This is a genomic window from Rhodobacter sp. SGA-6-6, from assembly GCF_011043545.1.
Classification (GTDB): Bacteria; Pseudomonadota; Alphaproteobacteria; order Rhodobacterales; family Rhodobacteraceae; genus Pseudogemmobacter.
The window spans coordinates 1-99,583 of sequence record NZ_JAAKGP010000010.1; the positions used below are offsets into that span (position 1 = coordinate 1).

At 68.5% G+C, this 99,583-nt stretch carries 92 protein-coding genes and 2 pseudogenes; 42 read left to right on the forward strand and 52 right to left on the reverse strand.

All coding sequences use genetic code 11. The annotated features are described in order from the left end of the window. The 4 genes from G5B31_RS16000 to hpt all read right to left on the reverse strand — a co-directional run bounded on the left by G5B31_RS16000 (window position 1) and on the right by hpt (window position 1,978). Window positions 1-252 carry an N-(5'-phosphoribosyl)anthranilate isomerase gene (locus G5B31_RS16000; RefSeq protein ID WP_240904454.1) on the reverse strand — a complete coding sequence of 84 codons (252 nt, stop codon included), beginning with the start codon at window positions 250-252 and terminating at the stop codon, window positions 1-3. Between the two features lie 40 nt (window positions 253-292). Then, window positions 293-1,189, reverse strand: coding sequence for a cytochrome c (locus tag G5B31_RS16005; RefSeq protein ID WP_165019210.1), 897 nt, complete (start codon window positions 1,187-1,189; stop codon window positions 293-295). A gap of 61 nt (window positions 1,190-1,250) precedes the next feature. Next, window positions 1,251-1,424: a hypothetical protein gene (locus G5B31_RS16010; RefSeq protein ID WP_165019211.1), complete on the reverse strand. Its 174-nt coding sequence runs from the start codon at window positions 1,422-1,424 to the stop codon at window positions 1,251-1,253. Next, window positions 1,421-1,978 carry a hypoxanthine phosphoribosyltransferase gene (gene hpt / locus G5B31_RS16015; RefSeq protein ID WP_394352135.1) on the reverse strand — a complete coding sequence of 186 codons (558 nt, stop codon included), beginning with the start codon at window positions 1,976-1,978 and terminating at the stop codon, window positions 1,421-1,423. Before hpt ends, G5B31_RS16010 begins: the two co-directional genes overlap by 4 nt. 128 nt (window positions 1,979-2,106) lie before the next feature. Here hpt and G5B31_RS16020 point away from each other — a divergent pair, with 128 nt between their 5' ends. Beyond that, window positions 2,107-2,568 carry a type II toxin-antitoxin system RatA family toxin gene (locus G5B31_RS16020; RefSeq protein ID WP_165019213.1) on the forward strand — a complete coding sequence of 154 codons (462 nt, stop codon included), beginning with the start codon at window positions 2,107-2,109 and terminating at the stop codon, window positions 2,566-2,568. Window positions 2,569-2,674: 106 nt separating this feature from the next. Here the strand turns inward: G5B31_RS16020 and G5B31_RS16025 are convergent, their stop codons facing one another. From G5B31_RS16025 to G5B31_RS16035, 3 genes are read right to left on the reverse strand one after another with little or no spacing between them, the layout of a single operon-like run. Continuing rightward, entirely contained in the window at window positions 2,675-3,145 is a 471-nt protein-coding gene (locus G5B31_RS16025) for a CinA family protein (RefSeq protein WP_165019214.1), read from the reverse strand. Beyond that, window positions 3,142-3,648, reverse strand: coding sequence for a phosphatidylglycerophosphatase A (locus G5B31_RS16030; protein WP_165019215.1), 507 nt, complete (start codon window positions 3,646-3,648; stop codon window positions 3,142-3,144). Before G5B31_RS16030 ends, G5B31_RS16025 begins: the two co-directional genes overlap by 4 nt. Further along, the gene (locus tag G5B31_RS16035) at window positions 3,645-4,769 is read right to left on the reverse strand and encodes a bifunctional 2-C-methyl-D-erythritol 4-phosphate cytidylyltransferase/2-C-methyl-D-erythritol 2,4-cyclodiphosphate synthase (protein WP_165019216.1); all 1,125 of its coding nucleotides are present in this window, start codon (window positions 4,767-4,769) and stop codon (window positions 3,645-3,647) included. The genes G5B31_RS16030 and G5B31_RS16035 overlap by 4 nt, the downstream gene beginning before the upstream one ends. A gap of 198 nt (window positions 4,770-4,967) precedes the next feature. On the opposite strand from G5B31_RS16035, the gene dusB reads away from it, so the two are divergent. From dusB to hflX, 9 genes are all read left to right on the forward strand, one after another. After that, window positions 4,968-5,945, forward strand: a complete 978-nt coding sequence (gene dusB / locus G5B31_RS16040; protein ID WP_165019217.1) for a tRNA dihydrouridine synthase DusB — start codon at window positions 4,968-4,970, stop codon at window positions 5,943-5,945. Beyond that, entirely contained in the window at window positions 5,942-7,021 is a 1,080-nt protein-coding gene (locus G5B31_RS16045; RefSeq protein ID WP_165019218.1) for a nitrogen regulation protein NR(II), read from the forward strand. Before dusB ends, G5B31_RS16045 begins: the two co-directional genes overlap by 4 nt. Before the next feature lie 2 nt (window positions 7,022-7,023). After that, window positions 7,024-8,388, forward strand: coding sequence for a response regulator (locus G5B31_RS16050; protein ID WP_165019219.1), 1,365 nt, complete (start codon window positions 7,024-7,026; stop codon window positions 8,386-8,388). A gap of 64 nt (window positions 8,389-8,452) precedes the next feature. Continuing rightward, window positions 8,453-10,729: a PAS domain-containing sensor histidine kinase gene (locus G5B31_RS16055; RefSeq protein WP_205911983.1), complete on the forward strand. Its 2,277-nt coding sequence runs from the start codon at window positions 8,453-8,455 to the stop codon at window positions 10,727-10,729. Window positions 10,730-10,732: 3 nt separating this feature from the next. Then, a complete protein-coding gene (locus tag G5B31_RS16060) occupies window positions 10,733-12,139 on the forward strand; it encodes a sigma-54 dependent transcriptional regulator (protein WP_165019221.1) in 1,407 nt (468 codons plus the stop codon). A gap of 62 nt (window positions 12,140-12,201) precedes the next feature. Continuing rightward, window positions 12,202-13,578 (forward strand): Trk system potassium transporter TrkA, encoded by a 1,377-nt coding sequence (gene trkA, locus G5B31_RS16065; RefSeq protein ID WP_165019222.1) that lies wholly within the window; start codon window positions 12,202-12,204, stop codon window positions 13,576-13,578. 2 nt (window positions 13,579-13,580) lie between these two features. Further along, the gene (locus G5B31_RS16070) at window positions 13,581-15,101 is read left to right on the forward strand and encodes a potassium transporter TrkG (protein WP_165019223.1); all 1,521 of its coding nucleotides are present in this window, start codon (window positions 13,581-13,583) and stop codon (window positions 15,099-15,101) included. A 185-nt stretch (window positions 15,102-15,286) separates the two neighbouring features. Beyond that, window positions 15,287-15,520 (forward strand): RNA chaperone Hfq, encoded by a 234-nt coding sequence (gene hfq, locus G5B31_RS16075; RefSeq protein WP_165019224.1) that lies wholly within the window; start codon window positions 15,287-15,289, stop codon window positions 15,518-15,520. A 92-nt stretch (window positions 15,521-15,612) separates the two neighbouring features. Beyond that, complete coding sequence (gene hflX / locus G5B31_RS16080; protein ID WP_346763926.1) at window positions 15,613-16,854, forward strand: GTPase HflX; 1,242 nt, start codon at window positions 15,613-15,615, stop codon at window positions 16,852-16,854. A 228-nt stretch (window positions 16,855-17,082) separates the two neighbouring features. Here the strand turns inward: hflX and G5B31_RS16085 are convergent, their stop codons facing one another. Continuing rightward, window positions 17,083-19,548 carry a penicillin acylase family protein gene (locus G5B31_RS16085; RefSeq protein WP_165019226.1) on the reverse strand — a complete coding sequence of 822 codons (2,466 nt, stop codon included), beginning with the start codon at window positions 19,546-19,548 and terminating at the stop codon, window positions 17,083-17,085. 87 nt (window positions 19,549-19,635) lie between these two features. Here G5B31_RS16085 and G5B31_RS16090 point away from each other — a divergent pair, with 87 nt between their 5' ends. Further along, window positions 19,636-20,499 carry an NAD(P)-dependent oxidoreductase gene (locus G5B31_RS16090; protein WP_165019227.1) on the forward strand — a complete coding sequence of 288 codons (864 nt, stop codon included), beginning with the start codon at window positions 19,636-19,638 and terminating at the stop codon, window positions 20,497-20,499. A 45-nt stretch (window positions 20,500-20,544) separates the two neighbouring features. On the opposite strand, the gene G5B31_RS16095 is transcribed toward G5B31_RS16090, so the two are convergent. Both G5B31_RS16095 and hemB read right to left on the reverse strand, forming a co-directional pair. Then, entirely contained in the window at window positions 20,545-21,102 is a 558-nt protein-coding gene (locus tag G5B31_RS16095) for a YSC84-related protein (protein WP_165019228.1), read from the reverse strand. A 116-nt stretch (window positions 21,103-21,218) separates the two neighbouring features. Then, window positions 21,219-22,217: a porphobilinogen synthase gene (hemB, locus tag G5B31_RS16100; RefSeq protein ID WP_165019229.1), complete on the reverse strand. Its 999-nt coding sequence runs from the start codon at window positions 22,215-22,217 to the stop codon at window positions 21,219-21,221. A gap of 117 nt (window positions 22,218-22,334) precedes the next feature. On the opposite strand from hemB, the gene G5B31_RS16105 reads away from it, so the two are divergent. Next, the gene (locus tag G5B31_RS16105; RefSeq protein WP_165019230.1) at window positions 22,335-22,862 is read left to right on the forward strand and encodes a component of SufBCD complex; all 528 of its coding nucleotides are present in this window, start codon (window positions 22,335-22,337) and stop codon (window positions 22,860-22,862) included. 3 nt (window positions 22,863-22,865) lie between these two features. Then, window positions 22,866-26,315, forward strand: a complete 3,450-nt coding sequence (gene mfd, locus G5B31_RS16110; protein WP_165019231.1) for a transcription-repair coupling factor — start codon at window positions 22,866-22,868, stop codon at window positions 26,313-26,315. Window positions 26,316-26,580: 265 nt separating this feature from the next. On the opposite strand, the gene G5B31_RS16115 is transcribed toward mfd, so the two are convergent. From G5B31_RS16115 to G5B31_RS16125, 3 genes are read right to left on the reverse strand one after another with little or no spacing between them, the layout of a single operon-like run. Then, the gene (locus G5B31_RS16115; RefSeq protein WP_165019232.1) at window positions 26,581-27,804 is read right to left on the reverse strand and encodes a multidrug effflux MFS transporter; all 1,224 of its coding nucleotides are present in this window, start codon (window positions 27,802-27,804) and stop codon (window positions 26,581-26,583) included. Further along, a complete protein-coding gene (locus G5B31_RS16120) occupies window positions 27,801-28,439 on the reverse strand; it encodes a DsbA family oxidoreductase (protein WP_165019233.1) in 639 nt (212 codons plus the stop codon). The genes G5B31_RS16115 and G5B31_RS16120 overlap by 4 nt, the downstream gene beginning before the upstream one ends. Then, window positions 28,436-29,896, reverse strand: a complete 1,461-nt coding sequence (locus G5B31_RS16125; protein ID WP_240904455.1) for a class I adenylate-forming enzyme family protein — start codon at window positions 29,894-29,896, stop codon at window positions 28,436-28,438. The genes G5B31_RS16120 and G5B31_RS16125 overlap by 4 nt, the downstream gene beginning before the upstream one ends. Window positions 29,897-30,285: 389 nt before the next feature. Between G5B31_RS16125 and G5B31_RS16130 the strand changes: the two genes are divergently transcribed. Further along, window positions 30,286-31,026, forward strand: a complete 741-nt coding sequence (locus tag G5B31_RS16130; RefSeq protein WP_165019235.1) for a metallophosphoesterase — start codon at window positions 30,286-30,288, stop codon at window positions 31,024-31,026. Between the two features lies 1 nt (window position 31,027). Beyond that, the gene (locus G5B31_RS16135) at window positions 31,028-32,473 is read left to right on the forward strand and encodes a bifunctional serine/threonine-protein kinase/universal stress protein (RefSeq protein WP_165019236.1); all 1,446 of its coding nucleotides are present in this window, start codon (window positions 31,028-31,030) and stop codon (window positions 32,471-32,473) included. A 60-nt stretch (window positions 32,474-32,533) separates the two neighbouring features. Here G5B31_RS16135 and G5B31_RS16140 read toward each other — a convergent pair whose 3' ends face one another. Both G5B31_RS16140 and G5B31_RS16145 read right to left on the reverse strand, forming a co-directional pair. Further along, entirely contained in the window at window positions 32,534-32,644 is a 111-nt protein-coding gene (locus G5B31_RS16140; RefSeq protein ID WP_394352136.1) for an entericidin EcnA/B family protein, read from the reverse strand. 37 nt (window positions 32,645-32,681) lie between these two features. Continuing rightward, the gene (locus tag G5B31_RS16145; RefSeq protein ID WP_240904456.1) at window positions 32,682-34,439 is read right to left on the reverse strand and encodes an extracellular solute-binding protein; all 1,758 of its coding nucleotides are present in this window, start codon (window positions 34,437-34,439) and stop codon (window positions 32,682-32,684) included. Window positions 34,440-34,806: 367 nt separating this feature from the next. On the opposite strand from G5B31_RS16145, the gene G5B31_RS16150 reads away from it, so the two are divergent. Both G5B31_RS16150 and G5B31_RS16155 read left to right on the forward strand, forming a co-directional pair. Further along, window positions 34,807-35,580 (forward strand): 3-hydroxybutyrate dehydrogenase, encoded by a 774-nt coding sequence (locus G5B31_RS16150; protein WP_165019238.1) that lies wholly within the window; start codon window positions 34,807-34,809, stop codon window positions 35,578-35,580. Then, window positions 35,577-36,590: a patatin-like phospholipase family protein gene (locus G5B31_RS16155; RefSeq protein WP_165019239.1), complete on the forward strand. Its 1,014-nt coding sequence runs from the start codon at window positions 35,577-35,579 to the stop codon at window positions 36,588-36,590. Before G5B31_RS16150 ends, G5B31_RS16155 begins: the two co-directional genes overlap by 4 nt. 96 nt (window positions 36,591-36,686) lie before the next feature. Here the strand turns inward: G5B31_RS16155 and G5B31_RS16160 are convergent, their stop codons facing one another. The 3 genes from G5B31_RS16160 to G5B31_RS21250 form a co-directional block, all read right to left on the reverse strand. After that, entirely contained in the window at window positions 36,687-37,364 is a 678-nt protein-coding gene (locus G5B31_RS16160; protein ID WP_165019240.1) for a DUF502 domain-containing protein, read from the reverse strand. A gap of 78 nt (window positions 37,365-37,442) precedes the next feature. After that, entirely contained in the window at window positions 37,443-38,360 is a 918-nt protein-coding gene (locus G5B31_RS21245; protein ID WP_394352137.1) for a pseudouridine-5'-phosphate glycosidase, read from the reverse strand. Next, window positions 38,354-39,244, reverse strand: a complete 891-nt coding sequence (locus G5B31_RS21250) for a PfkB family carbohydrate kinase (RefSeq protein WP_240904457.1) — start codon at window positions 39,242-39,244, stop codon at window positions 38,354-38,356. The genes G5B31_RS21245 and G5B31_RS21250 overlap by 7 nt, the downstream gene beginning before the upstream one ends. 226 nt (window positions 39,245-39,470) lie before the next feature. Between G5B31_RS21250 and rpsB the strand changes: the two genes are divergently transcribed. Both rpsB and tsf read left to right on the forward strand, forming a co-directional pair. Beyond that, window positions 39,471-40,238, forward strand: a complete 768-nt coding sequence (gene rpsB / locus G5B31_RS16170; RefSeq protein WP_165019242.1) for a 30S ribosomal protein S2 — start codon at window positions 39,471-39,473, stop codon at window positions 40,236-40,238. Window positions 40,239-40,319: 81 nt separating this feature from the next. After that, window positions 40,320-41,228 (forward strand): translation elongation factor Ts, encoded by a 909-nt coding sequence (gene tsf, locus G5B31_RS16175; RefSeq protein WP_165019243.1) that lies wholly within the window; start codon window positions 40,320-40,322, stop codon window positions 41,226-41,228. A gap of 344 nt (window positions 41,229-41,572) precedes the next feature. Here the strand turns inward: tsf and G5B31_RS16180 are convergent, their stop codons facing one another. Next, window positions 41,573-42,361, reverse strand: a complete 789-nt coding sequence (locus tag G5B31_RS16180; RefSeq protein WP_165019244.1) for a LuxR family transcriptional regulator — start codon at window positions 42,359-42,361, stop codon at window positions 41,573-41,575. Between the two features lie 123 nt (window positions 42,362-42,484). Between G5B31_RS16180 and G5B31_RS16185 the strand changes: the two genes are divergently transcribed. Beyond that, window positions 42,485-43,669 carry an FAD-binding oxidoreductase gene (locus G5B31_RS16185; protein WP_165019245.1) on the forward strand — a complete coding sequence of 395 codons (1,185 nt, stop codon included), beginning with the start codon at window positions 42,485-42,487 and terminating at the stop codon, window positions 43,667-43,669. Window positions 43,670-43,770: 101 nt separating this feature from the next. Here G5B31_RS16185 and G5B31_RS16190 read toward each other — a convergent pair whose 3' ends face one another. The 5 genes from G5B31_RS16190 to G5B31_RS16210 are packed head-to-tail and all read right to left on the reverse strand — an operon-like array spanning window position 43,771 to window position 48,030. Further along, window positions 43,771-44,406 (reverse strand): 2'-5' RNA ligase family protein, encoded by a 636-nt coding sequence (locus G5B31_RS16190; RefSeq protein ID WP_205911985.1) that lies wholly within the window; start codon window positions 44,404-44,406, stop codon window positions 43,771-43,773. Between the two features lie 32 nt (window positions 44,407-44,438). Further along, complete coding sequence (locus tag G5B31_RS16195; protein WP_165019247.1) at window positions 44,439-45,140, reverse strand: ABC transporter ATP-binding protein; 702 nt, start codon at window positions 45,138-45,140, stop codon at window positions 44,439-44,441. Then, on the reverse strand, window positions 45,133-45,921 hold the full coding sequence (locus G5B31_RS16200) for an ABC transporter ATP-binding protein (protein ID WP_165019248.1): 789 nt from the start codon (window positions 45,919-45,921) through the stop codon (window positions 45,133-45,135). The genes G5B31_RS16195 and G5B31_RS16200 overlap by 8 nt, the downstream gene beginning before the upstream one ends. Further along, window positions 45,918-47,108 (reverse strand): branched-chain amino acid ABC transporter permease, encoded by a 1,191-nt coding sequence (locus G5B31_RS16205; RefSeq protein ID WP_165019249.1) that lies wholly within the window; start codon window positions 47,106-47,108, stop codon window positions 45,918-45,920. Before G5B31_RS16205 ends, G5B31_RS16200 begins: the two co-directional genes overlap by 4 nt. 4 nt (window positions 47,109-47,112) lie before the next feature. Continuing rightward, entirely contained in the window at window positions 47,113-48,030 is a 918-nt protein-coding gene (locus G5B31_RS16210) for a branched-chain amino acid ABC transporter permease (RefSeq protein WP_165019250.1), read from the reverse strand. A 258-nt stretch (window positions 48,031-48,288) separates the two neighbouring features. On the opposite strand from G5B31_RS16210, the gene G5B31_RS16215 reads away from it, so the two are divergent. The 7 genes from G5B31_RS16215 (at window position 48,289) to G5B31_RS16245 (ending at window position 55,086) form a co-directional block, all read left to right on the forward strand. Further along, complete coding sequence (locus tag G5B31_RS16215) at window positions 48,289-49,422, forward strand: branched-chain amino acid ABC transporter substrate-binding protein (protein WP_165019251.1); 1,134 nt, start codon at window positions 48,289-48,291, stop codon at window positions 49,420-49,422. 174 nt (window positions 49,423-49,596) lie between these two features. Continuing rightward, a complete protein-coding gene (locus G5B31_RS16220) occupies window positions 49,597-51,129 on the forward strand; it encodes a 4-hydroxyphenylacetate 3-hydroxylase family protein (RefSeq protein WP_165019252.1) in 1,533 nt (510 codons plus the stop codon). Window positions 51,130-51,192: 63 nt separating this feature from the next. Next, window positions 51,193-51,612: a RidA family protein gene (locus G5B31_RS16225; protein WP_165019253.1), complete on the forward strand. Its 420-nt coding sequence runs from the start codon at window positions 51,193-51,195 to the stop codon at window positions 51,610-51,612. 13 nt (window positions 51,613-51,625) lie between these two features. After that, window positions 51,626-52,303 (forward strand): DUF1028 domain-containing protein, encoded by a 678-nt coding sequence (locus tag G5B31_RS16230; RefSeq protein WP_165019254.1) that lies wholly within the window; start codon window positions 51,626-51,628, stop codon window positions 52,301-52,303. A 141-nt stretch (window positions 52,304-52,444) separates the two neighbouring features. Next, the gene (locus G5B31_RS16235) at window positions 52,445-52,816 is read left to right on the forward strand and encodes a hypothetical protein (protein WP_165019255.1); all 372 of its coding nucleotides are present in this window, start codon (window positions 52,445-52,447) and stop codon (window positions 52,814-52,816) included. A 67-nt stretch (window positions 52,817-52,883) separates the two neighbouring features. After that, window positions 52,884-53,816 (forward strand): LysR family transcriptional regulator, encoded by a 933-nt coding sequence (locus G5B31_RS16240; RefSeq protein ID WP_165019256.1) that lies wholly within the window; start codon window positions 52,884-52,886, stop codon window positions 53,814-53,816. 106 nt (window positions 53,817-53,922) lie between these two features. Continuing rightward, window positions 53,923-55,086: a LysR substrate-binding domain-containing protein gene (locus G5B31_RS16245; RefSeq protein ID WP_165019257.1), complete on the forward strand. Its 1,164-nt coding sequence runs from the start codon at window positions 53,923-53,925 to the stop codon at window positions 55,084-55,086. 6 nt (window positions 55,087-55,092) lie between these two features. Here the strand turns inward: G5B31_RS16245 and G5B31_RS16250 are convergent, their stop codons facing one another. The 15 genes from G5B31_RS16250 to G5B31_RS16320 all read right to left on the reverse strand — a co-directional run bounded on the left by G5B31_RS16250 (window position 55,093) and on the right by G5B31_RS16320 (window position 70,783). Beyond that, window positions 55,093-55,656 (reverse strand): HutD family protein, encoded by a 564-nt coding sequence (locus tag G5B31_RS16250; RefSeq protein WP_165019258.1) that lies wholly within the window; start codon window positions 55,654-55,656, stop codon window positions 55,093-55,095. Window positions 55,657-55,669: 13 nt separating this feature from the next. Next, window positions 55,670-57,064, reverse strand: a complete 1,395-nt coding sequence (locus G5B31_RS16255) for an aspartate ammonia-lyase (RefSeq protein WP_165019259.1) — start codon at window positions 57,062-57,064, stop codon at window positions 55,670-55,672. Then, window positions 57,061-57,876 (reverse strand): FAD synthetase family protein, encoded by an 816-nt coding sequence (locus tag G5B31_RS16260; RefSeq protein WP_165019260.1) that lies wholly within the window; start codon window positions 57,874-57,876, stop codon window positions 57,061-57,063. The genes G5B31_RS16255 and G5B31_RS16260 overlap by 4 nt, the downstream gene beginning before the upstream one ends. A gap of 101 nt (window positions 57,877-57,977) precedes the next feature. Beyond that, on the reverse strand, window positions 57,978-58,859 hold the full coding sequence (locus G5B31_RS16265) for a DMT family transporter (RefSeq protein ID WP_165019261.1): 882 nt from the start codon (window positions 58,857-58,859) through the stop codon (window positions 57,978-57,980). Window positions 58,860-58,861: 2 nt separating this feature from the next. Then, the gene (locus G5B31_RS16270) at window positions 58,862-60,352 is read right to left on the reverse strand and encodes a class I adenylate-forming enzyme family protein (protein WP_165019262.1); all 1,491 of its coding nucleotides are present in this window, start codon (window positions 60,350-60,352) and stop codon (window positions 58,862-58,864) included. A 12-nt stretch (window positions 60,353-60,364) separates the two neighbouring features. After that, the gene (locus tag G5B31_RS16275; RefSeq protein WP_165019263.1) at window positions 60,365-61,528 is read right to left on the reverse strand and encodes an acyl-CoA dehydrogenase family protein; all 1,164 of its coding nucleotides are present in this window, start codon (window positions 61,526-61,528) and stop codon (window positions 60,365-60,367) included. A gap of 11 nt (window positions 61,529-61,539) precedes the next feature. Then, window positions 61,540-62,241 (reverse strand): ABC transporter ATP-binding protein, encoded by a 702-nt coding sequence (locus G5B31_RS16280; RefSeq protein WP_205911986.1) that lies wholly within the window; start codon window positions 62,239-62,241, stop codon window positions 61,540-61,542. Between the two features lie 8 nt (window positions 62,242-62,249). Continuing rightward, window positions 62,250-63,020, reverse strand: coding sequence for an ABC transporter ATP-binding protein (locus tag G5B31_RS16285; RefSeq protein WP_165019265.1), 771 nt, complete (start codon window positions 63,018-63,020; stop codon window positions 62,250-62,252). Next, complete coding sequence (locus G5B31_RS16290; RefSeq protein WP_165019266.1) at window positions 63,017-64,870, reverse strand: ABC transporter permease; 1,854 nt, start codon at window positions 64,868-64,870, stop codon at window positions 63,017-63,019. Before G5B31_RS16290 ends, G5B31_RS16285 begins: the two co-directional genes overlap by 4 nt. A gap of 130 nt (window positions 64,871-65,000) precedes the next feature. After that, on the reverse strand, window positions 65,001-66,206 hold the full coding sequence (locus G5B31_RS16295) for an ABC transporter substrate-binding protein (protein ID WP_165019267.1): 1,206 nt from the start codon (window positions 66,204-66,206) through the stop codon (window positions 65,001-65,003). A gap of 38 nt (window positions 66,207-66,244) precedes the next feature. Then, complete coding sequence (locus tag G5B31_RS16300; protein ID WP_165019268.1) at window positions 66,245-67,057, reverse strand: MaoC/PaaZ C-terminal domain-containing protein; 813 nt, start codon at window positions 67,055-67,057, stop codon at window positions 66,245-66,247. Beyond that, window positions 67,054-67,797, reverse strand: coding sequence for an enoyl-CoA hydratase/isomerase family protein (locus G5B31_RS16305; protein ID WP_165019269.1), 744 nt, complete (start codon window positions 67,795-67,797; stop codon window positions 67,054-67,056). Before G5B31_RS16305 ends, G5B31_RS16300 begins: the two co-directional genes overlap by 4 nt. After that, window positions 67,790-69,175: an amidase gene (locus tag G5B31_RS16310; RefSeq protein ID WP_165019270.1), complete on the reverse strand. Its 1,386-nt coding sequence runs from the start codon at window positions 69,173-69,175 to the stop codon at window positions 67,790-67,792. Before G5B31_RS16310 ends, G5B31_RS16305 begins: the two co-directional genes overlap by 8 nt. Further along, window positions 69,168-69,926: an SDR family NAD(P)-dependent oxidoreductase gene (locus tag G5B31_RS16315; RefSeq protein ID WP_165019271.1), complete on the reverse strand. Its 759-nt coding sequence runs from the start codon at window positions 69,924-69,926 to the stop codon at window positions 69,168-69,170. Before G5B31_RS16315 ends, G5B31_RS16310 begins: the two co-directional genes overlap by 8 nt. Window positions 69,927-69,955: 29 nt before the next feature. Further along, on the reverse strand, window positions 69,956-70,783 hold the full coding sequence (locus G5B31_RS16320; protein ID WP_165019272.1) for an alpha/beta fold hydrolase: 828 nt from the start codon (window positions 70,781-70,783) through the stop codon (window positions 69,956-69,958). Between the two features lie 122 nt (window positions 70,784-70,905). Between G5B31_RS16320 and G5B31_RS16325 the strand changes: the two genes are divergently transcribed. Beyond that, window positions 70,906-71,622 carry a TetR/AcrR family transcriptional regulator gene (locus tag G5B31_RS16325; protein WP_165019273.1) on the forward strand — a complete coding sequence of 239 codons (717 nt, stop codon included), beginning with the start codon at window positions 70,906-70,908 and terminating at the stop codon, window positions 71,620-71,622. Window positions 71,623-71,635: 13 nt separating this feature from the next. Beyond that, window positions 71,636-72,766, forward strand: a complete 1,131-nt coding sequence (locus tag G5B31_RS16330; protein WP_346763928.1) for a CoA transferase — start codon at window positions 71,636-71,638, stop codon at window positions 72,764-72,766. Between the two features lie 15 nt (window positions 72,767-72,781). Here G5B31_RS16330 and G5B31_RS16335 read toward each other — a convergent pair whose 3' ends face one another. The 3 genes from G5B31_RS16335 to G5B31_RS16345 form a co-directional block, all read right to left on the reverse strand. Then, window positions 72,782-74,740 carry a proline/glycine betaine ABC transporter permease gene (locus G5B31_RS16335; protein ID WP_165019275.1) on the reverse strand — a complete coding sequence of 653 codons (1,959 nt, stop codon included), beginning with the start codon at window positions 74,738-74,740 and terminating at the stop codon, window positions 72,782-72,784. Next, window positions 74,737-75,786, reverse strand: a complete 1,050-nt coding sequence (locus G5B31_RS16340; RefSeq protein WP_346763929.1) for an ATP-binding cassette domain-containing protein — start codon at window positions 75,784-75,786, stop codon at window positions 74,737-74,739. The genes G5B31_RS16335 and G5B31_RS16340 overlap by 4 nt, the downstream gene beginning before the upstream one ends. Before the next feature lie 102 nt (window positions 75,787-75,888). Next, complete coding sequence (locus tag G5B31_RS16345; RefSeq protein ID WP_165019298.1) at window positions 75,889-76,812, reverse strand: ABC transporter substrate-binding protein; 924 nt, start codon at window positions 76,810-76,812, stop codon at window positions 75,889-75,891. 250 nt (window positions 76,813-77,062) lie between these two features. Between G5B31_RS16345 and G5B31_RS16350 the strand changes: the two genes are divergently transcribed. Continuing rightward, window positions 77,063-77,767: a response regulator gene (locus G5B31_RS16350; protein ID WP_165019277.1), complete on the forward strand. Its 705-nt coding sequence runs from the start codon at window positions 77,063-77,065 to the stop codon at window positions 77,765-77,767. Here the strand turns inward: G5B31_RS16350 and G5B31_RS16355 are convergent. Then, window positions 77,740-80,652, reverse strand: a complete 2,913-nt coding sequence (locus tag G5B31_RS16355) for an ATP-binding protein (protein WP_165019278.1) — start codon at window positions 80,650-80,652, stop codon at window positions 77,740-77,742. The genes G5B31_RS16350 and G5B31_RS16355 overlap by 28 nt on opposite strands. A gap of 75 nt (window positions 80,653-80,727) precedes the next feature. Between G5B31_RS16355 and torT the strand changes: the two genes are divergently transcribed. Then, on the forward strand, window positions 80,728-81,804 hold the full coding sequence (gene torT, locus G5B31_RS16360; protein ID WP_165019279.1) for a TMAO reductase system periplasmic protein TorT: 1,077 nt from the start codon (window positions 80,728-80,730) through the stop codon (window positions 81,802-81,804). 150 nt (window positions 81,805-81,954) lie between these two features. Next, window positions 81,955-83,175: pseudogene (locus G5B31_RS16365) on the forward strand (ABC transporter substrate-binding protein). A gap of 254 nt (window positions 83,176-83,429) precedes the next feature. On the opposite strand, the gene G5B31_RS16370 reads toward G5B31_RS16365, so the two are convergent. Then, a complete protein-coding gene (locus G5B31_RS16370; RefSeq protein ID WP_165019280.1) occupies window positions 83,430-83,678 on the reverse strand; it encodes a hypothetical protein in 249 nt (82 codons plus the stop codon). 176 nt (window positions 83,679-83,854) lie between these two features. Here G5B31_RS16370 and G5B31_RS16375 point away from each other — a divergent pair, with 176 nt between their 5' ends. Continuing rightward, entirely contained in the window at window positions 83,855-84,016 is a 162-nt protein-coding gene (locus tag G5B31_RS16375; protein WP_165019281.1) for a hypothetical protein, read from the forward strand. Between the two features lie 43 nt (window positions 84,017-84,059). On the opposite strand, the gene G5B31_RS16380 is transcribed toward G5B31_RS16375, so the two are convergent. Further along, on the reverse strand, window positions 84,060-84,278 hold the full coding sequence (locus tag G5B31_RS16380; RefSeq protein WP_165019282.1) for a hypothetical protein: 219 nt from the start codon (window positions 84,276-84,278) through the stop codon (window positions 84,060-84,062). Window positions 84,279-84,368: 90 nt separating this feature from the next. On the opposite strand from G5B31_RS16380, the gene G5B31_RS16385 reads away from it, so the two are divergent. The 4 genes and pseudogenes from G5B31_RS16385 (at window position 84,369) to G5B31_RS16395 (ending at window position 87,076) form a co-directional block, all read left to right on the forward strand. Then, on the forward strand, window positions 84,369-84,746 hold the full coding sequence (locus G5B31_RS16385; protein ID WP_165019283.1) for a hypothetical protein: 378 nt from the start codon (window positions 84,369-84,371) through the stop codon (window positions 84,744-84,746). A 10-nt stretch (window positions 84,747-84,756) separates the two neighbouring features. Further along, window positions 84,757-84,939: pseudogene (locus G5B31_RS21255) on the forward strand (Arm DNA-binding domain-containing protein); the annotation flags it as partial. A gap of 31 nt (window positions 84,940-84,970) precedes the next feature. Continuing rightward, a complete protein-coding gene (locus G5B31_RS21260; protein ID WP_240904464.1) occupies window positions 84,971-85,249 on the forward strand; it encodes a hypothetical protein in 279 nt (92 codons plus the stop codon). Between the two features lie 99 nt (window positions 85,250-85,348). After that, window positions 85,349-87,076, forward strand: a complete 1,728-nt coding sequence (locus G5B31_RS16395) for an FAD-dependent oxidoreductase (RefSeq protein ID WP_205911987.1) — start codon at window positions 85,349-85,351, stop codon at window positions 87,074-87,076. 36 nt (window positions 87,077-87,112) lie between these two features. Here the strand turns inward: G5B31_RS16395 and G5B31_RS16400 are convergent, their stop codons facing one another. Next, a complete protein-coding gene (locus G5B31_RS16400; protein ID WP_165019284.1) occupies window positions 87,113-88,009 on the reverse strand; it encodes a LysR family transcriptional regulator in 897 nt (298 codons plus the stop codon). A gap of 286 nt (window positions 88,010-88,295) precedes the next feature. Between G5B31_RS16400 and G5B31_RS16405 the strand changes: the two genes are divergently transcribed. The 5 genes from G5B31_RS16405 to G5B31_RS16425 are packed head-to-tail and all read left to right on the forward strand — an operon-like array spanning window position 88,296 to window position 94,143. Next, a complete protein-coding gene (locus G5B31_RS16405; protein WP_165019285.1) occupies window positions 88,296-88,712 on the forward strand; it encodes a cobalamin B12-binding domain-containing protein in 417 nt (138 codons plus the stop codon). Further along, complete coding sequence (locus G5B31_RS16410) at window positions 88,702-90,237, forward strand: class I adenylate-forming enzyme family protein (RefSeq protein ID WP_165019286.1); 1,536 nt, start codon at window positions 88,702-88,704, stop codon at window positions 90,235-90,237. The genes G5B31_RS16405 and G5B31_RS16410 overlap by 11 nt, the downstream gene beginning before the upstream one ends. Continuing rightward, the gene (locus tag G5B31_RS16415; RefSeq protein WP_165019287.1) at window positions 90,234-91,421 is read left to right on the forward strand and encodes a thiolase family protein; all 1,188 of its coding nucleotides are present in this window, start codon (window positions 90,234-90,236) and stop codon (window positions 91,419-91,421) included. The genes G5B31_RS16410 and G5B31_RS16415 overlap by 4 nt, the downstream gene beginning before the upstream one ends. Window positions 91,422-91,424: 3 nt before the next feature. Next, window positions 91,425-92,462 carry a methylmalonyl Co-A mutase-associated GTPase MeaB gene (gene meaB, locus G5B31_RS16420; protein ID WP_165019288.1) on the forward strand — a complete coding sequence of 346 codons (1,038 nt, stop codon included), beginning with the start codon at window positions 91,425-91,427 and terminating at the stop codon, window positions 92,460-92,462. Next, complete coding sequence (locus G5B31_RS16425) at window positions 92,452-94,143, forward strand: methylmalonyl-CoA mutase family protein (RefSeq protein ID WP_165019289.1); 1,692 nt, start codon at window positions 92,452-92,454, stop codon at window positions 94,141-94,143. The genes meaB and G5B31_RS16425 overlap by 11 nt, the downstream gene beginning before the upstream one ends. A 70-nt stretch (window positions 94,144-94,213) precedes the next feature. On the opposite strand, the gene G5B31_RS16430 is transcribed toward G5B31_RS16425, so the two are convergent. The 6 genes from G5B31_RS16430 to G5B31_RS16455 all read right to left on the reverse strand — a co-directional run bounded on the left by G5B31_RS16430 (window position 94,214) and on the right by G5B31_RS16455 (window position 99,349). Then, complete coding sequence (locus G5B31_RS16430) at window positions 94,214-94,588, reverse strand: RidA family protein (RefSeq protein ID WP_165019290.1); 375 nt, start codon at window positions 94,586-94,588, stop codon at window positions 94,214-94,216. A gap of 2 nt (window positions 94,589-94,590) precedes the next feature. Then, entirely contained in the window at window positions 94,591-95,370 is a 780-nt protein-coding gene (locus G5B31_RS16435; RefSeq protein WP_165019291.1) for a 3-ketoacyl-ACP reductase, read from the reverse strand. A 45-nt stretch (window positions 95,371-95,415) separates the two neighbouring features. Next, complete coding sequence (locus G5B31_RS16440; RefSeq protein ID WP_165019292.1) at window positions 95,416-96,252, reverse strand: ABC transporter permease; 837 nt, start codon at window positions 96,250-96,252, stop codon at window positions 95,416-95,418. After that, a complete protein-coding gene (locus G5B31_RS16445) occupies window positions 96,249-97,148 on the reverse strand; it encodes an ABC transporter permease (RefSeq protein WP_165019293.1) in 900 nt (299 codons plus the stop codon). The genes G5B31_RS16440 and G5B31_RS16445 overlap by 4 nt, the downstream gene beginning before the upstream one ends. 69 nt (window positions 97,149-97,217) lie before the next feature. Next, the gene (locus G5B31_RS16450) at window positions 97,218-98,234 is read right to left on the reverse strand and encodes an extracellular solute-binding protein (protein ID WP_165019294.1); all 1,017 of its coding nucleotides are present in this window, start codon (window positions 98,232-98,234) and stop codon (window positions 97,218-97,220) included. A 53-nt stretch (window positions 98,235-98,287) separates the two neighbouring features. Beyond that, window positions 98,288-99,349: an ABC transporter ATP-binding protein gene (locus G5B31_RS16455; RefSeq protein ID WP_165019295.1), complete on the reverse strand. Its 1,062-nt coding sequence runs from the start codon at window positions 99,347-99,349 to the stop codon at window positions 98,288-98,290. Window positions 99,350-99,583 lie beyond the last annotated feature (234 nt).

The following is a 99,583-nucleotide window of genomic DNA, read 5'->3' on the forward strand; positions in this document are numbered from 1 at the left end:
TCAGAACAGCATCTGCACCGGATCGCGGTTGCAGACCACGATGAACTGGTTCGAACTGGCCAGCAGGTGGAAACCGCGCCGCCGCACCTCGGCCAGAAACAGCTCGCGCCCGACCTCGCGGTCCCCCCAGGCGATCGAGCGGCGCACCACGCCGCCCTGCGCCGCGCGGGCCGAGAAGATCTGCCGCAGCCAGTCCTCGGGCGAGAGGTTCACCGGCGCGGCGGGCGGGGAGGGGCGGAACATCCGGGTCATGCCCGCAGCCTGCACCGGCCCGGTTAACGCCGGGTTGAGCTCACTCCACCGGCGCCACCCGCTTCAGATAGGCGGCCACCGCCCTGGCATCCTCTTCCGGCAGCCGGGCGAAATTCTCCACCACATGCACCATGTGGCCGCCGGCGCTGTCGAAATCGGGGGTGAAGCCGGTGGTCAGGTAATAGGCGATCTCGCCTTCCGACCATGTCAGCTTCGCCGGGGTGATGTTCGGCACCTTTCCCTGGCCGGTCGGGTCCGAAGGGTCCGGCGCCCCCGCCAGCCAGCGCGAGGTGTCCATGCCGCCGAGCGCATTGCGCGGGGTATGGCATTCGCCGCAATGCGCCAGGGCCTCGGCGATGTAGCGGCCGCGGTCCTCGGTCGGCGTCAGGTTGCCGGGCAGCGCCCAGTCGTCGTTCAGGAACAGCAGCTTCCAGCCGCCAAGCGCCATCCGCAGGTTGAAGGGGAAGGAAATCTCGTGCGGCAGGCTCGGCGTCGGGTCGGCGGGCAGGGTCTTCAGGAAGGCATGGAGGTCCGCCACGTCCTGCAATTCCATCCGGGCGTAGGAGGCATAGGGCAGGGCGGGGTAGAGATGCTCGCCCCCGCGCGACACGCCGCGGGTCAGCGCATTGGCAAGGTCGTGCAGCGTCCAGGCGCCGATCCCGGCCTCGGCATGCTGGCTGATGTTCGGGGCGATGAAGGTGCCGAAATCCGAAGGAAAGCGCTGCCCGCCCGACAGCACCAGCTGCGCCTCGCCCTTGGCGCCCTCGGCCATGTGGCACGAGGCGCAGCCCGAGGCCCAGAACACCCGCTCGCCCCGGCCCGGATCGCCCGTGAGCCCTTCCAGCGCCCGGGCGGGCAGGGGGGCGGGCAGCGTCCACCAGATCAGGCCCGCCCCGAGAAGGACAAGCAGGATCAACGGGATGCGGAGCTTGCGCATGGCGGGCCTCCTCTTGCGGTTGCGCGCCACCCTAGCGCAGGCCTGCGGCCCTGTCAGCGGATCAGGGCAACCTTCGCGGGGAATTGACCGTCAGCCAGTCGGGCCAGCCCCAGAGCCATTCCACCCCAGCCAAGGCCAGACAGGTCGCGATGATCGCGCCGTAGAACATCACCTGCCGCATCGAGGGCGGATGCTGCGCCCAGCGTTTCGCCTTCAGCAGCCAGCGCGGGTTCATGCCGCGTCTTCGACGAAGCGCACCTTGCCGATGAAGGGCAGGTTGCGGTTCCTCTGGGCGAAGTCGATGCCGTAGCCGACCACGAATTCGTCGGGGATCTCGAATCCGGTCCAGGTCGCCCTGATCGGCACCTCGCGCCGCGACGGCTTGTCCAGCAGCGCGCAGATCTCCAGCCGCCGCGGGCCGCGGCTGAGCAGCAGGTTCTTCACATGGGTCAGGGTGAAGCCGGTGTCGACGATGTCCTCGACCACCAGCACGTCGCGGCCAGCGATCTCGCCGCGCAGGTCCTTGAGGATGCGCACCTCTCGGCTGGAGTGCATTGCATCACCGTAGGAGGAGGCTTCGAGGAAATCCACCTCGACCGGCAGGTCGATCTCGCGCACCAGGTCGGCGATGAAGACGAAACTGCCCCGAAGCAGCCCCACCACGATCAGCTTGTCGGTGCCGCGGTAATGGGCGGTGATCTCGCGCGCAAGTTCCTCGACCCGGGCTGCGATCGACTTGGCGCTGATCATCTGGTCGATCACGTATCGGGGCGGGCTGTCTGTCATCATGTCCTCGGGAGGGCGGCTGGCCCCCTTCCTTGCGCCATCGCGCCGGCAATGCAAGCCCTGCGGCCTTTCCGCGGCTTGATCTTCGCGCCGGTCCGGGCGAAATGTCCGGCAAACAGCCGAAGATACCGATGCCCACCCATCACGAGACCAAGGCCCTGCCCTATACCGCGGCCCAGATGTATGACCTGGTTGCCGACGTGGCGCGCTACCCCGAGTTCCTGCCCTGGAACTCCGCCGCCCGCATCCGCTCGCGCCGGCCGGTGGAGGGAGGGCCGCCCGGTGCCGAAGTGATGGAGGCCGACCTGGTGATCAGCTTCAAGGTCTTCCGCGAACGCTTCGGCAGCCGGGTGACGCTGCTGCCTGGCGAGGGCAAGATCCTGACCGAATACCTGGACGGCCCGTTCCGTTACATGCGCTCCACCTGGACCTTCCGTCCGGCGGAGGGCGGCTGCGAGGTCGATTTCTTCGTCGATTTCGAGTTCCGCAACGCCATCCTGCAGGGGATCATCGGGCTGGTGTTCAACGAGGCGATGCAGCGCATCGTCCGCGCCTTCGAGACCCGGGCGGCGCAGCTTTACGGGCCGCGCTGAGGGGGCGGTAAAGCCCTCCGACGCCGGGCCTTCCCGGCAGGGCGGAGTTCGCCACGCCGCCGGGGTATCCGCGGGCGGAAAAAGGGCACGGAAGGGGCGTGTCGGGCTATTCCACCCCCGCCAGCAGCAACTCCAGCGCATGGTCGCGCGAGGCCTGCCGCACCTGTGCGCGGCCGCGCGGGCCATACTCCACCGTATGGACCTGCGTCTCGCGCCCCGCGCGGGCGAGGCCGAAGCAGACCCGACCTTCCGGCTTGAACTCCGACCCGCCCGGCCCGGCGATGCCGGTGATCGAGACCGCCAGCCCGGCCAGGGAATGGCGCAGCGCGCCCTCGGCCATCTCGCGGGCGACCTCCTCGCTGACCGCGCCATGGGCGGCCAGCGTGGCGGGCAAGACGCCCAACATCGCCTCCTTCGCCGCGTTGGAATAGGTGACGAAGCCGCGGTCGAACACGTCGGAGGAGCCGGCCACGTCGGTCAGCGCCGCAGCGACCATGCCGCCGGTGCAGCTTTCCGCCGTGGCGATGCGCAGGCCCGCCGCCCGCGCGGCGGCGAGGATCTCGGCCGCCAGGGTCATGGCCCGGCCATCAGAGCCAGGGGCACATGGTAGAGGATCGCCGCGGCGACCGAGGCCAGTCCGGCGAACAGCCCGGCCCAGAGGTCATCCAGCATCACCCCCGCCACGTCGCCCCGCCGGTCGGCCCGGCCGACGAGCCAGGGCTTCCAGATGTCGAACAGCCGGAAGAACAGGAACGGGAAGACCACGGCCGGCCAGGGCAGCCAGCCCTCCCAGCCACGGCCCAGCCAGAAGGCGGCCGCGGGAAAGGCGAGGGCCAGCAGCATTCCCGCCACCTCGTCGATGACGATTTCGGACGGATCCTCGCCCGGCCGGCCGGCCAGTTCGGCGGCCACGGCGCGGAAGCCCGCCAGCACCGCCAGCGCCGCCAGCGCCGCCACCAGCGGCAGGCCGGCCAGCCAGTAGGCGCCCCAGCCCAGCAAGGCCGCCGCCGCCGAGGCCCAGGTTCCCGGAGCGGGGCGCAGAAGCCCGAGGCCGCAGACGGTGGTGATCTGTCTCATCATGCTTTCACCAATGCGCAGGTGGCCAAGGCGGCGATGCCTTCCTCTCGGCCGGTGAAGCCCAGCCGTTCGGAGGTGGTGGCCTTGACGGAGACGCGGCCGGGATCGACACCCATGATCCGCGCCAGAACTTCCGCCATTTCAATGGCGTGCGGGCCGATCTTCGGACGCTCGCAGACCAGCGTCACGTCGCAGTTCGCGAGGCGGTAGCCCCGGTCCCGCGCCAGCCCGATGGCATGGGACAGGAAGACATGGCTGGCCGCACCCTTCCATTGCGGGTCCGAGGGCGGGAAATGCCGGCCGATGTCGCCCGCCGCCAGCGCGCCGTAGATCGCGTCGGTCAGGGCGTGCATCCCGACATCCGCATCCGAATGGCCGAGCAACCCCCTGGAATGCGGCAGCTTCACCCCGCAGAGCCAGAGATGGTCGCCTTCGCAGAAGGCATGGACGTCGTAGCCGTTGCCCAGGCGCAGATCCATCGCGCGGCCTTTCAGGATCGCCTCGGCCCGGAGGAAATCGCCGGGGAAGGTCAGTTTCAGGTTGTCTTCGTCGCCCTCGACGATGGCGACGTCAAGCCCCGCTGCCCGCGCCACCTCGACATCGTCCAGCGCGCCGCCGGGATGGGCGCGATGCGCCGCCAGGATCGACGGATAGCGGAAGCCCTGCGGCGTCTGCGCCCGGTAGAGGCCGGCGCGGTCCTGCGTGCCGGCGACCCGCCCGTCCCCCCCCCGCCAGAGCGCGTCCGAGACCGGCAGCGCGGGCGCCGCCGCCTCCGCCCGGTCCAGCGCCGCCAGAACCCGGGCGATCAGGGCGGGCGAGACCAGCGGCCGGGCGCCGTCATGGATCAGCACCCGGGTGGTGCCGCTGCCCGCCAGCGCCTCCAGCGCGTTGCGCACGCTTTCCGACCGTGTCGCGCCGCCCTCGACCAGCAGCGCCCCCGGCGCCAGCGCCCCGGCCCGCGCCCGGTCCTCGGGGTGGATCGCCAGCACCAGCCGCGTCCCGGCGAAGGCCGCCAGGGTGCGGGCCAGCACCGGCTGCCCGGCCAGGTCCTGCCATTGCTTCGGCACCTCGCCGCCCATGCGGCTGCCGCGGCCGGCGGCGACGATGATGGCGGCGGTGGTCATGCGTCCCCCTTCGGTTTGCCTGCCTTCTAGGCCAGCCGGGCGGGTCTGACAATGTGACAGGATTTTCAGCACGGATGCCTAAAATTTGTTCATTGCCCGCTTTTCGGTCACTATGCAGCGGCGTAGGGAGGCGCTTCGCTTCCCCCGCCGCGCCCGCCGCCGCTACCCCTGATCCCGCACCCGGAAGGAAACCGCCCCTTGGCCCTGACGCTCGGACCCGTCGCCGTCACCCCTCCCGTCCTGCTGGCGCCGCTGGCGGGAATCACCGACCTGCCGTTCCGCCGGCTGGTCGGCCGCTTCGGCGCCGGACTGGTGGTCAGCGAGATGGTGGCCTCGGACGAGGTGCTGCGGGCGCGGCCGGAGGCGCGGGCGCGGGCGGAGCTGGGGTTCGAGGAGATCGCAACCAGCGTCCAGCTGGCGGGGCGGGAGCCGGCGCTGATGGCCGAGGCGGCTAAATGGTGCGAGGGGCAGGGCGCCCGGGTCATCGACATCAACATGGGCTGCCCGTCGAAGCGGGTGACCACCGGCCTTTGCGGTTCGGCGCTGCTGCGCGACCTCGACCTTGCCCTGCAACTGATCGAGGCGGTGGTGAAGGCGGTGCAGGTGCCGGTGACGCTGAAGACCCGGCTCGGCTGGGACGACACCTTGCACAATGCGCCCGAACTGGCGCGGCGGGCGGAAGGGGCGGGAGTGCGGATGGTGGTGATCCACGGCCGCACCCGCTGCCAGTTCTACAAGGGCCATGCCGACTGGCGCGCCATCCGCGCGGTGAAGGAGGCGGTGACGATCCCGGTCATCGCCAATGGCGACATCACCGACGGCGGCGCGGCCCGGGCGGCGCTGGACCATTCGGGGGCGGATGGGGTGATGGTCGGGCGCGGCGCGCAGGGCGCGCCCTGGCGGCTGGCGGAGATTTCCCATGCCCTCTACGGCACGCCGTCGCCCGTCATACCGCAGGGTATGGAGCTGGCCGGGATGATCACCGCGCATTACCAGGACATGCTGTCCTTCTACGGCCGCGACCTCGGCCTGCGCTGCGCCCGCAAGCACCTCGGCTGGTATCTGGAGGAGGCCGGCCTGCCGCAGGCGCGCGACGCCATCCTGACCTCGACCGATCCCGACCAGGTCATCCGCCTGATCGCCCGCGCCTTCGCCGAGATGGAGGAGGCCGCATGACCGGCTATCCCGTCCCCGGCGCGATCTGGGCCGCGCTTCCGCTGCCTTCGCTGCTGGTCGACGACGCCGGCGCGATCCGCGAGGCCAATCCTGCGGCGGAGACCTTCCTCAACGCCTCGGCCCGCAGCCTGCGCGGCCAGCCGGTGCTGGACCGCCTCTCCATCGATGCGCCGATGGAGGAGGCGCTGGCCCGCGCCCGCGCCAACCAGTCGCCGCTGAACGTCTCGGACGTGGACGTGACCAGCGGCGACCGCCCGCCGGTGCAGTGCAACATCCATCTGGCGCCGATGCACGACAGCCCCGGCATCCTGCTGATGATCCTGTCCCCGCGCGAGATCGCCGACCGGCTGGGCCGATCCTTGGGGGCGAAGTCGGCGGCCAAGTCGGCGATCGGCATGGCCGAGATGCTGGCGCACGAGATCAAGAACCCGCTGGCCGGGATTTCCGGCGCGGCGCAGCTGCTGTCGATGAGCCTGACCCCCGACGACCAGGAGCTGACCGACCTGATCGTCGAAGAGACCCGGCGGATCGTGAAGCTCTTGGAGCAGGTGGAGCAGTTCGGCAACCTGCGTCCGCCGGACCGCCGGGCGGTGAACATCCACGACGCGCTGGACCGCGCCCGCCGCTCGGCGCTGGTGGGATTCGCCGCCAGCATGACCATCGTCGAGGATTACGACCCCTCACTGCCGCCCACCTGGGCCGACCCGGACCAGCTGATGCAGGTGTTCCTGAACCTGATCCGCAACGCCGCCGAGGCCGCGAAGGGCAGGGGCACCATACGGCTGCGCACGTTCTACGACCTCAGCCTGCGCGTCCGCCGCAAGGACGGCCCGCCCGCGGCGCTGCCGCTGAACGTCGAGGTGATCGACGACGGCCCCGGCCTGCCGCCCGACATCGCCGCGCAGGTGTTCGAGCCCTTCGTCTCGGGCCGCGAGAACGGCACCGGGCTCGGCCTCGCGCTGGTCTCGAAGATCGTCGGCGACCATGACGGCTGGATCAGCGTCGACTCCGTGCCGGGGCGCACGGTGTTCCGGCTGTCGCTGCCGCTGGCGCCCAAGGACAAACGGAAGGAGTAGACATGGACGGAACCGTTCTGGTCGCCGACGACGACCGCACCATCCGCACCGTGCTGACCCAGGCGCTGACCCGGGCCGGCTGCAAGGTCCATGCCACCTCCAGCCTGATGACGCTTATGCGGTGGGTCGAGGAGGGCAAGGGCGACCTGGTGATCTCGGACGTGATCATGCCCGACGGCAACGGGCTGGACGCGCTTCCGCGCATCGCCCGGATGCGGCCGGGGCTGCCGGTGATCGTGATCTCGGCGCAGAACACCATCATGACGGCGATCCAGGCGGCCGAGGCCGAGGCCTTCGACTATCTGCCGAAGCCCTTCGACCTGCCCGACCTGATGAAGCGCTCGGCCCGGGCCCTGCAGGAGAAGCGCCACCTGCCGAAGGCCCCGCAGCCCGTGCGCGAGACCGGCGAGGACCTGCCGCTGGTCGGCCGGACGCCGGCGATGCAGGCGCTCTATCGGCTGGTGGCGCGGGTGATGAACACCGACCTTTCCGTGCTGATCACCGGCGAATCCGGCACCGGCAAAAGCCTGCTGGCCCGGGCGATCCACGACTTCTCCGACCGCCGGGCGCAACCCTTCGTGGTGGCGCGGGGGGCGGACCTCGCCGGCCCGGACGGCCCCGCCGCGCTGGCGTCCCGCGCCCGCGGCGGCTCGGTCGTGCTCGACGAGGTGGCGGATTTCGACGACGAGGCGCAGGCGCGGGCGGTGCGGCTGCTGGATGCGGGCGGCGACACCGCCCCGCGGATCATGGCCACCAGCCAGGTGGACCTGACCGCGCGGATGCAGGCCGGCGCCTTCCGGCAGGACCTGTTCTACCGGCTCGGCGGCGTCACCCTGCACCTGCCCGCCCTGCGCGAGCGGGTCGAGGACATCCCGCTTCTGGCCGAGCATTTCCTGACCCGCGCCGCCCGCGACGGCGGCCCGCAGCGCCGACTTTCGGACGCCGCGCGCGAGGCGATCCGGGCGCAGCCCTGGCCCGGCAACGTGCGCCAGTTGGAGAACTGCATCCGCCGCCTGCTGGCGACCTCTTCCGAATCGGAGATCGGCCGGGCCGAGGTGGAGCAGGCGCTCGGCGCCGCCCCGGTGCTGGAGCCGCTGAAGGGCGGGGGAGAGGGCGAGAAGCTCTCGGCCTCGGTCGCCCGCCACCTGAAGCGCTACTTCGACCTGCACGGTGGCCAGCTGCCCCCCGCCGGCGTCTACCAGCGGGTGCTGAAGGAGGTGGAGCTGCCGCTGATCGAGATCGCGCTGGACGCCACCGCCGGCAACCAGGCGAAATGCGCCGACCTCCTTGGCATCAACCGCAATACCCTGCGCAAGAAGATCACCGATCTCGATATCCGCGTGACACGGCGGCGGAAGCTGATGTAAAACCGCAACATCCAGCGTTGCGCCGGGGCTATACCCCGGCCGCGCCACCAGATGTTGCGGGGACATGAGCAGCCGGGATCTCGCCTTGCGCCGGGATATGTGGACACGCCTGTCACGGCTGCGCCGCCTGCGCCGCGTGCAGACGACGATGACGCTCGGCCTGGTGTTCCTCGGCCCGGTGCTGGTGGTGGCGACCTTCCTCGCCCTCGGCCCGCTGAACCAGAACACCAGCTCGCCCACGCTGCGGCTGATCCTGCTGACCGATCTGGTCTATGTGCTGGTGGTGGCGGCGCTGGTGCTGGCCCGCGTCGCCCGGATGGTCGCCGCCCGCCGCAGCCGCAGCGCCGGGTCGCGGCTGCACCTGCGGCTGACCGGGGTCTTCGCCGGCATGGCGCTGGTGCCGACCGTGCTGGTTGCCGTCTTCGCGGTGCTGTCGGTGAACCTGGGGCTGGAGGGCTGGTTCTCGGAACGGGTGCGCTCGGTCGTCGGCTCGTCGCTGGCGGCGGCGCAGGCCTACGAGGGCGAGCAGCGCGAGGACCTGACCCAGGACGCCACCGCCCTGGCCGCCTATCTGAACATCGCCAAGCAGAAGACCTTCTTCCTGCGCGACGACCAGCTGCGCCCGCTGCTGTCGCAGGGGCAGGAGCAGATCCAGCGCGGGCTGAAGGAGGCCTATCTGATCGACGGCACCGGCGCCTTGAAGACCCGCGGCGACCGCTCCTACCTGTTCGGCTTCGAGCCGGTGACGCCCGAGGACCTGCAACGCGCCCGCGAGGAAGGCCCGCAGCTGATCGAGGACTGGGCCAACAACGAATTCCGCGCGCTGGTGCATCTGGACGCCTTCGCCGACCGCTATCTCTACGTCAGCCGCGACGTCGACGGCTCGATCCTCTCGCTGCTGGACGAGACGCAGGAGACGGTGAAGGTCTACAACCAGCTGGAATCCGACCGCGGCCGCATCCTGTTCAACTTCGGGCTGATCTACCTCGGCTTCGCGCTGATCCTGATCCTGGCCGCGATCTGGCTGGGCCTGTGGTTCGCCGAGCGGCTGTCGCGTCCGGTCGGGCGGCTGGCCGGGGCGGCGCAGATGGTGGGCGGCGGCGATCTGGACGTGCGGGTGCCCGAGGAGGAGGGCGACGACGAGATCGCCATGCTGGGGCGGCTGTTCAACCAGATGACGCTGCAACTGAAGGGCCAGCGCGACGCGCTGGTGGAAAGCCACCGCCAGACCGAGGCCCGGCGGCGGCTGTTCGATTCCGTGCTGACCAACGTCACCGCCGGGGTGATGGGGCTGGATGCCGAGGGGCGGATCGACTTCGTGAACCGCGCCGCGGAGCAGCTTCTGGACCTGCCGGGCGACCGCCACGACGCGCCGCTGGAGCAGGTGGTGCCGGAGTTCGCGCCGCTTTTCAGTCGCTTGCGCGACGAAGCTGCCAATGCGGTTCAAGAGGAAATCCGCCTGACCCGCCGCGGCAAACTGGAAAGCCTGCTGGTCCGCATGAGCACCCGCCGCAGCGACGGCGGCCGGCTGGAGGGCTATGTGGTGGCCTTCGACGACGTGACCGACCTGGTGACGGCGCAGCGCATGGCCGCCTGGGGCGATGTGGCCCGCCGCATCGCCCATGAGATCAAGAACCCGCTGACGCCCATTGCCCTGTCGGCCGAGCGGCTGAAGCGCAAGTTCCGCACCCAGGTGCGGGAGCCGGAGGATCTGGAGCAGCTGACGGACGTGATCGTGCGGCAGACCAACGACCTGCGGCGGATCGTCGACGAATTCTCCAAATTCGCCCGGATGCCCGAGCCGGACCGCAAGGAGGCCGATCTGGTGCGGATCCTGCGCGACGCGGTAACCCTGCAGAAGGCCGGCCAGCCCGGGGTGCGCTTCGTCACCGAAATCCCGGAAGGCCCGGTGCTTCTGGACCTCGACGCCGGGATGATCGCGCAGGCCTTGACCAACCTGATCAAGAACGCCGGGGAAGCCATTGAAACCCTGCAGGAAAAAGGCGCTCCGGCAGGCCATGTCCCCGAAATCCGCATCGAGATGACGGCCGAGGAGGGCGACAGCCTGATCCGCATCATGGACAACGGCATCGGCCTGCCGGCCGACCGGGCACGGCTGTTCGAGCCCTATGTCACCACGCGCGAGAAGGGCACCGGCCTCGGCCTGCCCATCGTCAAGAAGATCATCGAGGAACACGGGGGCCAGCTGGCGCTGCTGGACGCCCCCCTGTTCGCAGGCAACACCCATCCGGGCGCCATGGCCGAAATCCGCCTCCCGCGGCTGGCCAAGCGCAGGATGGGGCGGAACATCGGGCCGCAGGTGGCGGTCCAGGAGGGGTGAGAGATGAGCATTCTGATCGTCGACGACGAGAAGGACATCCGCGAACTGATCGGCGACATCCTGAAGGACGAGGGCTATGCCATTCGTCTGGCAGGAAATTCCGACGACTGCATGGCCGAGATCAACGCCGATCCGCCGCATCTGATGATCCTGGACATCTGGCTGAAGGACAGCCGGATGGACGGGATCGACATCCTGAAGACGGTCAAGCGCGACAATCCCGACATCCCGATCATCATCATCTCGGGCCACGGCAACATCGAGATCGCGGTCGCGGCGATCAAGCAGGGCGCCTATGACTTCATCGAGAAGCCCTTCAACATCGACCAGCTGATGGTGGTGGTCTCCCGCGCGATGGAGACCAGCCGGCTGCGGCGCGAGAACCAGGAACTGCGCCGCAAGGACGTGACCACGTCGGAGATGATCGGGTCCAGCACCGCCTTCAAGGCGCTGAAATCGCAGCTGGAAAAGGTCACCAAGTCGAACGGGCGGGTGATGCTGACCGGGGCGCCCGGATCGGGCAAGGAACTGGCCGCCCGCTTCATCCACGCCAATTCCGCCCGCGCCGGCGCGCCCTTCGTCAGCGTCAGCAGCGCCACCATCGAGCCCGACCGGATGGAAGAGGTGCTGTTCGGCCGCGAGACGCCCGAGCGCGGGGTGGAGCCGGGCTTGCTGGAACAGGCCCATGGCGGCGTGGTCTATTTCGACGAGGTGGGCGACATGCCGCCCGGCACCCAAGGCAAGATCCTGCGGGTGCTGACCGAGCAGCAGTTCACCCGCGCGGGGGGCACCGACAAGGTGCGGGTCGACCTGCGCGTCATCTCCTCCACCACCCGCGACCTGCCGGCGGAAATCCGCGGCGGGCGGTTCCGGCAGGAGCTTTACGACCGGCTGAACGTCGTCCCCATCGCCGTGCCGCCGCTGTCGGACCGGCGCGAGGACATCCCGGAACTGACCCGCTATTTCGTCGACTGGTTCCACCGCACGCAAGGATTGCCCGCCCGGACCCTGACCCAGGAGGCCGAGGCGATGCTGCAGACCATGCCCTGGCCCGGCAACATCCGGCAATTGCGCAACATCATCGAGCGGGTGCTCATCCTCGGCGACGGCGGCGGGCCGATCGAGGCGCGGGAACTCCCCGGTCTCGACAACGGCGCGGAACGCGGCGGCGAGGCGATGGTGCTTGGCGGCATGATCGCCACCCTGCCGCTGCGAGAGGCGCGGGAGCTGTTCGAGCGGGAATACCTGCTGACCCAGATCAACCGCTTCGGCGGCAACATCAGCCGGACGGCGAATTTCGTCGGCATGGAACGCAGCGCGCTGCACCGCAAGCTGAAGTCGCTCGGCGTGGTGACCGGGGCGAAATCCGGCGGCCGCGGCGCCTATGAGGAGGAGGCCGAGGAGGCCTGAATTGACCCCCGCCGCCGCAGGTGCGAAAAGGCGCCGGGTGCGGTGATGGAGTTTCGCAAGCCATGAAAGTCATCATCTGCGGCGCGGGGCAGGTGGGCTGGCAGATCGCCCGCCACCTGTCGGGCGAGAAGAACGACGTGACCGTGGTCGACGTGAACGCCGATCTGGTCCGCCGCGCCACCGAGACGCTGGACGTGCAGGGCGTGGTCGGCTTCGCCAGCCACCCCGACGTGCTGGCCAAGGCCGGCGCCCGCGACGCCGACATGATCATCGCCGCCACCCATTCGGACGAGGTGAACATGGTCTGCTGCCAGATCGCGGCGGCGGCCTTCAACGTCACCCGCCGCATCGCCCGCATCCGGGCGCAGGAATACCTCGATACCGCCTATTCCGATGTCTACAACCTCGACCGGCTGGCCATCGACGTGGTGATCAGCCCGGAACGCGAGGTGGCCGAGGCCGCGCTGCAACGGCTGGCGGCGCCGGCCACCTTCGATACCGAGATCTTCATGGGCGGCCGGGCGCAGTTGCTCGGCATCCAGCTTTCCGAAGACTGCCCGGTGCTGAACACCCCGCTGCGCCAGCTGAACGAGCTGTTCCCGACGCTGCGCGCCATCGTCACCGGCGTGCGGCGCGAGGATCGGCTGTTCGCCCCCGACCCGGGCGACCAACTGCTGCCGGACGACCAGATCTACGTCTTCACCCATTCCGAGGATGTCGGCCGCTGCCTGGAGATCTTCGGCAAGAAGACCCGCAAGCAGGAAAGGGTGGTGATCATCGGCGGCGGCAATGTCGGCCTCGGCGTCGCCCGGGCGCTGGAGACCCGCACCGACCGCACCCGCGCCAAGATCATCGAGAAGAACCGCCAGATCGCCGAACGCGCGGCGGACGCGCTGGAGCGGACCATCGTGCTCTATGGCGACGGCATGGACATGGACCTGCTCTTGGAGGCCTCGGTGGACCGCGCCGATGCCGTGCTGGCCGTCACCGACGACGACAAGACCAACCTCCTGGTGGCGGTGCGGGCCAAGCAGGCAGGATGCCGGCTGTCCATTGCGCTGGTCAACGACCCGACGCTGGCGCCGCTGATGGCGCCGCTGGACATCGACGCCTACATCAACCCGCGGGCGACGACTGTCAGCTCGATCCTGCGCCACATCCGCCATGGCCGGGTCCGCAACGTCTATTCCATCGGCGATGCCGAGGCCGAGTTGATCGAGGCGCAGGTGATGTCGACCTCGCCGCTGTCGGGCCGGCTGGTCCGCGACATCGACTTCCCCGAGGGCGTGCTCGTCGGCGCGGTGATGAAGGGCGAGCGGGTGCTGAAGCCCACCGGCGACCTGCGGATCGAGGCTGGCGACGTGGTGGCGCTGTTCGCCATGGCCAAGGACGTGCCGGAGGTGGAGCGCCTCCTGCAGGTCTCCATCGACTTCTTCTGACGATGCTGCACCGCCTGGCCACGCTGCCGCTGATCGTCGTCCTTCTGGGCGTCACCGCGCTGACCTGCTGGCTGCCCGCCGTCCATGCCGCGGTGCTGCGCGACCTGCCCACGGCGCGGGCCTTCTTCTATTCCGGTGCGATCCTCCTGGTGCTGACCGTCATGCTGGCGCTGGCCACCGCCTCCTGGCGGCCGCGCAATGCCGCCCGCAGCCATCTGGCGGCGCTGGTCGGGGCCTATCTGGTGCTGCCGGTCGCCATGGCGCTGCCGGTGGTGCAGGCGCTGCCCGACACCGGCTTCGCCAATGCCTGGTTCGAGATGCTGTCCGCCTTCACCACCACCGGCGCCACCGGCTATGCCGCGCCGCGGCTGCCGCCCTCGGTGCATCTGTGGCGGGCGGTGGCGGGCTGGCTGGGCGGCTTCTTCATCCTGCTGGCGGCCTATGCCGTGCTGGCGCCGCTGAACCTGGGCGGGGCCGAGGTGATCTCGGGCCGGGTGCCCGGCCGGGGCGCCACCGGCGCCACCCAGATCACCCGCATCGCCGAGCCGTCCGAGCGGCTGGCCCGCTATGCGCTGGCGATCTTCCCGCCCTACACCGGGCTGACGCTGCTGCTCTGGCTGGGACTGCTGCTTGCCGGAGAGGACAGCCTGATCGCGCTGACCCATGCCATGGGCACGCTGTCGACCTCGGGCATCACCGCGGGGCGGGGGCCGGACGATGCCACCGTGCTGATCCTCGACGAGGTGATGATCTTCGCCTTCTTCCTTTTCGCCGTCACCCGGCGGGCGCTGCCCTTCACCGGGCTGGCCGACCGCAGCCTGCCGCTCGGCCGCGACCCGGAGTTGCGGACGGCGGCGCTGTTCGTGGCGCTGGTGCCGCTGGTGCTGCTGATGCACCACTGGCTGTTCGCGCTGACGGTATCGTCGGAGATCGACATCCTCGCCGGCATTTCCGCCACGCTCTGGGGCGCGCTGTTCACCGCCGGGTCGTTCCTGACCACCACCGGCTACCAGAGCGCCCATTGGGGCCAGGCGCAGCTGTGGTCGGGGCTGCAGGTGCCGGGGATGATGCTGCTCGGCCTCGCCATCCTCGGCGGCGGGGTGGCGACCACGGCGGGGGGCGTGAAACTGCTGCGCATCTACGCCCTTTTCCGCCATGGCGAGCGCGAGCTGGAGCGGATCGTCCATCCTGCCTCCATCGGCGGCAAGGGGGCGGCGGCGCGCAAGCTGCGGCGCGAGGGCGCCTATATGGCCTGGGTGTTCTTCATGCTGTTCAGCATGGCCATAGGGGCCGCCGTGCTGGCGCTGTCGATGGCGGGGCTGGAGTTCCAGCAGGCGCTGGTGCTGGCCATCGCCGCGCTGACCACCACCGGCCAGTTGGCCGATGTGGCGCTGGCCCAGCCGATTCCCTACGGGCCGCTGTCGGCGACGGTGAAGCTGGTGCTGGGTCTGGCGATGATCGTCGGCCGGCTGGAGACGCTGGCGCTGATCGCGCTCTTGGCACCGGGGGGCTGGCGGCGCTGACCGGCGCCTGCGCAATACACCGGAACTGTTGCAGAAATGCCAGCGTTTGGCTCTGGAATATCGGCCGCAGCCATATCATACTCTGCCGGTCCGGTCCCGCCTGGGGCAGGATTGCGGCGGATTGCAAGAACGGTTTTCACCGACCCGGGGTTGAACGCGGGCGAAAAAGGCAAGGCAAAACAAGAATGGCTGGCGACAAGCAAAACCTGCAGGACGCTTTCCTGAATCACGTCCGCAAGGCCAAGGTTCCGGTCACGATCTTCCTGATCAACGGCGTCAAGCTGCAGGGCGTGATCACCTGGTTCGACAATTTCTGCGTGCTGCTGCGCCGCGACGGCCAGTCGCAGCTGGTCTACAAGCACGCCATCTCGACCATCATGCCGGGCGCGCCGGTCAACCTCTACGAAGGCGAAGACTGATCGGCGCTTCCGGTTCAGATCAGGACGGCCGCGACCCCGCCGCAAGGCCGGCGGGGCAGGGCCATGACACGGCCGAGCGCGCCACCCGCGCCGTGGTGCTGCATCCCGACACCCGCGCCCGCCAGACCCGCCGCCTGCCCGAGCACGGGCTGGCCGAGGCGGTCAGCCTGGCCGCGGCGCTGCCGAACCTGGACATTCTCTGGGCCGAGGTGGTGCGGCTGCCGAAGGTGCAGCCGGGGATGCTGTTCGGATCGGGCAAGGTCGCCGAGCTGAAGACGCGGATAAAGGCCGACGAGGTCGACCTGGTGCTGGTCGACGGCCCGGTCTCGCCGGTGCAGCAGCGGAACCTGGAGAAGGAATGGGGGATCAAGCTGCTGGACCGCACCAGCCTGATCCTGGAGATCTTCGCCGACCGCGCCCGCACCCGCGAGGGGGTGCTGCAGGTGGAACTGGCGGCGCTGTCCTACCAGCGCAGCCGCCTGGTCCGCGCCTGGACCCACCTGGAACGCCAGCGCGGCGGCTTCGGCTTCGTCGGCGGCCCGGGCGAGACCCAGATCGAGAGCGACCGCCGCGCCATCGACGAGCAGGTGGTCAAGCTGAAGCGCCAGCTGGAGCAGGTGGTGAAGACGCGCGAACTGCACCGCGCCGCCCGCGCCAAGGTGCCTTTCCCCATCGTCGCGCTGGTCGGCTATACCAACGCCGGCAAGTCCACCCTGTTCAACCGGCTGACCGGGGCCGAGGTGCTGGCCAAGGACATGCTCTTCGCCACGCTGGACCCGACCATGCGCGGGGTCACGCTGCCGACGGGGCAGAAGATCATCCTCTCCGACACCGTGGGCTTCATCTCCGACCTGCCGACGCAGCTGGTCGCCGCCTTCCGCGCCACGCTGGAGGAGGTGCTGTCGGCGGACCTGATCCTGCACGTCCGCGACATCAGCCACCCCGAAAGCGCCGAGCAGGCCGCCGACGTGGCGGAGATTCTCGCCTCGCTCGGCGTCTCGGCGCAGACGCCGCAGATCGAGGTCTGGAACAAGCTCGACCAGGTCGACCCGGCTTCGCGCGAGGCATTGGCCGCGCAGGCGGCGCAGCGGCCGCAGGTCTTCCCGATCTCGGCGCTGACCGGCGAGGGGGTGGAGGCGCTGCTGGCCGCCGTGGCCGCCGAACTGGACGAGGAACGCAGCGAGGCGGTGCTGGAGCTGCCCTTCGGCGAAGGCCGCCGCCGCGCCTGGCTGCACGACCGCGGGTTGGTGGTGGCCGAAAGCGAGGGCGAGGACGGCTGGCGCCTGACCCTGCGCTGGACCGCACGGCAGGCGGCAAGGTTCCGGGAGATGTGAAGGCCCGCCTTGGCGAAGGCACGTGCCTTCGCCACAGCGCACCATTCCAATCAGGACCGGCCGGGCCCCAAAGGCCCGGCCAGCGCCCGCCCCGCCCTCGGCGGGCGCTTCTCGCCCGCCGGGTCGGGCGCTGGCCTCCCGGGTTTCGTGCCCTCACTGTCTCCGGTCGACATGCCGCGCACGGGCGGGGGCGAGGCAGTGCCTCGCCTTCTCCCGCCCGATCCCGGCTCAGTCCCCCTCCGGCGTCAGCACCATCACCCCCACCGCGGCGGCCCGGGCCAGCTCGGCATCCAGCGACATCGGGATGTATTCGCCGCGCCGCCACAGCTCGCCGAGATCGTCGTAATGCCGGCTCAGCGGGTGGCCGGACTGGCCGGTGGCCGAGATGAACACCGAGGAATCCGGGTCGGCGAAATCGTAGACGCCGCGATAGCCGGCGCCGTGGACGTTGAGGTAGGGATTCGGTCCCTCGCCGGCGGTCTTGCCGCGCATCAGGGTGTCGTCGCCGCCGCTGGTCGACTGGCGGATGTTGACGAACCATTTCAGGAACGGCACCTCCCCCAGCACCGCATGGTCGTGGGTGGCCTGATGCGCGTCGCCCCACCGCCAACTTTCCAGGTTCGGCCCGTAGGTCTCGGTCAGCCGCAACAGCGCCTCGTCCAGCGCGTCGCGGGCGATGTCGGTGCAGGTCTCCACCGCCGCCGACTGGATCACGTCGCACCAGGCCCCGGCGCCGGCGGTGTTGCGGTAGACCCGCTCGATGAACACCGGGTCGGGATGGGTGAACTTGTCGGCCATCGGCCCCAGCTCGTCGCGGATCAGCCGGTCCATCACCGCCCGGATCCAGGCGGTGGCGATCAGCGGCTCGGGCATGTGCTCGTTCATCTCGCCGTTCCATTCCGCCAGCAGGATCAGCGCCCGCTGCCGCAGCCGCTCCGGCGTGCCCTCGGCCGCGGGCGTCCCGGTATACCAGAGGTCCGCGCCGAGAAGCGGCAGCAACAGCCGCGAGGTCGGGTCCACCGTGTCCAGCTGCGCCTCGATGAAGCTTTCCCGCGTATGCACCTCGCGGGTCTGCATCAGCGTCAGCCAGCGGCGGATGCGCTGCGTGTCGCCCCAGAGGAAACTGAGGTGCTTCGGGAAGGGCCGGTCCACCGACTTGTTGTTGGTATTGCCGAGGATGCCCATCTCCGGGTTCACGAAACGCGGGTTCTCCTCATAGGGATAGATGCCCTTGAACCCCACCGCCGGGTTCCAGCCCGGCGAGGGCAGGCGGCCCTGGCTGGGGTGGCCCGCATCGCGCACCGGCATCGCGCCGATCACCTGCATGGCGATGCCGTCGGGCCCGGCCAGCATCAGGTTCTGCGCCGGCGCGACATGCAGCCGGCCGTCCTCCAGCGCCTCTGCCACGGTCTGCGCCCGCATCAGCCGGATCGCCGCCGTCATCGAGGTGTCCGCCGCCGACAGCGCCGTCCAGCTGAGCGCGGCGACATGGCCGGCGGGCGTGACCGCGCCGAGGTTGAAATGCGTTCCCGGCAGCACCGGCCCGTTGCGCGACCAGCGCAGGGTCAGCGTCACCGGCTCGGCATCCTTGACCGTGACGATGGTCTGGCGGGTGTCGAACTTCGCCCAGCTGCCGTCGGGCAGGGCGTATTCGGCGGAATTGGCCGGGTTCAGCTTCTCGATCACCACGTCCTGGTCGTCCAGATAGGCGGTGGTCAGCCCCCAGCCCATCTGATCGGACCGCCCGATCAGCACCGCCGGCACGCCGGGAATGGTGCCGCCGATCACCCCGCCGGAGGACAGCTCCAGCCGCGCCAGATACCAGATCGTCGGCGCGGTGAAGCCGAGATGCGGGTCGTTCGCCAGCAGCGCGCCGCCGGCCGCCGAGCGCCGCGCCTCCGCCGCCCAGGCGTTGGAGGCGCCGGCGAGGCCGAGGTCCGGCACCGGATCGAGGGGCAGGGCGGCGGTCTTCACCGGCATCGCCGGCAGGGCGCCGGGGATCAGCTGCGAATATTGCGGCAGGGCGGCGACGCCCTTGCCCGGGTCCTCGGGCAGGATGTCGGCCAGCCGCTCGGGCGGCAGCACCAGCGACAGCTGCGCCCGCAGCACCTCGTCGCCGGCGTGCGAGGACAGTTGCAGCGCCATCAGCTTCAGGATGGCGATGGAATCCGCCGGGGCCCAGGCGGAAATCTCCGGCGAGAACAGCCAGAACTCCGGCGCGCCGCGGCCGCGGGCACCGGCGTTGACCTGCCCGATCCAGGCGTTCACCCCGTCGGAATAGGCCTGCAGCGCCGCCAGCGTCTCGTCGTCCTGCGCCTTCACCGATTGCAGCGCCAGCCCGTAAAGGTCCAGCCGCCGCAGCAACTCGTCCACCGGCAGGGTGCGGGCGCCGAACAGCTCGGACAGCCGCCCCTGCGCCGTGCGCCGCAGCATGGTCATCTGCCAGAGCCGGTCCTGCGCATGGGTGAAGCCGAGCGCGAAATAGACGTCGTGGTCCGAGGCCCCGAAGATATGCGGCACGGAATCGTTGTTGCGCACGATCTCCACCGGGCCGTCGAGGCCGGGCAGGGTGAAATCCTCGGAATAATCCACCAGCGAGCGGGACAGGAACCAATACAGCACCAGACCGGCGAGGAGCGAGAGGCCGAGGACGGCCGAGACGATGCGCAGAAGCCAGCGGAACAGGGTGAGCATGGGTTTGTCCTGAGCCGTGCTTGACGAGTGTGACGGGATCGGTTCCTAGTCGATCCGATACGGCAGGGCAATCGCAAGGGCTTCACGATGGCGGATGTGGCATTTCTCGGGCTCGGGGTGATGGGTTTCCCGATGGCGGGGCATCTGGCGGCCAAGGGCCACCGGGTCACGGTCTGGAACCGGACCTCGGCCAAGGCGGGGACCTGGGTGGAGCGGCACGGCGGGCAGGCGGCGGCGACGGCGCGCGAGGCCGCCCATGGCGCGGAATTCGTCATGGCCTGCGTCGGCAACGACGACGACCTGCGGCAGGTCTGCACCGGCGTGGACGGCGCCTTCGCCGGGATGGACCCGGGGGCGGTCTTCGTCGACCACACCACCGTCTCGGCCAGGGTGACGCGGGACCTCGCCGGCATCGCCCGCGAGCGCGGGCTCGGCTTCGTCGATGCGCCGGTCTCGGGCGGGCAGGCGGGGGCCGAGAACGGCGTGCTGTCGATCATGTGCGGCGGGACGGAGGCGGATTATGCCCGGGCCGAGCCGGTGATGGCCGCCTATGCCCGCATCTGCCGCCGGCTGGGCGACAGCGGCGCCGGCCAGATGGCCAAGATGATGAACCAGATCTGCATCGCCGGGCTGATGCAGGGCCTCAGCGAGGCGCTGGCCTTCGGCCAGAAGGCGGGGCTGGACGGCGAGGCGGTGGTCGAGGTCATCTCGCAGGGCGCCGCCGGGTCCTGGCAGATGGTCAACCGCCACAAGACCATGCTGAAGGACGACTTCGACTTCGGCTTCGCGGTGGACTGGATGCGCAAGGATCTGGCGATCTGCCTGGCGACGGCCGAGGAGATCGGCGCCCGCCTGCCGGTCACCGCGCTGGTGGACCAGTTCTACAAGGACGTGCAGCTGATGGGCGGCGGCAGGAACGACACTTCCAGCCTGATCCGGCGGCTGAAATAGGCCATACGCTGCCGGATGGGGGCGCCGTGCGCCCCCGTATGCCGCTCAGGGGATGATACGGGTGTATTTCACCCCGGCCAGCGAGGCCCCGGCGATCAGCCCCTGCTGGCCGAAGACCAGCGCGATCACCGGCTCCATCTCGGTGGTGGCCTTGCCGATGCTGGCGCCTTCCTCCGGCGTGGCATAGCGCAGGTCGGCGCTGGCCGCCCAGCCGGCCGAGCGGCGGAACTCCTCCAGCGCCTCCTGCGTCATGAAGAACAGCGCATGGGCATATTGCTGCGCGCCGATCTGCAATCCGATCGAGGCCTTGGCGGCGGAGTAGTAGTCCACCGTCGCCCCCCGGATCCGCAGCGCGCCGCGGCCGTAGGAGCCGCCGTAGATCAGCCCGGCCTCGGTCACCAGCGGCATGTAGAGCACGCCCGCCGCCCGCGAAGCCAGATCGCGGGTGCCGGGATAGCGGCCGAACAGGTAGTTCTGGGTGGCATCCACCCTGGCGTCGATCTGCGCCGCCCCGTTCGAGCCGATGCCGTTGCCGCAGGCGGCAAGCAGGCCGGTGGCCCCGAGTCCGAAAACAACGCCGCGCCGTGTGGTGAAATCCTGCATCTTGCCCTCTCGTGCCTCTTGCGCCGGGGTCTGCAGCCCCGGTTCACACCAAGCCTAGCGGATAACCGCCTGTCTGTCACCAGCACTTGCGCGGCGCAGGCGGCAGCCCGCCGGGATCAGCCGCGCAGGAGCCGCGCCGCCTCGGGGGCGAAATAGGTGAGTATCCCGTCGCAGCCGGCGCGCTTGAAGCCGAGCAGGCTTTCCATCATCGCCTTCTCGCCGTCGATCCAGCCGTTCAGCGCCGCCCCCCGGATCATCGCATATTCGCCGCTGACCTGATAGGCGAAGGTCGGCGCGCCGAAGGTGTCCTTCACCCGGCGGCAGATGTCGAGATAGGGCATCCCCGGCTTCACCATCACCATGTCGGCGCCTTCCGACAGGTCGCGCTCCACCAGCCGCAGCGCCTCGTCGCTGTTGGCGGGGTTCATCTGATAGGTCTTCTTGTCGCCCTTCAGCGCGCCCGAGGCGCCGACGGCATCGCGGAAGGGGCCGTAGAAGGCCGATGCATATTTGGCCGCATAGGACATGATCGCCACGTCCTTGTGACCTGCGGCCTCCAGCGCCCCCCGTATGGCGCCGATCCGGCCGTCCATCATGTCCGAGGGGCCGAGGATATCGGCCCCCGCCTCGGCCTGCACCAGCGCCATGCGCACCAGCGCCTCCACCGTCTCGTCGTTCAGGATCACCCCGTCCCGCACGATGCCGTCATGGCCGTTGGCGTTGTAGGGGTCCAGCGCCACGTCGGTCATCACCGCGATCTCCGGCACCGCCGCCTTGATCGCCCGGATGGCGCGATTCGCCAGGTTGTCGGGGTTCCAGGCCTCCTCGCAGCCTTCGGTCTTCAGGCCGGGATCGGTGTAGGGGAAAAGGCAGATCGCCGGAATCCCCAGGGCCGCCGCCCGCTCCGCCGCCTTCACCACCAGGTCGACCGACAGCCGGTTCACCCCGGGCATCGAGGCCACCGGCTCCTCCATCCCCTTGCCGTCGCGGATGAAGACCGGCCAGATCAGGTCTCCCGGCGAGAGCACCACCTCCTGCGCCAGCGCCCGCAGGGCAGGGGTCCGGCGCAGGCGGCGGAAGCGCAGGGCGGGATAGTCGGCGATACGGGGGCGCATGGTGTTCTCCGTCAGGGGGGCGCGGGGCAAAGGGGCTTGCGGCCTGCGCTTCTGCCTGCCATGGAAAGGGCCGCACCTCAAGCAGGCCAACGGGCGCAGCAGGCGAAAGGATCGGGCGTGGAGTGGTACCGCACCGTCTTCGAAGTGATCGACATGCGGTCCTTCTCGAACCTCTGGTATTGGATCGCGCTTGCGGTCCTGTGGTCGACGACCAGCCACAGGGTCGTCGGCGTCCCCTTCGACATGATCCAGCGCGCCCGCCGGCTGGGCGGCCAGGACGAGGCCGACCTGGAGGCGATGGTCGGCATCAACACCCGCCGCTTCCTCGGCATCTCGCGCACCGCCGCCGCGCCGATCTTCGCGGTGGTCTCCTTCCTGCTGACCGCGCTTTTCGTGCTGGCGGTCTGGTATCGGTCGGAATTCGCCCAGGCGGTGCTGTTCCTCTTCGTGCCGATGATCTTCGTCGGCTGGCTGTCGCTGCGCACCGCGCTGCGGATCGAGGCGGGCGAGCAGTCCGGCCCGCCGATGTATCGCCGGCTGATGCTGCACCGGCGGCTGGTGCAGGTCGTCGGCATGGTCTCGATCTTCGTCACCGCGATGTTCGGCATGTATCAGAACCTGAACATCTCGATCCTGAACCACTGAGCCATGGCCGACCGCATCACCCTGGGCGGCGCGCCCGAAGGCTTTGACGCGAAGCTTCTCCTGCGCGAGCTGGAGAAGGACCGGCCGGTGCTGCATGTCGCCCGCGACGACAAGCGGGCCGAGGCGATGCGGGCGGCGCTGGCGGTCTGGGCGCCGGGGGTGGCGGTGCTGGACTTCCCGGCCTGGGACTGCCTTCCTTTCGACCGCGTCTCGCCCAATGCCGAGATCTCCAGCCGCCGGATGGCGACGCTGGCCGCGCTGGCGGACGGGCTGCCCGGCGCCTTCGTGGTGCTGTCCACCCTGAACGCGGTGACGCAGCGGGTGCCGGCGCGCGAGGTGGTGCGGGCCTCGTCCTTCCGTGCCGGAGTGGGCGAGCGGGTGGACGAGGCGCGGCTGAAGACCTTCCTGACCCGGATGGGATTCTCCCCCGTATCGACGGTGGCGGAGCCGGGCGACTACGCCATACGGGGGGGTATCGTCGACATCTACCCGCCGGGACCGGGCGGGCCGGTGCGGCTGGATTTCTTCGGCGAGGTGCTGGACGGCGCCCGGCGCTTCGACGCCGGGACGCAGCGGACGGTGGAGAAGCTGAGCCGGGTGGATTTCGCCCCGGTCTCCGAGGTGGTGCTGGACGAGGCGGCGATCACCCGCTTCCGGCAGAGCTACCGGGCCGAATTCGGCGCCGCGGGCATCGACGATCCGCTTTACGAAGCCGTCAGCGCCGGCCGCAAGCATCAGGGGATGGAGCACTGGCTGCCCTTCTTCCACGACCGGCTGGAAACCCTGATGGATTACCTGCCCGAGGCGACGGTGATGCTGGACGACCAGGTCACCCCGGCCCGGCTGGCGCGGTGGGAGGCGGTGGACGACGCCTACGATGCCCGGGCCGAGGCGCTGGCGGCGAAGGGGCGGCTGGACACGGTCTACAAGCCGGTGGCGCCGGGGCTGCTCTATCTCGACGATGCGGCCTGGGAGGCGGCGGTTTCCGGGCACCGCATGGTGCAGCTGTCGCCGCTGGCGCAGGCGCCGGGGCCGGGGGTTCTGGATGCCGGCGGCCGGATCGGCCGCAACTTTGCGCCCGAGCGGCAGCAGGAAAAGATCAGTCTGTTCGGCGCCTTGGCCGATCATGTTCGCGCCTTGCGCGAAGAGGCGCAGGTGGTGATCGCCAGCTGGTCCGAGGGCGCGCGGGAACGGCTGAAGGGCCTCTTGACCGACCAGGGGCTGGCGGCGCAGGAGCTGGACGACCTGCGGGCGCTGCCGCCGGGCAAGGGCGGGCTGTTCCTGACCGTCTGGGCGCTGGAGGCCGGCTTCACCGCGCCGGGGCTGGCGGTGATTTCGGAGCAGGACGTTCTCGGCGACCGGCTGGTCGCCAAGCCCCGCCGCAAGCGCAAGGCCGAGAACTTCCTGCGCGAGGTCGACACGCTGTCGCCCGGCGATCTGGTGGTGCATGTCGAGCATGGTGTCGGCCGCTATCTGGGGCTGGAGACCATCACCGCCCTCGGCGCGCCCCATGCCTGCGTCGCGCTGGAATATGCCGACAACGCAAAGCTTTACCTGCCGGTCGAGAACATCGAGCTGCTGTCGCGCTACGGCCATGAGGAGGGCCTGCTGGACCGTCTCGGCGGCGGGGCATGGCAGGCCAAGAAGGCGAAGCTGAAGGAACGCATCCGAGAGATCGCCGACCGGCTGATGCGCGTCGCCGCCGAACGCGCGCTGCGCCATGCGCCGATCCTGGAGGCGCCTCATTCGATCTGGGAGGCCTTCGCCGCCCGCTTCCCCTATCAGGAGACCGACGACCAGCTGGCCGCCATCGCCGATGTGGTGGCGGATCTGGAGAAGGGCAGCCCGATGGACCGGCTGATCGTCGGCGACGTCGGCTTCGGCAAGACCGAGGTGGCGATGCGGGCGGCCTTCGTCGCGGCGCTGTCGGGGATGCAGGTGGCGGTGGTCTGCCCGACCACGCTTCTGGCGCGCCAGCACTACCGCAGCTTCGCCGAGCGGTTCCGCGGATTCCCGATCCGCGTCAAGCCCTTGTCGCGCTTCGTTTCCACGGCCGAGGCCAACCGGACGCGGGCCGAGATGGCCGAGGGCAAGGTGGATATCGTCGTCGGCACCCATGCGCTGCTGGCCAAGGGGGTGACGTTCCAGCACCTCGGCCTCCTCATCATCGACGAGGAGCAGCATTTCGGCGTCGCGCACAAGGAGCGGCTGAAGGAGATGCGGTCCGAGGTCCATGTGCTGACCCTGACCGCCACGCCGATCCCGCGGACGCTTCAGCTTTCGCTCACAGGGGTCCGGGATCTTTCGATAATCGCCACGCCGCCGGTGGACCGGCTGGCGATCCGCACCTATGTCAGCGAATTCGACACGGTGACGATCCGCGAGGCGCTCTTGCGCGAACGCTTCCGCGGCGGGCAGTCGTTCTATGTGGTGCCGCGCATCGCCGACCTGCCGGAGATCGAGGACTTCCTGAAAACCCACGTGCCGGAGGTGTCCTACGTCATCGCCCATGGCCAGTTGGCGGCGGGCGATCTGGACGAGCGGATGAACGCCTTCTACGACGGCAAATACGACGTGCTGCTGGCGACGACCATCGTGGAATCGGGCCTCGACATCCCGACCGCCAATACGATGATCGTGCATCGGGCCGACATGTTCGGCCTCAGCCAGCTTTACCAGATCCGCGGGCGTGTGGGGCGGTCGAAGACGCGGGCCTATTGCTACCTGACCACCAAGCCGCGGGCGCCGCTGACGCCGCAGGCCCAGAAGCGGCTGAAGCTGCTCGGCAGTCTCGACTCCCTTGGGGCGGGGTTCAACCTGGCCTCCCACGACCTCGACCTGCGGGGGGCGGGGAACCTTCTCGGCGAGGAGCAGTCGGGGCATATCCGGGAAGTGGGATACGAACTTTACCAGCAGATGCTGGAAGAGACGATCGCCAAGATCAAGTCGGGCGAGTTGCAGGGCCTGTCGACGATTTCCGACGACTGGAGCCCGCAGCTGAACCTCGGCGTGCCGGTGATGATCCCGGAGGATTATATCCCCGACCTCGACATCAGGCTGGGGCTGTATCGGCGGCTGTCCTCCTTGCAGACCAAGGTGGAGCTGGAGGGCTTCGCCGCCGAGCTGATCGACCGTTTCGGCCCGCTGCCGAAGGAGGTCAACACGCTGATGCTGATCGTGCGGATCAAGGCGATGTGCAAGCGCGCCGGGATCAGCCGGCTGGACGCCGGGCCGAAGGGGGCGACGGTGCAGTTCCACAACGACAAGTTCGCCAATCCCGCCGGGCTGGTGGAGTTCCTGAAAGCCCAAGGGCCGGCGGCGAAGGTTCAGGGCACCAGGATCGTGCTTCAGGGCGAGATGAAGGGCGAGGCCGACCGCATCAAGGGCGCCTTCGCCATCGCCCGCGACCTGGCGGAGAAGCTGCGCGAGGCGACGGCGAAGCCGTCCCGGTAGGGCGGCTGCGCGGTCCGGCTGGCGAAGGCGCGTGCCTTCGCCAAAGCGCAACGGTTCAATCATCCCGGCCGGGCCTCAAAGGCCCGGCCAGCGCCCGCCCCGCCCTCGGCGGGCGCTTCTCGCCCGCCGGGTCGGGCGCTGGCCTCTCGGGGTTAAGGACTCCCACCGTCTCCGGTTGAAGCCGCACGCACGGGCGGGGGCGAGGCAGTGCCTCGCCTTCTCCCGCCCGCAGAGAGCGTGGGTTTCCGGCGGCTGTCGATGCGACCTACACCCGCGAGGGAACCCCCAGCACCCGCATCAGCAGCAGCGAGGGCGTGATGCAGAGCAGCGCGCCGATCACCAGCGGCTCATGGGTGCCGTCGAAGGCCTGGGCGATCGGGGTGGACAGGATCACCGCCACCACCGTGGAGACCGCCGCCATGATCGAGGCCGCGAAACCGGCGATGTTGCCCACCGGCTCCATCGCCAGCGCGTTCAGGTTGCCCATGGTCAGGCCCATCATGCAGAACAGGCTCACCAGCCAGAGGAAGAAGGCGGCGAAGCGCCAGTTGCCTTGCAGGATGTCGGCCCGCATCAGCCCGTAGTGCAGCACGGTCATCACGAGCACGCCGATGAAGGCCAGCCGCGCCACCTTGCGCATCCCCATGGTCATCACCAGCTTCGAGTTCAGGAACGAGGCCCCTGCCGAGACCGCGGCGGCCAGCGCGAACCATTTCGGGAAGGCCTCCTCCATGCCGAACTCGACGGTGAAGATGCCCTGCACCGAGGAGATCGTCGCGACCAGCACCGCCATGGTCAGCGCCTGGATCAGGATCGAGACCACGACGATGCGGTAGGAGAACAGCTCTTTCCCGGCGGCCCAGAGACCTCCGAAGGACAGCGGCACCCGGGCCGCCACCGGCAGGGTCTCGGGCTGGCGGACGGCCAGCCAGGTCATGGCGATCACGGCGAAGAGGATGAAGGCGATGAAGATCGCGTGCCAGCCGGAGAAGTGGATGATCCATTGCCCCAGCAGCGGCGCGGCGGCAGGGGCGACCATGAAGATCATCATGGCGAAGGACATGATCCGCGCCATCTCGCGCCCCTTGTAGAGGTCGCGCACCATGGCCAGCGAGACGGTCCGCGGCCCGGCGCCGCCGATGCCTTGCAGCACGCGGGCGGCCAGCAGCACCTCCAGCGACTGGGCGAAGATGCAGATCAGCGCCGCGAGGGAATAGAGCACCCCGCCCCAGATCATCACCCGCTTGCGGCCATAGGCGTCGGACAGCGGGCCGGAGACGAAGGTGCCGATGCCCATGCCGAGGAAGAAGGACCCCACCACCAGCTTGGCGCGGTTGGGGTCGTCGGGGGTGAAGGCGGCGGCGATGGCGGGCTCGGCCGGCAGCATCGCGTCGATGGAGAAGGCGATGGTGGCGAAGAGCATCGCGATCAGCGCGATGAATTCGCCCTGCGACAGGCGCGGGGCGTCGGACGGGATATGGTCGGTCATTGGGCTTTCCTGAGATCCTCGATCACCTGCGTCCAAAGTTCGGACGGCTGGGCGCCGGAGACGACGTAATGCTGGCCGATCAGCCAGGTGGGGACGGAGGTCACGCCCTTGCGGCGCGCATCCTCGTCGCGGGCGGCGATGTCTGCGGCGTCGGCATCGCTGTCCAGCAGCCGGGCCACGGCCTCGCGGTCCATGCCGGCGGCACCGGCGATGTCGGCCAGCACCGCGGGATTGCCGATGTCGCGGCCTTCCACCCAATAGGCGCGGAAGAGGGCGGAGACGATGGCCGATTGCCGCCCCTCGATCCCGGCCCAGTGGATCAGCCTATGGGCGTCCAGCGTGTTGGGGATGCGCTTCGGCACATCGGGATTGAGCGGCAGGCCGGCGGCGCGGGCGACCTCGCGCAGGCGGTCGTGGACGGCATCCACTTTCGCAGCGCCACCGAACTTTTCTTCCAGCCACTGGCGCTTGGCTACGCCCTCGCGCGGCATGTCGGGGTTCAGCTGGAACGGGTGCCAAGCCACGATGAACGGGTGGTCGGGCGCGGCTTCCAGCGCGCGGTCGAGATTGGCCTTGCCGACATAGCACCAGGGGCAGACGGGATCGGCGAAGATGTCCAGCCGGACGGGTTTCATGCGGCGGGGCCTTTCGGGTAAAGGGCGGCAAGCGCGCGGCGGTCGATCTTGGCCGTGGCGGTGCGGGGCAGGGCGGGCAGATGGACCCAGGCCCGCGGCTGCTTGTAGCGCGCCAGACGCTCGGCCACAAAGGCCGAGGCTGTGCTTTCCGGCAGGGCGTCCCCTGCGTAGAAGCAGGCGATGAAGCGGGCGCCGGCCTCGCCCGCGATCTCGGTCACGGCCAGTTCGACGACGCCGGGCAGGTCGGCCAGCGCCAGTTCCACCTCGCGCGGCGAGACCCGGATGCCGCCGGGGTTCATCATCTCGTCGGCGCGGCCGTGGTAGTGGATGGCGCCGTCCCAGCCCTGATGCACCAGGTCGCCGGTCAGGAACCAGTCGCCATCCGGGGGCGGATGGTCCTGGTAGCCCAGCATCAGCCCGGGGTCGGCGGTGGAGACCGCAAGCTGGCCTACCTCGCCCGGCGGCAGCGGGTGCAGGTCGGGGCCGAGAACGGCGATGCGGCGGCCTGCCTGGGGGAAGCCGGTGGCGCCATACGGGGCCGGATGGTCGGGGTTGCCGGAGATGAAGGTGGAAATCTCCGACATGCCGAGCGCCTCGTGGATGTCGGTTCCGGTGACCTCGCGCCAGCACTCGCGCAGGGCCGGGGGCAGCGCCTCGCCGGCGGAAAGCGCGTGGCGCAGGCGCGGCATCCCGGGCATCGGCGCGCGCAGCAGGCGGCGGAAGACCGCCGGAGAGGCGGCGAAGATCGTGGCGTCATGGCGCTTCAAGAGCAGCGGCAGATGCTCCTGCGCCACCTGCGGCCCGGGGATCAGCGCGGTTGCGCCCAGGGTCCAGGGGTCGAGGAGGCCGGTCCCCATGGTATAGGTCCAGTTGAAGGCCCCGGCGTGCAGCAGGCGGTCCTGCGCGGTCAGCCCCTCCCAGCCGCGGTGCATCATCCGGCGGGCGAGGATGGCCCGGTGGGCATGGCGCACCGCCATCGGGCTGCCGGACGTGCCGGAGGTGAAGACGACATAGCCCTCGCGCTCCGGGTCGCCCATCTGCCAGTTGCAGGGCGCCGCGGCCTCCCAGGCGGGCAGGTCGGCGGGCCATACGGCCCCGTCCGGCACCGCGATGCCGGGGTCCGCCACCGTGGCGCGGGGGCGGACGAGCGCGGCCATGCGGGCGATCTCGGGCGCCGTCAGCAGCGGCGAGGTGGCGACCGGGACCATGCCGGCGGCGATGGCGCCCAGATACAGCACAGGATAGGCCGGCGTATTGCCCATGCGGATCAGGATGCGGTCGCCGGAGGCGGCCCGGGACGACAGCCAGGTCCCGCAGCCGCGGACGGCACCGATCAGCCGGGCATAGCTCCACCGCTCGGCGCCCGTCAGGCCAAGGACCGCGAGCGCGATCTTCTCGGGCGTCTCCTGCCCCTGGGCCAGCACATGGGCGGCAAGGTTGAAACCGGCGGCGGACATGATCCCCGGCATAGGCGGGCCGCGGGACGGTTGCAAGGTGGCGCGGACGTCGGGCCGGGCGGGAACAGGCGAGGCACTGCCTCGCCCCCGCCCGTGCGTGGCGGATCACCCGGAGACGGTGGCAGCGAAAGACCCCAGAGGCCAGCGCCCGCCCGGGCGGGCGAGAAGCGCCCGCCGAGGGGCGGGCGGGCGCTGGCCGGGTGCTTTGGGCACCCGGCCGGACAAGGGGAAACGTTGCCCTATGGCGGAGGCACGGGCCTCCGCCATGGAAATCCCGCGGAGCGCAGCCGGAAAACGTGACTCCCGCACCTCCGATTTGATCTGTCGCATTGTCGCCGCCCGGGCCGCCCCCTATCGTCACCCCGGGACGAGGCTTCTGGAGGGGGCGGATGCGGCTGGCGATCGTGACCGACATTCACGGCAACCGCGAGGGCTTCGAGGCGGTGCTGGCCGATGCCAGCGCCCGCGGGGCGGAGCGGATCGTCATCCTCGGCGACATCGTCGGCTACGGGCCGGACCCGGAATGGTGCGTCGACCGCTGCGCCCGGCTGATGGAGGAGGGCGCGATCTGCCTGCGCGGCAACCACGACAACGCGGCGGCTGGGGCGAAGGAGGCGATGTCGCCGCTGGCGCAGGCGGCGATGGACTGGACGGTGCAGGCGCTCTCGCCCGGGGCGAAGGAGTTCCTCGGCCGGCTGCCGTATACCGCAAGGATCGGCGACATGCTTTTCGTCCATGCCAGCGCCAATGCGCCGGAGGACTGGAACTACGTCACCTCGGACACCAAGGCCATCGGCTCGTTCCGGGCCACCGATGCGCGGCTGATCTTCTGCGGCCATGTCCACCTGCCGTTCCTGGCCAGCTGCGACCGGCAGGGCATGGTGCGCGAACAGCCGTTCCGCACCGGCCTGCCGATCCCGCTGATCCGCTCGCGCCGCTGGCTGGCGGTGGTGGGCTCGGCCGGGCAGCCGCGCGACGGGCTGGCGCAGGCGGGATGGGCGCTGATGGACAGCGCGGCGAACGAGTTGACCTTCCGCCGCACGCCCTACGACTTCGGCGCGGTGGCGGCGAAGACCCGGGCCGCGGGTCTGCCGGAAGAGCTGGCGCAGCGGCTGATCGGAGGGCGATAGGATGGGCACGAGGCCGCACAAGGGGCTGGAGATCGACGGCTTCACCCTGGGGGAGCAGCTGCACAAGGGCGGCTTCGCCACCATCTGGGAGGTGACCAACGCCCGCTTCCGCACGCCGATGGTGATGAAGGTGCCGACCATCCTCGACGGCGACGACGGGCCGACCATCGTCGGCTTCGAGGTCGAGCAGATGATCATGCCGCGGCTTTCGGGTCCGCACGTGCCGCGGGTGATGGGGATCGGCGATTTCGACGTGATGCCCTATATCGTCACCGAGAAGATCGAGGGCGGCTCGCTCTTGGACACCTTCCTGAAGGCGCCCCTGCCGCTGTCGGACCTGATCGAGATCATGGCCCGGATGGTGCAGGCGGTGGCCGACATTCACCGGCAGCACGTCATCCACCTGGACCTGAAGCCGGAGAATTTCCTGCAGCGGCCGAGCGGCGAGATGGTGCTGGTCGACTACGGCCTGTCGCGCCATGCGCAGCTGCCGGACCTCTTGGCCGAGGAATTCCGCATCCCGATGGGGACCTATCCCTATATCGCGCCCGAGCAGTTCCTGCATTGCCGCGACGACCCGCGCTCGGACCTGTTCGCGCTTGGCGCGATGACCTATGCGCTGGCGACCGGCAAGCTGCCCTTCGGCAGCCCGGAAAAGCTGCGCGGGGTGCGGAAACGGCTCTGGCGCGACCCGATCCCGCCGCGGGCGCACCGGCCGGAGCTGCCGGAATGGTTGCAGGAGATCATCCTGCGCGCGCTGGAGGTGGACCCGATGCGGCGCTACCAGTCGGCGGCGCAGATGGCCTTCGACCTGGCGCATCCGGCGCAGGTGACGCTGACGGCGCGGGCGCGCAAGCTGAAGCAGGACGGCTGGCTGCAGGTCTACGACCGCTGGAAGGTGGCGCGGCGGATCAGGAGCTTCCGCCCGCCGGACTTCATCGGCGCGCAGATGGCGGCGGTGCCGATCATCGTGGTGGCGGTGGACCTGTCGCCCGAGGGCGAGAAGTTGGCCAACACCCTGCGCCGGCAGATCAAGCGGATGCTGGTGACGGAGCCGGATGCGCGGATCGCCTGCGTCAACGTGATCAAGACCGCGCGGCTGGGGATCGACCAGATGACCGACGACCACGGCACCCATCTGCATGTGGCGCGGCTGGTGCAGCTGAAGGCCTGGGCCGAGGAGATCGAGCTGACCGAGGACCGGCTGACCTTCTCGGTGCTGGAGGGGCCGGACCCGGGGCAGGCGATCATCGACTACGCCACCCAGAACAACGCCGACCATATCCTGATGGGCGCCCGCGGCCATTCGACGACGCGGCGCTACCTCGGCTCGGTCTCGGCGCAGGTGGTGGCCGAGGCGGCCTGTTCGGTGACGGTGGTGCGGCTGCGCGACGGGCAGGCGGAAGCGCCGGTGGAGACGGCTGCGGAGGCCGAGGCGGTGTCATAGGGGCAGGGGCCGCACTCCGCTGTCATCCCCGCGGAAGCGGGGATGACAGGAGGGGCCGGATCAGTTCATCCAGCCCTGCACGGTGCGGGCGCCGCCCGACACGTCCTCGCCCACGCCCGCAACCGTGTTGCAGGCGGCCAGCGCGCAAAGGGCGGTTGCCAGAAGGATCATGCGTTTCATTGCTCTGCCTCGGTCTTGTTGCCGTTTCTCACTGCTCTTGCCACCAGATGTCGGGCATGAAGCCCAGCCAGTCTCCATACAGCGGCACATGGTCGGAATACTTCAAATCCGCGCGATGAGCCAGCCGCGAGACATCGGAATACCAGATCGGGATGACATAGCGCCCAGCCGTCAGCACCCGGTCCAGCGCCCTTGTCGCGGCCTCGAACTCCGCGCTGTCCTTGGCGCCGACCATGGCGGCGATCAGCGCCTCCGCGGCGGGGGAGTCGATGCCGGGCCAGTTGCGGCTGCCGGTCTCGGTCACTCCGGCGCGGCCCCAGTAGAGCAGCTGCTCGTTGCCCGGCGACAGCGACAAGGAGCGGATGTAATGGGTCATGTCGAAGTTGTAGGCGTTGGTGCGCTCCTTGTATTGCGCATCGTCCACCATGCTGACGCGGGCCTGGATGCCAAGGGACTTCAGCGCCTCGATCCAGATCGCCCCGGCGGCGGCAAGGTCGTCCTGGCCGTTCGACAGCAGGATCTCGAAGGCGAAGGGCTCGCCGGCGGCGTTCCTCAATATCCCGTCATCGCCCACCGTCCAGCCGGCGTCCTCCAAGAGCTTCGCCGCCGCGCGGATGTTGCGGCGGTTGGTCGGGCTGCCGTCAGAGACCGGCAGGGCATAGCCCTCGATGGTGCCGGGCGGCAGGTCGGCGGCGAAGGGGGCCAGCAGCTCGGCCTCGCGCCCCGTCGCGGGCTGGCCGGGAGCCATCGCCAGCATGGAATTGCCGTAATAGCTGGGGATGCGCGGCAGCAGGCCGGCGTTCAGGGTCTGGTTGATGAACTCGAAGTTGAACGACAGGATCAGCGCCTCGCGCACCCGCCAGTCGGCGAAGATCGGTTTGCGGGTGTTGAAGGCCAGCCCCTCGATGCCCGAAGGCCGCCGGTGCGGGATCTCGTCCTTGACCACCGCGCCGGACTGCACCGCCGGAAAGTCGTAATTCGTCAGCCATTTCGCGGCGTTGGTCTCGCGGTAGGCCGACAGGTGGCCGGCCTTGAACGCCTCGAAGATCGCCTGGGCATTGGTGAAATAGTCGTAGCGGATTTCCTCCAGGTTCCACAGGCCGCGGTTGAAGGGCAGGTCCTTGCCCCACCAGTCCGGGTTCTTGCGGAAGCTGATGAACACCCCCGGCTCCATCTTGTCGACCAGATAGGGGCCGGAGCCGATTGGCGCCTCCAGCGTCGATTCGGTGAAGTCCTTGCCCTCCCACTGCGCCTTCTTCAGCACCGGGCGCAGGCCGAGGATCAGCGGCAGTTCGCGGTCCTGGGCGTTGAAGGTGAACCTCACGCTGCGCGGGCCGGTCTGCTCGACCGAGGCGATCTTGGCCCAGGCGGCGGCGTAGCGGGCATTGCCCTGGGTGCCGAGGATCTCGAACGACCAGATCACGTCTTCCACGGTGACCGGGGAGCCGTCGGAGAATCGCGCCTCTTCACGCAGGGTAAATTCCACGTAGGAGCGCGACTCGTCGGTATCGACCGATTCGGCCAAGAGGCCATACAGCGAGAAGGGCTCGTCGTAGTTGCGGCCCAGAAGCGTCTCGACCACCAAGGTGGAGATGCCGGTGGCGGGGCGGCCCCTGGTGATGAAGGGGTTCAGGCTGTCGAAGCCGCCGGCCTCGCCCCAGCGGAAGCTGCCGCCCTGCGGCGCGTCGGGGTTGGCCTGCGGCAGCGACACAAAATCCGGGGGGAGGGCGGGTTCGCCATACATAGCTATGCCGTGGCGCGGTTCGGCGCCGGCAAGGCCGGCCATGGCCAGCCCCCCCAGAATCATCATGCCCAGCCGGGCAAGGCGGCGGAGGGCGGGCTTGGCTTGGCATCGCATTTCGGAAACGGTTCCCCGGTGTTCTGGCCTTTGTGCCGAACCTACGCCCGAGGGTGAGAGTTTTCAAACTTTTAGCTTGGCCATCCCGGCGGAGGGGGCTATAAAGAGCCTACTGCTCGATAGGTTTCTTGCCTGTATGAAACCTGCCTCAACGACTGAACGCCGGCCTCGTGCCGGCGTTTTTTTTGGCGCCGTGCCCGGCGCAGGGGCGGGCCATCACTTCGGGGAGAACGCCCCTCGCGCATCCATGCTGCACCGCCTATAGTTTCCGCAGATGCAGCATCAGGAGGCCGCCATGCGCCTTGAAGGGAAACGCGCCATCGTCACCGGGTCCAACTCTGGCATCGGGCTGGGGGTGGCCGAGGAACTGGCCCGCGCCGGGGCCGAGGTGGTGATCAACAGCTTCACCGACCGCGAGGAGGACCATGCGCTGGCGGCGAGAATCGGTGCCGAGCATGGCGTGAAGGCCCGCTACATCGCCGCCGACATGTCGAAGGGCGAGGACTGCCGGGCGCTGGTGGAAAAGGCCGGCGGCTGCGACATCCTGGTCAACAACGCCGGCATCCAGTTCGTCAGCCCGGTGGAAAGCTTCCCGGTCGAGAAGTGGAACGCCATCCTGGCGATCAACCTGTCCTCGGCCTTCCACACCGCCGCCGCCGCCCTGCCGGGGATGCGCGACAGGGGCTGGGGGCGGGTCGTCAACATCGCCTCGGCCCATGGCCTGACCGCCAGCCCGTTCAAGTCGGCCTATGTCGCGGCCAAGCACGGCGTCGTCGGCCTGACCAAGACCGTGGCGCTGGAATGCGCGGGGCAGGGGATCACCGCCAATGCGATCTGCCCGGGCTATGTGCTGACACCCTTGGTCGAGGCGCAGATCCCCGACCAGATGAAGGTGCACAACATGGACCGCGACACGGTGATCCGCGAGGTGATGCTGGAGCGCCAGCCGAGCCGCCAGTTCGCCACCACCGAGCAGATCGGCGGCACCGTGGTCTGGCTGTGCAGCCCCTACGCCGACCAGGTGACCGGCACCGCCATCAGCGTGGATGGCGGCTGGACGGCGCTGTGACCAAGGTCAGCCTGGCGCTGCAGGGCGGCGGCGCCCATGGCGCCTTCACCTGGGGCGTGCTGGACCGGCTGCTGGAGGACGGACGGTTGGAGATCGCGGCGATCTCCGGCACCTCGGCCGGGGCGCTGAACGGCGCGGCGCTGAAGGCCGGGCTGGCCTCCGGCGGGCCGGAGGCGGCGCGGGGGCTGCTGCGGGCGCTGTGGGAAGAGATCGCCGACATCGGCGATTTCCGCATGGTGCCCTGGTTCCAGCCCTTCCTGCCCGGCCTGCGCTTCTGGCAGCAGGCCAGCGAAAGCTTCCTGCCGTTCAGCCCGGCGGGCGTGGCGACGCAGCTCTGGTCGCCCTATACCCCGGGCATCGCCTACCGCAACCCGCTGGAGCCGGTGATCGGCCGGCTCGATTTCGCCCGGGTCCGGGCGAAGGCGGGCCCGGCGCTGTTCGTCGGAGCCACCAATGTCCGCACCGGCAAGGTCCGCATCTTCCACGGGGAGGAGTTGACGCCGCAGGCGCTGATGGCCTCGGCCTGCCTGCCGACGGCCTTCCGCGCGGTGGAGATCGACGGCGAGGCCTATTGGGACGGCGGCTATACCGGCAACCCCTCGCTCTGGCCGCTCTACGACCGCGGGCTGCCGGACGACATCGTGATCGTGCAGGTGAACCCGCTGCGGCGCGAGGAGGTGCCGGAGACGCCGCTGGAGATTCAGAACCGCATCAACGAGATCAGCTTCAACGCCTCGCTGATGGGCGAATTGCGCGCCATCGCCTTCGTGCGGCGGCTGATCGAGGACGGGCGGATCGAGAAGGGCCAGATGAAGGACGTGCGGGCGCATATGATCGCCGACGACGTGCTGATGAACGACCTTTCGGCCGGATCGAAGCTGGAGCCCTCGGGCAACCTGATCCGCCGGCTGCACGCGGCCGGGCGGACGGCGGCGGAGGGCTTCCTGGCGGCCTGCGCCGAGGATGTCGGCCGGGCCACGACGGTCGACCTGCCGGCGCTGTTCGGCTAGAGCCCGTCCGATGCAGAGAGAAGCATCGGACAGGCTCCAGCTTCATAGTGGTCGCCTGCCTTTCGACATAACCGGAGTCCACTTTTGTCGGGCAGGCTAGCGCGGCTCTTTCGGCAGCGGATAGACCAGCCCGCCCGAGACGATCAGCTTGGCGGCATCGTCGACGCCCATGTCCAGCTCCACCAGGTCGCGGGTGGGCACAAAGAGCAGCATCCCCGAGGTGAAGGGGGTCAGGCCGACGAAGACCGCCGACATCTCGGCCCCCATCGCCGCCAGCCGCTCGGCCAGTTCGCCCTTCGGCCGGGTGGAGACAAAGCCGAGCGCCCAGGAGCCGGCGCGGGGAAACTCCACCAGCACCACCTTGTCGAAGCTTTGCTCCTTCTTGTTGAAGAAGGTCTCGGCCACCTGCTTGATCGCGCCGTAGATCGAGCGGACCACCGGCATCCGGTCGACCAGATCCTCGCCCCGGCGGATCAGCGAGCGGCCGATCAGCCCCTTGGCGACCCAGCCCATGAAGATGGTGAAGACCAGGAAGACCAGCACGCCGACACCGCGGACGGGGAATTCGTAGTCCGGGCCGAACCAGCGGCGGATGATCGCGTCGGGCTGGTAGTAGGAGGGGATCAGCGGCAGGATCCAGCCGTCGATCCAGCCGATCACCGCCCAGACGACATAGATCGTCAGCCCGACCGGCAGCACGACCACCAGGCCGGTCAGGAAGCTGGCGCGCAGCCCCGCAAGGAAGCCGCGCCGGGGGTGGAGGGGTTCGGTCATGGAGTGTCCCTGTTTGCCCCTATCTAGGGGCGGGGGGCCGGCTTCCGCAATGCCGCAGCACCCATACGGCGGCGTATTTTACCGCATACGGGCCAGTTCGGCGGCGATGGCGGCGGCGAGCCGGGCGTTCGACAGCACCAGCGCGATATTGGCGGAGAGCGAGCGGCCCCCGGTCAGCTCGAAGATCCGTTGCAGCAGGAAGGGGGTGACGGCCTTGGCGCTGATCCCCTGCGCCTCGGCCTCGGCCAGCGCTGCCTCGACCACCGGCATGATCTCGGCGCGGGGAATTTCGGCCTCGGGCGGGATCGGGTTGGCGACCAGCTGGCCGCCGGGCAGGCCGAGGGTCGCCCGCATCCGGTGGGCGGCGGCGATTTGCGCGGCGCTGTCCATCCGCAGCGGCGCCTTCAGCCCGGAAGAGCGCGACCAGAAGGCCGGGAAGTCGTCCTGACGGTAGGAAATCACCGGAACCCCTTGGGTTTCCAGCACTTCCAGCGTCTTCGGAAGGTCGAGGATCGCCTTGGCTCCGGCGGCAACCACGGTGACCGGGGTCTGCGCCAGTTCCATCAGGTCGGCCGAGATGTCGAAGCTGGTCTCCGCGCCGCGATGGACGCCGCCGATGCCGCCGGTGGCGAAGACCTCGATCCCGGCGGCGCGGGCGCAGATCATGGTGGCGGCGACGGTGGTGGCGCCGGTTCCGCCCGCAGCGATACAGGCGGCAAGGTCGGCGCGGGACAGCTTCGCCACGCCCTGGGCTTGCCCGAGCGCATCCAGCTGCGCCTCGGAAAGGCCGATGTGCAGCTTTCCTTGCATCACCGCGATGGTGGCCGGCACGGCGCCATGGGCGCGGACCTCGGCCTCGACCAAGGCTGCGGTCTCGACGTTCTGCGGGAAGGGCATCCCGTGGGTGATGATGGTGGATTCCAGCGCCACCACGGGGGCGCCATCGGCGCGGGCCGTGGCGATTTCCGGCGAGAATTCAAGGGGAAGCGTCACGATCCTGGGTCTCCCGAGACATAGGCGGCAGCGGCCTGCAGGGCGGCGGCAAGCGCGGCCTCGCGGCCGGCGCCGCCGCGTTCGGCCACCAGATGGGCGGCCATGAAGGTATCGCCCGCGCCGGTGACGCGGGTGACGAGGACCTGCGGCGGCCTGCCTTCGATGACGCCCGCCCCGGCGCGGCCCTCGGAGGCGGAGCGGCCGCCATCGGTGACCAGCACATGCGCGGCGCCGCGGGCCAAGAGCGCCTCGGCCGCGGCGGCGGCGGTGGGGGCGGGGGCCTTCGACAGCAGGTTGGCCTCTTCGAGGTTGACGTAGAGCGTGGCGTTGGGATGCGCCAGCAGCGGCCGCAGCCGCTCGGCCTTGCCGGGGCTGGCAGGGGCGACGCGCAGGTCGGCGGCGGCGAAGAGGGGCGAGGCGGCGATCTCGGACAGCAGCGCCTCGGTCAGGTTGCCGTCCAGCGCGATGGGGCCGGACCATGGCGCATCGGCCGACCCGAGGCGGCCATCCGCCAGCGGACGCAGGATCTTGTCGCCCGCCGCCTCCAGCGAATGGGCGTCGGCGATGGCGGCAATCAACCCGTTGGCGCCTTCTATCGCCATGTAGACATCGGTCGGCAAGTCCTCGGACCGATAGACGAATCCGGTCTCCAGCCCGAGACGGCCGCAGGCGGCGACCAGTTCCTCGCCCTCGGCGTCGCGGCCGATGGCGGTCAGCACCGCCGGGCGCAGGCCGAAGCGCGCCAGCGTCATGGCGATGTTCATGGCGACGCCGCCCGGCAGACGCGTGATCCGCCCCGGCACGTCGGAGCCGAGCCGCATCGCGGCGGGCGAGCGGCCGATCACGTCCCAGAGGACGGAGCCGATGCAGAGGATGTCGGGCACCATGCGGCCTTCATCGCTTGAACGCCGGTCTTGCGCAAGCCGGGCGAAAGATGGCTGTTCGCGCCGGAATGAAGGGGCAGGGGTTGCGCATCCCGGGCAGGCGGTCTATACGCGCGCCACTTCACAGGCGGATGCGGGCTTGTCGGGGGAGAAATCCCCGTCGGTCCACCGGTTGTCCCGGATCAAGTCCGGGATGAGAACATCCGCCGAGGCGCAAACCGGAAAGGACATGGACATGGCGCTCCCCGAGTTTTCCATGCGTCAGCTGCTTGAAGCTGGCGTTCACTACGGCCACCAGACCGCCCGCTGGAACCCGCGCATGGGCCAGTATATCTATGGCGACCGCAACGGCATCCACATCATCGACCTGACCCAGACCGTCCCGATGCTGGACCAGGCGCTGAAAGTCGTGCGCGACACCGTCGCCAAGGGCGGCCGCATCCTCTTCGTCGGCACCAAGCGCCAGGCGCAAAAGCCGATCGCGGAAGCCGCGGAGAAATGCGCGCAATACTACATGAACCACCGCTGGCTGGGCGGCACGCTGACCAACTGGAAGACCGTCTCCCAGTCGATCCAGCGGCTGAAGCAGATCGACGAGGTTCTGGCGTCGGGCGGCGAGGGCCTGACCAAGAAGGAACGCCTGAACATGGAACGCGACCAGGCGAAGCTGCAGGCTTCGCTGGGCGGCATCCGCGAGATGGGCGGCACCCCGGACCTGCTGTTCATCATCGACGTGGGCAAGGAGGATCTGGCGATCCTCGAAGCGCAGAAGCTGGGCATCCCGGTGGTGGCGGTGGTCGATACCAACTGCAACCCCAAGGGCGTGACCCATGTCATCCCGGGCAACGATGACGCCGCCCGCGCCATCGCGCTCTACTGCGACCTGGTGGCCCGCGCCGCGCTGGACGGCATGTCGGCGCAACTCGGCGCCGCCGGCGTCGACCTGGGCGCGCTGGAAGCCGCGCCCGAGGAAGAGGCTGCCGCCGCCGAGGCCTGAGATCCCCGACGGGGCCTTGTCACGGAACCGTTGCCCGGCGGCGCTAGCCCGCCGGGACACGCCGACATTCAGGAGCATGAGATGACGATCACCGCGAGCATGGTGAAGGAACTGCGCGATTCCACCGGCGCAGGCATGATGGACGCCAAGAAGGCGCTGACCGAGACCAACGGCGACATGGAAGCCGCCGTCGACTGGCTGCGCACCAAGGGCCTGGCCAAGGCCGCCAAGAAGGCCGACCGCATCGCGGCCGAGGGCCTGATCGGCGTCGCCGTGGCGGATGGCAAGGGCGTGGCGGTCGAGATCAACTCGGAGACCGACTTCGTCGCCAAGAACGCCGACTTCCAGGCGCTGGTGCGCGAAGTCGCCAAGGTGGCGCTGGAAACCGGCGAGTCGGTCGAGGTGGTCAAGGCCGCCGACCTGAACGGCAAGACCGTGGACGCGGTGATCCAGGAAGCCATCGCCCGCATCGGCGAGAACATGACCTTCCGCCGGATGCATGTGCTGGAAGGCGACACCGTGGTCTCCTACGTCCACAACGCCGCGGCCGAGGGCATGGGCAAGATCGGCGTGCTAGTCGCGCTGAACGGCCCGGCCGACAAGGCGCAGGCCATCGGCAAGCAGTTCGCCATGCACATCGCCGCCACCTCGCCGCTGTCGCTGTCCGAGGCGACGATGGACCCGGCGGTGGTGGAGCGCGAGCTGGCGGTGCAGACCGCCAAGGCGCTGGAGGAGAACGCCTCCTCCGCCAAGCCGAAGCCCGAGCAGGTGATCCACAACAACATCATCCCGGGCCGGATGAAGAAGTTCCTCGCAGAGAACACCCTCCTGGGCCAGGCCTTCGTGATCAACCCCGACCAGACGGTCGAACAGGCCGCGAAAGAGGCCGGGGTCGAGATCACCGGCTATGCCCGCGTCATGGTGGGCGAGGGCGTCGAGAAGAAGGAAGAGGATTTCGCCGCCGAAGTCGCCCGGATGGCGCAAGGCTGAGATCCCTGCGCCGCCGTATGGATACGGGGGCGGATGGAAGAAAGGGGCCGGGGCAGGGGATTGCTCCGGCCCTTTCCTTTTGCGGCAAAGGAAAAGGCCGTGCCCTGCAGGACACGGCCTTTCCGCTCCGCCGCGCTCCCGCACACCTTCTGGGGATGAGGACTGCGGGCTCGGGCGGCTGCAGGCGCAGGTCTACCCGTAATTGCGGGCTCTGCGCCTGCCTGTTCCAGGCCAAACGCCACCACTCGCGGAACGCGCGCAGAGTGGCGATTTCCCCAGCGTCAATCCAGTTGGGAATTCCCTACCTGCCGGAGCCTGTCCTGTCGCAGGACAGGCGGCAGGTTCTATCGCGCCGCCTGCGCCTGCTGGGCGACCGGCTCCTGGAAGATCATGTTCAGCAGCGCCGCCTTGGCGACCGCCTGGGCCGTGGTCTCCACCGCCAGCGCCTCGCGCGCCAGCCGCAGGTGCTTTTCCACCATCGCCGGGCTGACGCCCATCAACAGCGCCACGTCCTGCGTGGTCTTGCCGTCCGCCACCCATTCCAGCGCCTCGCGCTGCCGGGGCGACAGCGCCCGCGACCGGCTGAGCCGCGGCAGCTGGATGATCTTCAGATGCATCATGTGGGCCACAGCCATGATCTCGCTGCGCTTTTCGGCCCACAGCTTCTCCACGTCGTCCACGCCTACCCCTGGGTCCGCGGTCAGCCCCAGGGCGCCCTTGGCTCGGGCCGAGGCTTCGGGGAAGCTGAACGACAGCCCGGCCACGATCCCCATCGCCGCATTGTGGCGCATGACCTCGGCCTCCTCGGGGCAAAGCTTGCCGGCCGCATAGGCGTCGGTCGCCCATTTCCAGGTGCAGGCGCCGGTGTTGCGCTCCGCCCAGCGGAACAGCGGCGACCTGGCGTAGAAGCCGCCGCGGAAATAGCGCTGCGCATAGGCCTCGTCGCCGGTGGTCAGGAACAGCGCGTCATCGGGGTCGCCGATGGTCTTCATGTGCTTGAAGCGGGTGAAGCCGTAGTTGATCTGGGAAAAGCCGAGCGAGGCGAAGTAGTCCTTCGCCAGCCGCCAGACGGCATCGATGCTTTGCGCCTCGGCGATCTGCGCCAGCAGAGCCAGGACAGGGGTTCCGGTCATGCCACACACTCCTGCGAACATGGGCGGCGGATGCGGCCGCGCCCATGGGTTGTCCTTGTCCCCGCATCTGTCATACGTAGACGCATCGGGCCTGTCGAGCCTTGGGAGAGCAGGAAAATGAAGATGACGGCAGATGTCATCATCGTCGGAGGGGCGGTGATGGGGTCTTCGATCGCCTGGTGGCTGACGAAGATGCAGCCAGGGCTGGACGTGCTGGTGCTGGAGCGCGACCCGTCCTACACCCAGGCCTCGACCGCGCTGTCCGTTGCCTCGATCCGCAGCCAGTTCACCACCGCGGTGAACGTGAGGATTTCCCGGTTCGGAATTGATTTCATACGAAATTTCGACGAACGGCTTGGCGGCTTGGGCCAGGTTTCCTCGCTGGGGCTGAAGGAGAACGGCTATCTCTTCCTGTCCTCGACGCCCGAGGGCGCGGCGGCGCTGGCCGAGGTGGCCGCGATGCAGCGCAGCGAAGGGGCTGCGACCGAGCTGTGGTCGCCCGATCAGGTGAAAGCCCGCTTCCCCTGGCTGGAGACCGGCGACCTGACCGCCGCCACCTTCGGCCCGCGCGACGAGGGCTGGTTCGACAACATGGGCCTGATGGCCGGCTTCCGCAACGCCGCAAAGGCGCAGGGCGCCCGATTCCTGACCGCGCGGGCCTGCGGCCTGCGGGTGGAAGGCGGCCGGGTGACCGGGGTGGAGATCGAGCCGAAGGACGGGGGCAGGGCGCTGGTCGCCTGCTCCGCCGTGGTCAACGCCGCCGGCACCCGCGCGGCCGAGGTGCTGTCCTGGGCCGGCCTCGACCTGGCGGTGGAGCCGCGCAAGCGCACCGTCTTCGTGATCGACGCCCCGAACGCCCGCCATCCCGACGCGCCCTTGCTGGTCGACGCCGGCTTCTACCTGCGGCCCGAGCACGAGCACTGGATCACCGCCACCGTGCCGCAGGACGACGGCCCTTGCGATTCCAACGACTTCGAGCCCGATCTTCACCTGTTCGAGGAGGTGATCTGGGAACAGCTCTACGCCCGCGCGCCCGGCTTCGACGCGGTGAAGGTGGTGCGCCATTGGGTCGGCCATTACGCCTACAACCGGCTGGACCAGAACGCCATCCTCGGCCCGCATCCCGATCTGCCGAACCTCTATCTCTGCAACGGCTTCTCCGGCCACGGGCTGCAACAGGCGCCTGCGGTCGGCCGCAGCCTGGCAGAACACATCCTGACCGGCGGCTGGCAAAGCCTGGACCTGTCGGACCTGTCGGTGGAAAGGATGCTGAAGGGCGCGGCGTTCCGGGAGCAGGCAATTGTCTGATTTCCGCGAGGTTTCAGGGGGATGAAGGATGTTCCCTCGGAGGCAGGTTCGGTTAAAAGTTACATAATACTGATTATGCGAAAAAGAGTCATGGCCAACAGCTACCGTCCCAACGGCCATTCCTCCAGGATTTCCAGCCGCCCCTCTCCTTGAATGCTCTTGACCAGAGCGAAGCTCTCGACCCGCCAGGACAGCGGCACCGTCAGCACATACCGTTCGATGGCCGGACCATAGGCCAGCGTCACATGCGCCAGGGTCTTGCCCGGCGGCTTGACCGCAGCGCCGGCCAGGCGCAGCACCTGATAGATCCGCAAGGCCAACGCATCCTGCGGCTGGGTCGTGGCGCACAGCGCGATGGCCGGATACCCCTTGGGCTTCTGCCCCAGCGTCTCGATCCGGTCGAACACCAGGTCGAGCGGCGGATGGCGGAACCCCTCCATCGCCGCCTTCACCTGATCGAGGCTCCTCGCCACCGGCCCCCGCTCCTGCACAAGGCCGAGCAGGCTCAGGTGCAGCGCATCGTGGCGGAAGGCATAACGGTCCGGCAGCCGCGCGGCCAGGTGCTGCCAGTGCCGGAACATGGCCGCCCGGACCTCGGACGGCGGCACGGTGCAGAAGTAATAGTTGTTCCCGTCCGCCGGCGGCCAGCCCTGCGGTTCCACCTGCGGCAGATGATCGAAAAGATCGCCCATGCCGGCACTATGGCACAGCCGGGTCGAGAACAAAAGGGAAACCATCCGGCCGTCGTTCCCCGGATGAGGCGGCGCCCTTACAAATAGAGATGCCGGATCGTGTCGTCCTTGAGCAGCGTTTCGCTGGCGCCGCTGATCGCGATCTGGCCGCGGATCAGCAGGTAGCCGCGCTCGGCGATGGACAGGGCGGTCTCGGCATTCTGCTCGATCAGCAGCACCGCCTTGCCCTCGTCGCGGATGCGCGCCACGATCTGGAAATATTCGCTGATCAGCCGCGGCGAGAGGCCGAGCGAGGGTTCGTCCATCACCACCAGCCGCGGGTCGCCGATCAGCGCGCGGGCCAGCGCCACCATCGCCTGCTCGCCGCCCGACATGGTGCCGGCCCCCTGCCCCAGACGCTCTTCGATCCGCGGGAACAGCGCCGACATCTTCGCCAGCCGGTCCTCGAAATCGAGACCCGGGTTGCGGGCGGCGTCGAAGGCCAGCCGCAGGTTCTCGCGCACCGTCAGGGTGGGGAAAAGCCGCCGCCCCTCGGGGACGAAGCCGACGCCGAGGCTGGCCAGACGCTCGGGACCGGCCTCCTTCACGTCGCGGCCGGCGATGCGGATCGTGCCGCTGTCGGCGGGCAGAAGCCCGCAGATCGCGTTGAAGGTGGTGCTTTTCCCGGCGCCGTTCGGGCCGAGCAGACAGACCATCTCGCCCTCGCCCACCCGCAGCGACACGTCGCGCAGCATCGGCACCGGGCCATAGCTGGTGCAGACCCTCTCCATCTCAAGCATGTTCTGCCGCCTTCTGTCCGAGATAGGCTTCCTGCACGCGCGGCATCAGCCGCACGTCGGCGAAATCGCCCTCGGCGATCTTGCGGCCGTAGTCGATCACCGCCACCCGGTCGGGCAGCGCCGCGACCAGCCGCATGTCGTGCTCGATGATCAGGAACGACAGGCCCGGCCGTTCCGCCATCACCCGGCGCACATCGGCCATCAGCGCGTCGGTGTCGCGGTCGTCCATCCCGGACGACGGCTCGTCCAGCATGATCACCCGCGCGTCGGAGGCCAGCGCCCGGGCGATTTCCAGCCGCCGCCGGTCGGCCTGGGGCAGCGCGCCGGCCAGCGTGTTGCGCCGGGCATGGAGATCGGGCGAGATCGCCCGGATCAGCTCGCCCGCCTTCTCCGCAGCGGCCTCCAGCTCGGCCCGCGCCTTGCCGGGGCGCAAGAGCGCATCCAGCACGCCGGATTTCGTCCGGCTGTGCATCCCGATCACCACATTGTCGATCAGCGTCAGGTCGTTGAACAGCCGGCTCGACTGGAAGGTGCGCGCGATCCCGGCGGCGGCGATCCTGTGCGCCGGCCAGCCGGTGATGTCGCGCCCGTCCAGATGCACCGTCCCCGCCGAGGGGCGGTAGATGCCCGAGATCATGTTGAACAGCGTCGATTTCCCGGCGCCGTTGGGGCCGATGATGCAGAGCACCTCGGAGGGGTTCAGCGCCAGATCCACCTCGCAGACCGCGACGAGGCCGCCGAAGCGGATCGTCAGGCCGCGGACTTCCAGCAGAGGGGTCATCTGTGCTCTCCGTAGTTGCGGGCGCGCTGCGGGAACAGACCCTGCGGGCGCAGGATCAGGAACAGGATCACCACCACGCCGACGAAGAGCAGCCGGTAGTCCGAGAAGATCCGCAGCTTCTCGGGCAGCATGGTCAGGAAGAAGGCGCCGATGATCACGCCGAGCGTGTTGTCCATGCCGCCGACGATCACCATGGTCATGATGGTGACCGAGACCAGGAAGGTGAAATTGTCGGGCGAGATGTAGCTGACGTAGAAGGCGTAGATCGTGCCCGCGAAGGCGGCGAGGAAGGCGTCCACCCCGAAGGCCAGCATCTTGAACCAGACCACGTCGATGCCCTGGCAGCGCGCCGCCAGCGGATCGGCGCGCAAGGCATTCCAGGCCAGCCCCACCCGGCTTTCGTGCAGGCGCTTGGCGCAGACGATGGACAGGCCCACCAGCGCGGCGGAAAGGTAGTAGAAATTCGCCTGGCTCGGCAGGCGGAAGCCGAAGGCCTCGATGGGCCTTGCGAAGGAATGGCCGAACAGCTCCGGCGCCGGGATGCCGACAAGCCCGTTCGGCCCGCCGGTCCAGTCGAAGTTGTTCAGGAGTTGATGCACGACGATGCCGAAGGCGATGGTCACCAGCGCCAGATAGCTTTCCTTCGTCCGCATCGAGGGAAAGCCCAGCAGGAAGCCGAAGGCCGTCGCCACCACCGCCGCCACCGGCAGCGTCAGCCAGAACGACACGCCGAAGTTCAGCGCCAGCAGCGCCGAGGTATAGGCGCCGATGCCGTAGGAGGCGCCGGTGGCGAAGTTCGGGATATTGGCGCTGCCGAGCTGGAAGTTCAGCGCCAGCGCCAGCACCGCGTAAAGCATCGAGACGATCAGCAGGTGGAAGGCATAGCCCGATCCCTGCAGGAAGAAGGGATAGATCAGCACGATCACGGCGCCCAGCAGGGTGGCGAAGCGCTTGCGGTCGTGGAAGGCGGCAACGATCCGCTCTTCCAGCGCGGGGCGCAGTTGCAGCGCGGCGAAGATCCCTCCCATCAACGCCAGCAGCGCCACGATCACCGCGGTCCTGTCGCTCAGCAGGAAGGACCAGAGCAGGATCGCGCTGCCCAGTTCCACCCCGGCCACGATGGCGAGATCGGCGGAAGGGCCGTTGCGGCGGACGAGGGCGGAGGTTGCCTGTGCGGTATCGGCCATCGGGTCAGACCTTCTCGAACACGGGTTTGCCGAGGATGCCCGAGGGCTTCAGCACCAGGACCCCGATCACCAGCAGGAAGATGAACACCAGCCGGTAGGAGGCGCCGTCCGGCACCGCGATCTGCACCAGCATGTCGATCCCGGCGATCAGCAGGCTGCCGAGGATCGCGCCCTGCATCGAGCCGAGCCCGCCGATCACCGCCGCCGAGAAGCCGATCAGGCCAAGCTGCACGCCGTAGTCGAACCGCACCACGCCGGCATGGCTGACGAAGAACACCGCCCCCACCGCGCCCACGGCCGAGGCGATGAAGAAGGTCACGGCGAAGATCCGGTTGGGGCGGATCGCCATCAGCCGGGCGACGGCGCGGTCCTCGGCCACGGCGCGGATGCGCACCCCGACCGGCGTGTGGTTCAGCAAGGCGAAGAGCGCGATCACCGTCAGCACGCTGACCGCGATCACGATCAGGCTGAACACCGGCACCACGATGTCGCCCAGCCGGATCACATCCGTGGCGATGGCGGGAAACGGCTTCGGGTTCGACCCTTGCGGATAAAGCGTGCGGATCAGCTCGCGGATCACGGTGCCGAGCGCGACCGTGGCCACCAGCGCCATCATCGCCGGCGCCGCGCGGAAGCGCCGGATCACCAGCCAGTCCAGCAGCACACCAAGAAGCCCGATCGCCGCCATCGAGATCAGGATCGCCAGCAGAAGCGCCCCCGTCCCCGTCAGCGGCACCGCCCAGGCGGCGACGGCCTGGATCGCCGCCAGCGCGACGAAGGGAGCGGCCATCGACACGTCGCCATGCGAGAAATGGATCACGTCGAGCACGCCGAACAACAGGCTGAAGCCAAGCGCGATCAAGGTGTAGATGCTGCCGAGCACCAGCCAGTTCAGCAGATGCTGCGCGAGCAGAGCGTCCATCCGGAATCCTCCCGAGTTTATATGCCGCGGCTGTTTTGTGACTCCGAATAGTCGCTGGCCGTCCTTCGGGGCAAAGGAAAAGGCTCATTTCACACCAAGGTTTTTCTGAGGCAGCAGATCAGAATTTGCGACTTTCTGACGCAGACCCGATCCAACACTCTGCACGGGCAGAACAGCGCAGCCGGCGGGCTGGTGCGGCGGCATTCCGGCCGGTCCGCCCGGAAGAAACGTCCACGAAAAAGCTACAGGGAGTTGCTCATGTCTTACGCGAACACCAGCCGCCGGTCGGTCCTGACCGGCCTGATCCTTTCCGCCGCCCTGGCGGCCGCGCCTGCCTTCGCGCAGGACAAGCCGGTGATTAAGCTCGGCTTCATCGGCCCGCTCAGCGGCGGCAACGCCCAGCAGGGCCTCGGGGCGCAGAACGGCTTCCTGCTGGCCATCGAACAGGCCAATGCCGGGGATTACCCCTTCACCGTCGAGGGTGTGGTGCTCGACGATGCCTCGGACCCGCAGACCGGCGTCTCGGCGGCGATGAAGCTGGTCAACGACCCCGACGTGGTCGCGGCGACCGGCCACTGGAACAGCCCGGTCGCGCTGGCGACCATGCCGGTCTTCAGCCGGGCGCAGATGCCGATGATCGTCTGGGGCGCGATCAGCCCGAAGATCACCGAGCAGAACCTGCCCGAGATCACCCGCGTCACCCCCACGCTCGTCACCGAGAACAAGCCGCTGGCGGAATGGGCGGCGACGGACCTGGGCGCGAAGAAGATCGCCATCATCGCCGACACCAGCGACTACGGCACCGCCAACACCGCCGCCTTCCGCGAGTTCTTCACCGCCGCCGGCGGCGAGGTCGTGTCCGAGGACCTGTTTCCGGTGGGCACCATCGACTTCCGCGCCACGCTGACCAAGCTGCGCGACGCGGCCCCCGATGCGGTCTATTTCGGCGGCGTCATCGCCGAGGCGGGCATCCTGCGCAAGCAGATGGCCGAGGTCGGGCTGGAGGTGCCGATGATCGGCATTTCGGGCTTCTACGATCCGGAATTCATCGCGCTGGCCGGTCCCGCGGCGGAAGGCACGATGGTCAGCTACCCGGCGGCGCAGTCGAACCCCAAGCTCGACAAGCTGAACACGGATTACGAGGCCCGCGGCTTCGCCGAGGCCTCCAGCCCCTACACCAAATACGCCTATGACGCGACCAACATCCTGCTGACCGCCATCGCCGAGACCGGGATCGAGGACAAGGCGGCGCTGGCGCAGGCCATCCGCGCGATCAGCTACGACGGCGTTCTGGGCGTGACCACCTTCGACGAGACCGGACAGACCCAGATCCCGGTCGCCATCGAGATCAAGGAAGTGAAGGACGGCGCCTGGGTCACCCGCGGCCAGTAAGGGACTGCCGATGCCGGCGCCCCTGCGGCGCCGGCATCGGAAAAACTGCGGCGCAGCCACGGAAACCCTTATTTTCCAGGCGCCTGCGGTCCGTGCCAGAATGACCCGAAGCCCCGGCCCCAGTGGCTTTGCGGCGACATCCGAAACCTCCGACAGACGAAAAAGGACAAAACCATGATCAGGACAGGTCAGGAATACCGGGACTCGATCCGCGACGGCCGGCGCATCTGGATCAACGGCGAGCGCGTCGCCGATGTGACCGCCCATCCGATGTTCAAGCCGCTGGTCGACATCCGCGCCCGCATCTTCGACATGCAGCACGAAGCCGAGCATCAGGAGTTGATGACCGTTACCCAAGACGGCGAGCGCAACGCGCTAGGTTCCGCCCTGCCCTATACCCAGGACGACTGGTGGTCGAAGCGCCGCGCCACCGACCACATGCTGAACCAGATCGGCGGCGTCGTCACCCGCGTCGGCGACGAGACGGTGGGCGAGATGTGGTCGCTCTACGACGGCCAGGACGTGCTGAACGAGGTCGATCCGCAATTCTCGAAGAACATCGAGACCCATATCCACCGGGTGCTGAAGGAAGACCCCTTCCACGTCTCGGCCAATACCGACCCGAAGGGCGACCGCTCCAAGGCGCCGCAGGACCAGGACCCCGACATGCTGCTGCATGTGGTGAAGGAGACCGACGCCGGGATCGTGGTGCGGGGCGCGAAATACGAGACCGCGGCGGCCTATGCCAACCAGGCCTTCACCAAGCCCACCATCGCCAATTGGGGCAACAACGCGCTGTCCGACTATGCCGTGGGCTTCATCTGCGACCTGGGCAGCCCGAACCTGCGCTTCATCTGCCGCACCGGCTTCGCCGGCCGCGCCGATGCCCGCGACTATCCGCTGGCGAACAAGTTCGACGAGGTCGACACCATCGTCATCTTCGACGACGTGCTGATCCCGTGGGAGAACGTGCTGTTCTACCGCCACACCAAGGCAGCGACCTTCATCCGCGCCACTCTGCACCGCTATTCGGCCTTCGCCTTCGTCCAGCGCAACCTGAAGCTGGCCGACATGATGATCGGCGCGGCGCTGTTCAACGCCCGCCAGACCGGCCTCGACAAGCAGCAGGCGGTGCAGGAGAAGCTGGCGCAACTCGCGGTCTACCGCGAGGGGATCAACGCCCATCTGACCGCCTCGATCGCTCTGGGTGAGCGCTCGCCCGCCGGGCTGATGATGCCGAACCAGTCGCTGCTTTACACCGGCCGCGTGCTGGCCTGCAGCCAGCTGCACGAGATGATGCATATCGCCCGCGAACTCTGCGGCGGCCAGATCTGCGTCACCCCGGACGTGGCCTCGTTCGAGAATCCCGAGACCAAGCCCTGGCTGGATAAATTCTACACCATCAACGAGGAATGGGTGGCCGAGGATCGCCGCAAGCTCTTGGCCTTCGCCCGCGACATGCTGAACTCGGACTATGCCGGCCACCGGCTGACCTTCCAGCTGTTCGCGCAAAGCCCGCCCTTCGCCCATCTCGCCGCGGTCTACCGCAACTTCGACTGGGACGGGCCTTTGGCCTTCGTGAAAGAGGCCGCGGGGCTCTCGGACACGGTGATGGGCGGACGGACGCTTTCGCCCGGCGACAGCGCGATTTCCAGCTGGTTCTCGCCCGACATCTCGACCCACGCCAAGCGCACCGCCGCCGAGTGACCCTTCTGCGGCGCCCGTCACGGGCGCCGCCTGCCGATCAAACCCAACCGGAAGCACAGACAGATGATCCACAAGCGCCTTCGCCCCTTCAATACGAAGCAGACCTACCCCGAGCAGAAGCTGGACAACGATCTCAGCCAGGGCGTGGTCGCCCGCGGCACCATGGTCTTCCTGCGCGGCCAGGTCGCCCAGGACCTCGACACCCGCGAGTCGCTGCATACCGGCGATCCGGGCAAGCAGACCGAAAAGACCATGCAGAACATCAAGATGCTGCTGGAGGAAGCCGGCAGCCATATGGACCACATCTGCCGCATCGTGGTCTACCTGACCGACATCCGCTACCGCGAGGCGGTCTATCAGGAGATGGGCAAATGGCTGAAGGGTGTGCATCCCTGCTCGACCGGGATCGTGGTGCCGGCGCTGGCGCGGCCCGAATGGGTGGTCGAGATCGAGGTGACCGCCGTCATCCCCGACGCCGCCTGAGCGGAGGGGAGCCATGACCTTCTCGATCTCGGCCCGCTGCCCCGACACCGGCATGTTCGGCATCGCGGTCTCGTCCTCGTCGCCCTGCGTGGCGGCGCGCTGCGCCCATGCCCGCGCAGGCGTCGGCGCGGTGGCGACGCAGAACGTGACCGACCCGCGCCTTGGCCCGAAGGGGCTGGACCTTATGGCATCGGGCTTTTCGGCGGAAGCGGCGCTGGAGGCGCTGAAACGCGACGCCCCGCATCTGGAATACCGCCAGCTTGCGCTGGTGGATGCGCAGGGGCGGACGGCCTCCTTCTCCGGCGCGAACACGCTCGGCACCCATCGGGTGGCGACCGGGCCGGGGGTGATCGCGGCGGGGAACCTGCTGTCGCATCCGGGGGTGCCCGAGGCGATGGTCGCCGCCTTCACCGCGGGCGTGGGCCAGCCGCTCGGCGACCGGCTGCTTGCCGCGATGCGCGCGGCCGAGGAGGCGGGCGGCGAGGAAGGGCCGGTCCATTCGGTCGGCATGATCCTGGTGCGCGACGTGGCCTGGCCGGTCGCCGATCTGCGGGTGGACTGGGCCGATGAAGACCCGATTGCGGAAATCTCGGCCCTGTGGGACCGCTGGAAGGGCGAGATGGAGGCCTATGTCTCGCGCGCGCTGAACCCGTCGCAGGCGCCCAGCTACGGCGTGCCCGGCGATATGTGACCTGCGGCAGGGGGCGGCGACGCCCCCTGCCCCGCCTATCGGAAAAGCCGAAGCCCTGCCTCCGATCATGCTGCTTCCGCAGCGGCGCGCCAGGGCGCAGTCTGATCCCCGGAAACGTGCCTGCGATCTGGGAGGATGACGATGATCGGGATCAAGCGCATGATGCAGAACCTTCGCCGCAGGGTCGCGGAGCACCGCAATGCCGGCCGGATGAACGACGCGGCCTGCCGCGATTTCGGCATGAGCACCAACGATCTGGCGGCCGCGATCACCATGAAGACCGACATGCCCGACCGGATGCGGCGGATGTCGGCGGTCTTCGGCGCAGCCTCTGCCCTGTCCCGGACCGACCGCTGGCAGCTTTTCGACATGGCCCGGACCTGCGACGGCTGCCGGCACCGGCGCGCCTGCGCTCGCGTGCTCGACGGGGATGGCCTGACCGGGCCGCAGGATGTAGCCTTCTGCCCCAATGCGGGCGAATATCGCGCGATGGCGGCGCATGGGGCCGGCTGAGGCCCTTGCGGCCGGCCGGCGCCGAGCGCCCGGACGGTAACGGGGCAACCGGAAGAGACCAGCAGCCATGCGCTTCACCCTTCGCCAGCTCAGCTATTTCGTCGCCGCCGGCGAGACCGGCAGCGTGACCCGCGCCTCCGAGCAGGTGAACATCTCGCAGCCGTCGATTTCCGCCGCGATCTCGCATCTGGAGACCGAGCTGGGGGTGCAGCTTTTCGTGCGCCAGCACGCCCAGGGCCTGTCGCTGACGCCTCCCGGCCAAAGGCTGCTGTCGGCGGCGAAAGAGGTGCTGCGCGACAGCTACGGGCTTTACGACGTGGTGAATTCCGCCATGGGCATGGTGGCGGGGCCGATCAACGTCGGGGCCTTCCGCACCTTCACGCCGCTGATCGTGCCCGAGCTGTGGAAGAAGTTCGTCACCCGCCACCCCGACGTGCGGATGCATGTCACCGAAGGCAGCGAAAGCGAATTGCTGGAAGGGCTGCGCACCGCGCGGCTGGATGTGGCGCTGACCTACGAGATCAGCCTTTCCATCGACATGACCTTCGTCCCCTTGGCCCTGCTGCCGACCTATGTGCTTCTGCCCGCCGACCATCCGCTGGCGGGACGGTCCAGCCTGAGCCTGGCCGAGATCGCGCAGGAGCCGTTCATCCTGCTCGACCTGCCGCTCACCCGGCAATATTTCCTGTCGCTGTTCGAAAGGCTCGGCCTTGCGCCGCGCATCGTCACCGAAACCAGTTCCCCGGCCGCGCTGCGCTCTTACGTGGGGGCCGGGGTCGGCTATTCGCTGATGACGGTGCGGCCCAAAAACATGCGGGCCGAGAACGACCGGCCGCTGGTCTATGTCGAGCTGGCCGAGGATTACCCGCCGATGAAACTGGGCCTCGCCTATCTCAAGGAGTTGAAACGCTCGCGGGTCTGCGAGGCTTTCGAGGCGTTCTGCCGCGAGGTCATCCGCGAAGACGGCCTGCCGGGCATGGTGCCGGTTCCCGCAAGCTGAACGGCGCAGCTTCGTTTTTTCAAAGCCTGAACGCCAGAAAAGCCTTCTTTCCCGCGCTTCGCGCTGCTGGAAGAATGCCTCCCAGAATTGCAAGGGAGGTTCCGCGGTGGATGGAAAGCTGGGCCAGGGAATCCGCGACAGGTTCCTCGACGGGATGAGCCATGCAGCCTGCACGGTCAACATCGTCACCACCGACGGCCCCGCCGGGCGCGCGGGCGTGACGGTTTCGGCGATGGCCTCGGTCTCGGCCGACAGCGACTGGCCCACGCTTTTGGTCTGCGTCCATCACCTCAGCCCGGCGGCGGCGAAGATCGTGGAGAACGGCGTGCTGTGCGTGAACGTGCTGCGCGACGACCAGTCCTATATCTCGGACACCTTCGCCGGCCGCTTCCGCAACGAGGTCGGCGACAAGTTCGACTGCGCGGAATGGGTGGCCATGCCCTCGGGCGCGCCCCGGATCGAGAATCCGCTGGTGGCCTTCGACTGCCGGCTGCTCTCGTCCGAGAAGGTGGGGACGCATCACATCTTCCTCTGCGAGGTGCATGACCTGCATGTGGCCCGCGCCGGATCGCCGCTGATCTATGCCAATCGCGCCTATGGCTCTTCGATCCGCATCGACGGGGCGCGCTCGCTGGCTTCGGCGCAGGTGCGGATGGGGTCGCGGCTGACCGTGGGGTGCTTCCACACCTTCGGGCCCTTCGTCATTCCGCGGCTGATCCGGCAGATGGAAGGCTTCGACGTGAGCCTGGTCGAGGGCGACCAGCGCCGGCTGAGCGAAAGTCTGAAGGCCGGCGAAAGCGAGGTGGCGCTGCTTTACGACCTCGACTTGGACGAGAGCTTCGAGACGCTGCCGCTGCAGGAGCTTTCCCCTTACGTGCTTCTGGCCGACGGCCACCGGCTGGCGCAGCAATCCGAGATCGAGCCCACCGAACTGGTGGAGGAGCCGATGGTCCTGCTGGATGCGCCGCCCAGTTCCGATTATTTCCTCGGCCTGATGCGCAGGGCCGGAGTGGAGCCGCTGGTGGCCTGGCGCACGCGGTCCTTCGAGATGCTGCGCGGGCTGGTCGGCCATGGATTGGGCTATGCGCTTCTGACCACCAAGCCGGCCGCGGACATGACCTACGACGGGATGCGGCTGGTCGCGCGCCCCCTGCTGGGCGATCATGCGCCGGGACGCATCGCCATCGCCTGGCGCAAGGGAACCGCGCTTTCGGCCCCGGCGAAGCGTTTCATCGCGCTCTGCCGGGACGCCTTCCCCCAAAGCGGTTGAGCGGACTCAGCCCCGGCCGGGCGCGGGCGTCAGCGGTATGACAAGGGCGGGGCCGGCGATGCGGGCGCCCTGCCCCGCCAGCGCCGTGTCGCCCGGGCCGGGCGACAGCTGCGCGCCGGCTTCCCCGATCCGGACCCCGATCCCGAGAGCGAACACCACCGTCAGCGCCGCATCGGTGTCCATTGCCCCGCCGCGCAGGACCCGCGCCGGGCCGAGCACCCAGGCTTCCCGCGCCGCCATGACGTTGAAGACCCGCACGCCCTGCCCCAGCGGAATCCCGTCCGGGGTCAGGCCGGTGTCGAAGCCGAAGGGCTCCAGCGGGTCCAGCGTGACGCTCCGGTCGCCGAACTCCAGCCGCAGCCCCGCGCCTTCGATCACGGTGATGATGCGGTCCGCACCCGGAAAGGCCGAAAACAGCCCGCGCGCGTCGATCCTGGCGCGGCTGATGCGCAGGTCGAAGCCGGCGCGGCCGGCGCCTTCGGGCAGCAGCAGCACCTCGTCGGTCACGCCCTGGCCGTTCTTCCAGGGCCGGGTATCGTAGCCCGCCTCGGGCAGATGACGCAGCACCATATCGCTCTCCCGTTCAGACCGCGCAGGCCGCGCGTTCCAGCGCGGCGAACTCCGCCGCCGACATCAGCCCCTCGGCCACCACCAGATCGGCCAGCGGGCGGTTTTCCGCCAAAGCGCGCTGCGCCAGGCCCGAGGCCCGGGAATAGCCGATCACCGGCACCAGCGGCGTGCACATCGCGGTGCTGGCCTCCAGATGGGCGCGGCAGCGTTCGGCATCGGCGCGGATGCCCTCCACGCAGCGCAGCCGCAGCACCGGCACGCCCGAGGCCAGCAGGCGCAGCGACTCCAGCAGCGCATGGGCGATCAGCGGCTCCATTGCGTTCAGCTGCAACTGGCCCGCCTCGGCTGCCATGGTCACGCTGAGGTCGTGGCCGATCACCTGATAGGCGATCTGGCTGACCATCTCGGGGATCACCGGGTTGATCTTGCCGGGCATGATCGAGGACCCGGCCTGCACCGGCAGCAGGTGGATCTCGCCCAGGCCGGCGCGCGGCCCGCTGGACAAGAGCCGCAGGTCGTTGCAGATCTTCGACAGCCGCAGCACCACCCGGCGCAATGCGGCCGAGACCGCGACCAGCGCACCCATGTCGGAGGAGGCTTCGATCAGGTCCTCGGCCGCGCGGATCTCATAGCCGCTGATCGCCGCCAGATGCGCCCGCGCGCAGGGACCATAGCCTTCGGGCGCGGTGATCCCGGTGCCGATGGCGGTGCCGCCCAGGTTGACCGCCGTCAGCTCCGCAAGCGCCGTGCGCAGATGGCGCAGGTCCTGCTCCACCCCGGCGGCGAAGCCGGCGAACTCCGCCCCCAGCGTCATCGGCACCGCATCCTGAAGCTGGGTGCGGCCGAGTTTCAGCACCTGTGCGAAATCGCCGGCGCGGTCGCGGAACGCCTGCGCCAGCCGGGCCAGTTCGTCCTCCAGCGGCCGGGCCGCCAGCAGCAAGGCGATCCGCAGCGCGGTCGGATAGACGTCATTGGTCGATTGGGAGCGGTTCACATGGTCGTTCGGATGCAGATGGGCATAGTCGCCGGGGCGGCGGCCAAGCGCGATCAGCCCCAGATTGGCGATCACCTCGTTGGCGTTCATGTTGGTCGAGGTGCCCGCCCCGCCCTGGATCATCCCGACGACGAAGGCGTCGTGATGTTGCCCCTCAAGCAATTGCGCGCAGGCGGCGGCGATCGCATCGTGATGCGCCACGCCCAACACCCCCAGGTCGCGGTTCGCCCGCGCGGCGGCGAGTTTCACCATGGCAAGCCCGCGCACCAGTTCGGGGTAATGGCCGATCAGCGCCCGGCTGACCGGAAAATTCTCCGCCGCCCGCAGGGTATGGATGCCGTAAAGCGCCTCCGCCGGCAGCTGGCGGGGGCCCAGCAGATCGGTCTCGACCCGCAGCGCGAAGGAAGCGGTCATCGGCAATCCTGCCGGCCGGCCGCGCTCAGGCGCCAGAAGCCGGGCGCCGCCGGCGCGGCGGGAAGGAAGGCGCCCTCCGCGGTGATCTCCACCCGGACCGGCGCGCCGGTCTCGGGCGTGGCGAGGCAGAGGCCGGCGCGCGGGCGGCACAGCGCCGGATGCAGGTGCAGCCGCCCGTCGGTGCCGCGCAGCACCTCGACCAGCCAAGGCGCGCCGAGCAGGCGTTCGGCCTGGGCCAGGTCGCCGCCGCGCAGCGCCGCACGGATGCGGGTCGAGGAAATCCGTTCGCCGCCCGCCGCCACTTCGGGCGCTGCGTGAACGGCAAAGCCGCGGTGCTGCCCCAGTTCCGCCAGCATCGCCATGTCCCCCGCCCGGCCGCGGCCGAAGCGGAAGTCCGCCCCCGCCACCACCGCCGAAACGCCAAGCGCCCCGGCCAGCACCTCCCCTGCGAAATCCGCCGGAGAGAGCCCGGCGAAGGCGGCATCGAAGCGCGGCGAGAAGATGAAATCCACTCCCTCGCTGCCCAGAAGCCGCTGCTTGCTGTCGGGCGAGGCCAGCCGGAACGCCCCGTCCTGCGCGCCGAAGAAGGCGCGCGGATGCGGCTCGCAGGACATCACCGCGACCGGCCGGCCGCAGGCGATCCTGCGGGCGATGGCGACCAGCGCCCGGTGGCCGCGGTGGAAGCCGTCGAAATTCCCCAGCACCAGCACCCCGCCGCGCAGGCGATGCCCGGCAGGAAGCGATTGCCTGACGATGACAGGCCGGCTGCCGGGGCGGACGGGCGGCGGACAAAGCGGCTGCAAAAGCACCATCGGACCTGATTTCCCTGTTGCGCCCCGCGACTGTAGGATCGCGGCCCCACCCGGGAAATTCCGAAGTTCCGAGCCCCTGCCTCGAAAAATCCTATTCCCGACTAAGGCTTCATCGGAACATGATAGCGCAGCGCGACGTGAACGCCGGCCAGGATGACCAGGATGGCGGCCATTTCGACCGGGGCCGGCACCTCGCCCAGGAAGGCGAAGGACAGGATCAGGGTGAAGGGCGGGACCAGGCTCTGGAACAGCGCGCCCCGCGTCGCCCCCAGATCGGCGACCGCGCGGGCGTGCAGCGCCAGCGCCACGATCCCGGTGACCACGCCCTGCCCCAGCCCCTGCAACAGAAGCTCCCGCGGCGGGGCCTGCCACAGCCTTGCCCCGGTCGCCAGGAAATAGGCGGGCAGATAGACGACGGCCGAGATCAGCGCGACCGCCGTCACCGCCTCCAGCGCCGTCAGGCCGCTCTTGCGGAAGGCGATGCCGTAGGCGGCCCAGAGCAGGCCGCCGGCGAGGAAAGGAAAGGGCGACCCCCTGCCCTCCGCCGCCAGCACGAGGATCGCCAGCCCCGCAACGGCAATGGCGATGCCCGCCTTCTGCAGCCGCCCCAGCGGCTCCTGCAGCAGGACCCGGCTGCCGATCAGGGTGAAGAGCACGCCCGACACCGCCGAGAGCGCCCCGCCGAACTTGGCCGGGGCATGAAGGAAGCCGGTGCCGACCACGATGACGAAGGCCGGCCCGGCGCCGAGGGCCATGACCGCCGACCGGGCCAGGCTGCCGCGGGAAAACGGCACCCGCCGCAGGATCAGCAGCAGCAGCGGCGCGGCCACCACGAAGCGCAGCGCCGCCAGATCCCAAGTGTCCATCCCCCCGGCCGTCACGCCGTGCCGTGCAAGGACATACCAGCCGCTCCAGATCGTCGCCGCGGCCACGCCGGCCAGCGTGCCGCGGAGGATGGCGATCCCCTGCGCAGGGGCGGCCACGGTCAGACCAGCGCCGTCTTCAGGATCTTGCCCGAGGGCGCCATCGGCAGCGCCTCCATGAAGGCGACGACACGCGGCACCTTGTAGTCGGCGATCCGGCCCTCGCAATGCGCCCGCACCTCCTCGGCGGTCAGGGCCGGGTCGGCCTTCACGATCACCGCCTTCACCACCTGGCCGAAGACCGGATCGGGCTGGCCGACCACCGCGGCGGCGGCGATGCCCGGATGGGCCAGCAGGATGTCCTCGACCTCGATGGGGGCGATCTTGGCCCCGCCCGAGATGATCTGGTCGCGGGTGCGGCCGACGATGAAATAGTTGCCCTCCGCATCGCGCGACGCCAGGTCGCCGGTCAGGAACCAGCCCTCCACCATCGCCTGCGCGGTGCGTTCCGGGTCCTTGTAATAGGCGCCGGAAAAGCTGGGACCGCGGACCCACAACTCGCCGACCTGCCCGTCGCCGGCATCCTGCCCGGCCTCGTCCACCAGCCGGACCTCGGTCGGCGCGATCAGGCGCCCGACCGAGCCGGGCGGCGGCATCGCGCCGTGGCGCAGGTCGAAGGAGAAGATCGGCCGGACCTCGGTCATGGCATAATAGGGGCGGACCTCGATCCCCAGATGGTCGCGGCAATCCGCCAGCAGCTGGTCGTTCAGCGCCGCCCCGGACGAGGCCGTCAGCCGCAGCGACGACAGGTCGGGGCGCCGCCCCTCCTTGCGCGCGACATCGGCCATCATCGCATACATCGTCGGCACGCCGAGGAAGACGGTCGGCCGCAGCGCCTCGATCGCCTCCAGCGCCAGCCGCGGGTGGAAGCGCGGCGCCAGCAGGACAGTGGCGCCGCTGAGAAGCGCGACATAGGTCGCGGCGTGGAAGCCGTAGCTGAACGACAGCGGCAGCGTCACCAGTTCGCGGTCGGCCGGCGTGATCGCCATCATCCCGCCGTAGGCCAGCGCCGAGGCCAGTTCGTTGGCATGGGTGGCGGCAACGCCCTTCGGCTTCGAGGTCGTGCCCGATGTGTAGCACAGCAGCACGAGATCCTGGCCCGAGCCGAGCTGCGGCCCGTCGTAGGGCGCGAACCCGGCAGCGCGGGCCAGGAAGGTGTCGAAATCCTCGACCTGCGGGTGGCCGGCCAAGCCCTCGGAAGCCTCGGCCACCTGCGCGGCAAGCGCGTCGGCGCGGATCACCATCCGGGCCTGGCTGTGGTCCAGGATGTAGCGGATTTCATCGGCGGCGAATTCGGCGTTCACCGGCACGATGGCCGCCCCGATCATCGCCAGACCAAGATAGACCGAGAATATCTCGGGCCGGTTCGGCGACAGGACGGCCACGCGGTCGCCCCTGCGCAGGCCGGCGGAGAGCAGCGCAGAGGCAAGGCGGCGCGACTGGTCCGCAAGGCCGCGGTAGGTCAGCGTCCGGTCGCCGAAGACGAAGGCGGGATGGTCGGGCCGCGCCTCGGCATGGCACAGGACGGGGGTGACGACATCGGTGGGTGTCATGGTGCGGCTTCCCTACACGAGGCCCAGGCGTTCGGGACCGTCGGCCTTGATCATCTCGCGCGCGATGACGATGCGCTGGATTTCGTTCGAGCCCTCGGTCAGCACATAGATCGGCGCCTCTCGATACAGCCGCTCGATGGGGAATTCCGCGACATAGCCGTAGCCGCCCAGGACGCGCATCGCATCCTGGGTGATCTGCATCGTCGCCTCGGTGACGAACAGCTTCGCCATCGAGGCCAGCATGTCGGCCCGGCCGTAGCGCGCCTTGTGGCGCAGCGCCTCGCCGATCATGGCGCGCGAGGCGACAAGCTGCGTCGCCATGTTGGCCAGATGGATCTGCACCGCCTGATGGTTGCAGATCGGCTGGCCGAAGGTTTCGCGGTCCTTCGAATATTGCAGCGCCACGGCCAGCGCGTTGCGCGCCATGCCGACGGCCGTGCCCGCCATCGCCAGCCGCCCGGTCTCCAGCATCGACAGCACCTGCGGCAGGCCCTTGCCGGCCTCGCCGCCCAGCAGGGCCTCCGGCCCCAGCCGCACCTTGTCGAAGCGCAGCTCGGCGGTATCGACATGCTTGAAGCCCATCTTGTCGATCAGCCGCGAGACCTCGACCCCCGGCGCCTCGGATTCCACGATGAACAGGCTGATCGGCCCCTTGCCATCCGCCGCGGGCGCCCGCGCCAGCACCATGTGCAGCCGCGCCCGCTGGCCGTTGGTGATGAAGATCTTCTGCCCGCTCAGCACGAAGCCGCCGTCCGGCTGCGGCACCGCCTGCGCGCGCACCTGCTTCAGGTCCGATCCGGTGGAGGGTTCCGTCAGCACGATGGCGGCGCGGCGCGACCCGTCGGCCAGTTGCGGCAGGTAGCGCGCCTTCTGCTCCGCGGTGCCGTAGGTCGCGATCAGTCGGGCCACGGTGCAATGGCTGTTCAGGAAGCTGGGCATCGCCGACCAACCGGCGCCCAGTTCCTCCATGATCGCCACGTAGTCCTCAAGCGGCAGGTCCAGCCCGCCATGTTCCTCGGGGATGACCATGCCGAAGAGGCCGAGCCCGGCCATGGCATCGACCACCTGCTGCGGGAATTCGTCCTGCGCCTCGAAGCGCGCGACATGGGGCGCGATCTCGCGCCGCACGAACTGGCGCACGCCTTCGACAACGGGGGAAACATCCGGTTCGGTCATGTCTTTTCTTCCTACATGGTCAGATAGGCGCGGCAGACCGCCTCGTTGGCGGACAGCTCGGCCATGGTGCCTTCAAAGACGATATGTCCGCGGTCGAGGACATAGGCCCGGTCGGCCAGCGCGGCGGCGAAGGCCAGGTTCTGCTCGGACAGCAGGATGGTCAGCCCCTTGGCCTTGAGGTCCAGGATCAGCCGTGCCAGCCGTTCGACGATGACCGGCGCCACGCCCTCGGAGGGTTCGTCGAGAAGGACGAGATAGGGGTTGCCCATCAGAGTGCGGGCGATGGTCAGCATCTGCTGCTCGCCGCCGCTCATGTCCGAGCCCGGGCGGTCGGGCATCGCGGCAAGGTTGGGAAAGGCGTCGAACAGCGTCTCCACCGTCCATTCCGCCGCGCCTTCCCGCGGCGGCTGGCGGCCGAGGTCCAGGTTCTCCAGCACCGTCAGCTCCGAGAAGATCCGCCGGTCCTCGGGCACGAAGCCGAGGCCCCTGCGCGCGATCTGGTAGACCGGCAGTTTCTCGATCGCCTCGCCGCGCAAGCGGACCGAGCCGGAGCGGTTCTTCAGATGCCCCATCAGCGCCTTGAAGGTGGTGGATTTCCCGGCGCCGTTGCGGCCCATGATCGCCACGACCTCGTTGGCACGGACCTTCAGGTTCATGTCGAACAGGATCTGCGCCTGTCCGTAGGCGGCGTTCAGCCCGGTGACTTCCAGCATGGGTGTGCTCATTGGCCGATCTCCGAGGTTTCGAGGAAGGCGCCGCTGCCCAGGTAGACCTCCTGCACCAGCGGGTCTTCGCGGATCTCCGCCGGCACGCCCTTGGCGATCAGCTTGCCGCGCGACATGACGACGACCTGGTCGGCGTGCTCGAACACCACGTCGACGCTGTGTTCGGTGAACAGCACCGACAGCCCGCGTTCCTTCACCAGGCGGGCGGTCAGGCTCATCAGTTCGTTGCGTTCCTTGGGCGCCATGCCGGCGGTGGGTTCGTCCATCAGCAGCAGTTTCGGCCGGTTGGCCAGCGCCATCGCCAGCTCCAGCCGCTTCACGTCGCCATAGGCCAGCACGCAGCAGGCGCGGTCGGCCTGGGTATGCATCCCCACCGCCTCCAGCAGGGTATCCGCCTCCTCGCAGTAATTGTGGCTCAGCGGCCGCCACAGTGCGGCCAGGCGGCGGTGCACCGAATGCAGCACCATCTGGACATTCTCGCGCACGGTCATCGACCCGAAGGTCTGCGCGATCTGGAAGGTGCGCCCCACGCCCCGGCGCCAGATCTGGCTGGGGGTCTCGCGGGTGATATCGTGCCCGTCGAAATGGACCGATCCGGTATCCGCGCGCAGCTGGCCGTTCAGCATGTTGAAGCAGGTGGACTTGCCCGCCCCGTTCGGGCCGATCAGCGCGAGGATCTGCCCCGCTCCGACCTCGAACGAGACGCCCTGCACCGCCTTGACGCCCGCGAAGGACTTGCTGATGTCGTCGACTGTCAGAGTGCTCATCTCTCCCCCTTTCCGAAGCGGTTCATGAAGGCCCCGACGATCCCCTGCGGCACGCCAAGCACAAAGACGATGATGAAGAGGCCGAGGATCAGGCGCCAGTAATCGGCCAGGTTGCGGATCAGCTCGACCGAGACGAAGTGATAGGACAGCGCCCCGATCAGCGGGCCGCTGACCGACTGGACCCCGCCGACCAGCACCATCACCAGCGCATCGACCGTGGTCGAGACCGAGAAGTCGGTCGGGAACACCGATCCGCGGTGATAGGCCATCAGCGCGCCGGCCAGGCCCGCGAAGGCGCCCGACAGGACGAAGGCGCCCCACTGGATGCGCGCGGTGTCGATGCCGATGGCGGCCGAGCGCGCCAGCGAGTCGCGTCCCGCCCGGAAGGCGAAGCCGAAGGGGGCGTAGAGGGCGCGCCGCATCAGCCGGGTCGCCAGGACCGCCGCCGCCAGCGCCAGGTAGTAATAGGCCATGTGCGAATTCAGCCAGGACGGGCGGGTCAGGCCGACGATGCCGTTGTCGCCGCCGGTGACGGAGACCATCTGGATCGACAGCGTGAACAGGATCTGCGCGAAGGCCAGCGTCAGCATGGCGAGATAGACCCCCTTCAGCCGGGTGCAGAACCAGCCGAACAGCAACCCTCCGCCGGCGCCCGCCACCATGGCGGCCAGGACACCCGCGGCCATCGGCAGGCCCAGCCGGGTCGCCACCAGCGCCGCCGCGTAGGAGCCGAGGCCGAAATAGGCGGCATGGCCGAAGGAGACGATGCCCCCCACCGACAGCAGGAAATGCAGGCTGCCGGCGAAGATGGCCAGGATGAAGACCTCGGTCATGATCACCTCGAAATAGAGCGGCAGCACCAACGGCAGCAGCGCCAGCGCGAGAACGGCGGCCAGCATCGCCTGTTTCATCGCCCGGGTCGGCAGCCGGAACGGCTGGTCGATCGACAGGTCGCCCGGACGCTGCGCCACCATGCGCCCGCCCAAGAGGCCGTTCGGCCGGAACACCAGCACCAGCACCATGACCAGGAAGATCAGCACCGACACCGCCTGCGGGAAGAACAGCACGCCGAAGGCGTTGATCACCCCCACCAGCACGGCGGCCAGGAAGGCCCCCATGATCGAGCCCATGCCGCCGATCACCACGATCACGAAGGCCTCGACGACGATGTTGATATCCATCTGCAGGTTGGCGGATTCCTTGGGGATCTGCAGCGCGCCGGCCAGGCCGGCCAGGAAAGTGCCGATGAAGAAGACGGCGGTGAACAGGGTCTTCTGGTTCACCCCCAGCGAGGCCACCATCTCGCGGTCCTGCGTCGCGGCGCGGATCAGGCGGCCCCAGCGGGTGCGGTGGGTCAACCACCACAGCAGGCCGAGGAAGACCGGGCCGACGAAGATCAGCGCGATGTTGTATTGCGGGATACGCTCGCCGAAGATGGTGACCGCGCCCTTCAGGCCCGGCACGCGCGGGGCCAGCACCTCGTCCGGCCCCCAGAATTCGTAGATCAGGTTCTGGAACACCAGCACCAGCCCGAAGGTGACGAGGATCTGGAACACCTCCGGCGCCTGATAGATCCGGCGCAGGATCGTCACCTCGATCAGGCAGCCGATGGCGCCCACGACCAGCGCGGCGATCACGACGCCGCCCCAGAAGCCGAAGCCCGTGGTCGGCAGCGCATTGGTCACCGTCAGCGCGATATAGGCGCCCAGCATGTAGAAGGAGCCATGGGCGAAGTTGACGATCTTCGTCACGCCGAAGATCAGCGCCAGCCCCGAGGCGACCAGGAACAGGGTCGAGGAATAGGAAAGCCCGTTCAGAAGCTGGGCGAACAAGGTGGATGCGTCATACATGACCTGTGGGTCTCCGGGCTGCGGACGGGCGCCGTCTTCTGTCGCTGGATGGTCGTATCGGCTGGCGGCGCGTCCCCCGGCGACGCGGGCGGCAGGTGCCGGGGCGCCACGCGGCGGCGCCCCGCGGGGATCACTTCGTCGCCTCTTCGGGGCGCAGGCTCTTCACCAGATCGTCGGGCGGCTGGAAATCGGCGCCGTCGTAGAACTGCCAGTCCACCATCCGGCCCATCCCATCCACCACGGCCAGCTTGCCGATGTAGAAGCCGAAGGTGGACTGGTGATCCTGGGCGCGGAAAGCCATCGGTCCGATGGGCGTGTCGAAGGTCACGCCGCGGGCGGCGGCGATCAGGGCCTCGGTCTCGGTGCTGCCGGCCTTTTCGAGGATCGCCCGGATCGCCAGCATCTCGGTATAGCCGATCAGCGAGCCGACCTTGGGCAATTCGCCGTAGGCCTCTTCATAGGCGGTGCGGAAGGCGGCGTGTTCGGGCGTCTCGATCTGTTCCACCGGATAGCCGGTGACGGTCCAGCCCTCGGGCGCCTCGTCTCCCAGCGGTTCCAGGTATTCGGGCAGGCCGGTCAGGATGGAATAGACCTCGCGCCCCTCGAACAGGCCGCGGGTGTTGCCCTCGCGCACGAATTTCGCCAGGTCGGCGCCGAAGGTGGCGTTGAAGACCGCATCCGGCTCGGCCGCGATCATCGCCTGCACGGTGGAGCCGGCCTCCAGCTTGCCCAGCGTCGGCCATTGCTCGTTGACGAATTCCACGTCCGGGCGCAGGCGTTTCAGCTCTTCCTGGAAACCCTTCACCGCCGACTGGCCGTATTCGTAGTTCGGCGCGATGGTCGCCCAGCGTTTCGCCGGCAGCTTGGCAGCCATCTGCGCCATCGCCGTGACCTGCGAATGCATGCTGTTGAACAGCCGGAAGGTGTAGCGGTTGCCCTTCTCCCAGATCAGCGTGTCGCTCTGCGGCTGGCCGACAAGGAAGAACACCTTGTTGGTATTGGCGAAATCGGCCACCGCGACGGCCACGTTCGACAGGTAGGTGCCGGTCAGCAGCACGACGTTCTCGTTCGTGACCAGTTCCTGCGCCGCCCGCAGCGCGGCGTCGGGCTTGCCGGTGTCGTCGCGCGAGACGACTTCCAGCGTCTTGCCCAGCACGCCGCCGTCGGCGTTGATATGCTCGACCGCCAGCTGCCAGCCCTTGCGGTAGGCCTCGGTCGATTGCGGGCTGGACGAATAGGACGACATCTCGCCGATCTTGATGCTGTCCGCCCCTGCGCCGCCGGAAAGAAGCACCATCGCCGAGACGGCCATGGCCTTCAGGAAAGTGGTCTTCATCGTAGCCTCCCTTTTATGTTCGTTTTTCGAGTGCAGTCTCAGGCCGGGCCGAAGCCGGCAAAGCCGTCTTTCAGCACCTGCCGGTCGCCCACGGCGACATCGAAGGCGAAACCGTCGCCGGACGGTGCCGCGCGCAGCGTCAGCAGATCGCCGGGCAGCACCGGCGCGCTGAGCCGGGCAGCGGCCTTGCGCAGGTCGGCCGGATGATGGCCGGTCGCCCTGCCCAGAAGCCGCAAGGCGATGCCGAGGGTGCAGAGGCCGTGCAGGATCGGCCGGTCGAAGCCGTAGCCCCGGGCCACCTCGGGATCGACATGGACGGGATGCAGGTCGCCGGTCAGCCGATAGAGCACCGCCTGTTCGGGCGAGGTGCGGCAATCGCCCATCGGCGCCAGGGCCGGCGGTTCGGCCCTGGATGCGGCCGGAGCCTCCGGCCCGCCCCAGCCGCCGATGCCGGGCAGGAAGATGGAATAGCTGGCGGTGAACAGGTCGCAGGACACCTCGATCTCGACGATGGTGGCCTTGCCCTTGTCCCAGACCGCGACGACGCGGCCCTGCGTGGACAGGGTGGCGCTGCGCGTCAGCGGGCCGTGGATCGCGATCCTCTGCGAGACATGCAGCGATTTCCTGCGGTCGTAGACGCCGAGGTCGCCGCAGCGTTCCACCGCCCAGAGGCCGAGCGCAGCGACCATCCCCGGCAGCGGGCGCAGGTCGCGCTCGTAGACCAGGTCGAGTTCGTCGGCCTGCGCGCCGCAGGCCAGCGCATAGAGGATGGCGTCGCGTTCGGTCCAGCCGATCTCCTGCCGGCCGAGGTCATGGCCGATCAGGTCCCGGAACGTCGTCGGTCTGGTCATCTCTTCGGTTCCCTTGCCTTGCGCAGCGCCTCGGCCCGCTCGTCCGAGGCCAGCAGGTCCATCCGCCGGGCCTGCCAGTCCGCCGCATCGAAATCCGCAGCGTGGAAGGCGGTGACGAAGCCCTTTGCCGCAGCCTGGGCCAGCGGCGGCAGCGCGGCCGCACGGCCTGCCAGCGCCACGGCGGTCGCCAGCGTTTCGCCCGCATCGGCGGCATGGGTGGCGAGGCCCCCCGCAAGCGCCTCGTCCCGGTCCAGCCGCTCGGCCAGCAGCAGCAGGCGCAGCGCGGCGGCATGGCTCAGCATCGGCAGGATCTGCGCCAGCCGCTGCGGGTTGTAGAGGATGCCCATCTTCACCGCGGGCAGCGAGAAACCGGCCCCCGGCCCCGCCACGCGGAAATCGCAGGCCAGCGCCAGATCGAGCCCCGCCCCCAGGCAAGCCCCCTCGACCGCCGCGAAGGAGATCACTCGGCTGGCCCGCAGCGCGGCGGTCAGCCCCGACATGGCGGCATCGAAAGCCGCGTCCGAGGCATCGCCCTCCAGATCGGCGAAATCCGCCCCGGCCGAGAAGGCCGGGCCTTCGCCGGCGATCACCAGCGCCCGGATGCCTTCGGCCTCGGCCTCGCGCAGGCGGTCCTGCAGCGCGGCGATCAGGCTGCGCGACAGCGCATTGCGCTTTTCGGCCCGCGCCAGCGTCAGGACGCGCACCCCCGGCTGCGGCGTTTCGGTGCGAAGGTCAGCCATGGCGGGCCGTCCGGTCGATGTGGCGGGCGCGGAAATCCAGCGCCTCCTCCAGATCCTGCGCCAGATCGAGCAGCGCCGCATCCTGCCCGAAGCCCGCCACCAGCTGCACCGACAGCGGCAGCCCGTCGCTGACGCCGCAGGGCAGCGCCGCGGCCGGAGTTCCGGCGACATTAAAGGGCGAGGTGAAGGGGAACGGCCCCCAGAGGCGGCCGACGCGCTGGCCGTCGATCTCCCGCGGGCGCTGGCCGATCGGGAAGGCGGGCGCGGCGGTGGTGGGCAGCAGCAGCATGTCGAACCGGGCGAACAATTCCGCGATGCGGGCGCGATACCTGCCATGCGCGGCGCGGGCACGCTCCACCTGCGCGGGCGTCAGGTTGCGCGCGGCTTCGAGGCTGCCGAGTTCGTAATCGGTCAGGTCGTCGCGGAAGCGATTCAGCAGATGCCCGCGCTCGCGCCATTCCTCGGCCAGGACCAGCGGACCGAAGGTCTCGTCCCAGCCTTTCAGGTCGAGCCGGATCTCCTCGACTGGATGGCCCAGGTCCGTCAGCAGGGCGGCGGCCTGCACCACGGCGGCACGGATCGCAGGATCGACCGGCAGCCCGTCGGGCGCGGCGCAGAAACCGATCCGGCGCAGGCCGCCCTTGCCGCGGCTGTTGAAATCCTTCTCGGCCAGCACCGACAGGAACAGCCGGGCATCCGCCACGTCATGCGACAGCGGACCGGCACAGCAGAAATCGCTCATCCCGCGAAAGCCGCCCTCATCGGCGCAAAGGCCGTAGCTGGGCTTGAAGCCGAAGACGCCGGTCATCGCCGCCGGGATGCGGATCGACCCGCCGCCATCGGCGCCGAGGGCCAGCGGCACATAGCCCGCCGCCACCGAGACCGCCGCGCCGCCGCTCGATCCGCCGGGGGTGGCGGCGGTGTCCCAGGGGTTGCGCGTGACCGGGCCGAGCCTGTTCTCGCTGGTGGCCGACTGGCCGAATTCGGCGGTGTTGGTCTTGCCGACGAAGACCGCCCCCGCCGCGCGCAGGCGGCGGACCACGCCGCTGTCCTCGAGCGCCAGGTTCTGCGTGAAGACGCGCGAGCCGCGGGTGGTGACGAAGCCGGCGATGTCGAAGGTGTCCTTGATCGACACCGGCACGCCCGCCAGCGGCCCCGCCTCGCCCGCGCGCCAGCCGGCTTCGGCGGCCTCGGCCTGTGCCATCGCCAGGTCCTCGGTCCGCACGACCATCGCGCCCAGCGTATCGTCGCAATCGCGGATACGGTCCAGCGCGGCCCTTGCCGCCTCGACCGGCGACACCTCGCCCGACCGGAAGGCGCCGATCAGGCTGGCGGCCGAAGGCGCGGCCCGGACCAGGGGATCGGGATGGTCAAGCATGGGGATGCACCCCGCCGCTGACGCCATAGGTCTCGCCGGTGATGTAGCCCGCCTTGTCGCCGACCAGGAAGGACACCAGATGCGCCACGTCCTCGGGCCGGCCCAGCCGGTTCACCCGCGCCTTCTTTTCGAGATAGGTGTCGAAGAATTCGTCCGGGTAGATGCGGCGGAGGAAGTCGTTGTAGATCAGCCCCGGCGCGATGGCATTCACCCGGATGCCGTTCTTGCCGTTCTCGGCCGCCGCCACCCGGGTCAGCGCCATCACCCCCGCCTTGGCCGCCGAGTAGGCCGCGCCATGTTCGGTCGTCATCTCCCAGCCCGAGATCGAGGAGATGTTGACGATGGCGCCCGACTGCGCCGCGATCATGTGCGGCAGGGCAAAGCGCATGCAGCTGAAGGTGCCGGTCAGGTCGATGTCGAGGCATTTCTGCCAGGTTTCCAGCGACATCTCGGCCACCGGCTCGATCTTCGACCAGCCCGCGTTGTTGACCAGAACGTCGATCCGGCCGTAGCGCCGGGCGACCTCGCCGAACACGGATTCCACCGCGGCATGGTCACCGACATCCAGCCTGAACCAGGGGCATTCCTCGCCGACGACGCCGGACAGCTCTTCCGACAGCTTCGCCATGCGGCCCTCGTGCAGGTCGGTGATGACGACCCGCATCCTGTCCGCGGCCAGCTGACGAGCGATGGCCGCCCCGATGCCCGCGCCGGCGGCCGCGGTGACGATGGCAATCTTCTTGTCGCTCATTTGCAGTTCTCCAGGGATCGGTGGGCGGTTCAGGTCAGGGCGGCGGCGATGTCGCGGGCCAGAAGCTCCGGCTGGTCGACCGCGATCAGATGGCCGGCGTCGGGGATTTCCGTATAGCTGGCCTGCGGCATCGCCTCGCGCAGGATGTCGGCGGCCTTCTGCGGGCAGAAGACGTCTCCGGCGCCCTGGATGATGTGGACGGGCACGCGGATGTCGCGCAGCCTTTCGGTCAGCGGCGCGGCGGCCATGGCGATCATCGCGCGGGTGGCATTGGCATAGCCCGCGCCCTCGCCCACGGCGGCGATGCGGCGGGCGGCGATTTCGGCGGACAGGGGACGGTTCCTGACGATCTGCGCCTCGGTATCGGCGGCAAGGGCAAGGCGGAACCCTTCGGGATCGTCCCGAAGCTGGGCGATCCGCTCCTCGAAGAAGGCGGCGGCGGCGCGGCCGACCTTGCTGGAGGTGCCGACGACGATCGCCTTGCGCAGCATGTCCGGGCGCCGGAGCGCCGCTTCTAGCACGATCACGCCGCCAAGCGAGAACCCGACGCAGACCGCCGGGCCGGTGACCGCATCGAGGAAGGCCGCCAGGTCCTCCGCAAGCTGCGCCGGGGTGCCGTCGCCCTGCCCCGCCGTGGTGCCGCCATGGCCGCGCAGGTCGACCGCATGGGCCGCCACCCCGGCCGGCAATCGCCCGAGGATGCCGTCCCAGCTGCCGCCGTCCTCGGCCAGGCCATGGACGAAGACCACCGGTGCGCCGCTGCCGGCCCTGCGGTAGGCGACCTCGATGTCGCCGAGCAATACTTTGGCGGTTGCGGAAACCGCCCCTGCGGCCGCCGCGGCATCGTCGTTTGCCATGGTTGTCTTCCCTGTCAGCCCGTCGCGCAGTTGCATCGGCTGTTGTTCTTTCGACAGCTTCACACTATAATCCGGTTTCAGAAAAAGCAATAGTGATGTCACTTTTTTAAAAGTGCGGGAAAATGCTCGAAAAAGCTCCTGAGCCAAGGCTGCCGAACCCCACCACCCCGAAGGGCCGGGCCACCGTCGCCCGCATCCTCGAAGCGGGGCGAGAGGTCTTTGGCGAATCGGGCTATGTCTCGATGCGGATGAGCGATCTGGCCGAGAAGGCCGGCCTGTCGATGGGCGCGCTCTACCGCTACTTCGACAACAAGGACGATGTGTTCCTTGCCATCATCCACGACATCCACAACGAGCTTTACGCCGCCAGCCGCCCCAGCGGCCCGCCCGGCTTCCGCTCCGCCCCCCTGGAGTCGATCCTCGAGGCGAACCGGGGCTACCTGTCGCATTACTGCAAGCACCGCAAGGTGATGCGGGCCTTCATCGAGGCCACGATGGTGGACCAGCGCTACACCGACATGTGGTGGTTCATGCGCGAAAGCCACATCCTGCGGGTGGCCTCGGCCCTGCGGCGCGACCACGGCATCGCCGAGATCGCTGCCGTCCCGGCCCGGACGGTGCTGGAGGCCCTGGCCTCGATGACCGAGCAGTCCGCCTATGTCTGGTATGCCCATCCCGGCGCCGGCGCCACCCTGCTGCCGGTGGAGGATGCCACCAGGATCGTCAGCGACATCTGGTATCTGGCGCTGTTCCGCGACCAGCCGGGCATGACCCTGCCGGATCGGTCTCAAGCTTCCGACCATGGGCAGAGCGTTCCGGGACGCGACAAGCTTGCCTAGCCCGCCGGCCGCGGTGCCGCCCCTGAAGGATCTGCTGATCCTCGACTTCAGCACGCTTCTGCCGGGGCCGCTCGCCACCCTGTTCCTTGCCGATGCCGGGGCGAAGGTCGTCAAGGTCGAGCGTCCGGCGACCGGCGACGCCATGCGGGATTTCGCGCCGGCGATCGGGGATGAAGGCGTCAGCTTCGCCCTGCTGAACCGCGGCAAATCGTCGGTCGCCCTCGACTTGAAGGACCCCGGCGCGAAGGACCGGCTCCTGCCGCTTCTCAAGGCGGCCGATGTCATCGTCGAGCAGTTCAGGCCCGGCGTGATGGCGCGGCTCGGGCTGGGATACGAGGACGTGCGGGCGATCAACCCCGACATCATCTACTGCTCGATCACCGGATGGGGCGGTGCCGGACCCAAGGCGGACGAAGCAGGGCACGACCTGAACTACATGGCGGAGACCGGGGTCCTGGGGCTGAGCGTCGGCGCCGACGGCGCCCCCGTGCTGCCGCCGCTTCCCTCTGCCGACATTGCCGCCGGAACCTATCCGGCGATGATAAACATCCTGCTGGCGCTTCGCCGGCGCGACCGCGACGGCACCGGCTGCCGGATCGACGTCGCCATGGGCGAGAACCTGTTTCCGATGGCCTACCGGGCCGTCGGAGATGCCAAAGCCCTTCGGCACCGGCCGGTCGCCGGCGGCGACCCCCTGACCGGCGGCTCTGCGCGCTATCAGATCTACCGCACGCGGGACGACCGCTTCCTTGCGGCGGCCCCGCTGGAGGACAAGTTCTGGGCGAAGTTTGCAGCGATCATCGGCCTTCCGGCCGAGTTGATCGACGACGCCCGCGATCCCCCGGCGACGAAATCCGCCGTTGCGGCCCTGATCGCCGGGCGGGACGCCGCGGAATGGGCTGCCGCCTTCGCCGGCGCGGATGTCTGCTGCTCTGTCGTGCTTTCCTTCGAGGAAGCCCTGCGCGACCCCCATTGGGCCGCCCGGGGCGTCTTCGACCGCCGGATCGGGATCGCGGACCGGGTCGTTCCGGCCCTGCCTTCGATCGTCGCGCCAGAGCTTCGCGCAGAAGACACCGCGTCCCATGCCCCGTCTCTGGGAGAAGCAAACGGGGCTCTTCTCGGGCGGGACCCGGAACCGATCTGATCCCGTCCGGGCCCTCTATCCCGGCATCCCCTCGGCCCGCCGCCGCTCGGTCAAGCGTTTCACCAGATGGTCGACGGCAAGGCCCATGAAGGCCACTGCCAGCCCCAGCACCATCCCCTTGCCGACATCGGTGGCCGACAGCGCGCGCTGCAGCTCCTGCCCCAGGTCCTGGGTGCCGATGAAGGCCGCGATGATCACCATGAACAGCGAGAACATCACCGACTGGTTCACCCCCACCATCATCACCGGCAGCGCGAAGGGCAGGCGGACGTGCCACAGCATCTGCTGCCGGGTGGCGCCGCTCATCTGCGCGGCCTCGACCAGTTCGGCGGGAACGCCGCGCAGGCCCTCGATGGTGTAGCGGATCAGGGGAACGGCGGCGAAGGTGACGACGGCGGCGACCACGGCCACGTCGTTCACCCCGAACAGCATCACCACCGGGATCAGGTAGATGAAGCTGGGGAAGGTCTGCGCCGTGTCGCAAAGCAGCAGCACCCGGCGGGCGCGGGCATCGCTGCGCGTGGCCCATATCCCCAGCGGAAAGCCGATCATCGCGGCGATCAGCACCGAGAAGCCGACCATGTAGACGGTGATCATCGCCCGGTCCCACCAGCCCGACAGGGCGATCAGCCCGAAGAACCCCAGCATGACGAGGGCCGAGCGCAGCCCGCCGATGGCCCATCCCGCCGCCGCGAGGGCCAGCAGCACCGCCGAGAACGGCAGCCACAGCATCCCGTCGCGCAGCGGGATCAGCAGCCAGGTAATCAGGAACCAGCGCAGCCAGGTGGTGACCGGATCGACAAGGCGGATGAACCCGTCGACCAGCGCGTCCAGCGGCCCGGCGATGCTCAGCGCCTGCCGGCGCGGCACCTCGGCCAGCAGCGGCACCGCCTGCGCCAGCACGAAGGCGGCCACCACGGCCAGCGCCCAGACCACCAGCACCGGATGGCGGCGCACCCAGGTCCGGCCCTCGTCATGGTGCACCGGCTGGCGCATCGCCCAGGCCTTCGACAGCCGGTCCAGCACCACGGCGATCAGCACGATGGTGATGCCGATCTCGACCGAAAGCCCGATCTTCAGCGCCTGCAACAGTTGCAACAGCTTCTGCCCGAGGCCGGGCATCCCGATGAAACTGGCCAGCACCACCATGGCCAGGCATTGCATGATGACCTGGTTGACGCCGATCAGGATCTCGGTCCGCGCCGTCGGCAGCCGGACCGAGCGCAAAAGCTGCCAGGGCGTGGCGCCCCCCATCCGTCCGGCCTCGACCACCTCTTCCGGCACCTTGCGCAGGCCAAGCTCGGTCATGCGGATCATCGGCGGGACAGAGAAGATGATGGTGACGATCGCCCCCGCCTTCGGCCCGACGCCGATGAAGACCACGACCGGGATCATGTAGGCGAAATGCGGCAGGCTCTGCGCGATGTTCAGGATCGGGTTCATCGCCCGCGCGGCCCAGGTCCAGCGCCAGGCGGCGATTCCCACCACAAGGCCCAGCAGGATCGAGAAAGGCGCCGCGACGACGATGACCGACAGCGTCTCCATCGCCCATTGCCACTGGCCCATGACCGCGATCCAGACGAAGGTGCCGCCCGACAGCGCCGCCAGCCGCCAGCCGCCGAGCGCCCAGCCGAGTGCCGCCATCGAAATCGCCACCACCGACCACGGCAGCGGCCCGATCCGGGGCCAGCGGTTCTTGCCGTAAAGCAGGTTCGCCGTCACATCCAGCAGCCATTCCAGCATCGCGGCGAAGGCGCGGGTCACCTGCATCAACCCCAGGTCGTCGCGCAGGAAGGCGAAGACGGCGTTGATCCAGTCGGCGAAGGGCAGGATCAGTCCTTCCGGCGGACGCATCAGCCCCGCGGGCAGCAGATTGCGGCCGATCACCAGCAGAAGGGCGGTGCCCAGCAGGATCAGCGCCACGCGGGGGCCGGTTCCGGTCCTGGCAAGCGGGATGCGTTCGGCAAGGCTCATGCGGCCCCCCCGAGCAGGATGTCCAGCGCCTTCGCCCGTTCCAGCACGCCCGTGGTGCGGCCCGCCGCGTCGGCCACCGGAATCCAGTCGCGGCTGTCGTTGACCAGCTGGCGCGCCAGCTCGCGCAGGGTCTGCCCGCCCGGCAGCGACGGGCCTTCGACCGGCTGGCCCGTGGGCGCGGCAAGGCCCGAGGCGCGCAGCACCCGGGCGCGGTCGATCTCGGCGGTGAAGCGGGCGACGTAATCGGTGGCCGGGGACAGCACGATCCGGTCGGGGGTGTCGCATTGCTCGACCCTGCCGTCCTTCATGATGGCGATGCGGTCGGCAAGGCGGAGGGCCTCGTCGAAGTCGTGGGTGATGAAAATGATGGTCTTCCTCAGCATCCCCTTCAGCCGCAGGAATTCGTCCTGCATCTCGCGCCGGATCAGCGGGTCCAGAGCCGAGAACGGCTCGTCCAGGAACCAGATGTCGGGCTCCACCGCCAGGCTGCGGGCGATGCCGACGCGCTGCTGCTGGCCGCCCGACAGCTCGCGCGGGAAATAGCTTTCGCGGCCCTTCAGGCCCACCAGCGCCAGCATCTCGCGCGCCCGCTCGATACGCGACCGCCGGTCCTGGCCGCGCATCTCCAGCGGGAAGGCGACGTTCTCCAGCGCGTTGCGGTTCGGCAGCAGGCCGAAGCTCTGGAACACCATGCCCATCTTGCGGCGGCGCAGGTCGATCAGCTCCGCCTCGCTCAGCCTGCCGATCTCGCGCCCCTCGACCAGAATCTCGCCCGAGGTGATCTCGTTCAGCCGCGACAGGCAGCGCACCAGCGTCGACTTGCCGGAGCCGGAGAGCCCCATCACCACCAGCATCTCGCCGGGCATCACGTCCAGCGTCACGTCATGGACGGCGACGACATGGCCCTGCGGCCGGGCATCGGGGTCGAGCCGCAGTTCGGCCCGCGCCGCCTGCGGGCGCGGCCCGAAGATCTTCCAGACGTTGCGGCAGGAAATGACGGGATCGGCTGGGCCCTGCGGGGCCGGGGCGGAGAGGACTTGGGTCACGGGCATTTCTTTCCGATGGAACGGACCCGCCCCGATGCAAGGACAGGGGCGGGCCGGGTTCAGATCAGGAGGCTGCGGGGCCTTTGCCGGCCCGCGCAGGTCTCATTCCACCCAGGGCTTCCAGACCGCCTCGTTGGCCTCGAGCCAGGCGGTGGCGGCATCCTCGGGCTCCATCCCGTCGACATCGACCAGCTTCGCCATCTCGGCGATCTGCGGGTTGGTGAAGCTGACCTTCTGCAGCACGGCATAGGCGGCCGGCCATTTCTCCGGCATCCCGTCCCAGGCGGCGATCTTAAGATAGCCGTCGGCGGGGTTGCCGCAGTCGTAGGTGCGGTCGGGGTGCGGGCCGACGGTCGGGTCAGTGTCGCAGCCGGCTTCCCATTTCGGGAAGTCCACGAATTCGCCCGGCCAGACGGCTTCGGCGAAGTTCGGGGTCCAGTTGAAGATCACGATCGGGGTCTTGTCCTTCTCGGCCGCGGCCAGTTCGGCCCAAAGCGCAGCCGCCGAGCCGGCGTTGACCACGGTGAAGTTCATCTCCAGTGCCTCGACCTTCTCGGCGTCGTGCTTCAGCCAGTCGACCGGGCCGCCGAGGAAACGGCCCTTCTCGCCGGTCTCGGGGGTGGCGAAGACGGCGGCGCAGGCGTTCAGCGCCTCCCAGTCCGGCAGGCCGGGGCAGGCCTCCTTGGTCCAGAGCGGATACCACCAGTCCTCGCGGGTGATGGCGTTGTGGTTGCCGGCCTCATGGATGCCGCCCTTTTCCAGCGCGGCGTTGAACGAGGCGCCGAAGGCGCCCTCCCAGACCTCGACCTCGAGCGCGGCATCGCCGAGGCGGATCGCCTCGTAGACGGCCTGGCTGTCGGTCGAGACGTATTCGACCGAGTTGCCCATGCCCTCGAAGATCTGGCCGATGGCATGGCTCATCACGATCTGGCTGGACCAGTTGTGGATCGGGATCACGATCGGGTCCGACGAATCCTCGGCCGAGGCGATCCCGGCGACGGCGAAAGGCGCAAGCGCAAGCGTCATGGCCCGCGTGACGCGGCTGGTTCTGGTCATGGTGCATCCCTGTTGTTGATCCGCGGTTTCCGGTGGACCGGGCGCGGCATTGGCGGAAGGTTGCGCCTCCCTGACACCATGCTGAAGCGCAGTTGTTACGCTGTAAGCCCCCGGCTGTGAACGCGCTGGATTAAATTGTAAAAGATTGTAAACAGGATGCGGTTCCCGGTGCCCGGTTCCGCCAGCCGTTCCGCCCGCATCTCCCCCGACCGAAAGCCCGATGAGCAGCAAGACCCCGCATATCCTGATCGTCGAGGACGAACCCGTCACCCGCAAGACGCTGGCAAGCTATCTGGACAGCTTCGGCTACCGGGTGTCCGAGACCGATTCCGCCGAAGAGGCCGAGGCGATCCTTGCCCGGGACGAGCCGGACCTGCTGCTGGTCGACATCAACCTGAAGGGCCGCGACGGGTTGGAGATCACCCGCGACCTGCGCAGCCGGTCCGAGATCGGCATCATCCTGATCTCGGGCCGCACCGACGAGGTGGACCGGATCGTCGGGCTGGAGCTTGGCGCCGACGACTATGTCTGCAAGCCGTTCAACCGGCGCGAATTGCTGGCGCGGATCAAGAACCTGCTGCGCCGCACCCATGCCCTGCGGGCGCTGTCGCGCAAGAGCTTCCGCTTCGACGGCTTCGGCTTCGACCCGACCATCCGGCAATTGACGGACCGCGACGGCACGGTCATCCCGCTGACCCGCGCGGAATACGAGCTGCTGCGGGTCTTCGTCGGCAATCCCGGCATCGTGCTGGACCGCGAAAGGCTGGCCGCCGCCGTCACCCAAAGGCGCAGCGGGGTGAACCCGCGCAGCACCGACGTGCTGGTGCAGCGGCTGCGCGCCAAGCTGGGCGACGATCCCCGGGCGCCGCGCATCCTCGCCACCGCGCATGGCGAGGGCTATGTGTTCACCGCCCTCTTCGACTGATCCCCGATCCGGTCGAGCGCCTGTTCCAGCGCGGCCCGCGCCTCGCCCGCCCGCCGCGGCAGGGTGGCGAGGGTGGCATCGAGCGCGGCCCCGTCGCCGCCGTCGCGCGCCAGCCGGTCGATCCGTTGCAGGTCCGCGACAAGGCGCGGCAGGTCGAAGTTCCCCGCCGCGCTGCCCAGCTGATGCGCCTCGCGCGACAGCCGGGCAAGATCGCCGTCCCGATGCGCGGCAAGGATCGCCTCCAGCCCGGGGCCGATCTGGTCGAGGAAGAGACGGGTCAGCCCGGCCACGGTTTCGGCCGGCAGGTCGGCCAGCGCCGCGGCCAGCACATCCCTGCCCTCCCCCTCCGCCGTCGCGCCGCTGGCGACGGCCAGCGCCCGCGCCAGCCGCTCCGGCGACAGCGGCTTGGCCACCATCGCCGACATCCCGGCCTCCAGGTTGGCCGCGACCGCCGCGCCGCCGACATGGGCGGACAGCCCGATCACAGGGACAGCGGCGCGGGCCGGATCGGCCAGGGCGCGGATGCGCCGCGTCGCCTCGGTCCCCGAGATGCCGGGCAGGTTCACATCCATCAGCACCGCGTCGAAATCCTGCTGCGCGGCAAGGGCGACCGCCTCCTCGCCCGTGGCGACCATGGTCAGGTGGTGGCCCATCGGCGCCAGATGCGCCTCGGCCACCATGCGGTTGATCGGGTGATCCTCCACCACCAGAAGCGACAGCGGCCGGATCGCGGGCAGCGGCGCGGGGGTCTCGGCCGGCGCGGCCCGCCCCTCCGGCAGGTGCAGCTCCAGCGTGAAGACGGCGCCCTCGCCCGGGCGGCTGTCGACCGAAAGGCGGCCGCCCATGGCCGTGGCGAAGCGGCGGCAGATCGCCAGCCCCAGGCCGGTGCCGCCGAACTGCCGGGCGGTCTGGCCGTCCTCCTGCTCGAACGGCTCGAAGATGCGCTCCAGCGCGGCGGGGCCGATGCCCTTGCCGGTGTCGCTGACCCGGAAGGTCAGGTCATGCCCGTCCTGCGCGGGTGTGGCGGTCAGATGCAGCGCCACCTCGCCCGCAGCGGTGAACTTGATCGCATTGGACAAAAGGTTGATCAGGATCTGCCGCAGCCGCCCCCGGTCGCCAAGGACGAAACCGGGCATCGGGTCCGGCAGGTCGATGCGGAAGCCAAGCCCCTTCTGCCGCGCGACCGGCGCCAGCAGCCCTTCCGCATCGCGGACCACCTCGGCCAGCGAGAAGCTTTCGCGGCGGGCGGGCTCGGCGCCGGTCTCGTCGCGGATGAAGTCGAGGATGTCGCCCAGGATCACCATCAGCCGGTCGCTGGATTGTTCCAGCGCCGCAAGCCGCTCGCTCTGGACCCGGCTCAGCCCGTCGCGCGGCAGGCCCCGCAGCATCCCGAGGACCCCGTTCATCGGGGTGCGTATCTCGTGGCTCATCATCGCCAGGAATTCGGATTTCGCCCGATCCGCCGCCTCGGCCCGTTCGCGCGCCACGGCATGGGCCGAAACCTCGCGGCGCAGGCTTTCGGTCTGCGCATCGACAAGGCTCTGCAACTCGTTCCGGTGCTGGTGCAGTTCGGCCAGGTGGCGGACGCGTTCCTCCTCCAGCGCGCGGTTCTGCAGCGCCTGCTGGCGGAAGACCTCGACCGCGCGCTCCATCCCGGCGATCTCGTCGCCGCCGCGGGGATGCACCGGGTCGCCGATATGCCCTTCGGCCAGCCGGCCCATCGACAGCGACAGCCGGTCCAGTCGGCGGGTGATGTTGCCGCGCACGTAGAACCACAGCACGGCAAGCGAGACCACCAGCGCGGTGGCCGCGCCCCAGGTCTGCAGGCGGCTGGTCAGGCTCAGCGCGGACTGCACCTCTTCCCCCGCCGCCGTGGCACGATCCTGGACCGAGGCGGCCAGCACCGCCGCCCCCTGGTCGAGCCGCGCCGCCGCCTCCAGCACGGTGGCCTGCGCCGCCTCGATCCGGCTGTCGAGGCCCAGCAGGGTTTCCGTCGCGTCCAGCACGTCGGGCGCCCCTGCCCCGCGTGCGCCGGGGGTGCGCGCCAGACCCGAGCGGATCGGCGTCAGCAGCGCCAGCGCCCGGTTGGCGCGCACCGGGTCCGGGATGGTCTGCACCCTGCGGCCGACGATGGCCAGCCGGCGGTCCATCTCGGCCCGGATCGCGGCAAGCTCGGCTTCGCCCCCGGCCCCGCGTTCGGTCAGGGCAGCCAGGCGGTTCAGCAGCAGCCCCAGTTCCGAAGCCTGCGCCCGCAGCTCGAACATCAGGCTCAGCTGGAACAGGTCGACCTCCATCAGCTTGTCCAGCGCCGCCAGCCGCGCCTCGGCCGCCGCCTCGCCCGCGCCGTCGATCTCGTAGAGGTTCGAGATCACCGCCGAGGCGGCGGCCTCGGCATTGGCCACCAGCGTATCGGCGATGCCGCCCAGTTCGGCCGCCGCGGCCAGCCCCTCGTCGAGCCGCTGGCGCAGGCTGGCGCGGGCAAGGATGCGGCGCTGCACCACCAGGTCCAGCACGCCGATGGCAAGGCGCAGGTCGGCCACGGCATCGGCCAGCGCGTCGATGGCCTCGGGGTCGGTCACCCGGTAGCGCGCGATCCTGGCGTTCATCAGATCGGTCTGGCCCATCAGCCAGGCCGTGCGCTCGCGCCGTTCGTCCTCGGTGCGCACGGCCGAGAGTTCCGGCGCCACCGCTACGATCCGGGCGCTGGCCTCGGTGAAGCCGCGCACGTCGGCCAGCGCCGGGATGGTCTGCCCGGTAACCGCCTCCTGCGTGCGGGCGACGCTGCGCAGCTCCAGCCAGCCCGCCAGCCCCGCCGCCGCCGGCAGGCCGACGATGACGAGAAAGGCCAGCAGCAGCTTCGCGCCCAGTCCGGTGCCGCGCCACATCTTCCTGTTTCCCCCTTTCCTCCGGGCCGGTTTGCGGGAAAGGTTGCACGGAACCGCCGCGAGGCCACGCGAAAAATGCGCCTGCCGATCCTGACCCTGCTGCTGGCCCTGGCCGCGCCCCTTCGGGCCGAGACCTGGGAGCTGGAGGTTCCCCGCATCCCGATGGACGACGCCAGCCCGACCGACCCGCTGTCCTACCGGCCGCTGGAACGGGCGTCGCAGCCCTGGAAGCTGTGCATCCTCTATCCGCATCTGAAGGACGCCTACTGGCTGAGCGTGAACCACGGCATGGCGGACGAGGCGGCACGGCTCGGCGTCGGCTTCACGCTGTATGAGGCGGGCGGCTATCCCAACCTCGCCCGCCAGATCGAGCAGGCCGAGGCCTGCGCCGCCTCGGGCGCCGATGCGCTGATCGTCGGGACGGTCTCCTGGGACGGGCTGACCCCGGTGCTGCGGCGGATTTCCGAACGGATCCCGGTGATCGCCGCGGTGAACGACATCGCGCCGGAAGGGATCGCCGCCAAGTCCAGCGTGCCCTGGCGCGAGATGGGGGCAGCCGCCGGCCGCGTGCTGGCCGAACGCCATCCCAAGGGCAGCGCGCCGGTCGACGTGGCCTGGTTCCCCGGCCCCGAGGGTGCGGGCTGGGTGCGGTTCGTCGAGGAAGGCTTCCGCGAGGCCATCGCCGGCAGTTCCGCCCGGGTGGTGGCGGTCAAGCACGGCGACACCGGCCGGGAAGAGCAGGTCCTGCTGATCGAGGAGGTTCTCGATGAGGTGGACCATATCGACTACCTGGTCGGCAGCGGCCCGATGGCCGAGGCGGCGGTCTCGATCCTGCGGTCGCGCGGGCGCGGGGGGATCGGCGTGATCTCGGACTACATGACCCATGCCGTGCACCGCGGGATCCGGCGCGGGCGCATCATCGCCGCCCCCAGCGACTTCCCGGTGATGCAGGGGCGGCTGGCGGTGGAGATGGCGGTGCGCGCGATCGAGGGCAAGCTGGTCGTGCGCCATGCCGGCCCCCGCATCGTCACCGTGACCGGGGAGAATATCGGCAGCTACGACGCGGCGAACACGCTGGCCCCCGCCGACTTCACCCCGGTCTTCTCGGCGGAGCCGTCCCGAACCGGCGGAGATGTTTCCCCTGCGGAATAATGTTTGACAGTCGGTGCCGGCGCCGCCCCTAATGGCGCGATCCCTTCCCCGGACCCGTTGCCAGAGATGTTCATCCGCGAAAGCCCCCGCGTCAGGCGGTTCCGGCCCGGCTGGTTCAGCCGCCGCGGGCTGATCGGCTCCGGCCTCGGGATGCTGGGCACGGGCCTGCTGCCGGGACGGCTGCGGGCCGGCGGCAAAAGCGTGCGGATCGGGCTTCTCGGCCCGCTCAGCGGCCCGGTCGCGGCCTGGGGCAAGCCCGGGTTGGACGGCAGCCTCCTGCGCGCGGAATGGATCAACGCCGAAGGCGGCATCCGCATCGGCGGCGAGAGCCTTCCCGTCGAGATCGTGGCCTTCGACGACGAATACGACCCCGCCCTGGCCCGGATCGGCGCAAGGCGGCTGATCCGGGACGAGGGCGTCAGCTTCATCATGATGCTGGGCGGCGACAGCTGGCCCGGGGTCGAGCCGGTCGTGCAGGAGAGCGGGATGCTCTGCTCGACCCTGCTGCCCTCGGACCTCGGCCCCACGACGACGACGCTGATCGCGCCCGCCGAGGTGCATCCGGTCTACAATGTCACCGGGGTCGACTGGCTGGCGCGCAACCGGCCGCATCTGAAGACCGCCGCGATCTGCGCGCAGGACGATGTCTTCGGCCTGCCCTCGGTCGCCACCTATCTGGCGGCCTTCGAGGCGGCGGGCATCCGCATGACCGGCGAGCCGCTGTTCTTCGACCCCGCCACCGCCGATTTCGCCCCGCTGGTCCGGCGGATGCTGTCCGGCGGGCCGCAGATCGTCTGCCTCGACACCTGCTATCCCGACTACGTCCTGCCGATCTGCGAACAGCTGTTCCGGCAGGGCTTCGCCGGGTAGATCCTGTCCTGCACGCTGGATTTCTACGACCGGATCATCGCCCGCACCTCCGAGGAATTCATGGAAGGCACGATCTTCCAGTTCCCCGATTTCGACGATCCGGCGCTGAACCGGCCCGGGATCGCCTTCGACCGCCCCAACGACTTCCATGCCGAATACCAGCGCCGCCATCCCGGGCAATGGAGTTCGGTCAGCTGGCAATATGCCGCGACGCTGGACCTGTGGTGCGCCGCCGCCGAGCAGGCGGGAACCGTGGCGCCGGCCGAGGTGCTGGCCGCGATGAAGGCGGGCGGCCAGCGCGCCCATGTCTTCGGCCCCGCCGAATGGTGGGGGGAGGAGATCTTCGGCATCTCGAACGCGCTGGTCGGCAACTGGCCGGTGGTCGAGCTGCAGGGGGGCAAGGCGCGGATCCGGGAGCTGGTCTCGGTCACCGGCTGGTATGACCGCCACGGCGAGATCCTGAAGCGATACCTGGCGGCCGCGGGGATGCGGCATGACTGACCCCGCGCGCCCTTCGTTCCTTGCCCGGCTGCGGCTGCGCCGGCCCGAAGCCGCTGCGCACCCATCTTCGGCCCGCAGTTCGCTGTTCCATCTGCGGATGGAGCAAAAGCACCGGGCAGATTACGCGGCGGCCCGGGAAAGGACCCTCGGCACCTGCCCGCGGGCGGAGGCCGAAGAAGGCCCTGCGGCCGGGCCGGCACAACGGCAGGGAAGGCCGGAGCCCCCGACCGAGCCTTAGCGAACCGGGAACTTTGCTAGCCGGCAGAATCGTCCAGCGCCCGGCGCTGCCGGATGTCCTCGGGATCGAACTGCTCTTCAGGCCCATTGTCGTTCGGATCCTCATCGAGCGGATCGTTGCCGGGAAGGATGTTGCCCTCGTCGTCCGCGGGCAGGGTTTCGTCCTGCGGCCACGGCAGATCATCGTCGCCGCGGTCGAAGACCGGCTCGTCGGCTGGCGGCAGGTCGTTCGTCTTCGGGCTGGGAACATCCGGGGACTTGGCCATGGTTTCCTCCTGATCTGTCGTCTCCGGGAACCGGAGGCTGCAAGGATCAATCCGAAAGCAGGCCCTCGGGTTCCGGCCCCCGGGGGCGCCTGGCGCGATGGGAACATTTGAGCACGACAGCGATTGAGGAGGTATCGGCGCTTGGCGCCGGTTCTTATCACGAGGAGTGCAAAGCCATGGCAGACCCGACCAGGAACCAGCCCGGCCAACCCGGCCAGCAGACCCAGGACCCGAACCGCCAGCCCTCGCCCGGGCAGCAGCAGCAGCAGGACCCGGGGCAGAAGCAGCCCGGTCAGCAACAGCCGGGGCAACAGCCCCAGCAGCCGCAGCGCCAGTAGTCTGCGGCAAGACGGCGGGGTCCTGATCCCGCCGTTCTTTCGCTCAGTGCATCACCAGGATCGGCTGAAGGACCAGCTTCGTTCCCGCGATCCTGAATTTGCTGTCGGGCGCCACGACCACGCGGTTGCTGTTGGACAGCACATACCGATGGCGGCGCTGCCCGGGCAGGTGACGGGTCCGCAGCAAGCGAAAGACCATGACCCGCTCGCCGGTCTCGGTCAGGCAAACGATCCTGCGGACGGTGATCCAGCGGTCATCCATCGCACATCCTCCCTCAAAGCATCGCACCACTATCGGGCGAGTCGGGCAACCCTCTTTCGCTGGTCGAGCGTATTCCGCGCCTGAACGCCGATGCCTGAGCCGGGCGAGATGGCCGCCCTGCGGGGGCTGGCGGACATCGCCGCGCTGCCTTTGGTGTTGCGACACGGCGGATCGGCCGGCACCAGAAATCCTGCTTCGGATTATCTTTCTGAAATCAATATTTTGCGGATTATCTTGGCGCACCCGACAGGATTCGAACCTGTGACCTCTGCCTTCGGAGTTTTTACGATTGCCTTGCGCCACGCTACGAAAGGATACGCCATGACACGCCATCATACTGTAAATAAAAGACAATTTGAAAATCCACTCTGCCTGGGCTATCCTGCGGCACGCTCCAGTTTACTCCCTGCTGCTTACGTGGTGCTTACGCGGAACGCGGCCCCGTCAGAGGAAAGCCGCCATGACTAAGCTCACGAAAATGACTGTAGATGCCGCCGAAACCCATGAGAAGGACTATGTGATCTGGGACGATGACCTGCCCGGTTTCGGCCTCCGTGTCTTTGCCTCGGGCTGTCGCAGTTACGTTCTTCAATATCGGACGGCCGGCCGGTCACGCCGCTACACCATAGGCCTGCACGGCATCTGGACCGCCGAAACCGCGCGGCAGGAGGCCAAGGTTCAACTCGGCCGCATTGCCCAGGGCGACGACCCGGCAGAGGAGCCAACTGGATCTGAAGGCTCTCACGATCAAGGGACTTTGCGATCTCTATGTCGGCGACCTGAAGGCGGGCCTCATCCTTGGCAAAGGCGGACGCCCAAAGAAGACTTCCACTTCGACAGTGGATTTTGGTCGCATAGAACGGCGCATCGTCCCCCTGATCGGTAAGCGCCGGGTCAAGGATCTCACCAAGTGCGGCTATTTCCGCGCCAGCGAAATCCGCCTGTCGCCGGAGATCGATGCGACGCTGTGACGGCGGTCGCCCGGCGGCCGCTGAAATGGCATTCAGCAAGCCTTATACCGCACATAACCGAAGGTTTCTTGATCCCGAGGGGCATCGGGCGGATCGTCCGTGGCGAAACCCAAACGGCAGCATTTATTGACCATGTTCGACGATCATTCCATGCTCCAGAAAACTTGTGACGTTCTGATCATCGGAGCGGGTGCCGGCGGGTTGACCGCTGCGGTGACGGCGGCCCATGCCGGGCTGAAGGTGGTCGTCGTCGAAAAGTCGGCCTGGTTCGGCGGAAGCACGGCGCTGTCGGGCGGATGGATCTGGATTCCGTGCAATCCGGTTGCAGAAGCGGAGGGCCATGATGACGATCCTGCGCGTGCAGAGCTTTATGTGCGCCATCACACCGGAGCGTATTTCCAGCCGGAACAGGTGCGCAGCTATCTGGCGAACGGGCCGGAAATGGTTCGGTTCCTTCAGGAAAACACCGAGGTCCAGTTTCTGGCGGATCGCACCTTCGCAGACTACTTCCCCGATGATCCGGGCGGATCGAAGGGAGGTCGGTCCCTCGTGGCCAAGCCTTTCGACGGGCGGGCACTCGGCGACCGGCTGAAAAACCTCCGGCCGCCGCTGAAGCAGCAGACCTTTCTGGGGATGCTGGTCGGTTCGGGTGCGCATCTGAAGCACTTCCTCAATGCCACGAAGTCATTCAGATCGGCTGCAATCGTGCTGCGCTCGCTTGCTGGATATGGGTTCGATCTCCTGCGCTACGGTCGGGGCGTCAAGCTTTACAACGGGAACGCGCTGATGGGCCGGCTGGCGAAGGCTGCGCTCGACAACGGCGTGACGATCCTGCTGTCCACCCCTGCGGTCGGGCTGGAGCAGCAGGACGGTGTCGCGACGGGCGCGCTGGTGGAAAGCAGCGGCCGAACGATCCGGATCGAGGCGCGCCGGGGTGTCATCCTCGCTTCCGGCGGCTTCCCGCATGATCCCGAAAAGCGGCGGCGCTACTTCCCGAAGGAACAGACGGTTTCGATCGCCCCCGAGGAAAACGCCGGAGACGGCGCACGCATGGCCGCTGCAATGGGTGCGGTGATCCAGGAAAGGTCGCTTGCGCCTGCCTATACGGCTGTCTTTTCCAAGCATCGGAATGCCGGCGGCGAAACCCTGCTTTATCCGCATTTCATGGACCGGGCGAAGCCGGGCATCATCGCCGTCGACAGTTCGGGCCGCCGCTTCTGCAACGAGAGCAACTCCTACCACGATGTCGCGCAGGAGATGATCCGTCAGGGAATCGACGGGGTGGAAAAGCGCGCGTTCTTCCTTGCCGATCACCGAGCCGTCAGAAAATACGGACTGGGCGCTGCGCGACCGTTCCCCCTGCCCCTCCGCCCGCACCTCCGTTCGGGATATCTGACCCGGGCGCAGACCCTCGGCGACCTCGCCGCAAGGCTGGGTCTGCCGTCACAGGCGCTTTCCGACGAACTGGAGCAGTTCAATCGCTACGCAGCGTCCGGCAGCGATCCGAAATTTCGCCGCGGCGAAAGCGCCTATAACGCATTCCAAGGCGACTACGAGCACACGCCGAACCCCTGTCTTGCCCCGCTTGCCACCCCGCCCTTCTATGCGGTCGAGATCCATGCCGGCGACTTCGGCCCCTTCATCGGGCTGCGGATCAATCCCGATGCACAGGTTCTGGACGCGGAGGGCCGCGCCATACCGCGTCTCTATGCCGCCGGAAACGATGCCGCCAATGTCTTCTCGGGGGCCTGCCTCGGGGGCGGAATAACCATCGGTCCGGCGATGGTCTTCGGATACATCGCCGGAAAATCGGTATCCCGGTTCTGATCCAAAACTATGACCGGACAGATCGGAAGAGCGGGGTCAAAGCTCGCCTTCCGTTACAGGTGTCAACTGAAATTCCTTTATGAACTCCTTTGCAGCCGCGGACGGCGGCTTGAGAACCGGAAATGTGGCAACAAGCGTCCGGTTAATGGACGGCTCCACCAGACGCAGACTGCGCATTCCGTCGCGCAAATCGCTCTCGCGGATGGACGATGCCGGCAGAAGGGTCGCGCGACCGGAGCCTCTGACCAGCGCAAATACCGTCGAAAGCGAGTCGATTTCCATCTCCGGCACGATACTAAGTCCGGCCTTTCTGAATTCCGCCTCTATCAGAATTCGAATGAGGTTCTTGGAAGAAGGTAGAATCAAACTTACCCCAATCAGGTTCTTCCCAGTAATCTCATCGCCCGGAATATCCGATTGCGGTCCAACCAAAACCCGCATTTCTTCGGTCAGGATCGGGTCGGAATGCAGTCGCGGGTCGCTCTCCGATGTGCCGAGAATGGCCAGGTCGAGGTTTCCGTTCAGCAGCCATTCGACAAGGTGGACGCTGTATCCTTCCGAAACCGAAAGCTGGACATCGGGGAATTTCCTTTGAAAATCCGCGAGGATGTCTACCAGTATGCCCCGCGCAATGGACGGCGGGACCCCGACGGAAAGACCACCCGCTATCTTTCCCGGGCCACTGCGCAGCCGCCGCCTGATCTCGGCCGCCCCTTCGAGGACTTCGAGACAGAGGGGATAGATCTCGGCCGCTCGGTCATTAGGCAGAACTCCACCGGGTGTCCGCTCGAAAAGAACAGTGCCATATTCTTCTTCGATCCGGCGAATTTGCATTGAAACTGCCGGCTGAACCACATGAAGGCGCTTTGCAGCCTTTGTAATACTCTTCTCCTCGTAGAGAGCCACAAAATACTGGATTTGGCGGAAGTCCATTTATTGCCTGTCGATGCAAGTCGCGCGTCCGGCCTTCGGCGCACCAAAGCAGGGAATCCCACGAACCATCGAAGTTGCACCCTCCGCCCACTGTTTTCGTCGTCCGCCACATCATAGTAGAAATGGCGCCCGCCGCAACGGCTTTGCGAAAGTGCGACGACAGTTCGCAGGCAAATCGCGCCGCTTCACGCGGGTTTATGCGCCGCATCAGAAGACTTTATTGGTCATCACGCAGTGATCCTTCCAGAGTTGCCCAGACCTGAAGCACAAACTGGCCGAACCTGATATGGCGCGAAAAATACGGATTCTCATGGCGAAGGTCGGTCTCGACGGCCACGACGTGGGCGCGCGGGTGGTCGCGCGGGGGCTGCTCGAGGCAGGGATGGAGGTCATCTACACCGGGATACGCCGGACACCCGAGCAAATCGCGCGCATCGCCATGGAGGAGGATGTGGATGTCGTCGGCATCAGCATCCTGTCCGGCGCGCATCTGGCTCTGGTTCCGAAGGTGCGTTCGCTGCTAGATTCATCAGTCGTGATGGTGGTCGGCGGGGTCATTCCACAGGAGGATATCCCCGAACTCGAGAACGTCGGTGTGTCGCGCGTGTTCCTGTCCGGCACCAGTGTCGCCGAAATCGCGGAATACATTCAGTCCGCCGTATCATTCCCTGAAGAAAGCAACGGAAGCTCCGATGGGCGTTGATTCCCATATCCGAAACGCATTTGCAAAATTCCGCGACCGTATCGCTCTTGTCGAAGGCCCCAGGCGCTGGAGTTTCGGCGAACTCGACACGGTTGTCGCGCGGATCGCCGGGGGGCTTGCCGAACGGCTGCCGCCGGGCAGCCGGGTGTGTCTCTTCATGCAGAACCGGGCGGAATACCTTATCCTGCAGCTGGCACTGGAGCGCGCGGGGCTGGTGCGGGTGCCGCTGAACATGCGCTACACCACCTTCGAGGCGGAACGCGTGGTCGGCGACTGCGGCGCCCGGGCAGTCTTCTGCGATGGCGCGACGGTTGCCCGTACCAGCGGACTGGCGGGCAGCGGCCTGTGGATATGCCAGGTCGACGGCGAGGCCGAGGGCGGGCCGGACTGGCAGGCGCTGTGCCGTCACGACGGCCCCGAGGCCAGGCCGGCGGAGGATCGCGATGCGCTGTGCGGCATCAGCTACACCTCGGGCTCTTCGGGGGTGCCGAAGGGCGTCATGCTCAGCCACCGCAACTGGCAGGCCGTCTATCGCAATATGCTGATCGACCGCGATATCCGCGGGACCGACCGGCTGGCGCATATCGGCCCGCTGACCCATGCCAGCGGAACCTATGCAACGCCGTTCCTGCTGCGGGGAGCAACGAACGTGATCGTACCCGGCGGAAGTTTGGATGTGCTTTTGCCCACCATCGAGGCCGAGCGGATTACCGCATTCAGCTGCGTTCCGACCGTGCTGACCCGCATCCTGAACGACCCGTCCATCGACCGCCACGACCTCACCTCGATACGCTGGGTCGGCTACGGCGCCGAGGCCATCCAGGGCAACACGCTGGAAAAGGCCCTGACCCGCTGGGGCAAGGTGCTGACCCATAACTATGGTCTGACCGAGGCAATGATGACCTGCGCCTTCCTGACGGCCGAGGACCATCTGGTCGCGGCGGGGCCGGATGCGGGCAAGCCCCGGCTGGGCTGCATCGGACGGCCCTACAGCTTTGTCGACATCGTGCTGCGCGCGCCGGACGGCAACCCCGTTCCCGCGGGCGAGATCGGCGAAATCACCATTCAGGCCGAGCATGTGATGCAGGGTTACTGGAACCGTCCTGAGGAAACCGCGAAGGTGTTGCGGGACGGCTGGCTCTGGTCCGGCGATCTGGCGCGGCGGGACAACGACGGTTTCATCTACATCGTCGGCCGCTCGAAGGAGATGCTGATCTCGGGCGGTTTCAACATCTATCCGGCCGAGGTCGAAGCCTGTCTCTCGGGGCTGGCCGGCGTGCGCGAAGCCGCTGTCGTCGGCATTCCCGACCCTGATTTCGGCGAGGTGGCGGTGGCCGTCGTGGTGGCCGACCCGGGCACCGAGCTTTCGATGACGTTCTGCGAGGCTCATTGCAAGCCACTGCTCGGAATACGGACTCCGCGCCGCTGGCTGGCAATGCCCGCCCTGCCCCGCACCGGCAACGGCAAGGTCGACAAGGCGGCGATCCGCGACTGGGTCCATCAGAAGCTTGGGGTGGAAGCATGACCGCCGACAGCGACATCGTCATTCTTTCGGTGGCCCGCACGCCCTTCGGGCGCTTCGGCGGCGCGCTGAAATCCCTGTCGGCTCCCCGGTTGGGCGGACTGGCCATGGCCGAGGCCCTGCGACGCAGCGGGCTGCCGGGAGAGGAGCTGGACGCGCTGTTTGCCGGCATCGGCATGATCGGGGCGAACCGGCTGACGGCAACCCGCCAGGCGCTGCTGGAGCACTCGGGCCTGCCCGAAACCTTGCCGTCGCTGGGTGTCGACCGGGCCTGCTGTTCGGGGTTGACTGCCATCGGTCTCGGCTGGCGCGAACTGCTGACGGGTCAGGCCGGTGCCGTGATGTGCGGCGGCTTCGAGAGCCTCAGCAACACGCCCTTCCTCTGGCCCCGGCAGCGCGGTATCAGGCCCGGTGCCGTCGATGTGTCCGATCCGCTGACTCTCAGGGCCGACTTCCTCGACAAGGCAATTGCCCGCTATACCGGCGAGGAAGCGGTTGCCATGGGCGTGGACCGGCAGGCGCAGGACGACTGGGCGCTGCGCAGCCACCGTTCGGCGCTGACGGCAGAGGCAGAGGGCCACTACGATGCCGAGAGGTTCGCCATCGACCTGCCCGAAGCCCGGCTTGCCCAGGATGAATCGCCGCGATCCGACCTGACGCCCGAGCGCCTGGCGAAGCTGAAAACCGTCTACGACAGCCCCACCGTAACCCCCGGCAATGCACCCGGCCTGAACGACGGTGCGGCGTTCATGGTTCTGGCGACCCGTGGTTTCGCCCGGGCGCACGGGCTGGAGCCGCTGGCGCAGGTTCTGGGCCATGTGCAGGTCGCGGGGGGGGCGACCTCGGGATCCTACATGCCCGCAGTGGCTATTGCGAAACTGCTCGAGCGCGCAGGCCGAACGCTCGCCGACGTGTCCCGTTTCGAGATCAACGAGGCCTTCGCCGCCACGCCGCTCGTCAGCACGCTGTTCCTGACCGACCGCAACCAAGCTGCGGCCGAGGCGATTCAGACGCGCACCAATCTCGCCGGCGGCGCGGTGGCGCTCGGCCATCCCCTCGGCGCCAGCGGGGCGCGGATCGCAATGACCCTTGCCATGGGCTTGCGCCGCACCGGCGGCGGGCTGGGCGTCGCATCGATCTGCGGCGGCTTCGGTCAGGGCGACGCGCTGTTGCTGGACGTCGGCTGAGCCATGGACCTGCTCGTCCGCCGCCAGCTTGCCTCCGCCCTGACCCGGGTCGAGAACCGGAGCGGCAACTGGCGCGACATCTTGCGGGACTGTAGCCGGGCCGGCAGCAATGCCCTGGTGATCGGCGTGACCGGCCCGCCGGGCGCGGGCAAGTCCACGCTGGTCGATGCTCTTGCCGCCCACTGGGCGGGGATGGGCGAAACGGTGGCCGTTCTTGCCATCGACCCAGCCAGCCCCTTCTCGGGTGGCGCCGTGCTGGGCGACCGGGTGCGGATGACCCGCAGCGAGGGAAACGACCGGATATTCATCCGCTCGATGTCGGCGCGCGGGCATTCCGGCGGCCTCAATGCCGCCGCGCTCGATCTCTGCACGGTGATGGCCGGCCATGGCGCCAGCCGCATTCTGATCGAGACGGTAGGTGTCGGACAGAACGAGGTGGAGGTCGCCTTCGTTGCCGATTGCACCTTGGTCGTCTCGGTCCCGGGCCTTGGCGATTCCGTCCAGGCTGCCAAGGCGGGCCTGCTGGAGGTGGGCGATATCTATGTCGTCAACAAGGGCGATTTGCCGGGTGCGGCCAGCGTGGCGCGCGATCTGTCGACCATGCTGGCGCTGGTGTTTCCTGGTCTTCCGGGGGCCAGCGGGCCGCAAGCCGACCGTTCGATGATGGTCTCGATCCCGGGCGCCACGCGCAAGCTGCTCTCGGCCCGCTACGGCGCGCCGGAGGATCCGGGCGGCGCCTGGCATCCGCCGGTTCTCGCGGTCTCGGCCCTGAGCGGCCAGTCGGTCGGCGAGCTGACGGAGTGGCTCTCCACCTTCGGCACATGGCTGCGGCAAAGCCCGGCCGGCAAGCGCCGCCGGCGCGAAAGGGTGAAGCTGCAACTTGTGGCGCTGCTGAAGCAGCGGCTTTTCGACCGGCTGCAACAAGACGACCATGCCGGCGCGCTGACGGACTGGATCGACCGGGTTCTTTCCGGCGCGCTGGACGTTCACTCCGCAACCGACCAGATTTTACAGGACAAAGGCCCGCCCCATGCCCGATGACAGGCAAGCTCCCTCCCCCTCCGACATCCAGAAGGCGCATCAGGACTGGCTGGAGCAGCTCTACGCACCCGCAACCGCGCAAACGCCCGAGCGCCGCAGCTTCGAGGTGGATATCGGCAAGAAGATCGAACCGCTCTACTCGCCCGCCTCGCTGGAAGAGATCGGCTTCGACCATGACCGCGATGTCGGCTTCCCGGGGCAGTACCCGTTCACCCGCGGCGACTCGCCCACCATGTATCGGACCGAGCCTTTCGTCGTTTCGGCCTATTCGGGCTATGGCGAGGCGGTGGAATGCAACAAGCGGTTCAGGAAGCTGATCGGACTGGGCGTCGAACAAATCCTCGTCGCCTTCGACCTGCCCACCCAGTGCGGCTATGATTCAGACGACCTGATGTCGGCGGGTGAGGTCGGCAAGGTCGGCGTCTCCATCGACACTCTGGCCGACATGGAGCTGCTGTTCGACGGCATCCCGCTGAACTCGGTCAAGCGGGTCGGCACGCTGGGCAATGCCATCGGCCCGATCGTAGCGGCGCTCTATGCCGCCCTCGGCGAGAAGCAGGGGCTGGACTACAGCCAGTATACTGTCAATCTCCAGAATGATCCGCTGAAGGAATATCTCGCCCGCGGCACCCAGATCATCCCGGCGGAGCCGGCGGCGCGGCTGGCGGTGGACCCGGTGGTCTGGTGTGCCGAACATGCGCCGCACTGGTCGCCGATCACCGTCTGCTACAACCACCTGAACGCCGGCGGCGCGGGGTCGACCTGGGGCGCCTCGCTGGCGCTGGCCAATGCGATCCACTACCTCGACCTGCTGGTCGCGCGCGGCCTGCCCATCGACAAGGTGGCACCGCTGTTCCACATGTTCCCCGACGAGCGGCACGATTTCTTCGTCTCGGTCGCCAACCTGCGGGCGCTGCGGCGGACCTGGGCGCGGCTCTTGCGCGAACGCTATGGCGCCCAGGCGACGGCATCGCTGGCACTGAAGACCACGGTCTACGGCCACGGTCAGGAAACCCTTCAGGAACCGCTGAATAACATCGTCCGCATCGGCTTCGGCACCCTGGCCTATGTGCTGGGCGGGGCGAGCTACGTCTATATCGCTTCCTACGACGAGGCGGTCAGCACACCGACCGAGGAAACTGTCCGCGTCGCTATCCGCACGCAGCAGATCCTGGCGCAGGAGCACGGCTTCACCGACACCATCGACCCCCTGGGCGGATCGTATTTCGTCGAGACTCTGACCAAGACCACTGCCGAAGACATGTGGGCGCAGATCGCCCGCATCGACGAGATCGGCGGTGCGCTGCGGGTGATCGACAGCGGCTTTGGACGCGAGATCATGAACCGCGGCGCTCAGCTGCGGCAGAAGCGGCTGGACAGTGGGCAGCGGCCCTGGGTCACGGTGAACATGTATCCAGAAAAGCCCAACGTGCCGAACACCGCCTTCCGCATGGACCCCTCGACCACCGAGCGCCAGCACGCCCGCACCGCCGAAATCCGCCGCACCCGCGACAACGACAGGGTGCAGCGCGCACTGGCGGCGATCGACAAGGCCTGCGAGCAGGGCGAGAACCAGATGCCCGCCGTGCTGGAGGCGGTTCGGGCCTATGCGACGGTGGGCGAGATCTGCGAGCGCTGGCGGCGGGCCTATGGCACCTTCGAGCCGTCGGTGGCATTCTGAGCGCCGGTTAGGCCGAACGGAAAAGGGGCGCCTCCGGCTTGGGGCGCCCCTTTCATCATTTCCGATAGCGTCAAGCCATCGCCACCGCATTGATCTCGACCAGCCAGGCGGGATCGAGCAGCCGGGCGGACACCACGGTCAGCGCCGGGGTCCGCTTGCCCAGCACCTCGCCGCGGACCACCCGGTTCTCGGCCGCGAAGGCCGGGTCGGCCAGGAAGACGGTGACGTTCACCAGATGGTCCAGCGTCAGCCCCGCCGCGGCCAGACGCGCCTCGACATTTGTCCAGGCGGCACGGCACTGCGCGGCGAAGCCCTCGGGCAGCGAACCGTCGGCCGCCTCGGCGGTCTGGCCGCTGACGAAGACCATCCGGCTGGCGCCCGACACCTCGACCGCCTGCGCATAGCCCCCGGTCGGCCCGGGGGAGAAAGCCCTGATCCCGGCCATGGTCAGAGCAGGTGCATGTGCATGCCGCCGTCGATGTCGAAATGCCCGCCGGTCGAGAAGCCGAACGTGCCTTTCGCCAGCGTGGCGACGCCGCGGCCCACATCCTCGGGCGAGCCCCAGCGATTGATGGGCGTGAAGCCCTTGGCCATCATGTCGTCGTAGCGCGCCACCACCGCCGGGGCCGAGGTCATGCCAGTGCGGATCAGGCCGGGACGGATTTCGTGGACGGCGATGCCCTCTTCCGCCAGCCGCGTGGCGAAAAGCTGCGAGAGCATGGTCATGCCAGCCTTCGAGATGCAGTATTCGCCGCGCAGGATGCTTGCGATCTTCGCCCCGCTCGACGAGATGCAGATGATGCTGCGGTAATGGTTCGACGGCGCGGCGATCATCCGCTTGGCAACCTTCTGCGTCATGAAGAAATGCGAGCGCAGGTTGACGTTCAGGCAGCGGTTGTAGCTTTCGACCGACACTTCCAGCAGATCGCCCCGCACCATCGCGCCCACGCCGGCGTTGTTGACCAGCGTGTCGATGCGACCGAAGGCGTTCCAGGCCGCCTCGACGATGGCTTCCTGCGCATCCAGATCGGACACGTCGCCCTTCACGAAGGCGGCCCGCTGGCCGCGCGCTTTCACGCCTTCGATGGCGGCGGCGGCTTCCTCGTCCTCGGCGATGTCGTTGATGACGACATCGAAGCCGTTCTCGGCCAACGCCCAGGCGATGCCGCGGCCGATGCCGCTCCTGCCCCCGGTGATGAAGGCGATCGGGCTTTCACTCTGTGACATGATATTCTCCCTGATCAGTCAAGAAATCGGTTGTGGATGCGGGGGTCAATGCCCCTCGCCCTCCGCCTTGGGAACGAAGCCGCTTCCCCGGTTCAGCCAGGCGGCCAGCGCGACCGCGACAAGGCTGAAGCCGATGAGGATGGTGGCGATGGCAGTGATGGTCGGGTTGATCTGAAGCACCAGCTGGTTGAACATCCGCTTCGGAATGGTGAGATGGGTGCCGGAGACGAACAGCGTCACCACCACCTCGTCGAAGCTGATCACGAAGGCGAACAGCCAGGCGGCGGCGGCATTCGGCAGCAGGTTCGGCATCAGGATCCGGGTCATCATCTGCCAGCGGCTTGCCCCCAGCGTCAGGGCCACCTGTTCGACCCGCACGTCGAAGGACCGTATCGCCAGCGTCATCAGCAGCACAACATAGGGAGCAGCGATCACCACATGCGCAGCGATCAGCGCCAGATAGTTCCCCAGGATGCCGATCCGGGCATAGAAGATGTAGAGCGCCACCGCGATGATCACCGGCGGCAGGATCATCGGCGAGATGAAGTTGGTCTCCAGTGCGCCGCGCCCCCTGAAAGTTCCGCGGACGATGCCGTAGGCCGCAAGCGTGCCAAGGCCGAGGGCAAGGGTGCTGGAACTCACCCCGATGATCAGCGAATTCAGCGCGGCTTCCAGCCACAGCGGATCGCTGAAGAACGCCTCATACCAGCGCAGCGACAGGCCGGGCGGCGGAAAGCGCAGCGACTCCGCGCTGGAGAACGACATCGGCACCACGACGATGATCGGCAGGGCCAGGAACAGCAGCACCAGGATGCCCACGGTGGCCAGGGGCAGGCGCCGCAGCCGTTCCCGGCGCCGGCTTGCTGCGAGATGCGCGTTCATTCCACCCTCCGCAGGCGTTGGTAGGCGACGAAAAGCCCGACGGTCAGCACCAGCAGCACCAGCGAGATCGCGGCAGCGAGGTTCCAGCGCGGGAACTGGTTGATCAGGATGTCCAGCATATTCGCGATCAGCGGCACCTTGCCGCCGCCCAGGATCGCCGGCGTAATGTAGAAGCCGAGGCTGAGGATCGAGATCAGGATGAAGGTCGCCCCCAGGGCGGGCAGCGTCAGCGGAAAGAACACCCGCCAGAAGAACTGGAACGACGAGGCGCCCATCGTATAGGCGATCTGCCGCAGGCGCGGATCCACCTGAAGCATCGCCGCGAACAGCGGCAGCAGCATGAAGGGCAGCAGCACGTTGATCATGCCGATGGCCACGCCAAGTTCGTTGTAGAGGAACTCCACCGGCTTCTCGGTCAGCCCGGTCGACATCAGGAAGCGGTTCACGATGCCGGAATTGCCGAGAACCACGATCCAGGCATAGGTCCGCACCAGGATCGAGACCCAGAACGAGGTCACGATGATCGCCAGCGCCACGGTCTGGCCACGCCGCGAAAGTCCGGTCATCCAATAGGCCAGCGGATAGCCGATCAGCGCACAGGCGAACGACACGACAAGGGCGATGCGGATGGTGCGCCAGACCACCGGCAGATAGACCTTGGAGGCCGCAACCTCCTGGAAGTTCGCCACCGTGACCGCCCCGGTCTTCTGGTCGAGCAGGCTGGAGGCGGCAGTCATCAGGAGCGGCAGGTTGAAGACGAAGCCGACCAGCAGCAACAGCGGCAGCACCCAGACGAAACCGCTCGGCTGTCGTCTGGCGGCAGGTCGCACCGCACGGGCGGCACCGGCCGGATATCGGCCGGAGGCGGTCCTGCTGGTCTGGGTCTGGTTGGTCATGGGGTCTCCGCAACTGCCCGGATGGGGAAACGCTGGCCTGCCCCAGGAGGCAGGCCAGCGTGTCGGCACTTATTGCGCCAGCTTGAATTCCTGCCAGCGGCGCTCGACCTCATCGGCGTTGTCGAACCACCACTTGCCGTCGGTCACGAACTGGACATCCCGGTTCTCCTTGTAGTTGGGGAACTGGTGCAGACGGTCCTGCGGCAGCAGCGGATCCAGCGCCGGGCTGGGGCCGGTATAGCTGATATACTGGGCGACGCAGGCCTGTTTCTCGGGATCGGAATATTCGTGCAGGTAGAGCATCGCCGCTTCCTGCATCGCTGGGTCCGACTCTTTCGGCACGCCCCACCACGAGGTTTCCAGCATCCCGCCCTTGAACGAATGGGCGAGCGTGTCCTTGTTCACGATCCGGCCGGACCAGCCGATCGCATATTGCGCCTCGTTGTCTTCCAGAAGCTGGGCCACCTGCCCGCCGGCCGACCACCAGATCACGTCGCCCTTCACCCGCTCCAGCGTCTTGAACGCGCGGTCCAGGTCGAGCGGGAACAGTTCTTCCGGCGGCACGCCATCGGCCAGTGCCGCGAAGGCCAGCACGTAGCCGGGATAGTCCGGCAGCGCGCGCTTGCCCGGGAAGTTCTCGGTATCGAAGAACTCCTGCCAAGTGGTCGGCGCCTTCGCGTCCGGGCGCCAGGCCATGATGGTCGAGAAGTAGGTATGGGCGAAACCATAGGGTTTCTGCGCGTCCGGAAACATCTCGAACGGCGCCACCGCCTCCCAGTTGATGGGATCGAGCATGCCCGAGGCCTGGGCGCGCTCCAGTTCGGTGGTCTCGAGGTCCATCAGCGCGACATCGACGGCGCCCGCCTGGACCTTGCCGGCCAGCTTGGCAAAGCCCGCCGGAGTTTCGAGTTCGACGGCGATGCCGTATTTCTCGGTGAAGGGCGCATCGACGCATTTCTGCACCGCATCGGTCCATTCTCCCCCGGCGGTAAGGATGCGCAGCACCTTGGCCGGTTCAGCCGTGGCCGCAGAGGACAGGGAAGCGGCGGCAACAGCAAGCCAGCCAACCGCGAGGTTGTTTTTCATGTCATCTCTCCCATGTTGTTGAACCCCGGTCTGCCCGGGCCTTGTTTTTCTTGTCAGCTCGCCAGCAGCCAGAGATCCTCCGGGTTCCATGCCAGCCCCACCCGGCTACCCGCCGGGAAGTCTCGTTTGGTCTGGGCGGTCTGGACGACGAAGTCGAACCCGCCCTCGCTTTGCAAATGCACCCGGACGCCTTCGCCCAGGAAGACGGTCTCGCGCACTATGGCCGCGACCGAGCCCGTCGCGCCGGGCTCGACGATCGCGATCTGCTCGGGCCGCAGGATTCCCACCGTTGCGTCGCCACCCTTGATGCCATTGCCTGGAGGATGTGCGCTGATGCGCTCGCCACCGGGCAGTTCGATGAAGACTCCCTCCGCTGCCGAGCGCAGCGGGCCGCGAAACACGTTGGCGACGCCGAGGAAGCCCGCCACGAATTCGTTGGCAGGTTCGTGATAGGCCTGCCGCGGCTCGGCGATCTGCTGGATGCGGCCTTCCGACATGATCACCACCTCGTCGGCCATCGACATCGCCTCGTCCTGGTCGTGCGTGACCAGCAGAGTGGTGATCCCAAGCTCGCGCTGCAGATGACGCAGCTCCAGCCGCACCTCCTCGCGCAGCTTGCGGTCCAGCGCTGCCAAGGGTTCGTCCAGCAGAAGGACACTCGGCTGGAAGACGATAGCCCGTGCGATGGCCACACGCTGTTGCTGGCCTCCCGAAAGCTGCGCAGGCTTGCGGCGGGCGAAATCGGTGATGCGAACGCGCTCCAGCGCTTCCATGACGCGGGGTCGGATCTGGGCTTCGGGGAAACGCCGGACACGCAGCGGGAAGGCCACGTTCTCGTAGACCGAGAGATGCGGAAACAGCGCATAGCTTTGGAACACCAGTCCCACATTGCGTTCCGCAGAAGGCAGGAACGTCACGTCGCGGTCGTCCACCAGGATGCGGCCGGACGACGGCAGGTTGATGCCGGCCAGGATGGACAGCATGGTGCTCTTGCCCGATCCGCTGGGGCCGAGCACCGCGGTCAGGGTGCCGGAACGCACCGACATGGAGATGTCGGACAGCGCCTGATAGGCCCCGTAGAACATGTTCAGGTTTTCGATGCGGATCGAACTCAAGTCTGCTACCCCGTCTTTCTCATTGTCGGGTTATCGGCCCGGTTTCCCTGCCCGCTCCGGATACAAACCAGTCTTTCCAGTTTGTGGCGGATCGGCAATTAGCGATTGTTTATGCGTGCTATCAGGCTGAATAATGCGGTGGCTCGTCGTTGCCGAAACGGTCTCCGCGACCGCGCTATCGGCCATTCGCAGACCAAGATTTGTCGATGAACATCGTAGGTCAAAGCTTCTCGA

What these genes read in the sequence shown, in the direction of transcription:
- G5B31_RS16325 (WP_165019273.1), top strand. Translation starts at nt 70,906, where the DNA reads ATGCTCGAAAAAGCTCCTGAGCCAAGGCTGCCGAACCCCACCACCCCG.
- G5B31_RS16310 (WP_165019270.1), bottom strand. Translation starts at nt 69,175, where the DNA reads ATGCTTGACCATCCCGATCCCCTGGTCCGGGCCGCGCCTTCGGCCGCC.
- G5B31_RS16160 (WP_165019240.1), bottom strand. Translation starts at nt 37,364, where the DNA reads ATGACCGAACCCCTCCACCCCCGGCGCGGCTTCCTTGCGGGGCTGCGC.
- G5B31_RS16405 (WP_165019285.1), top strand. Translation starts at nt 88,296, where the DNA reads ATGGCGCGAAAAATACGGATTCTCATGGCGAAGGTCGGTCTCGACGGC.
- G5B31_RS16125 (WP_240904455.1), bottom strand. Translation starts at nt 29,896, where the DNA reads ATGTCCGCCGCCGGTTTCAACCTTGCCGCCCATGTGCTGGCCCAGGGG.
- G5B31_RS16410 (WP_165019286.1), top strand. Translation starts at nt 88,702, where the DNA reads ATGGGCGTTGATTCCCATATCCGAAACGCATTTGCAAAATTCCGCGAC.
- G5B31_RS16145 (WP_240904456.1), bottom strand. Translation starts at nt 34,439, where the DNA reads ATGGCCGGCCTTGCCGGCGCCGAACCGCGCCACGGCATAGCTATGTAT.
- G5B31_RS16035 (WP_165019216.1), bottom strand. Translation starts at nt 4,769, where the DNA reads ATGACCACCGCCGCCATCATCGTCGCCGCCGGCCGCGGCAGCCGCATG.
- trkA (WP_165019222.1), top strand. Translation starts at nt 12,202, where the DNA reads ATGAAAGTCATCATCTGCGGCGCGGGGCAGGTGGGCTGGCAGATCGCC.
- G5B31_RS16025 (WP_165019214.1), bottom strand. Translation starts at nt 3,145, where the DNA reads ATGACCCTGGCGGCCGAGATCCTCGCCGCCGCGCGGGCGGCGGGCCTG.
- torT (WP_165019279.1), top strand. Translation starts at nt 80,728, where the DNA reads ATGCGCCTGCCGATCCTGACCCTGCTGCTGGCCCTGGCCGCGCCCCTT.
- G5B31_RS16435 (WP_165019291.1), bottom strand. Translation starts at nt 95,370, where the DNA reads ATGTCACAGAGTGAAAGCCCGATCGCCTTCATCACCGGGGGCAGGAGC.
- G5B31_RS16060 (WP_165019221.1), top strand. Translation starts at nt 10,733, where the DNA reads ATGAGCATTCTGATCGTCGACGACGAGAAGGACATCCGCGAACTGATC.
- G5B31_RS16370 (WP_165019280.1), bottom strand. Translation starts at nt 83,678, where the DNA reads ATGGCCAAGTCCCCGGATGTTCCCAGCCCGAAGACGAACGACCTGCCG.
- G5B31_RS16445 (WP_165019293.1), bottom strand. Translation starts at nt 97,148, where the DNA reads ATGACCAACCAGACCCAGACCAGCAGGACCGCCTCCGGCCGATATCCG.
- G5B31_RS16300 (WP_165019268.1), bottom strand. Translation starts at nt 67,057, where the DNA reads ATGACCAGACCGACGACGTTCCGGGACCTGATCGGCCATGACCTCGGC.
- G5B31_RS16430 (WP_165019290.1), bottom strand. Translation starts at nt 94,588, where the DNA reads ATGGCCGGGATCAGGGCTTTCTCCCCCGGGCCGACCGGGGGCTATGCG.
- G5B31_RS16005 (WP_165019210.1), bottom strand. Translation starts at nt 1,189, where the DNA reads ATGCGCAAGCTCCGCATCCCGTTGATCCTGCTTGTCCTTCTCGGGGCG.
- G5B31_RS16290 (WP_165019266.1), bottom strand. Translation starts at nt 64,870, where the DNA reads ATGTATGACGCATCCACCTTGTTCGCCCAGCTTCTGAACGGGCTTTCC.
- G5B31_RS16400 (WP_165019284.1), bottom strand. Translation starts at nt 88,009, where the DNA reads ATGGACTTCCGCCAAATCCAGTATTTTGTGGCTCTCTACGAGGAGAAG.
- G5B31_RS16195 (WP_165019247.1), bottom strand. Translation starts at nt 45,140, where the DNA reads ATGCTTGAGATGGAGAGGGTCTGCACCAGCTATGGCCCGGTGCCGATG.
- G5B31_RS16185 (WP_165019245.1), top strand. Translation starts at nt 42,485, where the DNA reads ATGACGGCAGATGTCATCATCGTCGGAGGGGCGGTGATGGGGTCTTCG.
- G5B31_RS16235 (WP_165019255.1), top strand. Translation starts at nt 52,445, where the DNA reads ATGATCGGGATCAAGCGCATGATGCAGAACCTTCGCCGCAGGGTCGCG.
- G5B31_RS16095 (WP_165019228.1), bottom strand. Translation starts at nt 21,102, where the DNA reads ATGCAGGATTTCACCACACGGCGCGGCGTTGTTTTCGGACTCGGGGCC.
- G5B31_RS16090 (WP_165019227.1), top strand. Translation starts at nt 19,636, where the DNA reads ATGGCGGATGTGGCATTTCTCGGGCTCGGGGTGATGGGTTTCCCGATG.
- G5B31_RS16315 (WP_165019271.1), bottom strand. Translation starts at nt 69,926, where the DNA reads ATGAGCGACAAGAAGATTGCCATCGTCACCGCGGCCGCCGGCGCGGGC.
- G5B31_RS16285 (WP_165019265.1), bottom strand. Translation starts at nt 63,020, where the DNA reads ATGAGCACTCTGACAGTCGACGACATCAGCAAGTCCTTCGCGGGCGTC.
- G5B31_RS16190 (WP_205911985.1), bottom strand. Translation starts at nt 44,406, where the DNA reads ATGGTTTCCCTTTTGTTCTCGACCCGGCTGTGCCATAGTGCCGGCATG.
- G5B31_RS16385 (WP_165019283.1), top strand. Translation starts at nt 84,369, where the DNA reads ATGCCTGAGCCGGGCGAGATGGCCGCCCTGCGGGGGCTGGCGGACATC.
- G5B31_RS16070 (WP_165019223.1), top strand. Translation starts at nt 13,581, where the DNA reads ATGCTGCACCGCCTGGCCACGCTGCCGCTGATCGTCGTCCTTCTGGGC.
- G5B31_RS16450 (WP_165019294.1), bottom strand. Translation starts at nt 98,234, where the DNA reads ATGAAAAACAACCTCGCGGTTGGCTGGCTTGCTGTTGCCGCCGCTTCC.
- G5B31_RS16250 (WP_165019258.1), bottom strand. Translation starts at nt 55,656, where the DNA reads ATGGTGCTGCGTCATCTGCCCGAGGCGGGCTACGATACCCGGCCCTGG.
- rpsB (WP_165019242.1), top strand. Translation starts at nt 39,471, where the DNA reads ATGGACATGGCGCTCCCCGAGTTTTCCATGCGTCAGCTGCTTGAAGCT.
- G5B31_RS16220 (WP_165019252.1), top strand. Translation starts at nt 49,597, where the DNA reads ATGATCAGGACAGGTCAGGAATACCGGGACTCGATCCGCGACGGCCGG.
- G5B31_RS16120 (WP_165019233.1), bottom strand. Translation starts at nt 28,439, where the DNA reads ATGAAACCCGTCCGGCTGGACATCTTCGCCGATCCCGTCTGCCCCTGG.
- G5B31_RS16210 (WP_165019250.1), bottom strand. Translation starts at nt 48,030, where the DNA reads ATGGACGCTCTGCTCGCGCAGCATCTGCTGAACTGGCTGGTGCTCGGC.
- hpt (WP_394352135.1), bottom strand. Translation starts at nt 1,978, where the DNA reads ATGATGACAGACAGCCCGCCCCGATACGTGATCGACCAGATGATCAGC.
- G5B31_RS16255 (WP_165019259.1), bottom strand. Translation starts at nt 57,064, where the DNA reads ATGACCGCTTCCTTCGCGCTGCGGGTCGAGACCGATCTGCTGGGCCCC.
- G5B31_RS16380 (WP_165019282.1), bottom strand. Translation starts at nt 84,278, where the DNA reads ATGGATGACCGCTGGATCACCGTCCGCAGGATCGTTTGCCTGACCGAG.
- G5B31_RS16240 (WP_165019256.1), top strand. Translation starts at nt 52,884, where the DNA reads ATGCGCTTCACCCTTCGCCAGCTCAGCTATTTCGTCGCCGCCGGCGAG.
- G5B31_RS16440 (WP_165019292.1), bottom strand. Translation starts at nt 96,252, where the DNA reads ATGAACGCGCATCTCGCAGCAAGCCGGCGCCGGGAACGGCTGCGGCGC.
- G5B31_RS16085 (WP_165019226.1), bottom strand. Translation starts at nt 19,548, where the DNA reads ATGCTCACCCTGTTCCGCTGGCTTCTGCGCATCGTCTCGGCCGTCCTC.
- G5B31_RS16225 (WP_165019253.1), top strand. Translation starts at nt 51,193, where the DNA reads ATGATCCACAAGCGCCTTCGCCCCTTCAATACGAAGCAGACCTACCCC.
- mfd (WP_165019231.1), top strand. Translation starts at nt 22,866, where the DNA reads ATGGCCGACCGCATCACCCTGGGCGGCGCGCCCGAAGGCTTTGACGCG.
- G5B31_RS16215 (WP_165019251.1), top strand. Translation starts at nt 48,289, where the DNA reads ATGTCTTACGCGAACACCAGCCGCCGGTCGGTCCTGACCGGCCTGATC.
- G5B31_RS16180 (WP_165019244.1), bottom strand. Translation starts at nt 42,361, where the DNA reads ATGACCGGAACCCCTGTCCTGGCTCTGCTGGCGCAGATCGCCGAGGCG.
- G5B31_RS16200 (WP_165019248.1), bottom strand. Translation starts at nt 45,921, where the DNA reads ATGACCCCTCTGCTGGAAGTCCGCGGCCTGACGATCCGCTTCGGCGGC.
- G5B31_RS16045 (WP_165019218.1), top strand. Translation starts at nt 5,942, where the DNA reads ATGACCGGCTATCCCGTCCCCGGCGCGATCTGGGCCGCGCTTCCGCTG.
- G5B31_RS16375 (WP_165019281.1), top strand. Translation starts at nt 83,855, where the DNA reads ATGGCAGACCCGACCAGGAACCAGCCCGGCCAACCCGGCCAGCAGACC.
- G5B31_RS16140 (WP_394352136.1), bottom strand. Translation starts at nt 32,644, where the DNA reads ATGATCCTTCTGGCAACCGCCCTTTGCGCGCTGGCCGCCTGCAACACG.
- G5B31_RS16305 (WP_165019269.1), bottom strand. Translation starts at nt 67,797, where the DNA reads ATGGCTGACCTTCGCACCGAAACGCCGCAGCCGGGGGTGCGCGTCCTG.
- G5B31_RS16280 (WP_205911986.1), bottom strand. Translation starts at nt 62,241, where the DNA reads ATGCTGGAAGTCACCGGGCTGAACGCCGCCTACGGACAGGCGCAGATC.
- G5B31_RS16295 (WP_165019267.1), bottom strand. Translation starts at nt 66,206, where the DNA reads ATGAAGACCACTTTCCTGAAGGCCATGGCCGTCTCGGCGATGGTGCTT.
- G5B31_RS21250 (WP_240904457.1), bottom strand. Translation starts at nt 39,244, where the DNA reads ATGGTGCCCGACATCCTCTGCATCGGCTCCGTCCTCTGGGACGTGATC.
- meaB (WP_165019288.1), top strand. Translation starts at nt 91,425, where the DNA reads ATGGACCTGCTCGTCCGCCGCCAGCTTGCCTCCGCCCTGACCCGGGTC.
- G5B31_RS16130 (WP_165019235.1), top strand. Translation starts at nt 30,286, where the DNA reads ATGCGGCTGGCGATCGTGACCGACATTCACGGCAACCGCGAGGGCTTC.
- G5B31_RS16320 (WP_165019272.1), bottom strand. Translation starts at nt 70,783, where the DNA reads ATGGCAAACGACGATGCCGCGGCGGCCGCAGGGGCGGTTTCCGCAACC.
- G5B31_RS16415 (WP_165019287.1), top strand. Translation starts at nt 90,234, where the DNA reads ATGACCGCCGACAGCGACATCGTCATTCTTTCGGTGGCCCGCACGCCC.
- G5B31_RS16275 (WP_165019263.1), bottom strand. Translation starts at nt 61,528, where the DNA reads ATGACCGAACCGGATGTTTCCCCCGTTGTCGAAGGCGTGCGCCAGTTC.
- G5B31_RS16345 (WP_165019298.1), bottom strand. Translation starts at nt 76,812, where the DNA reads ATGACGCTTGCGCTTGCGCCTTTCGCCGTCGCCGGGATCGCCTCGGCC.
- G5B31_RS16030 (WP_165019215.1), bottom strand. Translation starts at nt 3,648, where the DNA reads ATGATGAGACAGATCACCACCGTCTGCGGCCTCGGGCTTCTGCGCCCC.
- G5B31_RS16205 (WP_165019249.1), bottom strand. Translation starts at nt 47,108, where the DNA reads ATGGCCGATACCGCACAGGCAACCTCCGCCCTCGTCCGCCGCAACGGC.
- G5B31_RS16230 (WP_165019254.1), top strand. Translation starts at nt 51,626, where the DNA reads ATGACCTTCTCGATCTCGGCCCGCTGCCCCGACACCGGCATGTTCGGC.
- G5B31_RS16055 (WP_205911983.1), top strand. Translation starts at nt 8,453, where the DNA reads ATGAGCAGCCGGGATCTCGCCTTGCGCCGGGATATGTGGACACGCCTG.
- G5B31_RS16135 (WP_165019236.1), top strand. Translation starts at nt 31,028, where the DNA reads ATGGGCACGAGGCCGCACAAGGGGCTGGAGATCGACGGCTTCACCCTG.
- G5B31_RS16355 (WP_165019278.1), bottom strand. Translation starts at nt 80,652, where the DNA reads ATGTGGCGCGGCACCGGACTGGGCGCGAAGCTGCTGCTGGCCTTTCTC.
- hemB (WP_165019229.1), bottom strand. Translation starts at nt 22,217, where the DNA reads ATGCGCCCCCGTATCGCCGACTATCCCGCCCTGCGCTTCCGCCGCCTG.
- G5B31_RS16000 (WP_240904454.1), bottom strand. Translation starts at nt 252, where the DNA reads ATGACCCGGATGTTCCGCCCCTCCCCGCCCGCCGCGCCGGTGAACCTC.
- hfq (WP_165019224.1), top strand. Translation starts at nt 15,287, where the DNA reads ATGGCTGGCGACAAGCAAAACCTGCAGGACGCTTTCCTGAATCACGTC.
- G5B31_RS16050 (WP_165019219.1), top strand. Translation starts at nt 7,024, where the DNA reads ATGGACGGAACCGTTCTGGTCGCCGACGACGACCGCACCATCCGCACC.
- G5B31_RS16010 (WP_165019211.1), bottom strand. Translation starts at nt 1,424, where the DNA reads ATGAACCCGCGCTGGCTGCTGAAGGCGAAACGCTGGGCGCAGCATCCG.
- G5B31_RS16335 (WP_165019275.1), bottom strand. Translation starts at nt 74,740, where the DNA reads ATGAGCCTTGCCGAACGCATCCCGCTTGCCAGGACCGGAACCGGCCCC.
- G5B31_RS16150 (WP_165019238.1), top strand. Translation starts at nt 34,807, where the DNA reads ATGCGCCTTGAAGGGAAACGCGCCATCGTCACCGGGTCCAACTCTGGC.
- G5B31_RS16350 (WP_165019277.1), top strand. Translation starts at nt 77,063, where the DNA reads ATGAGCAGCAAGACCCCGCATATCCTGATCGTCGAGGACGAACCCGTC.
- G5B31_RS16020 (WP_165019213.1), top strand. Translation starts at nt 2,107, where the DNA reads ATGCCCACCCATCACGAGACCAAGGCCCTGCCCTATACCGCGGCCCAG.
- tsf (WP_165019243.1), top strand. Translation starts at nt 40,320, where the DNA reads ATGACGATCACCGCGAGCATGGTGAAGGAACTGCGCGATTCCACCGGC.
- G5B31_RS16260 (WP_165019260.1), bottom strand. Translation starts at nt 57,876, where the DNA reads ATGGTGCTTTTGCAGCCGCTTTGTCCGCCGCCCGTCCGCCCCGGCAGC.
- G5B31_RS16425 (WP_165019289.1), top strand. Translation starts at nt 92,452, where the DNA reads ATGCCCGATGACAGGCAAGCTCCCTCCCCCTCCGACATCCAGAAGGCG.
- G5B31_RS16115 (WP_165019232.1), bottom strand. Translation starts at nt 27,804, where the DNA reads ATGACCGACCATATCCCGTCCGACGCCCCGCGCCTGTCGCAGGGCGAA.
- G5B31_RS16270 (WP_165019262.1), bottom strand. Translation starts at nt 60,352, where the DNA reads ATGACACCCACCGATGTCGTCACCCCCGTCCTGTGCCATGCCGAGGCG.